Origin of the sequence: Octadecabacter algicola, from assembly GCF_021532625.1 — a bacterium.
GTDB classification, from domain to species: domain Bacteria; phylum Pseudomonadota; class Alphaproteobacteria; order Rhodobacterales; family Rhodobacteraceae; genus Octadecabacter; species Octadecabacter algicola.
The window spans coordinates 510,676-626,018 of the sequence record NZ_JAKGAR010000003.1 but is presented as its reverse complement, the minus strand read 5'-3'; the positions used below and the strand labels follow the sequence as shown (position 1 = coordinate 626,018).

The window sequence follows — 115,343 nt, the reverse complement described above, 5'->3', positions numbered from 1 at the left end:
ATCCAACATTCTGGACACTGTGCGCAGGCTTAGGGGATGTTCAGCCCAAACTTCATGATCAAGCACTGCGTCTAACGCCGAAAGGCTGGGCTCCGGGAGGCCGCGCCTTTGACCTTCTGTTAGAGCAAACTCACGCAACTGCGTGCGTGTCAGATTAGGAAAATCGAGAACCACGCAACGGCTTTGCAACGGCTCCGGCAAACCCTTCCGGCTGTTAGCCGTCAGCACCCAATTCGCCCAGGACATATCAAAGCGGATCTGGAAAAAAGGACACTCCCAGCCCTCTGCTGTCATGCGCTCCAACAACGGAAGCAGCGCATCAGTTAGTGTATGACGCGAGCCGTTGACTGCGTTGACGTCTCCCGTCTTCTCAACTTCGTCGACGATCACCAGCGGGCCAGCGTGGCGTTCCCGAAGCACGGTTTGCATGAGTTTGCCTGGTGCGGCGCTGCCCCATCCGCGCTGAGCTCCAACCAGTGAAAATGTCGCCGGTTCACCGGTCGCCTCGATTTTGGTTACGGGCACCGCAAGGTGGTGTGCCAGTCGACGCGCCCAAAAGCTTTTGCCGATGCCTGGCGAGCCAACCAACACCAGCGGATTGAAACGTAAACCAGGTAACCCCTCACGCGCGGATCGCCTGAGACCATGCCATACCTCCTCGGTAGCAGGCGCCATCCAAGGCATTTCTTCATGCAAGGCGGCAGCGATCTCGTCCGCTTTGTGTTCGGTGTGAATGCGGGTCACTGAAACACCATCCCGCAATGCGTTCAATTGTGTCTTGGCGGCGTCAGGCAAATGGCTCATGCCGGACAGGCTTTGCATTCGCTCTAAAAATCGGATCGCACGGCGCTTGGTCACTGTACGATCTTTGTCGTTGATCAATTGATGCCACAGAACCGGATCATTGCCGTGATCAACGCTTCCCGCAGCCATCAGCTTCCGGTTCCTTAGCTCGCGCAGGGTTTCTTTCAGGCGATCTTCAACTTCTCTAACACGCGGGAGTTCGTCGACAAATTTTAGAGAGCAGAAGGGTATGGGTGTTTTGGAGAGCGTCACGACGGCATCCTTTCAAGCGTTGCAAACTGCAACGTCATTTGGTTCAGGCCTTTCCAGCCTTAGAATTTGATTGAAAGGTTCCGGAACCTAGCTGCCTTTTAGAAAGGTGATCGGAGGCAGGCTGTCAAATCAGCGTCAAGATTGCGTTCCTGAATGCCGCCAATTGTTAGAGAAAATTCATGGTATCGCGTTGTAATAAAACAATAAGTTTTCCGGCTGACAGCCGCATTACACAAGCTTTGCGCACGCTATTGCTTTCTTTTGCGCACACATTTGGTTTTTCTGACAGTGTGAGTCATCGTGGCGATCCCGGCAGGATTCGAACCTGCAACCTGCCCCTTAGGAGGGGGCTGCTCTATCCAGTTGAGCCACGGGACCACATCAAGACTGTCTGCCTTTAAAACCCGCACGTCGCAAGGGCTTGGACTTCCATGGTTCAGGGCGTTAACACTAAAGGTGAATATTTATAGGACGATGCCTGTGCAGACCCGATCAAAAAGACCCCTCACTCTTCGCGACGTTTCCGAGGCCTCCGGTGTGAGCGAAATGACCGTCAGCCGCGTGTTGCGAAATAAAGGCGATGTTAGTGCCGTTACGCGAGAAAAGGTTCGCGAGGCGGCGCGCAGGTTGGGTTATGTTCCCAACAAAATCGCTGGGGCGCTTGCATCTCAACGCGTGAATTTGGTCGCCGTCATTATCCCATCCCTTGGAAACATGGTTTTCCCTGAGGTCTTATCTGGCATTAGTGAGGTCCTTGAGGACACGGACCTTCAGCCAGTCGTTGGTGTGACGGACTACCAACCCGAAAAAGAAGAAAAAGTTCTGTTCGAGATGCTGTCGTGGCGACCATCTGGCGTCATCATTGCTGGACTTGAACACTCCGAAGCGTCGCGCGCGATGTTGCTTCAGGCTGGTATTCCCGTGGTCGAGATCATGGACACCGACGGTGAACCAATCGACACAGCTGTTGGAATTTCCCACCGTCGCGCTGGCCGTATGATGGCCGAAGCCATTGTTGAGGCCGGGTACAAACGCATCGGGTTCATGGGCACTAAGATGCCGTTGGATCACCGTGCACGTAAACGGTTCGAGGGATTCACACAAACCCTTGCCAAGAACGGTATCGAGATTGCAGATCAGGAATTTTACTCGGGCGGGTCAGCATTGGCCAAGGGCCGCGAAATGACGGAAGCGATGCTGAAACGGACGCCCGACCTCGACTTCCTATATTTCTCGAACGACATGATCGGCGCGGGTGGTTTGCTTTATTTACAAGAACAAGGCATCGACATTCCCAACAAGATTGGGCTGGCGGGTTTCAATGGCGTTGAGCTTCTGGAAGGGCTTCCGAAACGACTGGCGAGTATGGATGCCTGCCGCCTTGAGATCGGGCAAACGGCCGCGCGCATCGTTGCCGCACGCAATGCAGACGGTGCAAGTGATGAAGGTCAAGTCGTTGACCTGTCTCCGACGCTGAGCCGCGGCGACACCTTGCGCAAGATCTAGGCAATGGCAGCGTCGGACAGCCTCAGTGGAAGTTGGACGGGTCGTTTTGACTACGACAACATCACGCTGGGGGCACCTGTTTCATTTGATGCTGTCCTGACCGAGACGGGGACAACGCTTCGCGGCGAGGTCGTCGAACCAAATACGTTTCGCGACGAGGCAACGGATACTCTTTTGGCGGTGATCGTGGGCACACGCAGCGGGTCTACGGTATCGTTTACCAAGACATACACCGATTTTGATCAAGGCGAGGACCCAGTTTACGAGGGCCAGATCAACGCCACAGCAACACGGATCACGGGTCGTTGGCATTTCCCTAGCATGACAGGCGTCTGCGGAACATTCCTTCTGGCACGTACAGCACAAGCCGCCGCCCGAAAAGCGACCAAAGCTTCGATCGAAAGAACGCACGAAGTAGAAACCATCACGTAGACTGACACTTAAGCCTAAAGTGCATGAACGGGAGGCGCCGCGTTGGTGTGGATGATCCGCTTTTGTATTGTGGCGGGGTAAAACCGACGCTCGACAACTGCCCAAAGACTGGGCATCTCAGTTCTAAAATGACATCTATTGCGACAACAAACTCTTTTTGACGACCTATCGCCGCGCAAATCATGCAGATTGCTTCGTATAAAACTCAACTTCGGAACTTCACTTCGTATGCAAACGTCTAAGACCACTTCGTTCAGCGCCCGGCTGGCCTCTCTTATCCTACAGATTTATCCTGATATCGACGCCGACATTCTGGCCAGCAAAGTGGTCGAGGCGTTTTGGCCTGAGGGCACCAAGCCCCGCAAACGCGGACGGCTCCCGAGCAACAACCTGTGGACCGAACAGGATGCGATGTTGATCACCTACGGCAATTCAATTCTGGACGGAACGCATAAGCCGCTCGATCTTTTGTATGACTTTTTGTTGCGCCGTATGAAGGGCGTGGTCAACGGCGTGCATATTTTGCCATTCTTTCCATATACGTCTGATGATGGCTTTGCTGTATCGGACTTTCGCGCCGTGAATCCACAATTGGGCGATTGGCCGGACATCAACCGCATCGGTGAGGATTTTCATTTGATGTCTGATCTTGTGCTGAACCATGTGTCGAGCCAAGGGACGTGGTTCAATGCCTATCGCCAAGGTCAAGCGCCCTACGACAAGTTCTTCTTTGAGGCGTCCCCTGAAGATGACTTAAGTGATGTTGTTCGCCCGCGTACGACCCCACTTTTGCAGGAAGTTGAAACCGTCAACGGGCCGCGTCATGTTTGGTGCACGTTTAGCCATGATCAAATTGATGTCGACTTTCGCAATCCAGAAGTTCTGTTGGAATTCCTGCGGATCATCCGTTTGCACGTTGAAAACGGTGTCCAGATTATCCGGCTAGATGCGGTAGCGTTTCTTTGGAAAGAAGCGGGCACGCCTTCTATCCACTTGCCACAAACCCACGCCGTTGTGCAATTGATCCGAATGCTGTGCGACTATGCTGCGGAAACGATCATTCTGCTGACTGAAACGAATGTGCCTAAGGCCGAAAACCTAAGCTATTTTGGCAACCGCAACGAAGCCCACGCAATCTATAACTTCCCACTGCCGCCGCTGATCCTGCATGCGATGATGTCTGGCTCCGCTGATTATCTGCGGCGTTGGTCTAGCGGCATGCCCCCCGCGCAATTGGGCTGTGCCTACCTGAACTTCACTGCCAGCCACGACGGGATCGGGATGCGCCCAGTTGAGGGCATTCTGCCTACGGACGAGCAAAACAAGATGATCGACACGATCAAAGAGATTGGTGGCTTGGTGTCTATGCGGGCGCTGCCAGATGGTGGTGAGGCCCCTTACGAGATCAACACGACCTATTACGCGGCGACTGGCCAGACATTTGAAGGCAAAGATGACTACCACTTTGAGCGGTTCATATGTTCGCAAACCATCGTCATGTCACTCGAAGGCATTCCAGCGTTCTACATACACTCGATGCTGGCGACACCGAATGATCACGCACAGGTCGAACATCGGGGCATGAACCGTGCGATCAACAGGCACCGCTGGGATTATCCAACATTGAACGGCTTGCTGGATGATCCCCAAACAGAGCAATCGCGCGTCTTGAATGCTTTGTCAGATCGGCTGCGCATCCGGAAAAACCAACCCGCCTTCCACCCCAATGCGACGCAGTTCACGATGCCGCTGACTGATGCTGTGTTTGGTGTCTGGCGTCAGAGTCTCGATCGTCACCAATCAATTTTCGCTCTGCATAACGTCAGCAATGAAACGGTCGATGTTTCGCATCTCTCGATGAACCTGATCGAAGATGAAGACTGGGTGGATCTGATCAGTGGCGAACCTATCGACATGGAAAAAGATGCGGTGACCCTTTCACCGTATCAGTGTCGTTGGATAACCAATCGCGGCTAAAGCTTAGACGTATTCTTCTTCGTCGGCTTTAGCAGCGGCAGCCATATCGCTCAGGAATGTCGGGTCGGCTGAATGAACACGGTTCCACGTTGGGATGAACGGCGTTTCATGGGGGTTATCCAAGAATATTTGCCCTGCCTTCATAATGTTTTCTGCAAACAACTCGATTGACTGTTCCTCTGCGTGGCGGTCAATCGTCAGCCCGTTCATCTTGGCGTCGTTGTAGTAGGATTCGAGTAGATCAAGGGCACAGCGGTAGTACGTCGCTTTCAACGTACGAAAAACATTGGCCGTAAAAACGGTGCCGTCGGACGCCAGCTTGCGAAAAATCGCTTTGCAGATGTCCGTGGACATTCGATTTAAGCCTGCACTGGATTCCTCTGGGCTTAGGGATTGGTGTTTGTGATCGTAGGCGTCCGAGATATCAACTTGGCAAACCGCCTTCGGCGCGAGGTTGCGCCATGCCTCGGACAGGACACCAATTTCCAAGCCCCAATCGGACGGCATTCGAAGGTCTGGCAAAATCGCAGTACGCATCGCAAATTCGCCTGACAATGGATACCGAAAGCTACGCAAGTAATCGATGTAGTCACGATCTCCGACGACCCGTTTCAAAGCAATCAGAAGAGGGCTTACCAACAGCCGTGTTACGCGGCCATTAAGGTTCCCACCGCCTATGCGGGGGTAGTAACCCTTGGCGACTTGATACGGAAACGTAGGGTTTGCGACGGGGTAGACCAAACGAGCCAACATCTCTTTGTTGTAGGTGAGAATATCGCAGTCATGAATTGCCATTACAGCGCTGTCCGCGCATCCGATCAAATACCCAAGAGAGGCCCAAACATTCTTGCCCTTACCCTGCTCCATCGGGGCCAGCCCCATCGATTCCAATCGCGCGCCCAGCGCAAGCATTCGCGGGCTGTCGTTCCAAATTACGATGTGGTTCTGGCCCAACCCCTCAAAGAACTTTTTGGCGTGTCGGTACTGCGTCTCATCGGCTGCATCCAGGCCGATAATGATTCTGTGCAGGTAGCTGACCTTTGCCAACTCCGACAGGATATGCGGCATCGCTTCACCCTCAAGCTCTGAGTAGAGGCATGGCAAGATCAGCGAGATTTTCCGTGATTGCGCAAAGACCGACAGTTCGTGCTCCATCTCGTCTGCGGACCTCGCCCGGAGATTGTGCAGCGTTGTGATGTTTCCGTTCTGATGAAAATCAGCCATGTGCGTCTCTCCTAGTGCAATTCAAGTTTATTAAGTAGTGTCAGGACCGCCTCTGCCCAGCCAGTCGGGCCCGCGGATGCCGTTCTAATAATCTGGCCAGTCTTTTCGCCAGTTAGGTGCGGAAGTGGCGCGCGGTTTGGGTTGGCGACGACGACACCATAATCAGCGTTTTCCAACATCTGTATGTCATTGGGGGCATCGCCTAAGGCGATGGTGTGCTGCGGCTTATACGCGTCGATTATCGCTCGCATCTGGTCAACTTTGTTGCCACCCAACGAAAGCGTCAGGAACCGCCCCCCTTGCTGCGCAATGACTCCGTCTCGCTTGAGGTGATCCACGAAGGCGACCTTCTGCACGTCTGTCCCTAACCATTGACCTGGTTCTGAAAAGGCCCGCTGTTGCGCCAATGCCGCGTCTTCAAGCGAAAGGCCTGTTATCTCTGCCACTTGCGCTGTGGATACATCCCCAAACCCACGAAAGAGATCGCGTAGATCCTCGGGCGCACGGTTCAGCGCCTCTCGAACGGCTTCATAGTGGTCACCCGCTGGAATGATGGTTTCATTGGGCGGCAAAATACCCGCGCCGTTTTCGACAATGGCGGGCCAATGGTCCAACCCAAGTGACGTTCGCAACGTGGAAATTTCAGGTGTTGTCTTACTGCTCGCCAGAACAACGCCTGCGGAAATTTGATGAAGAACGGTCAGTGCAGGCTGTGCTTCATTCCAACTGTAAGTTTCGTGATCGATCAATGTACCGTCAAGATCGGTAAACACGATAAGCTGGGTATTGGACTTCATGCTGTAAAACATGATCCCTGCATCTGCTGATCACAACAGAGCAAAGCCAAAGTAGAGTGAACCTGACTTAGAAAAGAAACGAATTGAAGCAGAGAGCCTAAAATTTAGGCGCACAACAAAGAATCAGTATTGGTTGTCAAAATCCCATAAGAGTGCAGATTTCACAGCCACAAAAATACGCACACCGTAAGCTATTAATTTTAGAAGAACATCGTTGAGGAGCGACGTGATGAGAAGCCCGTCCAAGTACGCTTTGAAGATTTGTCAGGACAATGAAGTCAGGGCCAGCTTATGCCTACGCGGCAAGTCAAAAAGAGTGCTACCTTGGGCTTGGGGCATGAGGGCGTAGAACATGAAAGTATGTGGATGTGAGATATCGGCGCAGGAGGTTCGACTTGCCGTTGTCGACCTGAGCGATGAAGGCGACATGGAAATGCTTCGCCTGAAGGTCACACGAGTTGAGCTCGAGGATGACACATCTGAGGCCAATCTTCGGTCGTTCTTGGCTGATCTTCAGGAGTTTTCCCGAGAGCATGAAATCGATACCTTCGTTATCAAGACGCGCGCCAAGAAAGGCCGCATGGCAGGTGGAGCGGTATCCTTCAAAATCGAAACTCTGATTCAACTCATTGAGGGCTGCGAGACCAAGTTCGTAAGTCCGGTCGCGCTCGCGCACTTTGCCAAGAAAGATCTTGAAAAATATCCAGAGAAGCTTCCGGTTTATTTAAAGAACGCCTTTCTTGCCGGCGCTTATGCTTTGACGAAACCGGGGTTTTTAGCCTAGCGAAGATCGAGAAATTCGGCACGATCAAGCTTATGCAGGCACATACTACCCTTCAATAATGAGAGACCTGAAAGGGGCGCTACCTGCGCCCCTTCTTTTTCTTGTTCATCCAAAATGGAGGTGCATCACCCGCCATCATGCAACCGTAAGGGTCGATGTAATCGACAATATCGGCTAGGCCAAAGCTGTCGATCTGACGCACGACATTGGCCGCATTTTTGTACGACGACGGCAATTCTGACGCATCAATACCACCGGCGGGAAAGCGGATATCCAATCCTGCCGTCTCGGCCACCAAAGCCTGCTCTGCCGTCATATCCCCCATCCGGCGCTTGTGCTCGGACCGTGAAAAATTACGGCCCGCCCCATGCGGGGAAAAGCCCAAAGCATGATCCGCATCTGATCCACGCACGACCAAAACAGGCTCGGACATGTTCAGTGGGATCAGTGTCAGACCCGTTGCATCAGCGGCATAATCACCCCAAGCGGGCGTCGCCCCCTTGCCATGATAGAACAGATCATCGCGCTTAAAGACGAAGTTGTGCTCGTTCCAGAACCGCTCACCCGGTTGTGCACCGGACCCTTCCACGGTCGCCTGATGAATGGCGTTGTGGTTGGCTTTGGTCCATTTGCGGATCAGTTGCAGAGCGGCCCAATACTCCTGACCATCCTGCGTATCCACTGGAATCCAAGCATTCTGCTTCAACGTGTTAGGCGATAGCTTCTTGCGGTACTTCTCCGCTACTTCCATTCCCAGCTTGTACAGAACTGCCCCTGGCCCACGCGACCCATGGTGGGTCACGATGGCGGTACGTCCGCTGTTGCGCGACTTGCCCACAAACAAGAAATGGTTGCCATCGCCTTGCGTACCCAAATGCTCCGTTGCCATGCGGAGGATCTTAGGATTGCTCAAAAAACGGTTTTCGCGAAACCCGTCCATCAGGTTTTGCGACAAGGTAAAGCGTTTGCCGTTCTGCCGCCCGCCGGGGCCAAAATGCGTGACCTTCTCTGCCGCATCCAGCACCGCTTTGGGCTCAATCTCACCCAAATCGGTCATCATGACGGAACAACAGATATCAGCCGAATGCATACCCGGATGGATCGCGTTCTTAGCTGCAACAACACCGCCCACTGGAATCGTGCCCATAGGACCTGCGGGGCAGGCATCAGGCATCACGGCAGCAGACACAACAGTCGGCGTCCGCATAACAGCCATCATCGTTTCACGAACCTTAGCGAGGTTATCGACCTCATCTGCGTCATCAGACGCTTCGATGTTGAAATGAAACGGTACATCGCCGGCCTTTTGCAAAGGGATCGTTGGGGGTGGCGGAGGGGGTTTCATCCCATCCAGCTTGGCCCTGATCTGATCCTCGCTATAGCCAGCGGCAAGCCCCGCTTGTGCAATTGCCAAAAGGCGACCGAACTCCTTGCTAGGAATATGGCCCCAAGCCTTGAGCGTTTCACCTGTGATTACCATCTGTGTCATTATTTTCTCTTTGTCCGCTGAACCATCAACGCTTTCTTCAATTTTCAAATATGCCGCAGGCACGTGATCCGTCAGCCAGACACCATTGTCGGCCTGATAGAATGCGTACCCGGCTCGATGCATTTCACCCGCAGCCACAATCAAGATCACCGGCGCACCATGGCGCGCGCCAACCTTGAAAGCCGTTTGCGGGTCACCCGACAAATGCACCTGCTGGCGAGACATCGGGCGCAGCCCATCGGTCATGATCGCCGTGACGGTCACCTCTGCTGTGCCATGGTAAAGCCGCGATGGCGGTTCAATCGCTTCCACACCGAGATCAATGGCAATCGAATGTCCTTGAGCGGCACGGATTTGGTCGCCCGTACCCGACAAGCTAAAGCGTTTTTTGTCATTGGTTTCCACAATTTCGACCAGTTGATCTTGGCTTATGGGCAGGTCGTGGTCGGCCAAAGCCGTCAGCAACACATCCACCGCCACCCACCCCTCTGAATCGGGCGTTAGGTCAAGCTTCTCGGGCGTATGGCGCAAAACCTGCGCTAACAACCTGCTCACTTTTTGCAGGTGCTTTTTCTCTTTGTTTGTCATCTTCTTTAACTCTCTTGGGCGGACAGATTTCCAACCCATTTCTTGTGATAATACGTCATGCGCCATTGCACGGACTTCGCTTTGTCATTGGTCAGCGACGTGACCAAACCGTCGCCTTCAGGTGCCCCGACCGTGATCAAGTAGTCAGCGGCCAGACTACGCAGTTTGGCGCTTTTGTCTTGGCCGGCATGGCGCAGCATCATCGCACGGGTTGCCGATGATACCTCTACCGCGCGTTTTTCGCGACGCGGTACTTTCTGGCGCAGGTTGAAGACCTTGTCATGCCACACCCAATCATAGCCTTCGGTCCAATGGGCATGGCCTGTCAGCAAAGTTTCGACTGTAACAGCGCGTACAAATACCGATTGCGCATGCAGCGCCAAATCGGGCAAAGCCCAATTGTGGTCAGGACTGCGCAGAAGTTGCCGTAAGGAACGTGGCAACGGCCCAGTTGCGGTTTCCAAGAACGTCGCTTTGACAACCAACGGCCAATCACGATGCGCCGCCAACATCTGCGCCACTGCAGCACCACCGCGTTCCCAACGGGCAACACGGTCCAGCACAAAAAGGCAAAGCGGGACCAACTCCGCCTGGTTCAACCTCGGCAAAACAGCCTCAAGTCGAGAAAAAGCGACCTTGCGAACCTGAGCTGCCCAATCGTTGCACCGCAGCAAAAGTGCCGTTAGCGCGGCGGTATCATCCATTGGTGCAACCTGCACAGCCCGTTCACGCAGATGCCCATCAGCGGCATGTATTGCAAGCAATCCAAAGGTAGGATTTCTGGAAAATTGCGCATCCCAATCAACAGGACCTGATTTGGTAAACCACGACGTTACCCCGGAAGCAGTTCGCACTGGCGCACGATACGCTTTACTACGAAACGGCTGATCAAGCTGGGCCACTTGCTGTGGGCTTAGTAGCTTGCGACGCTCTTCAAACAAAGACAGCGCAAACGGATCAAGCTTGCCATTTGCAACCTGCCATGCGGCATCAAACCGAGATATGTCTTTGTTCAATTTCATCTTCTTCACTCTCAAATCAAACCACACGCAGAACAAGGCATTTGCAGGATGAATTTCCGCCACCAGATTGCTCTGGGCTGGGGTTGAACCAGCACGGGCCTGAGGGTCCCACCCATGAAGGGCTGCGTCTACCTGTAATCCTGCAGGCATTTCTGACTATGGTCCCGGGGGACAAGGATGCGTGAGATGGGTTTCCCCGACCGTTTTGAGCGATGTAATCCCACGGGCATTCCCCCGGTTGTTTCCTTTTATTTTTGGCTGGAAGGGCAGGACTCGAACCTGCAACACACGAGATCAAAACCCGTTGCTCTACCAATTGAGCTACCTTCCAATATTGGCTCGGCTGGTAGGGATCGAACCTACGACATCCTGATTAACAGTCAGGTGCTCTACCTCTGAGCTACAGCCGAATGAGGGAGGACAAGTTGATTGTGAGACCTTCTCCCAGATGTGTTGGCATCTGGTTCGGCGCGACTCGAACGCGCATTTATCCAATGTAGTCCCACAGGCATTCCTCCTGCATATTTCGTTTGGTCAGGAATGGAGGATTTGAACCTCCGACTTCCGCAGTCCAAGTGCGGCACTCTAACCAGCCTGAGCTAATCCCTGAATTTTGGTCCCTGGCGACAAGGAAAGGGTGAAACATTACGCGCTCTATCCGCTGAGCTATCCCGCCATGGTAGCAGGAGTGGGATTCGAACCCACGACCTCGACATCCACAATGTAGTTCCAACCAGCATTCGCCAGGGGTGATTTCGGGTCCGGCAACAAGGGATCGGCGAAACGGTATCGGCTCTACCAACTGAGCTACCCTGAGAAGTAATATCAGGAGCGGGGTTCGAACCCGCGACAAGATGTAGTTCCACCAGCATTTGCCGGAATTTGCGTTGAATGCAGACACACGCGGTACAAGGTCCCGCCCATGCCAAAGAGCGCCCGCAAGAGTGAGGGAGTCGAACCCTCAAGTTCCTCTGATCGTGCCCCCGCGTGTGTCAGCATTCAACGCAATGCATTTGTCTTGGCGACAAGAGTAAAGAAACAGTTTGGGGTCCCGCCCACACTCCGCCTGTCAGGAGTGTTTTGCCGTCTGGGCGACCGCGATGAGAGGAGTCGAACCTACTCGGATGATCCCAAGGGTGCGCGATGTAGTTCCTTTGGCATTCGCCAAGTTGTTTGTGTGTCGGTCCCGGCGACAAGGGTTAGGTGAAACAATTGCCCAGTGTTTTGCCTCGTTAAACTACGAAGCAGTTTCGCTTCGGCGTGGCTCGATCCACGCGACTCTGGGGTTGGATGTAGTTCCACCAGCATTCGCCGGATTGTATTCCTTTCAATTCGTTTCAAGCAGTTGACGTTTTCACGTCTGTGTTCAATTGATTGGGTCAGGCGGACAAGAAATCCGTGAGACGGGACATTTAACAGATGTAGTCCCACAGGCATTCCGCCTGACCCTATGTTTTAGACCTCCACAGCTTTGATTTGGCCGACCCAGTGGTCTGACCCCATCTCACCGTTCGCGAAGGCCGCGATCTGGTCAAAGACCGTATCGGAGAACCCGCCAATGTTCAGCACGTCGTCACGCTCTTTCGCTTGCGTGGTCCCGTAGGGGGCGATGTCGATGCAGACCAGTTTGGCCTTGGGGTTACGCTTTTTGAGCTTCTCCCACGCTTGCATCATCACCGTCCCGTTGTTCCCGTAAGCTGCATGCGCCCACGACTGGTTGTCGGACACCATGATTACCAGATCAGGGGCACGCCCCTTCGCCAGCAACCAACCAAGCGGTGCCGCACAGTTTGTCCCGCCGCCCCACTGTTCTGCCAAACGCGCGGCGTTTGTCAGGATGGTGTCGCGGGGTTCCAACCGCAGATCACGCACCTTCACTTCAAACGGCAACACTGTTGCCGATGGGTTTTGGCGCAGGATCGCCGCAGAAACGAGACCTGCCACATCCACAAAACGCGTCACCGTGGTGGCCCCCTTACGGAAACCAGTCACAGCGCCAGACATGGACCCAGATACATCCGGGCAGACCACGACCTGACCGCGCAGTTTTGGTACGTTACGCACCGAAAGCTCCATCGCGTCATGCAGCGCATCCCGGATTTCCACCGGCATATCAGCAGACAACGCCTGATAGGCGGTCATCAATTGGTATGGGAACACCCGCGCTTTTGCGATCTTGTTAGGATCACGCAGGGTGGCCGCAATATGCGCCCGCATCTTTGGCAAGGCCAACACCCCATGACGCTGAAACGTGTTCAGATTCATACGGGTCATCTGCCAAGAAGCGCTTTCAGCGATCTTTGACCACTGCTTGGTGGACAAAGACAACTGCGTCAGCATCTGGAATGGCACGTCAGGGACTGCCCCCTTGCCGGTTTCCTTGAACCGGAGGAAGTCCTGCACAGCCACTGGCAACAACGCGACATCACATGGCCGCCTGATGATCCAAGCAAACAAAGCTTCACGCGCTTTGTTGCCCGGCTTAGGGTGCACCATCTTGATCACATCCGCCAAGGACGGATCGTTGCCGACATTGGCCTGCAAGATCGCCTGGTCGGACGCCGCATTCAGCCAGTTCGCAACCATCCGCTTTGGCGCAGAGCCAAGCGATTTCCGTCCCGTCTGCCCAGACCGCATGATCTGCACAAATGTCCGTAACATTTTGCCGTTGTCCACGACGCGTCCAAAGACACGCTGAAACAAAATTGGGTCACGCCCAGCCAGGACTGCCAACAGCAATGCTGGCATGTCCTTCATATGCCCGGACTTACGGGTGTAGACAGCCGTTTGCGCCAGAAATGACGGATCAACCTTATTTGCCAATTTCAAGGTACGAGACAGTTCCTGCATCGGATCTTGGTAGTATGTTGCACCAAAGGTTCCAGTCATCGCGACTTGAGCCAGGGCATGTGCATCAGTATATCGGTAGGCCGGTGCACCCGCAGCGTTTTGGGTATTGGTTGCAGGAAGCAACCGGCCTTTGATTGATGCAAACACGGATTTGTTTGCCATAGTCTTCATCCTTCATTTCAGTTCGTGAGGATGTTTTGCCTGATAGGCAGCGGGATTCTAAGAAAAATCGAAAACCATGTAACTATATGTTTTAAAAAGTTAAATATCGACATCCCGAAATCGGTGAGCAAAAAACGTATTGATTTGTATCGTAGTTTATCCGATAGGATAGAGACATGAAAACGAACGTTGTCATTGGCTTTCTCGGAACGAATCTGGATGCGGGAAAGCGCCGGCGCTGGCGCCCTTCTGTTCAGTTGGTCGAGCATAGTGATTTTCCGGTAGATCGTTTTGAGTTGATCCATGGTTCACGCTGGTCAGGTCTTGCTGAAAAGATCAAAACTACGATCGAATATATCAATCCCAAAACCGAAGTCTTGCTTCAACAAATGGAGATCCAAGACCCTTGGGATTTTGAAGAAATGTACGGCGCGATGTTCGATTTTGCCCGAAACTATGGCTTTGACGATGAGCGCGAAGACTATCACATCCACCTGACGACCGGCACACATGTCGCCCAGATTTGCTGGTTCTTGCTGGCCGAGTCCCGTCATATTCCCGCCAAATTGGTCCAGACGGGCCCCCCTCGTGGTGAAGAGGAAGGTCCCGGCAGCCTGCAAGTCGTTGACTTGGATTTGTCACGCTACAATGCGTTGCAGCAGCGCTTTGATCTTGTCAGCAAAGAATACAACACCCTACTTAAAGGTGGTATTGAAACCCGCAACGCAGCTTTCAATGCGATGATTGACCGCATGGAGGTAGTGACGTCAAACTCGGATGCGCCATTGTTGCTGATGGGTCCGACGGGGACGGGCAAGTCTGATCTTGCTACCCGACTTTATGAACTCAAACTACAACGTCGCCGTATCAAAGGTCGGTTGGTGCATGTGAATTGCTCGACGCTTAAGGGCGAACGCGCCATGTCTACGCTTTTTGGGCACCGCAAGCAGGCGATCCCCGGGGCTGGTGCCGACAGGCGGGGCTTGTTGCAAGAAGCCGACGGCGGTGTGTTATTTCTGGATGAAATTGATGAGCTTGGTCTGGACGAACAGGCCATGATCCTGCACGCGATCGAAACGGGGAAGTATTTTCCATTAGGGTCGGACTATGAGGTTACCAGCCGCTTTCACTTGATCGCAGGTGCCAGCCGGGACCTTGCTGAAATGGTGGCGAAAGGTCGCTTCCGTGCGGATCTTTTTGCCCGCTTGAATCTATGGACCTTTACGCTTCCGGCACTGCGCGACAGACCTGAAGATATCGCTCCCAACATCGCCTTCGAGATGGCCCGCGTTGAAAAGTTGCAGGGTAATCGGATCACCTTTAACGCAGACGCGCAAATCGCCTACCAGAAATTCGCGACTGATCCGGGTACGCAATGGCGCGGCAATTTCCGCGATCTTAGTGCGTCAATCCAGCGGATGTGCACCTTGGCTCCTCGTGGGCGCATCACGCACACGATGGTCACCGCCGAGATTGAGGCTTTATCGAAAACATGGCATCACGCTAGCAGTGATCCCGATATGCAGCTCATCACAGAACACCTCGGCGAAAAGGCTGCAAACATTGATGAATTCGACCGTGTTCAACTTGCCGCTGTCATCCGCGTGTGCAAACAAAGCGCCAGTCTCAGTGCCGCTGGCCGCCGCCTTTTCGCGGCTTCTCGGGCTGCAAAGGCAAGCCGGAACGATGCCGATAGGCTTCGCAAGTATCTTGAGAAGTTCGGACTGGATTGGGGCTCCTGCCAAAGCTGAATGGTCGTCATGGATGTGCCGTTGCTGATTGGCCACACAATTTGTCCTGAGCAATATTATGTTTGTCAGAATCCAACTTCGCGCCTAGACGAGTTCTCCAATCGGTCCGTGAGACCCAATTTGTAACCCCAACCAAGAAAGGGCAACACATGACACTTCATCGCAACGCCCTTCAGGGGCAAATCACCGCTTAAGCCGCAAACCGGCCTGATGTGATCTCATTCACTGACCTTGTGGTCAGCATATCTACATTGTGAATATTGGGTATTACTCCATGGGCAATTCTGTCTTGGATGGCCGCATGTCTGCTGAGAACAGCGACTGCGCCATCACAAAATTCTATACGTCTGCGGCCTGGATCGATGGTCGCGCTGAACAACAACTTGAGCACGTCGCCGGATGGTCCGGCGTCCGTAAAATCGCGGCTTTTCCTGACCTGCACCCCGGAAAGTTCGGGCCCGTTGGGTGTGCCGTATTGGCGGATCGCATCTTTCCGCAGTTGATCGGCAACGATATCGGCTGCGGCATGTCATTGTTCCAGCTTGATTTGCCTTTGCGCAAATTCAAGATGGAAAAGGCAGTGCGCCGGATACGCGTGCTGAGCGAGCCGGTAACCGACGACACTGGATGCCGCCTCGAAGAAATTGGCCTGCAACCCGACGTGTTCGCGACGTCTCTGGGCACGATTGGTGGTGGCAATCACTTTTGCGAAGTGCAAACGCTGGTCGAGAGCGAGGCTGACCTAAACCTGGACAAAACGGTGACCTACCTGCTTGTCCATTCGGGGTCACGCGGTTTTGGGAATGCAGTTCTGGGCGCTGTTGAACAGGGCGCGTTTTCAGGCATGCATCCGAACGACGCGGCCACGTCGGACTATGTGCAAAGCCATGACAAGGCGGTCCTATGGGCTAGCCTAAATCGCCAGATCATAGCTGAACGTGCGGCCGAGGCATTGCGTGCGGACCTGCATCTGATTGCGGATGCGCCGCACAATCTCTTGACGCGGGATGTTGATGGTTGGTTGCACCGCAAAGGCGCGGCAAGTGCTGCCTCTGGTCTTGTTCCACTGGCCGGATCGCGAGCAACACCCAGCTACCTTTTGCGCCCAACGCATCAACCAGATGCCTTGATGTCCACGGCTCATGGGGCGGGTCGTCGCTATGATCGATCTTCCATGTATGGCCGGGTGCGGTCCAAGCGATCTGATGTCGAAGCAATGCAACGAACGTCCTATGGCGGTCGCACCATTTGTGAAGATCGTGACTTGTTGATTGAGGAAGCACCGCTGGCCTACAAATCATCGCAAAGTGTGGTGGCGGATCTGGAAGCAACCGGTGCAGCAAAATCAGCTGCAATGTTTCATCCGCTTTTGACCTTCAAGAAAACACGAAATGGAGGTCGGACATGAAACACAACATGCCAATTTCCCTTCTCATCACCAGTGGCAACGGACCTGCCGAATGCAATCAAGCTGTCGCAGGCATTCTACAGCATATGCTGGATGAGGCCGAAGCGATCGGCCTTGATCTGGATGCGAACACCACGCCTTCAAAGTATGGTGCAAAGTCGGCTGTGGTTGTTGTTAATGGTCTGAGTAATGATGCGTTTGCCCGACGCTGGTGCGGGACGATCCTTTGGCGTTCCAAAAGCACGTTACGACCGAACCACAAGCGCGCAAACTGGTTTGTTGGTGTTTTCCAATTGACGCGGAACGCCGCCCAAAAGGTTGAGGTTAACCCCAGCGATGTTGTGTTTGAGAGCTTCCGTGCAGGTGGCCCCGGTGGTCAACACCAGAACACGACTGATAGCGCAGTGCGGGCAACGCATCGACCAACCGGATTGACAGCAGTAGCACGCGAAATGCGGTCACAACATCGCAACAAGTCCCTGGCACTTGAGCGACTACAGACCTTGATGAAGGCGCAAGCCACAGCAGATTATGAGGCCAAAAAAAGCGATCAGAACCAGCTCCACAACACGCTGGAACGTGGCAATCCTGTCCGTTGCTTCAAAGGAACCAACTTTCGTGAGGAAAGGTGCCTGTGATGGACATGATTGATAGCTTTTTAACCGATGCATTGAAAAGTGACTTCTTCGCTGGCGGTCTAGCTTTAGGTGCTTTTGGCATTGCCGTCGCGTCTTTGCGCGTCGGGATAATTGCTCTCTATAAGCTGGTCATGCGCCGCGTTTGGGTCAGCCTGACGCTGGACAATCGCAGCGCGGCCTATCGTCATTTTTGCATTTGGATGGAACATAACAATGTGCTGTCTAAATCGCGGCACGTGCGGATGACTGATGGTAGATGGGCCAGTGGCACCAAGGGATATGCCCCGGCTCCCGGACTGCATTGGTTTTTAAGCCAAGGTAAGATTTGCCGTCTTGAACGCGACATTAACGAGAAGTCCAAAATCGGGAATCCTCACAATCAACGTCCAATGGAAACATTGCACGTCACCGTGCTATTCGGTCATCTCTCGACAATCCTTGGATGGATCGAGGCCGGACGACAAATTGCGCAAACGAAAGATCGCATCGGCCCAGGACTGCACATTTTAAAGGGCGACTACTGGGATAACATTGGTGATATTCCGCGCCGGTCCATGGATACTGTTGTGGTAGACGACGACCGCGTGCGACGGGTCTTGGAAGACATGCGTTGGTTCTATGCAGCCAGCAACTGGTATGCTGAACGCGGTGTGCCATGGCGGCGAGGATATCTGTTTCATGGCCCACCCGGCACTGGGAAATCTAGCCTAATCCGAGCGCTTGCATCGGAGTTGTCTCTGGATATCGCAACTCTGGATGTTGGCAGGGCAACGCTGACAGATGATGATCTTCGTGAAGCGATGATTTGTGCGCCAAAACGCTCGTTGATCGCCGTCGAAGATGTGGATGCCGTATTCACACAACGCGAAGGTGGAGAAAAGCGCACTGGAGTCAGCTTCTCCGGACTGTTGAACGCCATTGACGGCGTCGCTGCTCAGGAGGGGAGTGCGTTGATCATGACGACGAACCATAGGGATAAATTGGACCCCGCTCTGATCCGACCTGGTCGTGCTGACGTGCACACCGAATTGGGATTGGTGAATGCTAAAGCGGCTCGGCAGTTGTTCAATCGGTTCTTCCCAGATGAGGCACTGCTTGCGGAGCAGTTTCAAGAACGGTTGGGGTCTCAGAAAATTAGTCCAGCCAAAATTCAGGGCTGGTTGTTGGCAAACAGCTCTGAACCATCAAAAGCTGCGCTTGCGACGGGTTTGTTGGGCAAGGCGGTCATTGTGGCTGTAGAGTGAATCCATGCGTGGGTACCGTCTTTGCAGTGAAATTAATGATATTTGCAACAAACAAACCAGGCCATAAAAACAAGGCTTGTGAGTCGGTGCATAAATCAGGTGCGCAACGCTGATGTCTGGTTTAGATTTTTCACATGCTTATTGGTTACGGGCTCCTACTTAGGGTTGCACTCTTGCCCGACATAAGTTGTGTTTCTCGCCGGACAAGCTGTGATTCACGCCGGACGGCACAAAACAGGAAAGCTGGCTGGGGTGGTAGGATTCGAACCTACGGTACACGCTACCAAAAAGCGTTGCCCTACGAACTCAACGATCCACCGAGATTTCGTCCGCTAGCCCAAAGCGAGGTGTCATCTCGATTTCAGTCTCAAAATGGTCTTGAAAGCTAACCAAGCAGGCAGATCAGCAAGCTTATGCTCCAAATCTGCACTCTTATGGTCTACTGACATTGGTGGAGAAAGTGGTGAGCCGTGATGGGTTCGAACCATCGACCTACTGATTAAAAGTCAGTTGCTCTACCAACTGAGCTAACGGCCCACGAGGGCTGCATTTAGAAACCATGGCCCCCGCGGTCAACCCCTAATCTCGCCATTAGACTGGATTCATTTCCATCGCTCACCTATATCCGCGATCATGACACAGACAGCAGGCATTTTGCCGTTCATGAAGATGCACGGCCTTGGCAACGATTTCGTTGTGATCGATGAACGTGATGGCGTTCAGCGCGTAACCGATTCTATCGTCTGTGCAATTGCGGATCGCCATCGCGGTGTCGGTTTTGATCAGTTGGCGGTGATGTCTCTTCAGGGTAATGCGGATGTCCATCTGACGTTCTATAACAGCGATGGCAGCACTGCTGGGGCCTGTGGCAATGCCACCCGCTGTATCGCTCGGTTTATCATGGATGAAACGGGCAAATCCGATCTGACGCTGACGACAGATCGCGGCACACTTTTGGCGCGGGATGCAGGCAATGGATTGACCTCTGTGAACATGGGGCATCCTCAGCTGACATGGGATACGGTACCACTTGCTCAGGATGTTGATCTTGACGCCTTGCCGATTTCGGGCGCGCCGCTTGCGACAGGCATGGGAAATCCACATTGCACGTTCTTTGTAGACGATGCTGATGCTGTCGACCTAGAGGCGCGCGGTGCCGAGATTGAACACCATCCTCTTTATCCAAAGCGTACCAATGTACAATTTGCACACGTCATCGGCCCTGACCATCTGCGGATGCGAGTCTGGGAACGTGGGGTTGGCGTGACTTTAGCTTCCGGGTCTTCGTCTTGTGCCACTGCTGTTGCAGCACATCGCAAGGGCCTAACGGGCCGTCGCGTCCAGATTGAGCTAGACGGTGGCACTATTAACATCGACTGGCGCGATGATGGGGTCTGGATGACCGGCCCAACCGCGCATGTCTTTGATGGTTTGTGGTACCTATGAGCGCGCCAAAATTCACAACACTCGGCTGCCGCCTAAACGCCTATGAAACAGAAGCGATGAAAGAACTCGCTGGCGCGGCAGGCGTTGAAAACGCTGTCGTCGTGAACACATGCGCCGTCACCGCAGAGGCTGTGCGCAAGGCCAAGAAAGAAATCCGCAAACTGCGCCGTGAAAACCCTGATGCGACATTGATCGTGACAGGATGCGCGGCGCAGACGGAACCTGAAACCTTTGTCGCGATGCCAGAGGTCAGCAAAGTCATCGGCAATACTGAAAAGATGCAGCCTGAAACGTGGAACGGGATGGCGCCTGACTTGATCGGCGAAACGGAGCCTGTGCAGGTCGATGACATCATGTCGGTTACGGAAACCGCTGGCCATTTGATTGACGGATTTGGCACGCGGTCCCGCGCTTATGTGCAGGTCCAGAACGGCTGCGATCACCGCTGCACGTTTTGTATCATCCCCTACGGTCGCGGCAATTCGCGCTCCGTTCCGGCAGGCGTTGTTGTAGAACAGATCAAACGCTTGGTTGGCAAAGGCTACAACGAAGTCGTCCTCACGGGAGTTGACCTGACAAGTTGGGGTGCAGATTTGCCTGCGATGCCAAAACTCGGCGATCTTGTAATGCGCATCCTGAAACTTGTGCCTGATCTGCCACGCCTTCGGATCAGTTCGATCGATTCGATCGAGGTTGACGAGAACCTGATGCAAGCAATCGCGACCGAGCCGCGTTTAATGCCGCATCTACACCTGTCCCTACAACACGGCGATGATCTAATTCTCAAGCGCATGAAACGCCGCCACCTTCGTGACGACGCAATCAAGTTTTCCGAGGATGCCCGCAAGCTGCGCCCAGACATGACGTTTGGCGCAGACATTATCGCTGGTTTCCCGACCGAGACTGAGGCGCACTTTGAAAACTCGCTCAAGCTCGTTGCAGACTGTGCCCTGACGTGGCTGCATGTCTTCCCATATTCTCCTCGCCAAGGCACTCCTGCCGCCCGAATGCCCGCCGTGAACGGCAAGGACATCAAAGCACGTGCAGCACGTCTTCGTGCGGTGGGCGACAAGGCGGTTGTTAGCCACCTTTCTGCCCAGCTCGGCAAGACGCATCACATTTTGATGGAAAACCCGCGCATGGGTCGTACCGAACAGTTTACCGAAGTCATGTTTGATGCCGACCAACCCGAGTCGCAGATTGTGACAGCCAAGATCACTGGCGCACTTGATCATCAGCTCACCGCATGACCCAGCCAATCCTATATTCCTACCGACGCTGCCCTTTTGCTATGCGGGCGCGCCTTGCGATTGCATCGTCAGGCCAACTGGTCGAATTGCGCGAAATCATTTTGCGCGACAAACCAGCGTCAATGCTAGAAGCATCACCAAAAGGCACCGTTCCCGTGATGATCGCCGACAAGGTTATCGACGAATCCTTGGACGTTATGCATTGGGCACTGGGCCAATCAGACCCCGAAGGCTTATTGGCTGCAATGCCCGACAGCGGCCACGATTTGATCGCTGAGTCAGATGGGCCGTTCAAAACCGCGCTGGATCACACGAAATATGCCGTGCGCCATCCTGATCTCGACCCGATCAAAAGCCGCGCTGAGGCCGCAACATTTATCGCCAAACTAGACACGCTTTTGGGCGACAAGCCATGGCTTTACGGTGATGCTCCGTCGCTTGCTGACCTCGCGATCCTGCCGTTTGTTCGCCAGTTCGCCCACACCGACCTTGATTGGTGGAGTGAGCAGCCCTTTAAAAATGCACAAGACTGGCTGGCGCGTTTCAAGGATTCGGACCGGTTCAAATCCATCATGACGAAATACACCCCTTGGAAAGCCGGAGATGACGTGATCCAGTTCCCCTAAGTCAAAGGAACTGTCATGCACCCTAATCCAGTCTATCGCAAAACCACTGATGACCACGCTCGCGCATTTGTACGCGATCGCGCTTTTGGTCAGGTTACCACGATGGGATCAGACGGATTGCTTGCCTCTCATGTTCCGGTACTTTTGTCAGATGACGCAAAGACGTTGGATCTGCACCTCGTGCGCTCGAACCCAATTGCGCGAGCCCTGACTGAACCGCTCGACGTATTGCTCACGATTGCTGGCCCTGACGGGTACGTATCGCCGGATTGGTACGGAGCAGAGGATCAAGTTCCGACCTGGAACTATGTCGCTGTCCACATCCGCGGCACTTTGGAAAAGCTCGACCAGTCAATGATCCGCAATGTTTTGGACCGCCAAAGCGCAGATTTCGAGAAACGGCTGCCAAAGCCGGAATGGACTACCGCCAAGATGACGCCTGACGTGCTTGAAAAGATGATGCGTCAGATCGTGCCCTGCCGCATAACGGTTACCGATCTACAAAGCACGTTTAAGTTAAACCAAAACAAGCCCGATGACGTGCGCCTGCGTGCCGCCGACGAGATGGCAACTAGTGGGGTTGGCATGGAAACGACAGCGCTGGCAGCTCTGATGCAGACCCCGCCCGAAGATAGTTAAAGGACCATCCCATGAAACTCATCATGTCTCCTCCCTCCCCGTTTGCCCGTAAGGCGCGTGTATTGTTGCGGGAAACCGGCCTCATTGATCGTGTCGAAGAAGTTCAGGTCGCAACAACTCCACTAGAGTCTGCGCCTGAAATCCTAGCTGCTAATCCATTGGGTAAAATCCCTGCTTTGATCCGCGAAGATGGCCCTGCGATCTACGACAGCCGCGTGATAACCCGCTACTTGGACGATATTGCCGACACAAACCTATACCCGAAGGTCAGCCTCTATGAAATTCTCACGCTCGAGGCGACGGCTGAAGCCGTCATGGAAGCCTGCATCGGTCTCACTTACGATGCGCGGTTCCGCCCTGACATGAATGCGCCAGAATGGACCGAAGCCCAGTGGAGCAAAGCAGAACGCGCAATTGCCGCGATCAACACTCGCTGGATGAGTCACCTGAAAGGCCCGTTGAACATGGCGCAAATCGCCGTGTCCTGTGCTTTGGCATACGTGGACTTACGCCACGACAACCGGAATTGGCGTCATGGCAACGAAACCCTTGCGACGTGGCAGGCCGATTTCGAAGCGCGCGACTCGATGCAGGCCACAAAAGCGTAACAGGGCCAAACGCCGCAGGAGGCTAAATGCCTGTGAATCATACTGGACCTGCAGCGACTTGGCGGCTAGATAGCGAACCGAATGAAAGTCCCTTTTTTGGGATTCTCATCGTATTTGACGGGCAAAAGCCCCCAAAATTCGGAGAATAACAGGTGTCTAACGCAGAACACGACCACGCAACGCGCCGCGATTTTATCTACTATGCTACCGCTGGCGCGGGTGCCGTAATCACAGGTGCCGCCGTTTGGCCGCTCGTGAACCAAATGAACCCCTCAGCAGATGTGCTCGCACTCGCGTCGATTCGCGTTGATGTAAGTGCTGTTGATCCCGGCATGCAGCTGACAGTGCTGTGGCAGGGTAAGCCAGTCTTTATTCGTCACCGTACAGGTGCCGAAATTCAAGAAGCGCAAGCGCAAGACGCTGAAGCGGCCTCTTTTATTGATGGGCTTGCTCGCAATGAAAACTTGGCTCCGACGGCCGATGCGCTTGACGCCAACCGCGTCATGCCTTCGCCAGAAGGCGAAGCGGAAGCCGCATGGATCGTTCAAATGGGCGTTTGTACGCACCTTGGTTGTGTTCCACTGGGCGACGGCGCTGGTGATTTCGGCGGCTGGTTCTGCCCGTGTCACGGTTCACACTACGACCTTGCTGGTCGCATCCGTAAAGGCCCTGCCCCTGAGAACCTTCCGGTTCCACCGGCTGCTTGGGTCGACGCAACAACTATCGAACTCGGTTAAGGAGAAGACACATGGGTGGCATTCCCCACGACCACTACGAACCCAAGTCTGGCATTGAAAAATGGGTCGACGGCCGTCTTCCTGTTATCGGACTTTTGTACAATACACTGATGATCCCCACACCAAAGAACCTGAACTGGATGTGGATCTGGGGCATCGTTTTGACATTTACACTGGCGCTGCAGATCGCAACCGGTGTTGTTCTTGTGATGCACTATACGCCGCACGTTGATTTGGCGTTTGCGTCCGTTGAACACATCATGCGCAACGTGAACGGCGGTCATATGATCCGCTACTTCCACATGAACGGCGCGTCACTGTTCTTTGTCGCCGTGTACGCCCACATGTTCCGTGGTCTGTACTACGGTTCATACAAAGCACCTCGTGAAATCACTTGGATCATCGGCATGTTGATCTTCCTAATGATGATGGGCACGGGGTTCTTGGGCTACGTACTGCCATGGGGCCAAATGTCGTTCCACGGTACTGCAGTTATCACTGGCCTGTTTGGCGCGATCCCGTTCATCGGTGAAAGCATTCAGACTTGGTTGCTTGGTGCATCTGCTGTTGGGCAACCTGCTCTGAACCGCTTCTTCTCGTTGCACTACCTTTTGCCGTTCGTAATTGCCGGTCTGGTTATCGTTCACATCTGGGCGTTCCACACTACAGGCAACAACAACCCAACTGGTGTTGAAGTTCGTCGCGGTTCCAAAGAAGAAGCCGAAAAAGACACGCTGCCATTCTGGCCATACTTCGTGATCAAAGACTTGTTCGCGTTGGCTGTTATCTTAGCTGTCTTCGTCGCAATCGTTGGCTTCATGCCAAACTTCTTGGGTCACCCGGATAACTACATCGAAGCCAACGCTCTGGTCACGCCAGCGCACATCGTTCCTGAATGGTACTTCTTGCCGTTCTACGCGATCCTTCGTGCGTTCGATAACACTGTATGGGTTGTGATGTTCGCAGACTGGATCAGCTTTGGCATCATCGATGCGAAGTTCTTCGGTGTGTTGGCTATGTTTGGCGCAATCGCGGTCATGGCTTTGGTGCCATGGTTGGACACATCCTCAGTTCGTTCTGGCCGTTACCGTCCGATGTTCAAATGGTGGTTTGCGATCCTCTGCGTGGACTTCATCGTTTTGATGTGGGCCGGCGCTATGCCAGCTGAGGGCATTTACCCAATCATCGCCCTGATCGGTGCAACATACTGGTTCGCCTATTTCCTCGTAATCCTGCCGCTGCTTGGCGTTATCGAAAAACCGACAACACCACCTGCGACAATCGAGGACGACTTCAACGCGCACTACGGCTCTAAGGCTGCTACGGATTCCTCCGCTGCATCCCCGGCTGAGTGAGAAAGGACAAATGAACATGTTCCGCAAACTCACCCTGACCGCAGCAACCATTCTTGGCCTCGCCTCTGGTTCTGCTTACGCCGCTGGTTCCGAAGTCCACGTTGAGGATTTTGACTTCTCGTTCGAGGGCGCATTCGGCAGCTACGACACCAACCAATTGCAGCGCGGTCTGCAAATCTACACTGAGATCTGTTCCAGCTGCCACGGTTTGAAGTACGTTTCGTTCCGCAACCTGCATGACGAAGGCGGGCCAAGCCTGCCGGAAGATCAGATGCGGGCATACGCTGACAGCATCGAAGTGTTCGATCCTGCATTGTTTGATGGCGACGGCGACTACCGCCCCGCGACACCAGCAGATCGTTTCCCTGAAGGTGGCGATCCGAATGCACCTGACCTGTCTTTGATGGCGAAAGCACGCGCTGGCTTCCACGGTCCTTATGGTACAGGCATCAACCAATTGATGCGTGGCATGGGCGGCCCAGAATACATCGCGTCTTTGCTGGATGGTTACCACGAAGCACCAAGCTGTGCGCCGGAGGATTTCGACGGCCACTACAACACAGTCTTCGCATCCGGCGGTTACCCTGACGAATGTAAAGACGACCACGGTGCGCACATGTACCCAGGCAGCTGGATCTCAATGGCACCACCACTGTACGATGATGCAATTGAATTCGCAGACGGTCACGCGGCTGACGTTGAACACATGTCACAGGACGTTGCAGCGTTCCTCATGTGGACTGCTGAACCAAAGATGAATGCGCGTAAGCAGGCAGGCCTGACTGGCGTAATTTTCTTGGTCGTACTTTCTGTTCTGCTGTACCTCACAAACAAACGTCTGTGGGCACCGCACAAGAAAGCGGCGAAGAACCGCGACTAAGCACTTCGCATATCTTAAACGAAGGGCCCGCCAATTTGGCGGGCCTTTTGCATTAAAGGTAACTGGTAAAAGCTGTTGGGGGGGCACACAGAAACGTCTGAGTCTCTTGAAGAGGCCAAACTCGGCCTTCCGCGACACCGGCCACCGCATCGGCTACGCGTTCAGCATCTGCAGGGTCATGAGTGACCATCACCAAAGTGCGCCCCGCCGCCTGTGCGAGGCCCACAGACAAATCAAGCATCTCGGCCTTAAGTGCAGGGCCCAAAGCGCTGAAAGGTTCATCCATGAGCATTAGCTCACGGTCCAACAGCAAAGCCCTCGCGAGTGTCGCGCGGCTTTGTTGCCCACCGGACAAAGCAGATGGTTTTCGCGCTGACATCCCCGCAAGGCCCACGCGGTCCAGCATCTCTTCAACCTTGTCGCGGATTTCCGTGCTTGGCCGAAGTTGAGGCGCACAGGCCAGAGCGACGTTCTGCATCACCGTCAGATGTGGGAAGAGATTGTTGTCTTGGAACAGCATCGAAACCGGCCGCTTAGCTGGCGCTAAGTCGGAAATGTCTTCACCGTTCCAGCGAAGCCGTCCCTGCTTTAGCGGCACAAACCCTGCAATCCCGCCAAGAAGTGTCGATTTTCCCGCGCCTGACGGACCAAGGACAGCAGTCACTTTGCCAACCTCAAACTCCACGTCCGCGCTAAGCTGGTAATCACCTTGCACAAACACTGCCTTTTCAAGCGTCAGCATTCACACGTCCCCCTTTATCAAAAGCCCAGAACAACCCCACAGACAGGGCCACCAACAACAGGGCCGCGCCGTATGCTGCCTCCATCTGGTAGCGTCCCATCAGATCATACATCATCAACGGCAACGTTCCCTCACCTGGGCGCGAAAACAACGTTATGACGCCAAGATCCCCCATCGCTAACGCTCCTGTCAGACCGGCTGCAAACCCCATCGGCCGGCGTAAACGAGGGAAATAAGCGATGCGCCAGAGGGCCCACCCTTCAAGCCCCAGAGATTCCCCCAAACGTCCAAAGTCTTCTTTGGCGCTTTGCACACTTGGCCGCAGGATACGAAGGACGAACGGAAGCGCCATTAGAACGTTCACCAACATGGTGATAGGCAGTGCAACGGAAGATGGCCGTACAAACGGCTGCACGATCAGGAACAAACCAGTTCCGAGGACCAGACCAGAAACCGAAATCCCAAGCAGTGAAGCTGCCTCGCCCGCCTTGGTTGCCAAAGGTAATGCCAAGATCATGGTTAAGAGCACAGCGCCGAGCGCAATGAGAAGTGACCGCAGCGCGGCGGGCCAAATGCTCGACGGCAGATCGAATAGACCCGGAAGGCCAGCAACCAATATGGCGCACAAGGGTGCCAACAAGAACAGGGAAGCGGCGCTGATCCAAAGGGCGTCTACTAGACGGTTGCCATCCCACCGCTGCACCACACGGTCCAAACCCGCGCCTAGCATATCACCCCGAGACAAAAGCAACGCAACGGTCCCTGCCGACAGACCCAAACATAGCTGTACTACAGCCAATGAGGCTGCTTTGCTCAGGTCGAAATCGAACTTGAATGCTTGGTAAATCGCCAATTCTACGGTCGTCGCCCTTGGGCCACCGCCCAATGTCAGGGCGACCGCAAACGATCCAAGGCAAATAACGAAGATAACGGCAAAAGCGCTCGGTGCGATGCGCCGCAGCATCGGCCATTCCAACAGCCAGAACACAGGGGCATCCAGCGACGCTGCTACACGGAACCGCTCCGATGGGATTTGTAGCCAGCCCTGTAAGATCAGGCGTACAGCCAGCGGTAAATTAAAGAAAACGTGGGCAAGGATCACGCCTTGAGCACCATAGATGTCAAGCTTTGGGATCCCGAGAGGGCCTAAGACGGCATTGACGACGCCATTGCCCCCGAAAACGGCCAGAAGCCCTAAAATTGCTACGATCACAGGTAAAATGAATGGCGCACCCATAACCGAGATCAACGCCGATCGCCCCCAAAATGTACGCCGCGACAGGGCGCGTGCCACTGGGATGGCCAGACAAACGCTGAGCGTTGCAGACCAGAAGGCCTGCCATACGGTAAAGCGCAATGCGGCCAAGTCGGCCGCAGACAGGGCAGCGAACCCGCCGCCCCGCCATAGCACTGCCGTCACGGGGCCAATAACCAGCCCCGCGACGACAAGTGCCGCTGTTATTGAGACAAGGCGCTGCGCCACGCTTCAATCGCTCCGTCGCGCAGGGCGGCGGCTTCGTTCTCGTCGTAGAACAAAACTGTCTCAGGCATTGGAAGGTCTTGGAAACCTTCGGGCCATTTGTCTTCTGATAAAGCAGCAGGGAAGGACCAGTTCGTTGTTGGGATCATCGTCTGGAAGTCTTCCGTGAGAATGAATTCCAAGAACTGGTCAGCCAATTCAGGATTGTCCGTTGTCGCTAATTTCGCGGCGAGTTCGACCATAAAGTAATGGCCTTCCTCAAAAATCGCAGCCGACTTTGTCAGGTCTTCTTCGGCGATGATGTGGTACACAGGCGATGTTGTGTAAGACAGAACTACGTCTGCTTCGCCATCTGTGAACAAGCCATAGCTTTCAGACCAACCCTGTGTGACCGTAACGATCTTTGGTGCAAGACGCGCCCAGGCGGCCTCTGCTTCGTCGCCGTAAACAGCGTTCACCCAGAGAACCAGCGCGAGGCCGGAGATGGACGAACGTGGGTCTTGGATCACAATGCGCAGATCATCCGGCGCATCAAGCAGCGCCTCAAAGCTATCAAAACCGTCGGATTTTGTGTTGTCATAGATGAACGCGGTATGGCCGTAGTTAAACGGTAAGAACGTGTCATCTGACCATTCAAGTGGAAGCGTCAGCGGGGACAGGTCCAACCCGTGTGGGGCAAATAAGCCGCTATCACGGGCACGTTTGGTGACGTCAGTGTTAAAGCCAATCGCAACGTCGGCTTCTGTGCGTTCGCCTTCAAGCAACAAACGCGGCAAAAGATCACCTGTTTGGTACTGAAGATCGCAACCACAGCGTTCTTCAAAAGCCGCCTCAATGGACGGGCCCGGGCCCCATTCGGAGCCAAAGTAATCTGGAGCGTAAACTGTCAAAACTTCTGTTTGTGCGGCCGCAGCCGATGCAAACGTAAGTCCTGCGACAGTGAGTAGGGTCTTCTTCATGGTCTTTCCTCTCAATGCGCCGGACGGATGGGGGGCATTAGGGGGTAAACCCGTGACCTTCCCTCCGCCGGTCTTAACCGGTTCAGGTTCAACGGGTCCGCCTGTGGCATCTCAGCTTCATATGAAGCCCCCCGAGGTGCCGACAGACCTAGGACGTTCCCTCAGACTTGGCAAGGGGGGCCTGTCGGGCTAGACCACGCCCAAAGGAGCCTATCCATGTCGATCAACAGCTACGGTCATCTTTTCCGCGTCACCACTTGGGGCGAAAGCCACGGACCCGCGCTTGGCGCGACGGTTGATGGCTGCCCTCCCGGTGTGTCGCTGACAGCACCGATGATCCAGCAATGGCTTGATAAGCGCCGCCCAGGTCAGAACAAGATGACGACCCAGCGCAACGAACCTGATGCGGTGGAAATCCTGTCCGGTGTGTTTGAAGACACGACGACCGGTACGCCGATCCAATTGATGATCAAGAACACCGATCAACGCTCAAAGGATTATGGCGACATCGCCAACACGTTCCGCCCCGGCCATGCAGATATCACGTACCACCAGAAATACGGTCTGCGCGACTATCGTGGTGGTGGCCGCTCATCGGCCCGTGAAACTGCAGCGCGTGTAGCGGCTGGCGGTGTGGCGCGCGAAGCAATCAAAGCGATTGCCCCAAACGTCGAGATCAAAGGCTATATGGTTCAGATGGGCGAAAAGCACATCGACCGAGATCGGTTCGATTGGGATACCATCGATGGCAACGATTTCTGGTGCCCAGATGCAGGCGCTGTTTCCGTATGGACAGACTACCTCAACTGGTTGCGCAAAGACGATCATAACTCTGTCGGCGCTATGATCGAAGTCGTGGCACGCAATGTGCCCGCGGGCATCGGCGCACCTGTTTACGGCAAGTTAGACACTGATTTGTCCGCTGCGATGATGTCCATCAACGCTGTGAAAGGCGTTGAGATTGGCGAAGGCATGGCTGCAGCTGCACTGACGGGTCGTGAGAATGCCGACGAAATCTTTATGGGGCCAAACGGGCCAGAATATTCCAGCAACCATGCTGGTGGTATCTTGGGCGGTATCTCGACAGGTCAGGACATCGTGGTTCGTTTCGCTGTAAAACCTACGTCGTCAATCCTTAGTCCCCGCGCATCGATCCGTATGGACGGGACGCCGACTGAGGTGGTGACAAAGGGCCGGCATGATCCATGTGTTGGTATTCGTGCCGTACCCGTTGGCGAGGCCATGATGGCCGCCGTCATCCTCGATCACATTCTTCTGGACCGAGGACAGACAGGCGGCACACGCGGCCAGATCGGTTAGGCTGTCGCGGCGTTAAGAGCGACGTCCATTAGCTCCTGAATGTCGGCTGGTCTTGTTCCAGCGACAATACGACCAAGCTCGGCTTCGCCTTTTAGGACAACGAGCGTCGAACGGCGTGGGATGTTCAAATCGTTGACCAATTGCGATCGACCGAATTCATCCCAATCCACGTCGATAAACGTGATCGCGTCTTCATACGCGCTGTTGTCGGCTTTGATACTGTTAATAACGCGTTCCTGAGCACGGCACGTTGTGCACCAAGACGCTTTGAAATCGAGGAAGACAGTCTCGCCTGCGGCCAAACGTTCTTGAACCAGACCTTCAGTATAGGGTACGCCAGCGGCCTGCACGGCAAATGGGATCAGTGTGGTGGCGCCTGCGGCGACCAAGAAGTCTCTGCGTTTCATTTGGTATTCCTTTCTAAAAACGGACCGAAAGATCCTGTAGCCAGTATGGGAGAGTATCGAGAAGCCAGATTTCGGCGTATTTATGCAGCCCAAAGGCAAGCACGAGACCGGTGAGGATGAATAGCACCCCCATTGCCGGGCGCGCCTTGGCAGCCGTTGTACGCAGCCAATCGCGGCGATTGCGGATCGCAGCCTGTGCACCGTAAGCCAGCAAGAGAATGATGGTTGAGATGCCGAGCGCGAAAAACAGCATTATTAGCGTCGCCCAGCCGAGGCTCTCGCCGGTGGATGCCAAAGCGATAGCGCCACCAAGGGTCGGTCCAACACATGGCACCCAGACGGCGCCCAAAAGCATCCCGCCCAAGAACTGACCGCGCAGGCCACTACGGTCCAGATCATCAAGTTGTTCATCCGCAGCCGTAGCCATTCCGCCTGTCGCAGATGCAAACTTGTCGGCAAAGCGCGGAACCAGCATCATGACGCCAAAGGCAATCATCAACAGTGCGCCAACAAAGGCGACCGTATCGGTATCAACCCCAAGGGCCCGTCCAAACGCCGCAATACTAACACCAAGCAATACAAAAGAAAGGCTAAGCCCAGCGCACAGCGCAAGAGGGCCAGCGCGGCTCACTTGCAGCGCGCTTGCCAGTACAATTGGCAGGATCGGCAGGACGCATGGATTGATCAAAGTCAACAACCCAGCAATATATGCGAATATCAATTCCATCGCGGAAATCTATGCCGCGCTGGACCTTCACTGTCACTTCACAAGGACGTTGGTTTTTGTTTCGACAATTGAACGGCCAAGATGCCTACCGTGATAATCAACACCCCGATGACATCCATCGAACCGAGCTTTTCGCCCAATAAGACCGCGGCGATCAGGACCCCGAAGAACGGCGTAAGGAAGTGGAAGACGGCCGCAGGAGTCGCGCCAATTCGGTCCACCAACATGAACCAAATCAATGTCGCGCCTAAACCCGGCACGATCACGGTGTATGTGAATGCTACGCCAAGCTGCCATGTCCAAGTTACATCAAACGTTTCGAACGCGAGCGCGGGCAACCACAGGACGGCACTTCCAACAAACATCTGCAAAGACACAACCATCAGAAAATTCCCACCAGATGAAGCACCACGAACGGCCAGCGTTGCCACCGTCAGAGACACAACGCTGATTGCGCATAATCCAACACCGTAAAGGTCCACCTCGCCTTGCAGTCGCGCACCCATAATCAATGCAACACCCAGAATACCTGCCAACAGCCCAGCTATGCCCAATGGCCGGATGGTTTCTCGATAAATCGCCCAACCAGCAAAGGCCGCCAAAAGGGGCATAGTCGATGCAATGATCGACGCAAGTGACGCTTCAACGGTCTGCATGGCGACAAAATTTAGACCTAGATAAAGGCCGTTCTGCGCGATTCCGAACACCACAACTGCAACCCACTGCTTTCGGGTCAAATGCCAACTTTGACCGAGCCAGAGCGCAATCACGAGGCCGATCACCCCTGATGCTAGAAACCGCAATGCTAAGGCGTGCAGCGGAGGCGCGTATTGGACGATTACGCGGGCTGATGTGAAAGCTGATGCCCACATGATCCCAAACACCACACCCATAAGGATCGCTTTTCGGTCAATCTTGTTCATTATCTCTCCAACGAAAAAGGGTCGCCCAACTAGGCGACCCTTTCTATCGAATTGTAAACCAGCCTTAGCCGTTTACGCTGTCCTTCAAAGCCTTCGCAATTGTCATTTTGACAACTTTGTCTGCTTCTTTTTTGATCTGCTCACCAGTTGCTGGGTTGCGGACCATACGCTCTGGGCGCTCACGGCAATAGATTTTGCCAACGCCTGGCAAAGTCACGGCACCGCCACCGGATACTTCATCAGTGATCAGACCTGTGATCGCGTCCAGTGCTGCAGATGCGGACTTTTTGTCTGTGTCCATTTTTTCAGCAAGCGCTGCGACCAGTTGTGTCTTGGTCATTGGTTTCGTCGCCATGGTATTTCTCCTCGTTGATGCCCTATTCTATGGGCTCATTATTTCTGCAGTAAACTGCATGTCGCTATGTTCCACAACGAATAGTGGCGCATTACAAGTGAAAAACTGCATATTGTGGGCAAATTCGCAAAAATACCTGCGTTAGAGGAAGGCGGTTTCCTCAAATGACCGTAATTTCCGACTGTGAATCCGCTCAAGCGGCATTTCGCGCAGGTGCTCCATCGCTCGGATTCCGATCATCAAATGGCGTGAAACCTGCGTTTTATAGAAGTCAGATGCCATACCGGGCAGCTTCAATTCTCCATGCAACGGCTTGTCTGAAACACACAGCAAAGTGCCATAGGGCACGCGGAACCGGAAGCCGTTGGCCGCGATCGTTGCGCTTTCCATGTCCAGCCCAACCGCACGAGACTGACTAAGCCGTTGCACGGGACCAGATTGATCACGCAGTTCCCAGTTACGGTTATCAATGGTCGCAACTGTCCCTGTTCGCATGATCCGTTTTAACTCATAGCCCTTCAGTTCTGTCACCTCGGCGACGGCATCTTCCAGAGCAATCTGAATTTCAGCTAGCGCAGGGATTGGCATCCAAACAGGCAAATCGTCGTCCAACACGTGATCTTCCCGCAAGTAGCCGTGCGCCAGAACGAAATCACCTAACCGCTGCGAATTGCGTAAGCCGGCGCAATGGCCAACCATCAACCAAGCATGAGGGCGCAGAACCGCGATATGATCTGTCGCGGTTTTGGCGTTGGATGGCCCGACCCCGATATTAACCAACGTGATCCCCGCCTGCCCGTCACGGCACAAATGATAGGTCGGCATTTGCGGCAATTTCTCCGGCACATTCAAAGGTGCTTCGGGATCGGTAATGATCTGATTACCTGTGCTAACAAATGACGTGTAACCGCTGTTGGGATCGGCCAGCATCTTGCGGGCGTAAGCTTCGAATTCTTCGACGTAGAACTGGTAGTTTGTAAACAACACATGGTTCTGAAAATGTTCAGCCTTGGTCGCGGTGTAGTGCTGCAAACGCGCCAATGAATAATCGATGCGTTGAGCCGTAAACGGAGCGAGCGGACTGGATCCGTCTTGGTGCAGGAAATCCAAACCATTCACGATGTCATCATTGGTTGTCGTCAAATCCGGTACATCAAACACATCACGTAACGTATATTCCAATGCGCCCTCTTGCGGGACCGCAATCTCACCGGACACTGCAAAGTGCATTGGCATGGGCGTGTTCGAAACACCAATCACTACAGGTTCGTCGTGGTTTTCAATCAACAAGCCAATCTGCTGTTGAAGGTATCCTTCGAACAGATCAGGCCGCGTGATCGTCGTGGAATAAATCCCAGGACCCGCGACATGGCCAAAGCTAAGGCGCGAATCCGTCTGAGCGTAGGTCGTCGTGCGGATGCGGATTTCCGGATAAAACGCGCGGAACCTATTGTTTGGTCGTGCCCCGCCAACATTCTCGGCAAACGTCTTGGACAAGAACTCTTGTGCAATCCGGTATAATTCTTGCAGTCGTTCAACGGCGGCAACGGGATCGCGAAATTCCTGTGCGGCGGGTGTTTCCGGTGACACGACCGGCAAATGAGCATGTGGTTTCATCACGGCGAGACCCTCCTGTTTTCGATGGTATCTGCCCCAAACAAAAACGCCGCAATACATTCGCGGCGAGTGTGCGTGACAGAAATTCTATTCATCCCGAAACGTGGCACTGCTTTGTGATGTTATCAAGACCTGCTCTTACGTCGTTTTCAGGCTAGCCATGTCGCAAGAAACGGTGTTCGCTTCTCACAGGAGGTACCGCAATGTCTGTTTCATCCCTGCGCCCGAATCTCGACCATCTACAAGACCGCATTGATCTTGCGGCCGCATTCCGTTGGACGGCTCGTTTAAACATGCACGAAGGCGTCGCGAACCACTTCAGCCTTGCGATCAACGATGATGGGACGCGGTTCCTAATGAACCCTAATCAGATGCATTTTTCGCGTATCAAGGCGTCCGACATGATCGAAGTCGACGCTAATGACCCTTCGACATTGACCGGACCAAATGCGCCAGACCCAACTGCATGGGGGTTACACGGGGGAATTCATCGCCATTGTCCACACGCCCGTTGCGCCATGCACGTTCATTCAATCCATGCGACAGTTTTGGCCACGTTGAAAGACAGCCGCCTTCTTCCGATTGATCAAAACTGCGCGACCTTCTTCAACCGCTATGTCATTGACGACCATTACGGCGGGCTCGCGTTTGAGGAAGAAGGCGTACGATGTGCAGGACTCCTTGGTGATCCAAAGAAGAAAGTCATGATCATGGGCAACCATGGCATTATGATTATTGGCGCCACGGTCGCAGAGACCTTTAACCGTCTGTACTATTTTGAACGCGCTGCCGAAACCTACATCCGTGCGTTGCAAACAGGCCAACCGTTACGCGTGCTGTCAGACGAGATCGCGGAAAAAACTGCGCAAGAGCTCGAAGATTATCCCGAACAAGACGAACGCCATTTGGCCGAACTCAAAGCCATTCTAGACGAAGAAGGCTCTAATTATGCAGGATAGGCTCTTTTTTGAGAACCTGAGACGCTGGACCAGCACGCGTCGCCTAGGCAGAGGATTCAGGATTTAACCCTGTAATTTCTCCTACCTAAGGCAAATCCAATGACTATTTATGGCCTCACTGACGAGCATACTATGATCGCGGATACCGTCCGCAGTTTTGTTGAAAACGAAATCTATCCGCACGAAGACCTAGTGGAACGCACCGGCGAAGTTCCCCAAGAGATCGCGGACGACATCAAACGAAAAACTAAAGAACTAGGGTTCTACGCCTGTAACTTCCCAGAAAGCGCTGGTGGCGCGGGCCTAAACCATGTCGAATTTGCATTGGTTGAACGCGAACTGGGTCGAGGATCTATGGCTCTCAACCATTTCTTTGGCCGCCCTCAAAACATTCTAATGGCTTGCGAAGGCGAACAAATAGAACGCTATCGTGATCCTGCCATCCAAGGCGACCGCATGGACGCTCTCGCCATGACGGAACCTGGCGCAGGGTCTGACATTCGCGGGATGAAATGTTCGGCTGTGCGTGATGGTGGTGATTGGGTCTTGAACGGCACCAAACATTTCATTTCTGGTGCGGATCATGCTGACTTTTTCATCGTTTTTGTCGCCACAGGTGAGGATCAAACGCCCCGCGGCCCGAAAAAGCGGATAACCACATTCCTTGTGGATCGTGGGGCACCAGGCTTTACGGTTCGCGATGGCTACAAGTCCGTGTCGCATCGCGGATACAAAAACATGATTCTCGAATTTGACGATTGCCGCCTACCAGACGCACAAGTTCTTGGGGAGGTCGACGGCGGCTTTGCTGTGATGAACGAGTGGCTTTATGCGACTCGTATCACCGTAGCAACGATGTCCGTTGGCCGCGCCAGACGCGTTTTTGATTACGCGCTGGACTACGCTGCCGAACGCGAACAGTTCGGACAAAAAATTGGTAAGTTTCAGGGCATCAGTTTCCAAATCGCCGACATGATTACCGAAATTGATGCAGCAGACCTGCTAACTCTCGCCGCAGCAGATCGTCTAGACAAAAGCCTGCCTGCAAACCGCGAGATCGCAAGTGCGAAACTATACGCCTCTGAAATGCTGTCTCGGGTTACCGATGCAACGATTCAGATCCATGGCGGTATGGGCCTTATGGACGATTACCCGTTGGAAAGATTTTGGCGGGATGCTCGTGTAGAACGCATCTGGGACGGCACGTCGGAAATTCAACGTCACATCATCAGCCGTGAATTGCTTCGTGCGCTAGGAGCCTAAGTCATGAACATCGTTATTCACCGCACCCTTGATGCGGATGATAGTCGAGAGGTGTGCATATGACGGTATCACTATCGAGACTATTACAGCCCAAAAGTGTTGCAGTTATTGGAGGAGGTGCATGGTGCAAGTCTGTTGTTGAGCAACTTCAAAAATCTGATTTCAAGGGTGATGTTTGGCCCATCCACCCAAAAGCAGGCACTATCTGTGGGCTGCCCGCGCACCCATCTGTAAGCGACCTTCCCAAGGTGCCGGATGCTGCCTTTGTTGGTATCAACCGCGAAGCCACGGTAGGCGCAATTGAGGAGCTTTCGACGATCGGCGTCGGGGGAGCTGTCTGTTTTGCCAGCGGGTTTGGTGAAACAGATGACGGGCATGCCGCCAACGAACGGCTTCTTAAGGCTGCGGGTGACATGCCCATCCTTGGGCCAAATTGCTACGGAATGATCAACGCGCTTGATGGGGCCTGTCTTTGGCCCGATCAGCACGGTTGTGTTCCTGTCGACAGCGGTGTCGCGATCCTAACGCAAAGCTCGAACATTGCGATCAATCTCACGATGCAATCGCGCGCTCTGCCAATTGCCTATGTCGTTACATGTGGAAACCAAGCGCAGCTGACGGAAGCTGAAATAGCTTCTGCATTGCTCGATGATCCGCGCGTCACAGCCATTGGCTTGCATATCGAAGGTTTCAAAGACCTAGCCACATGGCAGGCATTCGCCCGAAAGGCACACGAAAAGGGTGTTCCAGTGGTTGCGCTGAAAGTCGGGAAATCCGTCGAAGCCCAAATCGCGACCATCTCTCACACGGCATCCCTCGCCGGGAGCGGCGCAGGTGCAACTGCTTTTCTAGAGCATCTCGGCATTGCTCAGGTAGGTGATCTTCCGACCCTTGTTGAGACCCTAAAGATCCTTCACGTCGCAGGGCCGTTATCATCGACTGAAATCGCATCCGTCAGTTGTTCCGGAGGTGAGGCAAGTCTGATCGCAGACATGGCGCACGAAACGCCGCTAACGTTTCCACCTCTAAACGAAACCCAGCATGAACGTCTATTCCAAGCGCTTGGTCCGAAAGTCGCCATCGCCAATCCTCTCGACTATCACACCTATATTTGGCGTGATGTTGATGCCATGACACAGGCGTTTTCAGCCATAATAGACCCTAATATTGCGATTACTTTTCTGATTGTCGACTTTCCGCGAAAAGACATATGTGATGCCGACGACTGGGAATGTGCAATCAACGCCGCAATCAATACCCGCAATGCCACAGGCGGGGTTGTCGCAATGGTCGCAACCCTACCAGAACTTATGCCAGAGGAAACCGCACGACGTCTTATGGCAGGAGGCGTCATACCGCTTGCCGGGTTGTCAGAAGCACTAGGCGCCACGATAGCTGCGCAGGTCCAATCCCAATGCGCTAGTGACGTCATACAACCCGTCCCCGTCCAAGAGGCACAGGCACTTTCAGAATCAGCAGCCAAAGCTGCGCTTTCAAAGATGGGCGTTGCGATTCCAGCGCTTATAGTTGGACCAATCGACGATCTGGCTAAACTGGCCGATAAGTCGGCTGGCCCGTACGTGCTAAAGTCCACAGGATTGGCCCACAAAAGCGAATCCCACGGCGTTGCCTTATCGCTTATGAATAGCCATGAAGTTTTGAGCGCTGGCGCAAAGATGCAAGGCGACACCTTTATTCTTGAAGAGATGATTGATGACAAAGTTGCTGAACTTCTCGTTGGAATTGTCAAAGATCCCGCACATGGTTTTGTAATTACAATTGCGGCCGGTGGGATACTTACGGAGATCCTCGCAGATCGCACATCCCTGCTGGTTCCTGCATCACGAGATCAAATAGAACAGTCTCTAACGCAGCTTAGAATGGCTCCTGTTCTGTATGGTTACAGAAACCAGCCCAAAGCCTCCATCGATAGTGCTTTGGATGCTATAGAAGCCATTCAAGCCTATATCCTTGCCAATCTTACGACAGTTGAAGAGGTTGAAGTAAACCCGCTGATCGTCACCCCAACCCGCGCGGTCGCCGCTGACGCACTCATAAGGAAATACCATGACTGACCGAACAACAGGCCCGATCAAGACCCGCCGCGAGGGGGCAATCCTCGAAGTGACGCTTGATCGACCAAAAGCAAACGCAATCGATCTCGCGACCAGCCGGATCATGGGTGAGGTGTTTGCAGACTTCCGCGACGACCCCGATCTGCGTGTCGCAATCATCACCGGAGCCGGCGAAAAGTTTTTTTGCCCAGGTTGGGACCTAAAGGCAGCGGCCGATGGTGACGCTGTGGATGGCGACTATGGCATTGGCGGCTTTGGCGGGTTGCAAGAACTACGAGGTCTGAACAAACCTGTGATTGCCGCTGTGAATGGCATTTGCTGTGGTGGCGGACTGGAATTGGCGCTGTCGGCGGACATAATCCTCGCTGCTGATCACGCGTCCTTTGCATTGCCTGAAATTCGCTCAGGTACAGTGGCAGACGCGGCGAGCATCAAGCTCCCGAAACGCATCCCCTATCACATCGCGATGGAGCTGCTTTTGACGGGTCGTTGGTTTGACACATCCGAGGCCCTGAATTGGGGTCTAATCAACCACATTCACCCGTCCGACGCGCTTATGGATCAAGCATGGGAAATGGCGCGCATGCTCGCGTCTGGTCCTCCTCTGGTTTACGCGGCCATCAAGGAAGTCGTGCGTGACGCCGAAGACTCCAAATTCCAAGACGCCATGAACCGAATTACGAAACGGCAGTTGGCAAGCGTAGACAGGCTCTATTCCAGCGAGGATCAGCTCGAAGGGGCTAAGGCCTTTGCAGAAAAGCGTGATCCTGTTTGGAAAGGGCGCTAGGCCAGAAGTGTCTTAAGACGTTGCAATGCAAAGCCGTAGCCTTGGGTGCCAAATCCGGCAATCACACCCTCGGCGCGGCCCGACACATAGGAATGGTGCCGGAACCGTTCGCGACGGTGAATATTGGAAATGTGAACCTCCATCACGGGCCCTTCGAACGCGTTCAGCGCATCAAGTATTGCCACGGATGTATGACTAAGGGCACCAGGATTTATGACAATTCCTCCTGAGTCCCCGCGAGCGTCCTGAATCCAATCCACCAAAAGACCTTCGTGGTTGGATTGTTTGGCCTCGAGCTCGAACCCAAGCGTTTTGCACAATTCGGTGCAATCAGCGATCACATCATCAAGCGTTTCGGAGCCGTAGATTTCCGGCTGTCGCTGCCCAAGAAGGTTCAGGTTCGGGCCATTCAGGAGAAGTATTTTTGTCATGCTCGGACCATTGAACAGGATGGTCGATATGGCAAGCCCCTATGACACCTTGCACAACGCCGCGGGCTGGGCGACCAAGGGGCATGAATAAGACACTCCTCTCTTTTGGGCACGGCTACTCAGCCCGTGCTTTAACACGCCTCCTGCCTGATGATTGGCGTGTGATCGGCACGACGCGTAGCGAAGACAAAGCCGCGACACTTATGGCAGATGGCGTCGAGCCGCGCATCTGGCCGGGGGCAAACATCATCCCTGCATTGGATGCTGCGACCCACTTGTTGATCTCTGCTGGCCCGTCGGAAGCGGGCGATCCCGTTCTGAAGGAACTGCGCGACGAGATCGCTGCGCACAAGGGACAGTTCGAATGGGTTGGATATCTCTCAACGACAGGGGTCTATGGCGACCATGAGGGGGGATGGGTAGACGAAACGACACCTCTCACCCCATCTACCAAACGTGGCCAATTGCGTGTCGAAGCCGAACAGGCGTGGCAAGAACTGGGCTTGCCGCTTCATATCTTCCGCCTTGCGGGGATTTACGGACCTGGCCGAGGGCCATTTGCGAAAGTTCGCAACGGCACTGCGCGGCGCATCATAAAACAGGGGCAGGTGTTTAGCCGCATCCATGTAGACGATATTGCGCAAGTCCTTGCGGCATCAATTTCGCAACCAAACCCCGGTGCAATCTACAACCTTTGCGATGATGACCCGGCGCCTCCAGAAGACGTCATCGGACACGCTGCTGAATTATTGGGCCTCCCGCTCCCGCCTGCTCAGGACTTCGAGACCGCCGAGATGACACAAATGGCCCGCAGCTTTTATGCGGAAAGTAAGAAGGTTCGAAACGATCGGATTAAGGACGAACTCGGCGTGAAGCTGTTATTTCCGGATTACCGCGTTGGGCTTGCATCACTTTTGGCCGCAGAAACACGTAAGGACTGATCCCTGCACTTGCCCTAAGATCATCCAATCGCCATATCGGGCTCAGAAAAGGGAACTCATATGACGATCCGCAACAAAGTAGCAGCATTTCTAGATACGCCAACGGTGCGCTACGGGATCATTGCTGTCATCATATTCAATGCTGTGATCCTCGGACTGGAAACCTCTGACACAGTGATGGGCGTTGCAGGCCCGCTAATCCATTGGCTCGATAGACTGTGCCTCTCGATTTTCATCATAGAAATTTTAGCTAAGCTCTTTGCCTATCGGTTTCAGTTCTTCCGCTCTGGCTGGAATATCTTCGACTTTATCATCGTTGGCATTGCCCTTGTTCCCGCCGCGCAATCCCTGTCCGTCTTACGGGCGTTGCGGATCTTGCGTGTGCTGCGCGTTATCTCGGCCACCCCAAGTTTGCGACGTGTTGTCGAAGGGTTCCTGACGGCTTTGCCGGGCATGGGCAGTGTCTTTTTGTTGATGTCACTAATCTTCTACATCGGCTCTGTTATGGCGACAAAGCTCTTTGGCGATGCCTTTCCGGAATGGTTTGGCAGCCTCGGCGCATCCGCCTACAGCCTGTTCCAGATCATGACCCTAGAAAGCTGGTCCATGGGGATCGTCCGCCCCGTAATGGAAGTCTACCCCTACGCGTGGGCGTTCTTTGTACCATTCATCATGGTCACTACATTCGCTGTTGTGAACCTACTGGTTGGTCTGATCGTGAACTCGATGCAAGACGCGCATCACGTCGAAGAAAATGCCGCAACCGACAGCTACCGCGACGAAGTTCTCGTCCGGCTAGAAGCAATCGAAAAACGTCTACCAAAATCTGACTAAGCGCGCTTACCAACTACGGCCACGCCCAAAACATCCAGCACTTTGGCTTCAATGTGTTCTGCGTTCATTGCTGCAGTGTCATACATGTCGCGCGGGCTGGATTGGTCGATAAACGTGTCAGGCAGAACCATGCTGCGGAACTTCAAACCGTGATCGAAAACGCCTTCCTCGGCCAGCAGTTGCGCGACATGTGATCCGAACCCGCCAACAGCGCCTTCTTCTACGGTGATCAGCCCGTCGTGATCTGCGGCCAGCCCAAGGATCATATCGCGATCCAATGGTTTTGCGAAACGTGCATCCGCAACCGTTGGTGTTATGCCTTTGGCGGCCAATGCCTCACAGGCTTTCTCAACTTCTTGCAGACGGGTCCCAAAGGACAAGATGGCTACTTTCGATCCTTCACGGATCATACGACCCTTACCGATTTCCAATGGCAACGCATCATCTGGAATGTCGACCCCAACGCCTTCGCCACGGGGGAAACGGAACGCAATTGGGCCTTCGTCATGGGCAACAGCTGTCGCAACCATGCGCGTTAATTCAGCTTCATCCGCAGCCGCCATCACAACGAACCCCGGTAGGTTGGCAAGGAATGCGACATCAAAGGAACCCGCATGGGTCGCCCCGTCCGCACCAACAAGCCCAGCGCGATCAATCGCAAAACGAACAGGCAATCGTTGGATCGCCACATCATGCACAATCTGATCATAGCCTCGTTGCAGGAACGTAGAATACAACGCACAGAACGGTTTCATCCCGCCGGCCGCAAGGCCTGCACAAAATGTCACCGCATGCTGTTCCGCGATACCAACGTCAAAACAGCGCGATGTGAAACGCGACATGAACCGGTCCAGCCCCGTGCCGTCTGGCATAGCGGCCGTCACCGCAACGATCTTTTCGTCTTTACCCGCTTCTTTGATCAAGCTCTCGGCAAAGACCGAGGTATAGGACGGCGCATTGCTGACGGCCTTGGCTTGCTCGCCTGTCACAATATCGAACTTGCCTGTGGCATGACCGCGATCTGCGCGGTGCTCTGCGTAGCCTTTGCCTTTTTTCGTAATTGCATGGATCAGGATTGGACCGGTCGCACGGGTCTTTACCGTCCGCAAAACGCTGAGCAGTTGATCCATATCGTGGCCGTCAATCGGGCCAAGGTAACTGAACCCGAGTTCTTCGAACAATGTGCCGCCAACGGTCATGCCTTTCAGCATTTCCTTTGCTCGACGTGCGCCTTCTTGGAAGGGTTCGGGCAGGAACGACACCGCGCCCTTGGCTGCTGCTTTGAAATCCTGAAACGGATCGCCAGCATAAAGTCGGCTCAGGTAGGACGACATGGCCCCAACCGGCGGCGCAATCGACATTTCATTGTCGTTCAAAATCACGATCAGCCGTTTCTTCAAATGGCCAGCATTGTTCATCGCCTCATAAGCCATGCCCGCAGACATAGACCCATCGCCGATGACTGCGATCGCATCACCGCCTTCGCCACCTAGATCGCGTGCGACTGCGAAACCGAGTGCTGCAGAGATCGATGTAGACGAATGCGCGGCCCCGAACGGATCGTATGGGGATTCACTGCGTTTAGTGAAACCGCTCAGCCCATCCTTCTGACGAAGTGTGCGAATACGGTCCCGACGGCCTGTCAGGATTTTGTGCGGATAACACTGGTGGCTGACGTCCCAGATAATCTTATCTTTTGGCGCTTCGAACACGGCATGCAACGCAACGGTCAGTTCTACAACGCCAAGGCCAGCACCCAAGTGCCCACCCGTTTCGGAAACCGTCGAAATCGTCTCAGCGCGTAATTCATCTGCAACGCTGCGCAGTTGCGCATCGCTAAGTCCGCGCATGTCGCTGGGCAGATCGATTTGATCCAGCAATGGGGTTTTGGGTCTCTCGGCCATATCAGGCGTCTTTCTTCAGTGGCTGCGGTTTACAACAAACCGCGCGGCGTCTCGTAACGTATCAGCCGCCTTTCCGTAAACACTTAGCGCATCGCAGGCCGATTCCACCAACTCATCTGCGCGGCTTTTCGCCCCATCCAACCCCAAAAGGGACACGAACGTAGCTTTTCCAGCGGCTTCATCTTTGCCGACGGCCTTTCCAACTGTGGCTGCATCGCCCTCAACATCAAGAATGTCATCGGCAATCTGGAATGCGAGCCCCAGTTTATCACCATAGGTCCGCAACGCTGAGGGATCGTCCTGCGCCATCGTAGGACCTGCCGTACAGGCCCAAGTGATCAATGCACCTGTTTTACCCGCCTGCAGCGCTATGATCTGATCGAGCGTTAACGGGGCTGTGGCCGTCTCTGCGGCGATATCGGCAGCCTGCCCGCCGACCATCCCGCCAATGCCTGCCGCCTGCGCTAACGTCAAAACCATTTTGACCCGCGCTTCGTCGGTCATACCCGCAGAGCTTGCCCTCTCAAAAGCAAGAGCCTGTAGGGCGTCGCCGGCTAAAACCGCAGTCGCCTCGTCCCACTTCCGATGGACAGTGGGTTGGCCCCGCCGCAAATCATCATCATCCATGCAGGGCAGGTCATCATGCACCAAAGAATAAGCATGCAGGCATTCAATGGCTTCCGCCGCCATACGAGCGAAAATCGGGTTAACTTTGTGCAGGTGCGCTGATTGATAGACGAAGAACGCCCGCAATCCTTTGCCACCTTCCACTGCATATCTCATCGCATCAGCGACGTCCCCTCGGTAGCCCTCAGTGGAAACCTTGATACCAACTGCGGTCGCCTCCGCAGTCTGCTCCAAGGCTTCGCGGAAAGGCATGGGTTCGCCTACGCTAAAGAGCGGCTTGATCTCAAATTGATCCAAAGACTTAAATTTGAGCTTCTTAGCCATCCAACGGTGCCGTGCCCGTCGGGTTCCCATCGCCATCCAAGGTCAGCTTTGCAACCTTCTCTTCGGCTTCTTTCAGCTTCGTCTCACAGCGTTTCTTAAGGGCAGCTCCGCGTTCATACAGCGAAATCGACTCGTCCAGCGGGACCTCTCCACGCTCCAGCTTTCCTACGACTTGCTCAAGCTCGCGCAGGGCATCCTCAAAGCTCATCTCGTTTACGTCGCTCATGCGCCTCGCTCCGTTAGTACTTTTACATGTGCGCGAGCAGATCGGCCCAGCGCATCTAGATCATAACCGCCCTCAAGCGCAGACACCACACGACCATCGCAATGTTCATCTGCCAAATCGCACAGTTTTTCAGTGACCCACCTAAAATCATCGTCACCCAACATCAGTCCTGCCAGTGGATCATCTGCATGTGCATCAAATCCCGCGGAAATCAGCAGAAGTTCAGGTTTGAAACCCGCGATACGGGGGAAAACATCACGCTCATAGGTGGATCGAAACGACTTTGATCCGCAGCCTTCTGGAAGAGGCACGTTCACGACATTGCCGACACCCGTTTCATGGGCTGCACCCGTGCCTGGCCACAGCGGCATCTGATGAGAAGATATGAACAAAATGCGCGCATCTTCCTCAACCAAATCCTGCGTACCATTCCCGTGATGGACATCGAAATCCACAATTGCGACACGCTTTAGGCCATGGAAATCAACCGCATGTTTCGCTGCTGTGGCGACCGAACCGAAGAAACAAAAACCCATTGGCGTTTCTTGTTCAGCGTGATGTCCGGGGGGACGAACGGCCGCAAAAGCATTCTGGGCACCACCAGACATCACCAGATCAACAGCCCGGATGACACCGCCAGCCGCACGATAGGCCGCCTCCAGAGTGCCAACGGACATGTGAGTGTCTGCGTCCAAACTGCGCCAGCCCTCAGACGGGACCGCATCGCGAATTGCGTCTAGGTGCGCTTTGGTATGGCACCGCAACAAATCGTCGTCCGCAGCCAAGGGCGCAGGCATGCGAGCCAACTCCAGCCCATCCAACGCATCCAAAACCGCATCAAGACGTGCCACCTGTTCGGGGTGACCGGGCGGTGTTACGTGATCATAACAGGCCTTATGGGTGATCAATGCAGTCGCCAAAAGACGCTCCTAACTGTGTTGATTTGGTCGAATGGCCTAGTCTGGCGCCAACATGTAACCGGCACCACGCACCGTCTGAAGATAACGGGGTTGTTTCGGGTCGGCTTCCAGTTTTCGACGCAACCGCGTGATCTGAACATCGACCGCGCGTTCTTGGGCTTGGCCACCGGACCGACCAAGCCGATCAACGAGTTCCTCGCGACTGATCGCTTCGGCAGGTGTCGCCGAGAAAATACGCATCAACTGCGCCTCGGTTGCTGTCAGCCTGACCAAGTCCTCACCTTGCCACATCTCACCACGTTCCATGTCATAGCGGAGCGGCCCTAAGTGCAGCACCTTCGGAACAACACTCTCAGCCTCACTAGGTGGGACACGCCGCAGAATCGAATTGATCCGCAGCAGCAGCTCTTTCGGTTCAAACGGTTTGGCAAGATAATCATCTGCGCCGGCTTCAAGCCCCGCGATCCTGTCGCCCGTCTCGGCTTTGGCCGTCAACAAGAGGATTGGAGTTTCGCGTTCTTGGCGCAGGTCAGCACAAAGCGAGACGCCGTCTTCGCCCGGCATCATTACATCGAGCACGATCATATCGAAATCCAGCCCCGACAAAATTCGCCTTGCGTGCGCAGCATCCCGCGCTGCGGTCACCAAGAACCCATTCCGCACAAGAAATTTCTGTAGCAACACACGAATGCGCTCATCATCGTCCACAATCAACAAATGCGGTTGGTCACTTTGCATCAACATCATCCCTTTAAATCTTTAAGCGCATCATACCGCTTCCGCATTTCATCATCCATCATAGCCTCAAGCACTTGCCGAAATCCTGTAACGGCCTCTGGTCCCGCCGCGCGGTAAGCCGCACGCATTCGGTCCCGTTGTGCGTCCGACAATTGCCGCTCCAAAGCCTCTCCCGCTTCGGTTAAATGCAAATGCCGTTCTCTCTTGTCGCGCTTTCCTACTTCACTGCGGACCAGACCATCCTCAACCAATGCACGCAACACACGGTTCAGCGATTGCTTTGTAACACCGAGAATCGCCAACAGATTGTTAACGGTGGTCCCGGGACTGCGGTGAATAAAATGAACAGCGCGGTGATGAGCACGCCCATATGCCATGTCCGCAAGAATTCGATCCGGGTCAGCCGTGAAACCGCGATAGGCAAAAAACATCGCCTCGATGCCCTTACGCAATTGCTCATCCGTTAGGAATAACAAAGCGTTGCCGCTCTCTCGTCCGCTCCCCTCCATCGTACCCTCCTTCACATTCGCCGTCATAATACGTCAGCTTTGTTGACATTCCAAGCCAGCATCGGTATCGAATCGCAGGTTTCGCGCAACAAAATGTCCACACCGGACCTAATCGCGAAATAAATGCAAAGACAATAGGAGGCCATCATGGCTGGTGCATACGACGATCGTGACGGAAAAATCTGGATGGACGGCAAATTGGTCGAATGGCGCGATGCCAACGTCCACATTCTGACGCACGCAATGCATTATGCTTCCTCCGTGTTTGAAGGCGAGCGCTGCTACTCCGGTAAGATCTTCAAATCCCGCGAACACTCCGAACGCCTAAAACGTTCGGCCAATCTGATCGACTTTGACATCCCGTTCTCTGTGGATGAAATCGAAGCCGCCAAACGCGCCGCACTTGATGCAAACGGTCTTACAGACGCCTACGTCCGCCCTGTTGCGTGGCGCGGGTCTGGTGAAGACATGGGTGTCGCAGCCTCTCGAAATCCTGTCCACCTTGCTGTGGCCGTTTGGGAATGGGGCGCTTACTACGGTGATGCCAAAATGAAGGGCGCCAAGCTCGACATCGCGAAATGGAAGCGCCCGTCTCCTGAAACGGCCCCATCACAGGCCAAGGCGGCCGGTCTTTATATGATCGCGACCATGTCCAAACACGCGGCGGAAGCGAAGGGCTGTTCTGACGCATTGATGTTCGATTACCGCGGCTACGTTGCTGAATGCACGGGCGCAAATCTGTTCTTCGTTAAAGACGGCGAAGTCCACACACCCACACCTGACGCTTTCCTCAACGGGTTGACCCGTCAAACCGTAATCCAGATGTTGACCGAAAAAGGCATCAAGGTGAATGAGCGCCACATCATGCCCGAAGAACTCGAAGGGTTCGAACAGGCATGGCTGACTGGTTCCGCCGCAGAGGTGACCCCAATCAACCAGATTGGTGATTACAATTTTGAAGTCGGCGCATTGGCCAAAGACATCGCCACCGATTACGAAAAACTGGTCCGCGCATAAGCGCCCAGATTTAACGACCTCGCTCAATCTTTATGTATTGGGCGAGGCGTCTGCCGCTCGTTTCTCGAACATGTTCAAATAGTCTACGGCGCGCGGCGCTGCTAAACTCCTGCTTTTGATGCAGAACTTGAACGGCAGCACGTTTACTTGAATCCAACGTTTGCTGATTGTCGGAAATATGTCGGGTCATGACAGGTCCTTCCTTGCTGTGTTCCGAATACTAACACGGATCATCGCAAAAATCACGTTAGACGCTATTGCAGTCCCTTCGCCTTCACCTTGCGACGGGCCGTTGCATTCATCCCGAGCTGACGTTCACGCACCACAATTATCACCCCGGCACAGATCACTAATGCCGCCCCAGCGAGCATTCCAGCGGTTGGTACTTCGTCAAACCAAATGTACCCAATTGCGACCGACCAAAGCATTGAAACATAGGTGAACGGCGCAAGAACGCCCGCGTCGGCCAGCCGGTAGCTCGCTGTTAACAAAATCTGTCCAACGCCCCCGACAAGTCCTGCCCCGCACAGCAAGACCAATTCCGTTCCAGTTGGCCAAACCCAACCAAACGGCACTGTTAGCAGCGACAAAACCGTCGAAGTTGCGGAAAACCAGAACACGATCGCCGTTGTGCTTTCTGAATTGGCCATGCCTTTAACAAAGACCTGTGCCAATGCCGCGAGGCATGCGGATCCGAGCGTCAACGCTACGCCCAACGCTTCTATCGATCCCAGCCCAACACTCAGCCTCGGCGCAACGATAATCACCACCCCAACAAAGCCCAGAGAAACCGCCGCAATGCGAACCAGCCGGAATTTCTCCCCGAGTATCAGAGCCGCCAGTACGACCATCACAATCGGCGTCACAAAACGGATCGCGGTAACCTCCGGCAATGGCAAGTATTTCAAACCCGCAAAGCCAAGCCCCATCGCACAAGAACCAACAATCCCACGCACCGCGTGATTGCGAATTGACTGTGTCCGAATTCCTTGTGCGATACCGCCATTAACCAGTAACCAGATCAGAATAATCGGCATCGCCATGATGGATCGAAAGAACATCGTCTCGCCCGCCGGCACTCGATCGGCCGCTTTAATAAAGGCAGACATAACTGTGAACATCGTGATCGCCGACACCATCAGGAAAATCCCGCGCGGCACGTTGATTGTAGGTGTTGATGTCATGGTAACTGCTTACGCCTGACGATTGCAAAGAACCAGCCGTCTAAACCTATAATCGCTCGACCGCCCATCGCGCTGCGTCCGACACCTCAGGTGCGGTGTCTTCAGTTAAAGCCGCTGCGGTGGCCTTTAACGAGGCATCGCCAGAATTTCCAATCGCATAAAGCACATTGCGAACAAATCGATCCCGCCCAATCCGCTTAATTGGGCTACCAGAAAATTTTTCTCTAAACGCTGTGTCATCCAGAACAGCCAAATCCTTAAGTGGAGGCGCAACCAAATCGTCACGCGCAGCGTACCGTACTTCTTGAGCTTCAACGGCAAACTTGTTCCATGGGCACGCGGCAAGACAATCGTCACATCCGTAAATCCGGTTGCCCATCCGTTCGCGTAGTTCTTCCGAAACGGGCCCTTTATGCTCAATCGTCAGGTAGGAAATACACCGCCGCGCATCGAGCTGGTACGGTTCCGGAAAGGCATCCGTCGGACAGATATCAAGACAAGCAGTACATGATCCACAATTTTCAATGCCTGAAGCATCCGGCGTCAGCTCTGCTGTTGTGAAAATTGCGCCCAAAAAGAACCAGCTCCCCAAATCTCGGCTCAACAGATTTGTGTGCTTACCCTGCCAACCAAGACCGGCAGCCTGCGCCAAAGGTTTTTCCATCACGGGCGCAGTGTCCACGAACACCTTTATTTCGCACCCAGCCTGATCCACCAACCAGCGTCCAACTCGTTTCAGACGTTTCTTTACTATGTCATGATAGTCACGGTTCTGGGCATAGACAGAAATCGCTGCGCGATCTGAATGCTCCAATACCTCCAGTGGATCATGTGTTGGTGTGTATGGTTCTGCCAACATCACTACTGATTTCGCATCCGGCCAAAGCGCGCTTGGATCACCCCGCCATGCCATGCGATCCGCGATCCATGCCATTTGGCCATGACGTTCTTGCTCAACGAATATCTTCAGTCTTTCAGGTAATTCTGGAACGGCATCAGGACGGCAAACACCAAAACTGGCAAACCCTTCGCTCAGGGCCTTTTCGCGAAGCTGTTCTTTCAGCCCGATCAAAAATCCAAGTCGCTATAGTGCGACGGCTGCGGGAACCCAGAGATTTGGTCCGCCAGAATAGATCGAAACGCTGGTCGCGATTTGATCTTCGCATACCAATCTTTAACGATCTCTGACCGGTTCCAATCCACGTCCGACACATAGTCCAAACAAGACAAATGCGCAGCGGCTGCAAAGTCAGCCAAAGTCATGTCATTACCAGCCAGCCAGCGCCGCTGATCCAACAGCCAATGCATGTAGTCCAAATGGTATTTAATCGCCCGCGATCCTGCCTTCACGTTCGCACTATCTGGGTAACCGGTTCCCATCACTTTGCGGAACACCCGTTCTCCCATAAGCTTCGTCGTGACTTCTTCGTTAAACTTATCGTCAAACCAGGCAACCAAACGACGCACTTCGTAACGGCTGTCGGCCCCTTGTGGCAACAACATCGGCGTCGGGTGGGTTTCCTCAAGATACTCACAAATGGCAGTGCTATCAGCCATCGTGCGATTGCCCATCTTGAGAACAGGCACCTTACCGGCAGGGTTACGGCGCAAGAAATCGGCATCCTTCTCCCAGTAACGCTCTTCGATCAACTCGACCTCAATCCGTTTCTCGGCCAATGACAAGCGCACTTTGCGGGAAAACGGCGACAGCGGATAATGGTAGAGACGGTTCATCAAGGGCCCCAGATACAGTGTTCCCCTTCAATGCATCAAGCGGCAGCGCGATTCAATCCCGCGCGCCACGTCAGGGCATTATTCGAAACAGTCTGCGCGGCCATCCGCCCGTATCGTAGCGGCACCATCAACGATGCCCGAGGCACGTCTGCGCACCGAGGATGACGGCTCTGAGGCGGATCGGGTCTTGGGGCTTGGAAGGATCGCAGCCAATCGAGCGGCCTGAACCGGTGACAAATCTGCGGCCCTCACGCCAAAGTAATGTACCGCAGCGGCCTCAACCCCGAAAACGCCTTCGTCAAACTCCGCAACGTTCAGGTAAACTTCAAGGATGCGCTGCTTGCTCCAGATCGCTTCGACCATAGGCGTCATCAACGCCTCGAGTGACTTACGGAACCACGAACGCCCGTGCCATAAATAGACATTCTTCACGACCTGCTGAGAAATCGTAGAGCCGCCGCGACTACCCCCCTCTGCCAAAGCCGCCTGAATTGCCCCAACATCCAAGCCCCAATGAAGGCAGAAATTGGCGTCCTCAGCGGCGACCGCTGACCGTGCCATCACAGGTGCAATGTCTTCCATGGAAACCCACGTGTGGTTTACTCCACCAACACGGCGGCTCTCGGCGAACATGTATGGGGTTGTCGGGGGGTTCACGACCGTTAACGCCGCTGTCACCAGCACTGCCAATGCGATCATAATGAGGATGCCTCGAAAAATGTACTTCATCACCCGCCGCACAAAAAGACGCGGGCGGTCCCTCAGTTTCACTGCGGGTTTCTTAGGGGTCTTTTTGCGGGTTTTGCGAGCCATGACGCTATTCATCGCAGCAGCACCCTTGGGGTCAAGCTCTGCTTGCCTGCAACACCTCAAGTGTCACCCCAAAACACCTGCGTCGCTCTTTAAACAAAAACTCCGCACCGAAGTTCGCGTCATCAAAGTTGATCTGAACTGCAGCGCCGCAAAACGAACTGCAAAAACTGGCCGCCCAAGCCGCCTGTTGTTGTGTTAGAATGCCTCACACGATGCGCACTCAGACAAATCGCCCGAGCATTACCTGAGATCGAGATTGAAACGCTCTATTTTCAGTAAAATGAGGGCGGCATATCCCGCCCCCATTCTTCCTATTTACTCAGCAGGAACTGCTGCTTGCTCAAGGCTCAATGGCGCTGGCAAATGAACCAACATTTCTTTCGGGCAAACCTGCACGAAATTACCGCGCTCAAGATCCCAGTGTTGCAGAATATCGGCGGCCTTACGGCTTCCGGTCTGCTCTAGGTGCTGTTCAATCAAGCCTTTCAACTGGGCTTCCCAGTGATCGACCGTAACCGGGCACGTCACCAATGTTTCCATGTTGATCAACGGATCGGATTGACGTTCCGGATCGTATAGATAGGCCATACCACCCGTCATACCCGCACCAAAATTGGCACCGATCGACCCAAGGATAACTGCGACGCCGCCCGTGGTGTATTCACACCCGTTTGACCCGCAACCTTCAATCACGACCTTCGCGCCAGAGTTTCTCACAGCGAACCGTTCACCTGCACGGCCAGCAGCGAACAGATACCCGTCGGTTGCACCGTAAAGAACCGTATTGCCGATAATCGTGTTGTCGGACGCGACCAGCGGCGAATTCATCGGTGGGCGCACAACAATAGTACCCCCAGACAGACCCTTACCAACGTAGTCATTGGCATCGCCGCTGACTTCCAGCTTCAACCCGGGTGCCGCGAAGGCGCCCAAAGATTGACCCGCAGAGCCTTTCAGCTTCACTGTCAAATGGTCAGCTTGCAACGTGTTGCGCATGCCGAAGTTCTTCACGATATGCGAAGACGTCCGCGTACCAATCGTCCGCAAGGTGTTCTGAACAGCATATTCAAGCTGCATCTTCTCACCATCCTCAAGGAAGCGCGCGGCATCCTTGACGATTTGCGCATCCAACGTATCCGGCACCGCATTGCGCGACTTGTTCCGGTCGTAGACGATCTCTTTCGCGCCATCGACAGTGATCAACAACGGGTTGAGATCAAGATCGTCAAGGTGTGCCGACCCACGCGAAACCTGATCCAATAGATCGGCACGACCGATGATCTCGTCCATCGAACGTGCGCCGATCTCGGCCAGAATTTCACGCACTTCTGTTGCATAGAACGTGATGAGGTTCACAACCTTGTCTGCGTTGCCAGTGAACTTATCGCGCAAGGCTTCGTCCTGAGTACATACGCCGACCGGACATGTGTTGGACTGACACTGACGAACCATAATACAGCCCATCGCGATCAGGGCGGCAGTACCGATTCCGTATTCTTCCGCACCCAGCATCGCAGCCATAACAATGTCACGACCCGTGCGCAGTCCTCCATCTGTCCGCAACGTCACGCGACCACGCAAGTTGTTCATCGCAAGAACTTGGTGCGCCTCGGTTAGGCCCATTTCCCACGGCAGACCCGCGTATTTAATGGACGTCGCAGGGGACGCGCCTGTACCGCCATTGTGTCCAGAAATCAGGATCACATCGGCCTTCGCCTTTGCAACACCCGCTGCAATCGTACCAACACCGCTGGATGCCACCAGTTTCACAGTCACCTTACAACGCGGGTTGATCTGCTTAAGGTCATAGATCAGCTGCGCCAAATCCTCGATGGAATAGATATCGTGGTGCGGTGGAGGTGAGATCAGAGTCACACCTTTCGTCGAGTGGCGAAGACGGGCAATAAGATCGGTGACCTTCATACCTGGCAACTGGCCACCCTCACCAGGCTTGGCGCCCTGTGCAACTTTGATTTCAAGCTCTTCGCATTGGTTCAAGTACTCGGCAGTCACACCAAAACGACCTGATGCGACCTGTTTAATCTTCGCTGACGGGTTGTCGCCGTTGGCTTCTGGGACGAAGTGTGCCGGATCTTCGCCACCCTCACCAGAGTCAGACTTCGCACCGATACGGTTCATCGCAATGTTCAACGTCTTGTGCGCCTCGGGGCTAAGCGCACCCAATGACATACCAGGCGTCACGAAACGCTTACGGATCGAGGTGATGCTTTCAACTTCCTCAATCGGAATCGACTTACCCATCGGCTTAACAGCCAACAGATCACGCAAATGGATCGGCGGGTTTGCCTGCATTGCGCCGGAATACTGCTTCCACAACTCATAAGACGCGCGGTTACAGGCCTGTTGCAACAGGTGCATTGTTTGCGCTTCCCATGCGTGCTTTTCGCCGCTGCGACGCGCTTTATAGAAGCCACCAATTGGAAGAACATCAGATCCACCCAGCCAACCGGCCTTGTGAACACCTTCGACTTTGCGCTGAATACCCGACACACCGATACCGGAAATCCGGCTGTGCATGCCTGGGAAATATTCGGCAACCATTGCGCGGGACAGGCCTACGGCTTCAAAGTTCAGGCCACCACGGTAAGACGAAATTACGGAAATACCCATCTTAGCCATGATCTTTAGAAGGCCTTGATCAATCGCATTGCGATACCGCGACACGGCCTCGGTCAATGTGCAATCCAGCAAGCCGCGTTCAATCCGGTCATCCAAGGAATCTTCGGCGAGGTAAGCGTTAACAACAGTCGCACCACAGCCAATCAAAACCGCGAAGTAATGCGGGTCGATACATTCGGCAGACCGCACATTCAGCGACGTGAACGTCCGAAGACCTTTGCGAGTCAACCAGCTGTGCACTGCAGACGTCGCGAGGATCATCGGCATCGGCACTTTGTTTTCGCCTTGGTGCTGGTCAGTCAATGTCAGATGACCAGCGCCAGAACGTACGGCATCTTCTGCTTCGGCCCGAATGCGCGCCAAGGCGTCGTTTAGCCCACCAGCACTACTATCCGCAGGGAAAGTACAATCAATTTCAACACATTTCGCATTGAACGCTGTTTGCAGCGCATCCCACTGAGCGTTCCCAACAAACGGGCTGTCCAGCACGATGATTTCCGTCTGACTGCTGTCTTCGTCCAGCACGTTCTTGAGGTTCCCGAACCGAGTCTTCAGGCTCATCACGCGGAATTCACGCAAGCTGTCGATCGGAGGGTTGGTAACTTGGCTGAAGTTCTGGCGGAAGAAGTGGCTTAGCGGACGATACTTTTCAGACAGAACCGCAGAAGGCGTATCATCGCCCATAGACGCAAGCGCCTCTTTGGCATCCTCTGCCATTGGCGCAAGAATGTTCTCCAGCTCTTCGATGGTATAGCCCGCCGCGATCTGGCGTTTGCGCAGTTCGCTACCGGAATAGATCGGAGCCTCGGTAACGGCACCCAGTTCGGCATCCAACTCATTGATCTTACCGACCCAATCACCAAACGGCAGAGCATTTGCCATTTTATCTTTCAGTTCTTCATCATGGAAAAGTTCACCCTTACCCATGTGCACACCGATCATCTGACCAGGGCCCAGCGCGCCTTTTTCAACGACGGTCGCCTCGTCCGTCGGCACCATGCCGGCTTCGGAACCAGCGATCAGCAAACGATCTCCGGTCACGACATAACGCATCGGGCGCAAGCCGTTGCGGTCAAGCCCAGCGCAAACCCAGCGGCCATCGGTCATGGCCAGTGCAGCAGGCCCGTCCCACGGCTCCATCACGGAGTTGCAGTAGGAATACATATCACGCCAAGCTTCCGGCAATTCGGTTGCTTGCTTGGACCAGCTTTCAGGAACCAACATAGTCTTCGCCATCGGGGCAGACCGCCCAGCGCGAACCAGAACTTCGAACACGGAATCCAAAGCAGCGGAGTCAGACGACCCGCCAGAAATGATCGGTTTGATGTCTTCGGCCATGTCGCCAAACGTCGAAGACGCCATGCGAATTTCATGGCTTTTCATCCAGTTGACGTTGCCCTTCAGCGTGTTGATCTCACCGTTATGCGCCAACATGCGGAACGGCTGCGCCAACCACCACTGTGGGAAGGTGTTCGTAGAATACCGCTGGTGATAAATCGCAAACGCGGACTCAAAACGTTCGTCCATCAGGTCGGGGTAAAACTCCGCAACCTGTTCAGCCAACATCATACCTTTGTAGATGATGCTGCGGCACGACAAAGACGCCAGATACAATTGACCTACGCCAGCGGCGGCGGCCGCTTTTTCGATGCGACGGCGGATAACATAAAGTTCGCGCTCGAAGGTTTCTTCGTCCACGCCTTTGGAGTTGGAGATCAGAATTTGTTCGATCTCAGGGCGTGTCGCATTGGCTTTCTCACCGAGGCAGGAAATGTCGACCGGAACGTGGCGCCAGCCGTAGATGTAATAGCCCATCCGCAGAACTTCGGATTCCACGATCGTCCGGCATGTTTCCTGAGCACCAAAGTCGGTGCGCGGCAGGAACACCTGACCAACCGCCAGCAGTTCATTCTCACGCGCTTTATGCCCTGTACGAGCAACCTGATCGTAAAAGAACGGTACCGGGATTTGCACATGAATACCCGCGCCGTCACCCGTCTTACCGTCTGCATCAACGGCGCCACGGTGCCAAATTGCCTTCAGCGCCGAAATACCGTTCTCAACCACAGATCGCGATTTTTTGCCGTCGATAGAGACAACCAAGCCCACACCGCAGTTGGCCTTTTCGTCATCGTGGGAATACAGGCCTTTTTCGGCCATGTAGTCGCGCTTTGCCTGTTCGGCTTCTGCCCATGCGTCATCATATTTGGTCATTTAGTCACTCCTCGTGCTGCCCTTGCGGGGTGGCATGTCTTAATTCTGGATGGGGCTTGTCGGCAGGATTGATACATCAAAGGATGACATCTCAACGCCGCAGCCAAATTTTGGATTTGTGGATAGGAAACCGGGTTCATCAGGAAAGATGAATTCGACTGGTGAATCGTCGCTATCAAAACGATCATCAGACGTGATGTAGCTGCTCTCACCCCCGATAAACATGTTCCATTCGTCGCTAACGTATTCACGGCCTTCACTGCGCCAAGCGACGTTGCCAGCGCTGTCATAAGAAGTCAGCGCATACTCCGTACCAAGCAGTGTAACCCCATCAATGACGATGGTTTCGCCGGTCAGTCGGTCCATGCCTTCGTAGCGGCTGTCGCCAATCTCTGCGCTTTCCGTGACGAAATCCCACGTATCAACGCCATTCTCGATCAGCTCAATAATATTCATCGGGTCAGCCGCGTCGCTCAGCCGTTCTGTGTGACCGGACCGCAAATGAAAGCTCTCCAGCCATTCTGCCTGCGCGCTGATACGTCCGATGTAGGACATGCCTTCTTCGTCCAGCGTTGCGCGGCGCTGCTCTCCATTGAGATCCTCTTCGCAGCGGAAATAATGCGACACGGAGCAGCTCTGGGATTGGATCGTTAGATACGCTTCACAACCAGCGGGCATAGAAAACTGCTGCGCGGCTAGTGGGCTGGCAGCGAGAACGGCAATAGTAGTTGCTGTCTTCATCATCTATTTACTCTCCATATCAGCAGTGCTGACCTATCGCTTCTGTGTCGGGTGGATCAGGCCCATACTGGACCCATATCAAACCCATACTCGACCCGTAGGTCGAACTTGGTGCTATTCCGCTGCAACCGATGCGCCTTGGTTGATGTAGTCGAGGATCGCATCCGCCGCGTCACGACCATCTTTGATCGCCCAAACCACAAGGCTCGCACCGCGCACAATATCGCCGGCCGCAAACACACCCTCAAGGCTGGTTTGGCCAGTTGTGAACTCCGCTTTAACGGTGCCCCAACGGGTCACTTCCAATTCAGGAACACCCCATAATGTCGGGATGTCTTCTGGTTCAAAACCAAGCGCCTGAACCACAAGATCGGCGTCTTCAACATAGTCGCTGCCTTCGATCAATTCGGGCATCTGGCGGCCTGACGCATCTGGCGCACCAAGACGCATCTTTTGCACCATGACACCTTCAACTGCGGCGTCATCATTGGTTGTGAAACCCTTAGGTGCTGACAACCAAACAAACTCTACACCTTCTTCTTCGGCGTTCTGTGTTTCCCGCTGGGAACCTGGCATGTTTGCTTTATCGCGACGGTAGAGACATTTCACGCTCTCGGCACCTTGGCGGATCGCTGTGCGTACACAGTCCATCGCCGTGTCGCCGCCACCGATGACGACAACCTTTTTGCCAGCCGCATTCAGCTCGCCGTTGTCGAATTCTTCAACGTCATCACCAAAGCTTTTGCGGTTACTTGCGGTTAGATAATCGATGGCACGAACGATACCGTCAGCTTCGGCATTCGGAGCCTGCAATGCACGGGTCTTGTAAACACCCGTCGCGATTAGAATCGCTTCGTGCTTACCGCGAATAGCGTCGAAGCTGAGGTCTTCGCCAACATTGCAGTTCATCACGAACTCTACGCCGCCATCTTCCAGCTGCGCCATGCGTTGCATGACAATGTCTTTTTCCAGTTTGAAGCCGGGGATACCGTATGTCAGCAAGCCGCCACCGCGGTCATAACGATCATAAACTGTAACCTGTACACCCTGACGACGCAGCGCATCCGCCGCTGCAAGCCCACCAGGGCCTGCACCGATGATCCCAACGCTTTCACCGCGTTCAACACTTGGGCGGATCGGCTTGACCCATCCCTTTTCGAACGCAGTGTCGGTGATGTATTTTTCAACGGAACCGATCGTAACAGTACCGTGGCCTGACTGTTCAATTACGCAGTTGCCTTCGCAAAGACGGTCTTGTGGGCAGATACGACCACAGATTTCCGGGAACGTGTTCGTTGCCTGTGAGATCTCATAGGCTTCTTCCAAACGCCCTTCGGCGGTCATGCGCAACCAGTCAGGGATGTTGTTGTGAAGCGGGCAGTGAGATTGGCAATACGGCACACCACACTGAGAGCAGCGGCTCGCTTGTTCAGCTGCTTTGGCTGTCGCGTATTCTGCGTAAATCTCCGAGAAATCTTCTTTGCGCAGGTTTGGCGGGCGCTTTTCAGGCATATCCCGTTCCACATCGACAAACTTCAGCATCTTTTGACCAGCCACAGGACATTCTCCAAATCGAAAATTCGAACTGCTCTTCTAAAGCGCGACGGCGAGAAAGAAAAGTCAGTATAGTTTACCTAATTGACAATTATTTGCACTGCTAAGCGCGGACTTGTCAACATGTCAGTGTTTTTTAGGTCCGAATCGGCTCTATCTATCCTCTTTCCCCGCGACTCCAGTGATTTACAAAGGCGAAAACGAATCAAAGGTTCTTATGCCACTCCTCACGCTCCTGCTTGTCGCGTTGATCCAAGGAATCACCGAATTCCTACCAGTGTCTTCCTCTGGACACCTTATTCTATTGCCGCAACTGACGGGGATGGAGGACCAAGGTCAGGTCATCGATGTCGCCGTACATGTTGGTACACTTTTCGCCGTGATCCTGTTTTTCTGGCAGGATGTGCGCTTGGCGCTTGCTGGTGTCCCACGTGTTTTGCGCGGCAAGATCGACACCCAAGGTGCACGTTTGGCATTCGGTTTGGCTATCGCTACGATCCCAGTTGTGATTTTCGGTCTGATCTTGAAACTGACGGGCTGGGATGACGCTCTGCGCTCAATAACGGTTATCGGTTGGACGATGCTCATCTTTGGGATTGTGCTTTATTGGGCAGACCAGACAGGTTCAACAGATCTTGAAGCACCGGATTGGACCCCACGCCGCGCGATCATCATGGGACTCTGGCAAGCGGTCTCACTGATTCCGGGCACATCACGATCTGGGATCACGATCACCGCTGCACGCTGGCTTGGCTTCAAAAGAGAAGACGGCGCAAAATTGTCGATGCTGATGTCGATTCCCACCATCATTGCAGCTGGCACATTGGCGAGTGTGGAAGTTGCCGCAACCGCGGACGTTCAAGCCGCCAAAGACGGCGCAATCGCGGCAATCTTATCATTCTTGGCGGCGTTGCTTGCACTTAGCTTAATGATGCGCTTGCTGCGTTCCGTAAGCTTCACGCCTTACGTGATCTATCGCGTGCTTCTTGGAATTGCCTTACTGACGATTGCCTACACTTAAGCTTTAAGGTTCGCAGCGCTCTCTTTTATCGCGTCATACTGACCAGACGGGCGGAACCGCCACAAGTAGTCAGGCAAGATCGCTTCCAGCGCCGTCGGTGTGATTCCCAAGGCGTCAAACCCCTGTGCATCCTCGGACACAACATTATCGATCTTCAAGCTTTCAACCTGATCCGCAGTAATCGGCCCGCGCACAAGGCCCAGCGACAAGAAACGCCCAACCTTAAATCCGAACGCCATGATCTTTGCGATCCCGAATGGAATATTCAAAACCAAACGACGGCGACGCACGACTTTCAACATCTGCCCCATCAGCTCGCGGAAGGTATTCACGTCAGGCCCGCCAAGTTCAAAAACGCCCTGCGCTTGTCCATCGACACCCATGACGGCAGCAGCCGCAACGTCATCGACGTAAACAGTCTGAAACTTTGTCTCCGCTCCGATCACAGGTAAGACCGGACCGAAACGTGACATGCCTGCAAAACGGTTAAAGAACCCATCTTCATGGCCAAACATGATGGAGGGCCTCAAAATCATCGCGTTTGGCATGTTTTGCAGAATTGCAGCTTCGCCTTGTGCTTTGGTACGGCCATACTCGCTTGCGCTGTTCTCATCTGCACCAATGGCCGAGATATGAACCATCGTGCCAACGCCATTTGCAGCCGCAAGGCGCGCAACACGCTCAGCGCCTTCGACGTGAACCGCATCAAATGTATTCTTGCCGATGTTGTCGAGCACACCAACACAGTTCACGACCGCATCGGCACCTGTCATTACAGACGCCACCGAAGCGTCATCGCGGATATTGCAGAAAACCGGCTCAACCTGACCAACCGCACCATAAGGCTTTACGAACATCGCTTCGTTCGGGCTGCGCACTGCGACACGGACACGCCAGCCGTCTTTCGCCAAACGTCGCGCAATATAGCGCCCAAGAAATCCGGATCCGCCGTAAATGGTGACAAGTTTGGACATGCTAATAGTTTCCTGCAGCTAGTGTTGCGCCACATTTACCGCCCTGCCCCTTGATAAACAAGGATCAACTGGACGAGTCTGCCGCTTCATTTTGCTGAAAATACAGATCAAAATCATTCAAGCGGAAATCACGACCCGAATCTCGTTGACAGCCCTACGTCACGGGCTTAAACGCCCCTCTGTTATCTGTGCCCAGATGGCGGAATTGGTAGACGCGCCAGCTTCAGGTGCTGGTGTCTGTATGGACGTGGAGGTTCGAGTCCTCTTCTGGGCACCATTCTCTCCACATCAACGCAAGCGCGTGTTAGAGAGATCGCATGACAAATCACCTTTATCAAAATGATTTACCAGACGGTCTCGATCTTGGTCCAGTTGTCGCGATTGATTGCGAAACCATGGGACTGAATCCCCATCGTGACCGACTTTGTTTGATCCAGATGAGCAGTGGAGACGGCGATTGCCACTTAGTTCAGGTCGCAGCCAATCAAACCCAAGCTCCGAATCTATGTAAAATGCTTGCCAACCCTGATGTGCTGAAGCTGTTCCACTACGGGCGCTTTGATATCGCCGCCATGGCGAATGCCTTTGGCACTGTGGCAGCACCAATCTATTGCACCAAGATTGCCAGCAAGCTTGTGCGCACCTACACGGATCGCCACGGGCTAAGAAACCTGCTTCAGGACCTTTTGCGCGTCGATATTTCCAAATTCCAGCAACAAAGCGATTGGGGCGCTGCCGAGCTCTCAAAAGCCCAGCTTGATTATGCGGCGTCGGATGTATTGTATCTGCACAAACTGAGAGACGAGCTAAACATTCGCCTCGCCCGCGAAAGCCGAACAAAAATGGCGCAAGCCTGCTTTGACTTCCTTCCAATGCGTGCGCAGCTCGATTTAGCGGGCTGGCACGAACAAGACATATTTGCACACTAATGGCACAGTCTAAATTCATCGATACCGCTCGCCGCGTCATCCGCGAGGAAGCAAACGCTCTGAATTCTTTAGCGGATTCTTTGGGAGTATCGCTGTCCGACGCAGTTGATCTGATCCTGAACGCAAAAGGCCGTATCATCATTTCGGGTATCGGCAAGTCCGGCCACATCGCACGAAAAATCGCAGCGACTTTGGCCAGCACAGGGACGCCCGCGCATTTCGTACACCCTGCCGAAGCATCGCATGGCGACCTAGGTATGGTGACACGCGGCGACGTGGTCTTGGCGATCTCCAATTCCGGCGAAGCGCCGGAGCTCGCCAATCTCATCGCCTACACGCAACGGTTCGGGATTCCGCTGATCGGAATCACTAGCCGAGCGGAAAGCTCTCTTGCGACACAATCAGACATTGTACTGCTGATGCCCAAGCTACCAGAAGCATGTGGAACTGGCGTCGTCCCGACGACATCCACAACCATGACACTTGCGTTGGGCGATGCGTTGTCGGTCGCGATCATGCAGCACCGCGCGTTCAGCGCCGACAACTTTCGTGAATTCCACCCTGGCGGCAAACTGGGTGCTCAACTGTCGCGGGTCGGCGACCTTATGCACAAAGGCGATGCTGTTCCATTGGTCGGCGAAGACACTCCAATGAGCGATACATTGCTAACCATCAGCCAAAAAGGGTTCGGTGTGGTTGGCGTATTGGATGACGATGGTTATCTTTCAGGCATCGTGACCGACGGCGATTTGCGTCGGAACATGGCCGGACTTCTGGACCTAACTGCGGGCAAGGTCATGACCAAAGCCCCCCGCACCATTGGCACAGCTGCTTTGGCCGAAGAAGCTGTGAATGTAATGAACACTAGCAACATCACATGTCTGTTTGTCGTCGACCCTGAAGGGTCGAACAGAGTGGCAGGCATATTGCACATTCACGACTGCCTGCGCGCTGGCATTGTGTAGATGGTTAACGACGACAATCTTTATTCCCAATTTGTCGGCATCCTTAAGATAACTTTGCCTTTGGCCGCCCTTGCTTTGATGTCGACGGTGTTCCTCTTTGCCCGTGCGCCCACACAAGACAGTGCGATACCATACGCCGAAATTGAACAGCTCGCCCAAGAACCTCGCCTTTCTGGTGCGCAATTGTCAGGCGTAGCCGACGATGGTTCCGTGATTGAACTTGCGGCAAGAACGACCCGCCCCAACGGTAGCACCATTTCGGCTGAGAACATCGAAGCCGCTATTGAAACGGCAGACGGCACGCATATCGACATTCGTGCCGGCGGTGGCGAGATCGACAACGATGCACGCATCGCACGCCTAACGGGTTTGGCACATCTAGAAACGTCTAATGGCTATGAGATGGAAGCGCTCGGTTTTATCGCTGAACTTTCGACGGGGCGAATTGCATCTGATGGAAACATCGAAGGGCTTGCGCCTTTTGGGTCATTATCTGCGGGCCAACTGATCATCGAAACCCCTGAAGGAAGCACGAGCCAAGTGATGCTTTTCCAAAACGGCGTTCGGCTGATATATACGCCGCAACAATAGGATTCTTTTATCGTGAAATTCATTCAATCAGTTGTAACCTGCGCCGCGCTAATTGTAGCATCGGCTGCCTTTTCTCAAACGAACATCAATCTCGGTGCGGTCAATGCCGACCCGAATGCGCCCGTAGAAATCACGGCGGACAACCTGAGTATTGACCAGACCAGCGGTGAGGCGGTTTTTGCGGGAAACGTAGTCTTGGGCCAAGGCGATTTGCGGCTTTCTGCTGGACAGGTCCAAGTTATCTATAACGACGCTTCAGGCGACATAAGCCGTCTGTCTGCAAGCGGCGGCGTTACCCTAGTAACAGCCTCCGAAGCCGCAGAATCCGCAACTGCAGAATACAACCTTGATGCAGGAACACTGCTCATGTCGGGAGATGTCCTTTTGACGCAAGGTGCCAGCGCAATTTCCGCCGACCGCATGAACATTGATCTTTCGACGGGCGCCGCCCGCATGGAAGGACGCGTTCGCACTATCTTTAACCAAGGCGGCAACTGATGCCTGATTTGACCGTGACAGATGGCTACGTTGGCCTCCAAGTCCGCCACCTGCGCAAAAGCTACGGGAAACGCGTGGTTATTCGCGACGTTAACATGGAGCTTGGCCGGGGTGAGGTTGTCGCCCTGTTGGGCCCGAACGGATCCGGAAAGACCACTTGTTTTTATTCTATCGCTGGCCTTGTGACCCCCGAAGGCGGGCAGGTAATCGTAGACGGCCGAGAAGTAACTACATTGCCAATGTATCGGCGTGCCAAGTTGGGCATCGGTTACTTGCCACAAGAAATGTCCATCTTTCGCGGGCTAAACGTCGAAGACAACATTCTCGCAATTCTTGAGATCTCAGAACCCGACCGCCGCCGCCGCCGCGAACGCCTTGAAGAACTCTTAAGCGAATTCTCAATCGAGCACCTTCGCCGCGCGCCTGCACTGGCATTGTCCGGTGGCGAACGCCGCCGTGCCGAGATCGCGCGATGCCTTGCCGCAGATCCGAAATATGTACTGCTTGATGAACCTTTTGCTGGGGTTGACCCGATTGCTGTCGCTGAGATCCGCGCGCTGACTGCCGACCTCAAGAACCGAGGAATTGGCGTCCTGATCACCGATCACAACGTCCAAGAAACGCTACAAATCGTTGACCGTGCGTATATCCTTCATGATGGACAAATTCTCATGTCTGGAACGGCCGAAGAAGTCGTAAAGGACGAAAATGTACGCCGCGTCTATCTCGGAGATTCATTCCGCGTTTCGTGATCTTCCGATGGAAACCATTGACAGACACCCCCATTTTGTCGCCAACTAACAGAGATGACAGAATCCTTTTCCAGCGCGGTTCGGATCACGCCTTATGGGCGCAGTCAGCACACACGCAAGACGCTGTCATCAATCCTATCTTTTCAGGCGTAAACTGAACAAACCTTAACGGTTTGTGCGCCCGAATTGCATGCGTTGAATAATAAAGGAGATAAGATGCGCTATCAGATCACAGGAAAGCATATTGATATCGGCGAAGCTCTGCAGACACACGTGCAGACTGAACTCGGGGAAGTTGTTGGCAAATATGCTGGCCGCCCAACCGACGCGAATGTCATCTTTTCGAAGAGCGGGCATGAATATGTCTGCGAAACTGTTGTCCATCTTTCTACGGGTTTGACCGCGCAAGCCAAAGGCCATGCTACTGAAATATATGCGGCTTTTGATAGTGCTACCGAAAAAATGGACAAACAACTCAGGCGGTACAAACGACGCCTGAAGGACCACCATAAGGAACGTTCACAACCCGTTGAACTTTCGGACGCAGGGTCGTATATCCTCGCCTCAAATAGCGAGTCGGAAGACAGCGAGCCTGAGGGCGTTACTTCGATGATCGTGGCTGAAATGGAAACGAAGATTCCTGAACTCTCCGTCGGAGAAGCAGTCATGCAAATGGAAATTGCGAACTCGCCAGTCTTGGTCTTTCGAAATGAAGGACATAGCGGTGTCAACGTGGTATACCGCCGCGAAGACGGCAATATCGGTTGGATAGACCCGCGTAACACAGGCTGATTGGGCAAAGCCCGATTTGTATTCATTATGACCATTCAAGGTATCCTTCCTCTCGAAGGCATCAAAGTGATTGCTGCTGCCAGCAGCAAAAAGCGGCTGTTTCACGACATCGGAAACATGGCTGAGTCTTGTTTTGGTCTGAATCACACGATGGTCGTGGATGCATTAGTCGAACGCGAAGGCCTTGGCCCCACTGGTGTGGGCCAAGGTGTCGCCCTACCACACGCGCGCCTGCCCGCTCTGGATCAGGTCTGTGGGTTATTCGTCCGGATCAAGAAGCCGCTCGACTTCGATTCAGTTGATCGCCAACCTGTTGATCTGGCTTTTGCCCTTTTCGCACCTGAAGATGCCGGCGTTGAACACCTGAAAGCACTCGCTCTTGTTTCGCGGACACTTCGTGATGAGAATATCCGCACCAAATTGCGAGCGAACGAAGACCCATCAACGATTTATACAATTCTGACGGAAGCAGTGACAGCGCAGGCCGCTTAAGAAGAATAGGGCCCAAACCCGAAAGCGTCATAATCGCGCTGGTAAACCTCTTGAACAGCAGTCTCGACCTCTGCGTCGTACATTCCGGCTAACTGATCAGAATACCGATCAGTTTCCGCAATCACAGGCATGACTTCTTTCCCGATTTGCGCGGCGAGAATGGCCAGGTCATCTTGCAGACGATCTTCCCTCAACACCAGATCAGGGGTCACAAATTCGGCAAAGCCCTGCAGAGCATTCGCCTGAGTTGCCCAGTGCGAGTCCACACGGATCGCCGTCTGTCCTCCCAAGTTGGACTTCACAAAACGCAAGAAACCCAAGAAAGCGGTCTTATGGTTTGCTGGCGTGTAGGATGCTTGGGAAGCGTCTTCGGGCAACTTCAATTTGAATTGCTTCGACAGGGTCTTTCTGATGCCGACATAGGTCCCTTCACCCGTCTGTAATATCTTACTGCAGAACGCCGCATGAGCGCGTGCAACGGGATGACGAACGACCGTGAAACTGCGGTGACCGATGTGCTGACGTTTCCAGTCACGCAGTGATTTCTGCGTAAACCCACTGATCAGATCATCAGGACTCACATCATCAAGTTCGGCCAACCAGTTAGTGACAGCGTTTTCCGGGCCAGACCGTATCGGTAAGTAAAGTAGCGGCGACATCGAGGCGGAAACGAATGTTGGCACAGACGGTCCACGACGAGGTTCAAAATTTGGGGTGCGATTTAAATTGAATCGATCGAGCCGTGCAAGCGCCTCTCCCATCTCGTCAAAGTTTTCGACCTTGTCAGACATCGGGCTTGGGTTTTGCTTTTTCAGCGACTTATCAAGCGCACTTAACCGAGCGTTCGATCCGAGAAATGCGGCAAGGCCGTTCATTACATCGACATCTTGCAGGTCTTCGTAGTCGACATAGAACGCTGTTTGGCCGGACCGTTGTAATCTTCCCATCAAACGCACCTGAAACGCCTGTATCTTGGCGACATGGTTCTCGAATTCCGGTCCGGAAAATTCGATCGTATCTTCCCGCAACCGCTTCACATCTGTGAGCTTCCATTGACCCGTCGCCTTAGCGATTTTCCAGCTTACGTAGCTTTCGACGGGATTTCGCGTCAGGATGACTTTAGCGCAACGCGGATCATCCAGCATCGTGTCGAACACACGATCATCGTGACTGTTAAAATAGCGATAACCGTTCAGCCCATCCGCAGCCTTAATCCGATCCAACAATTCATTTGGATTCGTGTCCCGATCTTCTTGTGAAACTCCGAGAACTTTGTCGCGATTCGGATAGCCAATAAAGCTCGGGTTAAACACTTCTCCGTGGCAGGTAATCCCTTCGAACGCGTTTATGTTCGCTTCTAAGAAATTGGACCCTGTGCGCATCTCCGCGAAGACAACGAAATAGTCAAACTCAGCCATAACTTATCTAACCAGATAGGGTTTCCGCCGCGATGGACGATCGTTGACAGGTGAGCTTTCGGTCGGAAAGTCCCCCATCAAATAAGGGTGCATTCCTTGGTTCTTTAGGTTCTGCAAGAATTGGCCAAACCCGTTAAGATCCGCCATTTTCGGCGCTTCTGTCACGCGTCGCAAGTTCTTAGCGCCCATTTCATCCAGCACTGTTTGCAGCGCCTCCATTGGTGTCTCAATGAAGTCGGCCAAGGTCCAGATCCTGATTCGGGCTTTCGCCCAAGGGGATCTCAATGCTTCTAGATGTTCACTTTCTATCCGTTGAAGCTCTGCGGCTTCAGCACGAATTTCAGAAAAGTTACGGTTCGACTGGAACAACGGGATCGCCCATGCGCCAGAGATCACACTAATCTGCGCGTTGGGGTCTTTCGCCATATCCCAACTCACAAACTGGCTATCCGCCGGGCCAAATTGAAAACACTGCCGTTCCCCACGCGTGTTCCAAATAAGGTTAATCAAGAACGATTGTGCATGATGGTCACGCAATTTGGCATTGCTCGACATAGCGCCGCTAAACGTCTTTTGCCGCCCTTCAAACTCAACACCAGCCTTGGAATACAAACGTCCGTGGACACGTGTTCCCGTCATCCGCGCAAGCCAAGGTTCAAAATCCTCAAATAGATCGGCAAAGCCTTCGAACACAGAATAGGGCGCCGAAGTGAACCCGTTCTCGTGCCCTGCCCTCGGTAAGCGGCTTTGCATGAACAACCCAGCACGCCCGCGCGTACGGCGTTCAACAGCTTTGGCAAAGATACGATCGATCTTTCCTGGGTTAGGCTCAGCACCCTTGAGCGGATTTTCTTCGTTCAGGAAATTTTCATACAAACGGTCGGCGTCGGGCCAGATTTTTCGCGCAACAAAGCAATCCGACCGACGCAGCAATTGCAGGTGATCATCGTAAAAGATATGCGGCTTACCTTGATAATCGAATTTGGACAGCGTCAGGGACCGGCTTTCGATATTTTGCGAATACAGGCGAACGAGCGTCTGAAAATAGCTTTCGTCAGGAATCCAAACGCGTTTGAAATAGGCGTCGTAAACGCCGCGATCTGGGTCTTCGAGGATTGCCGACAAGGTTTGCCGCGTGAGGCACCACCACTGCGACCCCATATGCGGTACGATGCCGTCAGGCACACGGCGGTACATTTTAAATCGGCGCTGAAATTCTACATACCGATCAAAGAGAAAGCGGTGTTTGCGCCATGAAAACGGGAACCGCAGCGTAAAGCGTTCAAAATCAAGACCGCCTTGCGTCCAAGGCACATCCGCGGTCGTTGCGCTCTCGATAAAGTCGGTACGCGGACGTTTGCCCAAATATTCTTGTAGGTCTTTAATGGGCCTTAGCGGCAAACATGATCCTGATGCCAGATAGACATGCCGCACAGCTGGGAACTTTTCCAGCATCAAACTGGACGCTGATTGCGACGCAGCGACAATTCCCCAAGTTCCCCATTCACAGCGATGGCGTTTGGAAAACAAAACATCGGGCAAGTCCGCAACACTGTTTACGAATTCATCGTAAACGGTGCGATCTACGTTCTTGTCCACATGGATCACAACAGGACACCCCGCCGCTGACCAATGACGGATCACCTGCTCCGCACGTTTCAACGCAGTGTGCACCAACATGACCACACCGACGCTCATGCCCAGTTGCCTTTCGACATGAGTCCCAAAATTTCGAGCTGGCGCCAATTAATGTATTTCTCTGACCATTTGCACCACAGGTCCGGATGCTGTGCGATACCTTCGGCGTAGGCTTTGTACTCTTGAGAACTGGCATAGTGCTGCCCCCGAGATAGCTCTTCGGCCGCTTTTTCCCCAAAAGTGTCTAGGAATTTAGCGTGCAATAGAATACCTGACGCCTTCTCACCGCCCCACTCATCATAAACGAGGTTCAAGCCCCGTGGCAGAACCATGTGAGTCGAACTCACATAGGCGTAATTCTTGTCCCACTTGATCAGCGGGGTCTTATTCAACGCAGGCGCACGCCACGGCTCGTCCTCAAAGAACATCCGAGCGCGCGGGCCGCCTTGAATCCACAGATTGTAGTAAAGATGGTTTTTGGCAAAAGTGTAGTTCCCGCTGTCAAACCATGACGCGATCTCAATCGGGTCTTGGCCTTTTTTATAGGGCACAGCATCCAAGCGGCCTTTGGGGTACATATCCAGTAGCATCGCACCAAAACTACGAATATCGGACGCATCCAACCAATCCGTTAACGCACGAATAGGGCGCGTGTCACAGAACGGGTAAACAAAAAACTCATCTGGATCGACAACAAGTGTCCAATGACCGTCGGCATATTTGCGTTGCAAATAGTTCAACCAATCGACGCCAAACCGAGATCTGCGGTAGCTGCCTTTGGCCGTCCACACGGACACGTCGGGCTGCATGGCGGCATATTCACCACCGCCATCATCGCTTTCATTATCAACCATGATGAAGTGATCGACACCTAAATCACGGTAATATTTGAAAAAATATGGGAGGCGAACGTCTTCGTTGCGGAAGGTTGAAAACAATAAAATATCGCCGCGCTTAATTTGATTGGTGCGGTCCTTGTGAACCGTCAACTCACGACTTTTGCGCCGGGCACGGATATGCCAGCGCTTACGCTGTATGCGTAGCCGATAAGATGTCCAAGCGCCCAAAATCATCCTTCCCGAAGCAGTGGTATTGTGTGCCTATGTTACTAGTGTCTCATGCTTAACACACCATTGAAAATATGGGGAATTATCGCTCATTGTTTCCATTCCTTAAACGACGATGGGAATTTGGCAACTGTTCTAAAGGATAGTTAGCCTAGCTCCACGCCCCGCGTGACATCAATCCCATAGCCTCCAATTGATCTGTCCCCTGATATTTGGTCGACGCTTTTGTCCAAAGGTCCGGATCATCGATTAGGGCGTTGTAGTAAGGTTGATACAGGTTGCTATTCTCGAAATGCTGCCCGCGGGCCAACTCTTCGATGGATTTTTCAGCGATGTTTGGCAGAAACTTGGTGTGAAGTAACACGCCAGACACCCGATCACCCTGTCCGAAGTCGAATACGTCATTCAACCGCCTCGGCAGTAATTGGTGAGTGGAGGTGACATAGGCGTACCTTCGGCGCCATTTCACCAGAGGTGTCTTGTTCAATGTCGGGGACCTCTCCGGTTGACTACTAAAGAATACACGGTCCCTAACGCCCCCCTGAATCCACAGGTTCCCAAAGACCGGATGAATTCTTGCGCGGTAATTGCCCGCATCGAACCAAGGAAGCACTTGAATGGGATCTTGTCCTTCTTCGAACTTCACCTGTCCCAAAGGACCCTTGGGGTACATATCAAGCATAAGGGCACCAAAAGAGTCGCGCCCTGTTACGTCTAGATGGCTTGTCAGCGCATTTAGATCGCGCGTTGTACTGTCTGGGTAGACAAGCAATTCGTCTGCATCGACCGTCAAGCACCAGCGCCCAGCGCCAAATTTGATCTGCAAGCAGGTCAGCCAATCGACGCCAAATCGCGATGCTTTGTAGCTGTCAGATGTGCACCAAACCGACACATCCGGTTGCTGGGCTAAAAACTCCGTCGTGCCGTCGTCACTGTCGTTGTCCACAATAAGAAAATGCGCGACGCCTAACTTTCGATAGTGCGACAGCCAATGGTCCACCCGCAGCATTTCATTCCGTATTGTGGAAAACACCAAAACACCATCACGTGGTATTTCACCGCCCGCGATCAACGACAATTCTCGTCGACGCCTCCATGCCCTCCACAAAAGCCGCCGCCGTTTCCAACGCATTCGATACGCAAAGATTGCAGCAGATGCCCCCGCCATCGATCCAGAAACACCGGTGGCGTCAAATGGGAACATACGGTCTTTTACTGCGCTGCCTGCCGCATGGACATCAATTCGTTAAGGTAACCACCAAACTCTTCTTTGAGTTCCTCGCGAGCAAGACCGAAAGCAACCGTTGCTTGTAAGAAGCCTGCTTTGGAGCCGCAGTCAAAACGTTGTCCCCTGAAACGGAACCCGAATACGTCGCGATCATTTTGCAGTTCGGCATCGATGGCATCAGTCAATTGAACTTCCCCGCCGGAGCCGGTCTTCATCTTGTTAAGGTTCTGCATGATCTTTGGCGACAGAATGTAGCGTCCGATAACAGCAAGGTTTGAAGGAGCCTCTTCTGGTTTTGGCTTTTCGACCAAACCTTTCACGGACACCATGGACCCGAAATCTTCTTTAATATCGATGACACCATAAGATGACGCTTTGTCCGCAGGCACTTCCATCGCGGCAACCATGCTACCGCCGGTTTCTTCGTAAGCTTCGACCATCTGTTGAAGGCAAGGCTTTTCTGCCGCGATAACGTCATCAGGCAAGATAACCGCAAAAGGTTCATTGTGCACCAAGCGTCGGGCACACCATACCGCATGACCCAGACCAAGTGCACGTTGCTGTCGAATATAAGCAATCGCACCGCTGTCCATGTTTGTAGATTTCAAGACATCCAAAAGCTCGGTTTTATCTTTCTTGCGCAGCTCACTTTCTAGGTGAGGCGCCATGTCGAAATAATCTTCGAGGGCCGATTTTCCGCGGGACGTTACAAAGATAAACTCTTTGATCCCAGCCGCGCGAGCCTCGTCAATCGCATATTGGATCAACGGGCGATCCACGAGCGTCATAATTTCCTTTGGAACAGACTTTGTCGCAGGAAGGAATCGTGTGCCCAAGCCAGCTACCGGAAAAATTGCTTTCGTTACTCGTCTTTTCATATCGAATCCATCATTTCCCCTCAAACCGAGGCTTAAACTTTATGCACACATTAACATCAAAAAACATGTCAACAAAGTGAACAAACCCTGACTTTACGGGGGGAATGTTTGGAAAGAATCATCAAGAATGCCCCATCTCGGTCAACATCGCCTCAATCTTAGGCACATCTTGAGGATTATTTAGCTCCCAAAATTGTCGTCCTCGGGCTTCGACTTCGACACACAACATGTGTGCGCCTCTCTCAAGGAATCGTAGCTGCTCGAGACCCTCTAAATGTTCCAATGGGCCTGACGCCCAACGTGGATAAGCGGCTAATGCCGATGGGCGATACGCGTAGACTCCAACGTGATGAAAAACGGGGGTTTCGTCATTGTCTTCATAGGTCTTCCCCGTAAATGGAATGACTTCTTTCGAGAAGAAAAGCGCATTGTGATCAGCGCCGAATACCGCTGTCGTACCGCCAACGCGGCCCTGACGACGGTCTTCCAGCAAGCCATTCAAAGCGCGCCCATCACACCGCAAAACAGGTGTAGCCACCTCTGCGACCGGATCCGCGGCAAGGCCTGCAATCAAGTCTTCGATAAACCAAGCAGGCGTTAGTGGCGCATCACCCTGTAGATTAACAACAATCTCATAGCCGCCACCAAGTGTGTCCAACGCCTCGGCGCAACGTTCAGTACCGTTCTGGCACTCTGTCGACGTCATCACTACTTCAGCGCCAAATCCTTCGGCCGCAACTTTGATCCTTTCATCATCAGTGGCCACCACGACTCGGTCAACGCCTTTGACGTCCATAGCGGCTTCCCACGATCGGCGGATAAGGCTTTTGCTATCCCCGGTTGCGCCACGCAATTCAACAAGTGGCTTCCCTGGGTATCTAGTCGATGCGAACCGAGCCGGGATAACAACCAGAACAGCCACTATGGCAACTTCAACTCAACGCCAGGCGCATAGGCAATAAAGAACGGATTAGCGAAATCCTCTTTGCCGTAAGTCAGCGGCGTGTGGTCATCAAACCGCACAACGTGACCACCAGCCCCAGTCAAAACTGCATGACCAGCAGCCGTATCCCACTCCATAGTGCGACCTACGCGCGGATAAATGTCGGCCTCTCCGGTGGCAACAAGGCAGAACTTAAGGGACGATCCTGCGCTCTTCATGTCGTTCACGGAGTACTTGTTGATGTAGTCATCAGTCGCCTGATCACGGTGCGACTTCGACGCAACGACCATCAAGCCTTTGTTGTCAGGCTCACTGACGGAAATTGGAACAGTTGTGCCAATAGAATCCTTTGCCATTTCACCGACTTCTTCAACAGATTCGCCTGCCGCATTGGTATAAAAGAGCCGACCTTTGGCCGGTGCGTACACAACACCACTACGAGGCGTACCATCTTCGACATACGCAATATTCACAGTAAAATCACCGCGACGGTGAATGAACTCTTTCGTACCATCGAGCGGATCGACAATCAGGAATGTGTTTGCATCGACAGTGTGGCTGTCGGACTGCTCTTCGGTAACCAAAACAACATCAGGGAATGCCGCGCGCAACCCAGCGGAAATATGTGCGTCAGCGGCTTCGTCAGCGGCCGTAACAGGGCTGTCGTCACTTTTGGACTTCACATCAAAATCATCAGATTCATAAATTTCCATAATGATGTCGCCTGCTTCCAACGAAAGACGTCGCATCACTTCGGTTAATTTACTAAAGTCCATCACACTGTTCCTCTAAAAATGGGCTTCACGGGTGTTTTAATTGATCCGTGGGAATAGGACCCTTATGCTGTGATGCTAAAGGATCGGCAAGATTAACGTGTCAAATAGCCGCCACCACTAATTGAGCAGACTCCAACCCATCACAAACAGGCACCCCATGTTTGAAGCAAGACGCCAGACCACACATTCGCGCACCGCATTCAACATGCTGGGTTTGATCTACCACTCAATCGTTCGCGAAGTTCGTAAAGATCATCGAAATGCGGTTGTTGGCCTCCTGATGAACATGATGCAGACCATCGTGTTCGTTACTGCCTTTTATTTCATGTTCACTGTTCTAGGGCTGAAAGGCACAGCAATCCGTGGTGACTTCCTTCTCTATATCATGTCAGGAATCTTCCTGTTCCTAACCCATACGAAAGCTATGGCTGCGGTCCTAAAGGCCGAAGGCCCGGCATCAGCCATGATGAAGCACGCACCGATGAATACGATCGTTGCTATTTCGTCCTCAGCCCTTGCCTCTTTGTACATTCAGCTGCTGTCGATGTCCGTGGTCCTTTACCTTTATCACGTTATCTTCGGCCCTATTACCATCCATGATCCCATTGGTGCTTTTGGTATGGTCCTTTTGGCTTGGTTCTCTGGGGTGGCTGTCGGCATTATCTTCTCGTCGCTCAAACCATGGTTTCCAGGCTTCACGTCCATCGCGTCTTCGATTTATGCCCGCGCCAATATGATCGCGTCTGGAAAAATGTTTGTAGCAAACACGATGCCAGGTTTCATGTTGGCCATGTTTGATTGGAACCCGTTGTTCCACGCCATCGATCAGGCACGCGGGTTTGCTTTCATTAATTACAATCCTCACTACAGTTCGATCAGTTACCCGATGAAAGTCAGCATTGTGTTGATCATGGTTGGACTCATGCTGGAGTTTTATACCCGCAAGAATGCTTCTGTAAGTTGGAACGCCGCACGATGATCCGCTTCCTCTTTCTTCTGTTCGCCTTGATAGGCACCACACCTTCTTTTGCAGAGACATTTCCTGCGCTCTATGACGTCACGGGAGTGGCCAGCGACGACACCCTCAATGTTCGAACGGAACCTTCAACTGACGGAGAAATCCTTGGGCTTTTTGCGCCGCATCAAACCGGAATCGAGGTCATCCGACTATCCGAGGATCGCCGCTGGGCCCAGGTCAACGTCAACGGAATGGCAGGCTGGGCATCAACCCAGTTCCTAACCCTCTCGCAAGATTACAGTTACCTCCCCACAGCCCATCTCAACTGTTTCGGAACCGAACCCTTTTGGTCCCTCGACAAACCGGCAACCGGCAATATGACATCTTCTATCTTGGGTGATCGGTTTGAAACTTGGCAACCGAGTCTCTCCGCAAGGTCCGCTAACATGCAGGATCGGTTCTCAGTCATCGGATCTTGGGGCGAAGACGTAATGGTACTTAGGCTTGAGCGCGAGATCTGCACTGACGGCATGTCCGACCAATTATTCAGTATTTCGGCTGATTTCATTCGGCTGAACGCCGAAGATTTAGGCCACCTATCGGGCTGCTGTACTATCCAAGCGGACTAAGGGAAACAAATCGCCCCCTAACCGCGCGAGAACCGCGGCACTTGCTCAAGTCACCACCCGCAACGTCAGATTGATCCGACCCCCGCCCTCCAGCAACGTCGAAGACCCCTCCCGTGTCTTGTCGACGCCATGATAAACCAATCGCGCATCGCCACCCATCGCGACCACATCCCCCGACTTAAGCCAGATCGACTCGGTCTTGCCGCCACGCGTTAGATTTCCGATGCGGAACAACCCCTCGTCCCCTAACGAAATGGAAACCACTGGATATGAAAAATTCGTTTCATCGCGATCTTGATGCAGCCCCATCTTTGCGGCCTCACGATACAGGTTCACCAAGCAACATTCTGGGGCGCGGTCCGAATCTGAAACGTCATCCCAAACACTTAGGATCGAATCTGGTATGACGGGCCACGGCGTGCCCTTTGGATGCGTTTCGGAATAACGATAGCCAGATCGGTCCGACACCCAACCAAATCGTCCAGCGCTTGTCATCTGCACCGTCATCGGCCTTCCGTAAGGCGTCATTGGGGAAAACAACGGAGCCTTGGCCACGACCTTTCGAATATCCTCAACAATTGCGTCCTGCGCAGGCCGATCGAGTAGTCCTTGCCAGACTCGAACGCCCCTTATCTCCATCGTCGGACGTAACTTAACCATTTCATCACCATTTTTGCGCATTCAGCGCCCTGTCACCGCTTGCAGGGCATGTTTTGCACACCTATATACCCTTCGATCCGAATGAGGCTTCTCATTCATACGTTAAACCATAGGCACGGGTGCCGGAACGGGTTCGTGCCGCCTCACATCGCCTGAAAGGGATTTGAAACATGGCAAAAGTAATTGGTATTGACCTCGGGACTACAAACTCCTGTGTCGCAATCATGGACGGCTCGCAGCCACGCGTTATCGAAAACGCAGAAGGCGCGCGCACGACTCCTTCTATCGTAGCATTCACCGACGACGAACGTCTCGTCGGCCAGCCGGCAAAACGTCAGGCTGTTACGAACCCAGAAAACACAATCTTCGGCATCAAACGCCTTGTTGGCCGTCGCAACGACGACAAGCATCTTGCAAAAGACAAAAAGAACCTGCCGTTTGCTGTCATCGACGGCGGCAACGGTGACGCATGGGTCGAAGCCAAGGGTGAGAAATACTCCCCAGCTCAGATCTCTGCTGTCATCCTGCAGAAAATGAAAGAAACCGCTGAGTCCTATCTTGGCGAAGAAGTAACACAGGCCGTTATCACGGTTCCTGCCTACTTCAACGACGCTCAGCGTCAGGCAACAAAAGATGCCGGTAAAATTGCTGGCCTCGAAGTTCTGCGTATCATCAACGAGCCGACAGCGGCTGCGTTGGCGTATGGCTTGGACAAACAAGAAACACACACCATTGCGGTCTATGACCTCGGCGGCGGTACATTCGATGTAACGATCCTCGAAATCGATGATGGTCTGTTCGAAGTTAAGTCTACCAACGGCGACACATTCCTCGGCGGTGAAGACTTTGACATGCGCATCGTTAATTACCTTGCGGACGAATTCAAAAAGGCCAACGGCGTTGACCTGACCAAAGACAAGATGGCGTTGCAGCGTCTGAAAGAAGCCGCTGAGAAAGCCAAGATTGAGCTTTCCTCTGCGTCCTCCACAGACATCAACCAGCCGTTTATCTCTATGGGATCCGACGGCGCGCCACTTCACATGGCAATGAAACTGACTCGTGCGAAGCTCGAAAGCCTCGTTGCAGATCTGATCAAAGCCTCCATGAAGCCATGCCAAGCCGCTTTGAAAGATGCCGGCCTGACAACAAACGACATCGACGAAGTCGTTCTTGTTGGTGGTATGACACGGATGCCACGCGTCATCGAAGAAGTGTCCAAGTTCTTTGGTAAGGAACCACATAAGGGTGTTAACCCTGATGAAGTTGTTGCCATGGGTGCTGCCATTCAGGCCGGCGTTCTGCAGGGGGACGTCAAGGACGTTGTTCTTCTCGACGTGACGCCACTGTCCTTGGGCATCGAAACACTCGGCGGCGTTTTCACACGTCTGATCGACCGCAACACAACGATCCCGACAAAGAAGTCGCAGATCTTTTCCACTGCGGAAGATAACCAGAACGCTGTAACGATCCGCGTGTTCCAAGGTGAACGCGAAATGGCTGCCGACAACAAGATTCTCGGTCAGTTCAACCTCGAAGACATCCCACCAGCGCCACGTGGCATGCCTCAGATTGAGGTAACGTTCGACATCGACGCCAACGGCATCGTGTCGGTTCAGGCGACTGATAAAGGCACTGGCAAAGAGCACAAGATCACCATCCAGGCATCTGGCGGATTGTCCGATGACGACATTGAACAAATGGTTCGTGACGCAGAGGAAAACGCAGAAGCCGATAAGGACCGTAAGGAACTTGTCGAGGCGAAAAACCAAGCGGAAAGCCTAATCCACTCGACAGAAAAGTCGATCGAAGAGCATTCCGACAAAGTTGACCCGACAACAGTCGAGGCGATCGAACTTGCGATTGCTGCGCTGAAGGATGATCTGGAAGGCGAAGACGCTGGCAAGATCAAGTCTGGCGTTCAGAATGTGACCGAAGCTGCGATGAAACTGGGCGAAGCCATCTACAAGGCCGCACAGGAAGAAGCAGGTGAAGTCGAGCCTGATGCGCCGGCAGCCGATGATGACATCGTCGATGCCGATTTCGAAGACCTCGACGACGACAAGCGCGGTTAATCTAGAACAGCACGTAGTAGATCGGCCCCTCCCTTTTGGGGTTGGGGCCGATCTTACATGCCCCAAAGGGAAACCTTGTCATGTCAAAACGCGATTATTACGAAACGCTTGGTATCGCCAAAGGCGCCAACGCTGACGAGATCAAAAAGGCCTATCGCGGCAAGGTGAAAGAACTTCACCCTGACCGGAATTCCGATAATCCAAACGCCGAAGCCCAGTTCAAAGAGGTGGGTGAAGCCTACGACGTCCTGAAGGACGCCGATAAGAAAGCCGCTTATGATCGGTATGGCCATGCTGCATTCGAAGGCGGCATGGGCGGTGGCGGACGGCCTGGCGGCATGGGCGGCCAAGGCGACTTCGGTTCTGCCTTCTCTGATATTTTTGACGACCTGTTTGGCAATATGGGAGGCCAACGTGGCGGCGGTGCACACACCCGCGCCCAACGTGGGAATGACCTCCGTTACAACCTCCGGGTAACTCTTGAAGAAGCCTACGCCGGACTACAAAAAACAATCACGGTTCCGGCGGCCTCTGCGTGTGGGTCTTGTAGTGGTACTGGCGCCGAAGGCGGATCAGAGCCACAGACTTGTCCGACATGTTCGGGCATGGGTAAGGTCCGTGCTCAGCAAGGTTTCTTTACGGTCGAACGCACCTGCCCGACCTGTAATGGCATGGGTCAAACCATCAAGAATCCATGCAAAGAATGCCACGGTGCTGGCCGTGTCGAGAAAGAAAAGTCACTCTCGGTTAACATCCCCGCTGGCGTAGAAACAGGCACACGCATTCGGCTCGCGGGCGAAGGCGAAGCCGGTATGCGTGGCGGTCCAACTGGTGATCTCTATATCTTCATTGAAGTGCGTGAACACGACCTGTTTGAGCGTGAGAACAATCACCTATTTTGCCGAGTGCCCGTGTCCATGACCACCGCAGCCCTAGGCGGCGATATCGAAGTACCGACAATCGATGGTGGTCGCAGCCGCGTTAAGATCCCCGCAGGGTCACAATCCGGTCGCCAGATGCGTCTGAAATCAAAAGGCATGCCTGCCCTTCGCGGCGGCGGCGCTGGTGATATGTTCATTGAGATGGCTGTAGAAACACCAGTAAACCTGACGTCCAAGCAAAAAGAACTGCTTCGCGAATTTGAAGACCTCGCCAGTGACAACAATCCGCAAACATCGACGTTCTTTAAGTCCGTTAAGTCATTTTGGGACTCGATGAAAAGCTAACACAGGCAAGGCAATCTCAGCGCAGTTAACGGATCCGTAACGGAATCGCTTCAGTCTGAGGGTATGAAACATGCACCCTCAGTTTTTGCCGAATCTCCAATGCTTCCGCTAGCTGACGTGACTCCCGTCACGCTCGATCGCGACGAGGTTGAGATCGTAACCGCTAAGCCAACATCCAGTAAAGGAAAGATACCGTCCTACTTGGCTGACCACAGAAAGAGGCTACGGCATCGTTTTTTGACCGGCGGGGCCGCTGCTATGCCGGACTACGAAATCCTTGAACTGACGTTGTTCCGCGTTATTCCCCGCCAGGATGTCAAACCTCTCGCTCGGCAATTGATAGAAACATTTGGCGATCTGAACGGCGTTCTGGCTGCCCCCCTTGCACGACTTCAACGCGTAGAGGGTGTCGGTCCCGCCGTCGCGCTGGAACTAAAAGTCATGGAAACGGTCACCCACCGTATGGCGCGCGCCAAGGTCATGCAACGTCATGTCATCAGCTCATGGGACGCCGTTCTCGACTATTGCCACACTGTTATGGCCCACCGCGATACTGAACAATTCCGCGTGCTGTTCTTGGACCGCAAAAACGTCCTGATTGTCGACGAAGAACAATCTTCCGGCACCGTGGATCATGTACCCGTCTACCCTCGAGAGGTTGTGAAACGCGCATTAGAGGTAAATGCTTCGTCCCTTATTCTTGTTCATAACCACCCGTCTGGCGACCCGACGCCGTCCAACGAAGACATCGCAATGACCAACCAAATTTCTGATGCTGCAATGGCGTTGGGAATTACTTTGCACGATCACCTTATCATCGGCAGGTCCCGTGAACTGAGCTTCAAGGCCCAAGGACTAATTTAGTCCGCGTCTTTAACCCATAATTCAACGCGACGATTGGTTTGTTGACCCCAGATCGTATCATCGCAAGCCATCGGCAGTGCCTCGCCGAAGGCTTCTGTGCCAATAACTACATTGCGTGGCAACTGCCCGCCCAGGGCGCGCTCTACGTCCCGACGAACCGCCTCGGCCCTTGCTGACGAAAGATCTCTATTCGCATCCGCAGGACCACGCCCGTCACTAAACCCGACGAACAACAATTCGCGCCCTCCGAAACGGCCATCGTGAATCGCTTGTGCCAACTGCATCACGTTGGAACGTGATTGCCCGTCCAATCGGGTCGACCCTGGTTCAAAACGAAACGTGCTCGACATCCGAACCCTCGGCTCAAGGAGCCGTACCATCCTTTGTAATTCCGTCAAAGGGACTTCGGGGCCAGCATTGGTAATTGCATTCGCCAACCTATCGCCTTGATTCGCCAGCGGAATGGCAACGGCGGCAAGGTCCACGAAACCGGCCCTTCGAATTACGAGCTGCGCCGAAGGAGATCGTAACCAGTCCAAAAAGTGATTGATCTGAGGATGTTGCGTTCGCTGTGGAAGATAAAGAAACATCGGAAACGTAAGTGGGTAATCCTCCGTCTTCATCGTCAAGAACCGGGCATCTGAAACCAACCCGCAGGGCCCTGAAAGTGAAAGTGGTTGGGTGTTTCCTGTCTCACCAAAGGGCAGTAGTGAAATCCCGTTAGTACCTTTCTCGATCTCTGACGTCAGTTCATTTCGATCCGAATGGCCCACGTCGGGTTCTGCCATTTCTAAGCCAAATGGTCCCATAAAGCGGTCCTCAAAGCCCTGCAGCTGCCCGTCCATCTGCGACAATAGGTGGACGTCAAGCTCTGAAGACACGCCCGCCAAGGTCGCCGTCAAATCCGCCAATGAAATGAACCGAAGATCAGAGGTCGGGGATACGACTGGAACAAGAGCGTCCAGTGCAAGAATTCTGGCCTGACGTGCAAGCGTGACGCGTCCCAATCCCGCGTCATATGCGGCTTCTACCTCGGTGGATCGTAGCTCCCTCATGGACAAGAGAGCATCTGTGTCATGGGAAATGAATGTATCAAACGCTTCATCCGGCGAGGCAACAAAGAGAGATACCTCAAATACATCGTTGCTCGCGGAATCCGTCATCTTGAAACCGTTCACATCCTCATGAACGGTCCAACCTTGATCTCTCGCGTAAACGTCAATCAAAGCAGGCAACAACACATCTGCCATTTGGCTCGCGCCGGTCATCTTTAGGGATGGTACGTATTCTGCAAGGTCGGGGCAGGCTTCCCCGACACAGATCAAACCTTCAGTCCGGAAGCTAACGAGAGAATCGTCAATGACCATCGTTGCCGAAGCGCCGTCAAAGCTTAAAAAGCGGCCGGAAACCTCAACGTCATCAGTCTCACTTTTAAATGTGACATCTTGCGCCCAAGCTGTGCCGGAGCAAACGAAATATGCGGCGAAAACCGCCGCATACCTCAAAGTCACTTCTGTTTTACCAAACTTATACCACGTCATCTCATGGCGATTGTCAGGTCCTCAAACATGTTTTGCAAGATCAGAAAATCACCGACCGCATCGCATTCTGGCATAACCATGCGTAAATCCAACGCTGACGGCTGACCTGTCGGAGAAATTTGGATGCTCTGTGCACTCAGTTCTTGACCACAGTTTGCACCGGTAATCTCAGCCTCTGCGACGAGCACTACATCAGATTCACCATTCATCATACCCGTCGGGAAGGTGTAGACTTCTGCGATCAGGGCGTTCTCGATGGCGTTATTACCAAGACGTTGCAAGTAACCCCCTTCGGCATTGCTTACACGTGATAGATCACCAGGATTACCAACGTGAATATGGCCCGTGTCACCAAAATCCGCTCCGCCTTCGTAGGCACTTAGCATGACAGAGGTATCGCCCTGCCATTGAAGTACAGCTCGGTCATAAGACGCAAAATCAGGAATGACCGTGGTTGCTACGGACCCTTCGCCATCACCGAATGCTGCAATAACGACCGCAACTTCGGCCAACGCAGGCACGGAAAGATCTGCTACGCCATCGACATCAGTGACAGCTGTAAACATCATTCCTTGGTGGTGAATAGTAAATGCTGTCTCAGTGTAGCAAGGCGCGATCACCGACACTGCGACTGAGGCCGCGAAAGATGCCGTTGCAGTCATCTCAGGTGCACAGCTCATTTCGATTTCTGAAATCTTGTCAGTTTCAATTTCAATGGCATCGTTTGCATCGAGGGTAGCGAGTTGTACGGGCGAATCTTGCCGCGCAGGTACTTTTGCTGCCTCCGGAAGAATAACAGCGGCACGAGCTGCATCACTTGGTTCTTCAATGCTCGGCGTTTGAATTGCCAATACGCCGGCTTGTGTTGTTTCGATTGGCGCTTCGTCGGGAGTTACCGCGGTCACGTCTGCGGCAAGCTCTTCTGAGGGTGCGCCTGAGTCGGCAAACGGAGCAACCTGGTGTTCGGTCTCCGCACCAAAACGGCTCGCTAACGCGTCACCATTCTGCATAACAAAGCCTATACCCAAAGCTACACTGAACGTGCCAGCCGCCATGCCGATTTGTTTGATATTCGCCATTTCATCACTCCTTCCCCAGATAGGGTCAGAGCAGAAATTGCTTTACCGAAATGTCCTTAGAAGGGCGGGTGCAAGGAAACTTTCCGCCTGCAATGAGGCGAAAAGACGTCTTTTGGAAAAACTTTTAAGTTGGCCGGCCGTGGCAATGCTTGAATTTCTTACCCGAACCACATGGGCAATCATCATTTCGGCCAGGATTGCCCCACGTGGATTTATCAGCCTCATCAAAGCCCGGTTTTGCAGCTGCGTTAGACGCAGTTCCAGCCACAGCAGCAGCCGGGGCGGAGGCGCCTTGTTGTTGACGCTGATTCTCCATCGCTTGTGCGACCATCGCTTTTTGTTCTTCTTCGGTCATCGGACGAATTTGACCCAACTTCTGGGTTACATCCGAACGAAGCCCATCCAAGAGACTTTCGAACAACTGGAACGATTCTGTTTTGTATTCATTGAGAGGATCACGCTGGGCATACCCGCGGAAACCAACAACTGAACGAAGGTGTTCAAGCGTCAACAAATGCTCACGCCACTTTGCGTCAATCGTTTGCAACAAGATCTGTTTTTCAATGTTGCGAATAACCTCTGGGCCAAACGCCGCTGCCTTTTCGGCCATATGCGCATCTGCTGCTTTTTCGAGGCGTTCACGGATTTCATCATCATCCACACCTTCTTCTTGCGCCCACTCGATGACCGGCACATCAATCCCTAGATGTGCAATAACTTGCGCATAGAGCCCCTCAGTGTCCCATTGGTCCGCATAGCTTTTGGCTGGAATATGTGCGTCTACAAGATCATCGATGACTTGGCTGCGCATATCCGCTGCAATTTCAGACAGGTCTTCGGCTTCCATGATTTCGCGGCGCTGGCTAAAGATCACCTTACGCTGATCGTTCATAACGTCATCGAACTTCAGAAGCTGTTTACGAATGTCAAAGTTGCGCCCCTCGACCTTGGCTTGTGCGCGCTCAAGTGACTTGTTCACCCATGGGTGCACGATCGCTTCGCCTTCTTTCATGCCAAGCGAAGACAGCACTTTGTCCAACCGTTCGGATCCGAAAATGCGCATCAGATCGTCTTCTAATGACAAGAAGAAGGACGACCGGCCAGGGTCTCCCTGACGGCCAGAACGTCCACGCAGCTGGTTATCAATACGTCGGGATTCGTGACGTTCAGTTGCTAGAACATAGAGACCACCAGCATCTTTGACCGCTTGCTCGTCTGCTTTGTGGGCTTCTTCGATCTGCGCCCGAAGCGCTTCGTGATCGCCTTCTGGATCGGCGGCAATCGCTTCCATAATCTTAAACTCAACGTTGCCGCCAAGTTTAATGTCCGTCCCGCGGCCAGCCATGTTAGTGGCGATTGTAACAGCGCCAAGTTTACCCGCATCGGCAACAATCTGGGCTTCTTGTTCGTGCTGGCGCGCGTTCAGTACGTTGTGTTGAATCCCTGCCGCTGCCAAAAGCTGGCTCAGGACTTCTGACTTTTCGATAGAAGTTGTCCCGACCAATGTCGGTTGACCCTTTTCGTTCGCTTCTTTGATTGCAGTGACAACGCCATCAAATTTCTCTTTAGCCGTGCGATACACTTGGTCGTGTTCATCGACGCGGGCAATGGGGCGGTTTGTTGGAACTTCCACAACGCCCAACCCGTAAATCTCCATGAATTCGTCGGCCTCGGTCAGCGCCGTGCCGGTCATGCCGCCCAGCTTGTCATACAGACGGAAGTAGTTCTGAAACGTCACAGACGCGAGCGTGACGTTCTCAGGCATGATCTTGCAGCCCTCTTTCGCCTCAATCGCTTGGTGTAGGCCGTCTGACAAACGACGGCCGGACATCATGCGGCCAGTGAATTCGTCAATCAGGACAACTTCACCGTCACGCACAATGTAGTCTTTGTCTTTTACGAACAGCTTATGCGCTCGCAGACCTTGGTTTACGTGGTGAACGATTGTGGTGCTTTCGGGATCATACAAAGACTGGTCTTCTGGCAAAATACCTGCAGTCACCAAACGCACCTCGAGGAATTCGTTCCCCTCATCGGTGTAATTCACGTTACGGGTCTTTTCATCTAACGTGAAATGTTCGTCCTGTATTTCAGGAATCAACCTATCAACCGCGAGGTACATATCTGTCCGGTCTTGTGCGGGTCCAGAAATGATGAGAGGCGTACGCGCCTCATCCACGAGGATCGAATCTACCTCATCCACGATCGCATAGTTATGGTCACGTTGGTTCATCTGGGACAGTTCGGATTTCATATTATCGCGCAAATAATCGAAACCGAGCTCATTGTTAGTCGCATAGGTCACGTCGCAACGGTAAGCCGCGTGTTTCTCTTCTTCAGGCTGCTGAGGGTAAACAACACCAGTCGTCAGGCCCAATGCGGTATAGACCTGTGCCATCCATTCCGCGTCGCGTTTGGCGAGGTAATCATTTACCGTTACAACATGGACGCCTTTGCCGGTTAGCGCGTTCAAATAAGCTGGGAAGGTGGCCACAAGGGTTTTGCCTTCGCCTGTCTTCATTTCAGAGATGTTGCCCTGATGCAGGAAAATGCCGCCCATGAGCTGAGTATCGAATGCCCTCAGCCCCAGCGCACGTTTAGCTGCCTCACGACAGTTGGCGAATGCTTCCGGCAGGAGGGCATCTAAAGATTCACCATCTTTAGCGCGTTTCGCCATTTCTTCGGTCTTTGCTTTAATACCGTCATCGCTGAGCGCTTCGAATTCCGGCTCGAGTGCGTTGATCTTTTCAATCAAGGGGCGCGTGGCCTTTACCTTGCGATCATTCGGCGTGCCGAATACCTTCTTCGAAAGTGTTCCAAGACCGAGCATATTCTCTCCGCGCGCCAATTTTGGCGTCTCTGACATCAATGTGTGAGGAGGTTGGTTGTGCCTGTCGCGCACGACCCCTAGAAACAGGGCCAAGACCGGCCTCCAAAGGACCTTATGGGGATGTAAGGGGCCGTCATTAAGGTGTCAACGCCGCGACGCAACGCGGCTCATCAAGGAACTGTTAACATGCTATTTCGCACCAATTTGCTTGCTTCCGCAGCTATTTTCGCCATCTCATCCAGTGTCGCGCTTGCAGACTCCCACTCAGAAATGACCGCTGAGACGGTTATTGCCTCTGTTGACGGGTCTGACATCACGCTTGGTCAACTGATCATGTTGCGCGCTCAGCTGCCGGAACAATACCAACAACTGCCCGACGAAGTGATCTTTGATGGCTTAGTTGAGCAATTGGTAAATCAGCAACTTCTAGCAGATACCCTCGAAGTGGAGCCAAAACGCGTAGCGATCGCTCTGTCCAACGAAACGCGTTCACTGCGCGCTGGTGAGGTGGTCAATGCACTGTCCGAAATGCCGATTACCGATGCAGATCTTCAAGCAGCATATGATGCTCGGTTTGAAGGCGTCGAGCCGGAGCAAGAATTCAACGCTTCCCACATTCTGGTAGAAACCGAAGAGGAAGCGACCGAAATCAAAGCTATGATCGACGATGGAACCGACTTTGCTGAAACCGCTATGGAACGTTCAACCGGTCCGTCCGGCCCGTCTGGCGGCGAATTGGGTTGGTTCGGCGCTGGGATGATGGTTCCTGAATTCGAAGCTGCTGTTGTCGGCTTGGAAGTCGGCGAAGTGTCCGCTCCTGTGCAAACGCAATTCGGCTGGCATGTCGTAACTCTCAACGAGACACGGACCCAACCTTTGCCGGCACTCGATGATCTGCGCGGTGAACTGACAACACAGATCCAGCAGGAAGCATTGAACGCTCGACTTACCGAATTGACCGAAGCAGCGGACATCACGCTGCCGGAAGAAGGTCAGTTTGATGCGTCGATGATCCAGAACATAGACCTTCTTGAGGACTAATCATGACAGTTTCACCCCTAGCCCCAGACTGCTTTCCTGACTTACCCATCGTTGATGGCGTTCGGTTTGCCTCTGCCTCGGCGGGGGTGAAATACCAAGACCGCAACGACGTTATGTTGGCGGTCTTGCAGCCAGGAACTTCGGTGGCGGGTGTGTTTACGCGCTCCGCTACCCGTTCGGCTCCCGTTCTAGATTGTCAGGCTAAACTTGGCAGAGATCAATCGAACGGCGCGGGCATTCTTGTCAATTCTGGTAACGCGAATGCTTTTACTGGATCAGCAGGCGAAGGGTCCGTCACGCAAATCTGTGGTGCACTTGCTGAGGCACTCGACCTGCCAAAAGAGCGTATCTTTACGGCTTCTACGGGGGTCATTGGCGAGAGACTACCCCACGACAACATCATCGGCACGATGGCGAACTTGTCTTCGACACTTTCTCCCGAAGGCATAGAACAAGCGGCCAACGCCATCATGACCACTGACACATTCCCCAAAGGGGCATCTGCAACGGTCAACATCAATGGCAAACCGGTGACCATTTCTGGCATTGCCAAGGGGTCAGGAATGATCGCGCCCGATATGGCGACGATGCTGGTCTATATTTTTACAGATGCCAAAATCGAGCAACCAGCGCTTCAGGCGTTGCTTGGTGCGCTGACAGATCAAACGTTCAATTGCATTACGGTCGACAGCGACACGTCAACATCCGACAGCCTCATGATTGCTGCGACGGGTGCATCAGGTGTTGATGTCACAGAAAGCGCGGGTTTTACCCAAGCGCTCCATAGCGTGATGCTGGACCTCGCACATCAAGTTGTTCGCGACGGCGAAGGTGCAACCAAATTTGTCGAAGTGCGTGTTACCGGTGCGGCATCGAATGAAGATGCCCACAAAGTTGGCCTCGCGATTGCTAATTCGCCGCTCGTTAAGACAGCGATTGCGGGCGAAGATCCGAATTGGGGGCGCATTGTCATGGCTGTAGGCAAGTCTGGTGCCCAAGCCGATCGAGACCGGCTCACAATTCGCTTCGGGGATATCACGGTTGCTGAAAATGGCTGGGTATCGCCCGATTACACCGAAGACGCTGGCGCTGCCTATATGAAGAACCAGTCACTGGTGATCGGAGTTGATCTTGGCCTTGCCGGTGGGATCGGAACGATCTGGACCTGTGATCTAACTCATGGATATATTTCGATAAACGCGGACTATCGTTCCTGAATCGCCAAAGAAAGAACTGCTGATGAAAACTGTGCTCGTGTCAGCCGTCGCGCTTATTGATGTGGATGGTCGGGTCTTGCTTGCCCAGCGGCCCGAGGGAAAATCCATGGCTGGCCTATGGGAATTTCCAGGTGGGAAGGTTGAGTCTGGTGAAACACCAGAAGTCGCCTTGATACGTGAGCTACAGGAAGAGCTCGGTATTGATACTTGGCAATCCTGCCTCGCCCCTCTTACGTTTGCCAGCCACCAGTATGAAGGTTTTCACCTACTCATGCCGCTCTTCGCTTGTCGCAAATGGGAAGGCACGCCAACCCCACAGGAAGGGCAGACGCTAAAGTGGGTTCATGCAAATCAATTGCGGGATTTCCCAATGCCCGCCGCAGACGTGCCACTCATTCCCATCTTACGGGACTGGCTTTAGTCCACATTTCTGAAAAAGCCGGCAATTTTTTTCAAGAATGGCAACAATGCGGCAGTTTTATGCCCAATGTGCACAATTACTAGGTGACATAAAAACCTCTGTCGGTCTATTCTAGGAAAAAGTGGGGTAAAAGGGGAATGGCCATGCTTCAAACTATTACAGTTGGTACTCACGTACAGGTTCAGGGAATGTTCGTACGTACTTTAGAGAACGGCAGAGTCATCGTGTCTACTGGTGACCAAGAATTCCAAGGTAAACCCGTTTCAAGAACAAACTAGTTCGGTATCAGCTCCGAACGTAAAAAGGGGACGCCACTGTGGCGTCCCCTTTTTTCATTCTTAGTTGGCTGGCGCTTAAAGAGTGCGCTCAACCTCTTCGCGCTCAAAGATCTCGATCACGTCATCTGGACGGATGTCCTCGTAGTTCTCAAACGCCATGCCGCATTCCTGACCGGACTGTACTTCTGGCACTTCATCCTTGAAACGCTTCAGTGTCTTAAGCGTACCTTCGTGGATCACAACGTCATCACGCAGCAGGCGAACCCCTGCAGACCGACGCGCAACACCCTCGGTCACGAGACAACCAGCAATTTTACCAACGTTGGATACCTTGAAGACCTCTTTGATCTTTGCATAACCGATAAAGTTCTCGCGAACTTCAGCAGACAACAAGCCAGATGCCGCTGCTTTCACATCGTCCACAAGATCGTAGATGATTGAATAGTAGCGGATCTCAACGCCTTTTTGGTTGGCTGAGTTACGAGCCGATGCGTTTGCACGGACGTTAAAGCCAATCACAGGCGCGCCGGATGCTTCGGCCAAACCGATGTCAGACTCCGTAATCGCGCCGACACCATAGTGCAGAACTCGAACACGAACTTCTTCGTTGCCGATTTTCTCCATCGCCTGAACGATCGCTTCGGCAGAACCCTGCACGTCAGCTTTCACCAAAATTGGCAGTTCGGAAACGTTTTCATCAGCCTTGGCGTTAGCCATCAACTGGTCCAACGTAACCGCAGCGCCAGCGGCTGCGCGTTTTTCCTTTGCAGCGTTCGCACGATACTCGGCGATCTCACGCGCTTGCGCTTCAGTCTCGGTCACGTTCAAAACATCGCCTGCTTCAGGTGTACCGTTCAAGCCGAGGACCTCAACAGGAACCGAAGGACCCGCTTCATCTACACGGTCGCCCTTGTCGTCGATCAACGCGCGGACTTTACCCCACTGCTCACCTACAACGAAGATATCGCCACGACGCAACGTACCGGTTTCCACCAGAACAGTCGCAACAGGACCACGGCCTACGTCAAGCTGAGCTTCGATCACGGCACCTTGGGCGGCACGATCTGGATTCGCTTTCAGTTCCAGAAGTTCTGCCTGCAAAGCAATCGCTTCGAGCAGCTCATCGAGGCCTTGGCCAGTGATTGCGGAAACTTCAACGTCCTGCACTTCGCCGGACATCTTTTCTACGATGACCTCGTGCTGCAACAAATCTGTGCGAACCTTGTCAGGGTTGGCTGCAGGGCGGTCAATCTTGTTGATCGCAACGATCATCGGAACGTTCGCCGCTTTGGCATGATTAATTGCTTCGATTGTCTGTGGCATCACAGCGTCATCCGCCGCGACAACCAGAACAACAATATCCGTAACCTGAGCACCACGGGCACGCATGGACGTAAACGCCGCGTGGCCTGGAGTATCAAGGAACGACAAAACCGCACCGGTATCGGTCGTAACCTGATAGGCACCAATGTGCTGCGTGATCCCACCGGCTTCGCCAGCGACAACCTTCGCGTTCCGGATCGCATCCAGCAAGGATGTTTTACCGTGGTCAACGTGACCCATGATCGTGATGACCGGTGGGCGCGGTTTCAAGTCTTTCGGATCGTCTTCGATGATGTTGATTACGTCCTCAACGTCAGCGTCAGAAACACGCACAACTTTGTGGCCGAATTCTTCGACGATCAGTTCCGCTGTATCCGCATCGATGGATTGATTTTGCGTCGCCATGATGCCGTTGGTCATCAAAGCTTTTACAACGTCTGACACTTTTTCAGACATCCGGTTGGCAAGTTCGGACACCACAATTGCTTCTGGCAATTGCACGTCACGGATAACCTTTTCGCGCTCAACGCTCTGGCCCATTGCCTTTTGACGGGCACGGTCCTGCTTACGCTTCATTTGTGCCATGGAGCGATGACGGCCACCTTCGCCACCACGTAGCGCTTGGTTCAACGTCAGCTTGCCACCCTTGCGGGCATCGGCTTGGTTCTTGTTCTTCCGCGTATCGCGGTCGTCTTCTTTCTTGCGCGGAGTAGCCGCGGGAGCACCACCACTCGGAGGTGCTCGACGCTGTGCTGGCGCCAATTCGGGATCGACCGCTGCAGGTGCCGCTGCCGCTTGGGCTGCAGCTTCTGCTTCGCGCTTCTTGCGTTCTTCTTCGTCTTGCTTGGCTTTGACGGCTTCTTCACGCTCTTTTTCTGCGCGTTCCTTCGCCTCAATCTCCGCACGACGACGCTCACGCTCTTCTGCGCGCGCTTTTTCATCGGCTTCGCGTCTTGCGGCATCTTCTGCCTCGCGAGCCTTCGCTGCCTGAAGCGCCTTCATCCGGCGGTCCATTTCGACATCGGAAATGCCAGCTGGACGCTTGGATGGGTCGCCACCAACGGGCGTTGATCCGCCGCCAGCAGGTTTGGATGCCCCCGGTTTGGGGACAACAACGCGCTTGCGTTTCGTCTCAACTACGACGCTCTTGGTGCGCCCGTGGCTAAAGCTTTGTTTCACGCTGCCGGGTCGTGCAATACCAAGTGGTTTTTTGCCGTCTGAATCGCTCATGTAGCTTCTATTCCTTCCGAGGCGATGCCTTCATCGCCGCCTATCTCGCGCAAGCCTTTCAGCTTTGTCGCTTCCTCTACAACACGGTCGCTGAGTCTACCAGAGGCGAGCGCCCCGTGTATCGCAGTCCCGCGCCCGAATGCCAAACCCAATTCTTGGGCCGTAAGGCATCCAAAATAACGCGCCCCTTCGGGCGTCCATAGTTTCGTCTTGCCGCGTTCTGATCCGTCAGAGGCTTGCAATAGAGCGCGGACGTTCTCACCGCCGCTTACCCAGCCTTTGACTTTTTCAAAACCGGTCACCGCCAGCCCCGCCTTGCGGGCCAAACCGATCAAATCGACAACGCGGCGCACCATTTGGCGTTCCACCTCATCAACCAAACCTTCCGGCACAGTAACAGGCGCTTTGGCAGACTTTGAAAACTGACCTTTCTTGGCCTGCTCCAAAACCGCCCGATCCGCCGTTACCCACATGCCTCGTCCTGGAAGCTTTTCCAGAATGTCGGGGACCACTGTATTATCTGGGCCCACAACGAAACGGATCAACCCCGCCTTAGGCGAAACCTCACCGGTGACGATGCACCGACGTTCTGAGACATCTCGGTCTTTGGTTCGCCCGCCGCGACCCATCAGGTTACCCGGAGGCCTGAGATCAGGCCTCCTGTTCCTCTTCGACTTCAGTGTCTTCTTCGTTCGATACGAGGTCATCAGGATCAACCCAACCCAGCATCACACGCGCAGTCATGATCATGGTTTGCGCGTCTTCAAGGCTCACTTCAAATGGCTCAAGAGAACCATCATCCTTAGAACGCTCACCATCAACGACTGTCCAGCCGCCTGCGAGTTCCCAGTCAGCACATGTCGCGAAATCCTCAAGTGTTTTGACACCATCATTGGCCAGTGCTTCAACCATTTGAGGTGTCAGGCCTTCAAATGCGATCAAGCTGTCTTCGACACCCAATGCACGGGCATTTTCCAATGCTTTCGCATTCTGCGCTTCGAGAACATCACGTGCACGCGCTTGGAGCTCACCAGCGGTTGCTTCGTCGACACCGTCAATAACCAACAGTTCATCGACTTCCACGTAAGCAACCTCTTCCAGAGTTGTGAACCCTTCGGAAACCAAAAGCTGTGCAAAGAATTCATCGAGATCAAGGTTGTCCATGAACAGCTTGGTACGTACTTCGAATTCTGCCTGACGACGCTTGGATTCTTCCTCTTCAGTAAGAATATCGATGTCCAAACCAGTCAACTGGGACGCCAAACGGACGTTCTGGCCACGACGACCAATTGCCAAGGACAGCTGCTCTTCCGGCACAACAACTTCGATGCGCTCTGCATCTTCGTCGAATACTACTTTGGAAACTTCAGCAGGCTGCAACGCGTTCACAAGGAACGTTGGCATATCTTCATTCCAAGGAATAATATCGATCTTCTCGCCCTGAAGTTCATTCACAACAGCCTGAACACGGGAGCCACGCATACCGACACAGGCGCCAACAGGGTCAATGGAACCGTCGTGAGAAATTACAGCGATCTTTGCTCGTGAACCCGGATCGCGGGCGACCGCTTTGATCTGAATAATACCTTCATAGATTTCCGGCACTTCCATTTTGAACAGTTCCGCCATGAACTGAGGATCTGTACGGCTCAGGAAAATCTGTGGGCCGCGCTGTTCGCGACGGACTTCTTTGATGTAGCAGCGAATACGATCGTTCGGGCGGTAGCTTTCGCGGCCGATTTTCTCGTTGCGACGCAAGATGGCTTCGCCAGTGCCAACGTCAACAATGACATTGCCGTACTCTTCGCGCTTCACTTGCGCGTTGATGATAGTTCCAGCGCGATCTTTGAAGTCTTCGTATTGCTTGTCACGCTCTGCTTCGCGGACTTTCTGCAAGATCACCTGTTTGGCAGATTGCGCGGCAATACGGCCCATTTCAACAGGTGGCACTTCTTCGATGAACTGCTGACCAATTTCTGGATTGTCCATGTAGTCGGATGCTTGATCGACGGTGAACTCAGCCTGATAGTTTTCAAGCTCTTCCTCAGCGACAACTGTACGGACCCGTGTGAAAGTCGCCTTACCGTTGCTGCGGTCGATGGAAACGCGAATGTCCATTTCAGAACCGTAGCGGGATTTCGCAGCACGAGCCAAAGACTCTTCCATCGCTTCGATAACCAACCCCGGGTCGATCATCTTTTCACGGGCCACAGCCTCGGCGGTTTGCAAAAGTTCCAGCTGGTTGGCAGATGTAATCGCCATCAGTTTTTCTCCTCGTCAGAGCCGTCCAACACGGTCTCAACTACGTCAAATTGTGTCTCATCTATTTGGCCCGCATCCTTGCGGCCCTTAAGAACGTCACGGATTAGCTCGTCCGTCAGGACAAGTTTGGCATCCGTGAGCCATTCAAACTTCAAACCGATCGTGATCGGTGCGCCATTCTCTTCAATCTCGATCAGAACTTCATCGCCTTCAGTACCGCGCAGCATTCCTTTGAAACGGCGGCGGCCATCAATCAACTCTTCGGTTTCGATCTTGGCTTCATTGCCTTCCCATTGATCGAAATCCTTCATCCGCGTGAGCGGGCGATCAATTCCAGGGGAAGAGACTTCGAGTGTATAGACGTCTGTGATCGGGTCCTCGACATCAAGTAATGCAGAAACCGCTGCGCTGATCTCACCGCAATCATCGACCTCAATTGAGCCATCGGGCTTTTGTGCCATGATCTGCAGGATGGATTCCTTGCCTGTCATCAGACGAACGCGCACGACTTCATACCCCATGTCTTCAACAGTCGGGGTGATGATTTCTGTAATGCGGCGGTCCATTGCCGCGCGGGCGATCAGGTCAGACATTTGGGTCCTTAGCAGTAGGCATAAAAAAACGGGCGCGCGGCCCGTTGGTATTTCGGTGGGTTTCGGGGGTGGAGGCCGAAACGCCGCTGTTGTGATGGATATACGGATGAATAGCTGAGTCTGCAAGGGGCTTGGCATATTGCTGCCCATATAGGCCCGCTCAGGGTCCAATTTCCGCCCTATTCCCTCATTAACCATGCTCTCGGTTATATTTAAAAGGAGAGAAACCATGGAAATCGGAGTTCTGGTTGCAGCTTGTGGTGGCGCGTTCTTGAGCGGCGTCGCGTTGATGTATCTTGTTATGATGCGCACTATCAAGAAGCGGGCTGCTGAAGCTGCGCTGGTAGCGTAAACTAACCCATTTAAATGCAAAAAGCCCCGCCAAATTGGCGGGGCTTTCTGTTTTCAACGGTCAGGACCTACGCAGCGGACCAACGTTCAGCCATACGCGCGTTATCCATCTGCCAAAGGTTACCGATGGTGTCAGGTGACATGATCCGGTTATTCACCGCTTGGACGTAGTTGGCGAACATCGGGATCAGAACCCCGCCTTCATCGCGAAGGATCTGCTGCATTTCGAAATACTGCTCACGGCGCTTGTCGCTATCGAGTTCAGCACGTGCACTCAGCAGAAGTTCCTGGAAGCGGGAGCTATCGTCGCTATCCCACTGGCTATCATTCCATGGAACGCCCGCTTCGTAAGCAGTCGCGAACATCCAATCTTCTGTCGCACGGCCAGACCAGTAGCAGGCGCAGAATGGTTTGTTCAGCCAAACGTTAGACCAGTAACCGTCAGAAGGTTCCTGAACCACATTGATGTTGATCCCACCGCCTGCTGCAGATGCCTGCATCAACTGAGCCGCATCGACCGCACCTTCAAAGGCAGCGTTAGACGCAGACAGTTCGATGTCCAGCGAATCCATACCAGCCTGTTGGAGGTAGAACTTCGCCTGATCAGGATCATATTCCAGCTGCTCCATTTCGGAGTTGTAGTACTGGTTTGCAGGACCGATTGGAGTGTCGTTACCGACCGCACCATGACCGAGCAAAATCTTGTCGACCAACTCCTGACGGTTCACACCATACTTGATCGCCTTACGAACGTTGACGTCGTTATATGGCGCCGTATTCGTGAGCATCGGGAAAGAGTAGTGCTGGTTGCCAGTCACTTCCTGAATACGCAACGCAGGGTTGGCCTTCAGAAGCGCTTCGGTTTTGAAATCGATCCGGTTAATCGTATCAACTTGACCCGTCATCAATGCGTTCATGCGGGCTGTGTTGTCGTTGATTGCGATAAATTCAACTTCGTCAAAGAAGCCGGCAGCGTCACCCTTATAGTGATCTGCGTAACGGCTTGCCGTCATACGTACACCTGGGTCAAAAGCAGTAACCTGATAGAGGCCCGTACCAATACCCTGTGCAATAGCCTCTTCGATCTGGCCCGCTGGATACATACAAATGTGATAGTCAGACATCAGATACGGGAAGTCAGCGTTGCCAGAGGCAAGGACGAACTGCACCTGATAATCGGTAACTTTCGTCATTTCGGTGATAGCTTCGACGATTGGCTTTGCCGCAGACTTGGAGTCTTCGCCAAGGTGCATCTGAAGTGATTCAATTACGTCATCCGCGCCAAAAGACTTGCCGTTGTGGAACGTTACGCCCTGACGCAAGTTGAATGTCCATGTCTTGGCGTCTGCAGATGCTTCCCAGCTTTCTGCCAATTCACCAACCAACGATCCGTCCGCCGCAACTTCGGTCAAGCAATCGAATACCGTGCCGTGCGCCGAAGCGATCATGAAAATATCTGAGTGGGTGCGAGAGTCCCAGCTATCAGATGTGTTCGCGCCGCTAAGGCCAGCTGTTAGTTTACCGCCGCGTGTTTGCGCCCGAAGCGGCAAACCAGTCGCTGCGAGAACACCCGCTGCAACACCCGTTTGCAGCAATCCGCGTCTGCTAATTCCATACATATTTTAGTACTCCCTGAAGTTATGTTCTTTTTCTGTGGTTACTCTACGCTGATTCGGTCACATCTTATCAACGGCTGCATCACCAATATTGTCGACGCCTCGTTCTTGCAGAAGGTTGGTCAACCAATCTGGGTCCATTTCCGGCACTGAGCTCAACAATAAGTCAGTGTAAGCATGGTGCGGTGGCGTGAACATGTCCAGCTTTGGACCTTGCTCAATGACCTTACCGTCTTTCATCACCACAACTTCATCTGCGATCGCTTTTACAGTCGCGAGGTCATGCGTGATGAACATATAAGACAGGCCCAATTTATCCTGCAAGTCACCGAGCAAACGCAAAATACCTTCAGCAACGAGCTGGTCTAGGGCTGACGTCACCTCGTCACAGATGATGAACTTTGGCTCGGCTGCAAGCGCGCGCGCGATACCGACACGCTGCTTCTGACCACCCGAAAGCTCCGATGGCAAGCGGTTGAAATACTGACTTGGTTCAAGTTCGATTTGTTCGAGCAGTTCATCAACGCGAGCGCGCCGTGCAGATCCCGTTAAACCGCCATAGAACTGCACTGGACGTCCGATGATTTGGCCGATGGTCTTGCGCGGGTTCAAAGCAGTATCCGCCATCTGATAAATCATCTGCGCTTGGCGCAACTGATCCTTACTACGCTTGCGATAGTCGGCGGGAAGAACCTCACCGTCGAATGCAATCTCACCAATACGAGGAGGCAGGAGCCCCGTTATACACCGCGCCGTCGTCGACTTACCCGAGCCGGATTCGCCAACAACCGCAACTGTGCGACCCGCGTGGATATCAAAACTCACATCGTGCAAAACATCCGTCGTCCCGTAGGCCGCGGTAACATTGCGAACCGATACAACAGGTACAGCACCAGTTGAAACGGCTGGTTTTGCAGGGCGCTCAAATGCGCGTACAGCCCAAAGCGATTTGGTGTAATCTTCTTTCGGCGCGGACAACATGGTCCGAGTGTCAGCCTCTTCTACTTCATCACCACGCAGCAAGACTTTGATCGTATCTGCCATTTGCGCAACCACGGCGAGATCATGGGTAATATAGATCGCGGCGGTATCGAACTCTTCGACGATCTCGCGAATCGAGGCGAGAACCTCAATTTGGGTCGTCACATCTAGCGCAGTCGTTGGTTCATCGAAAATGATTAAGTCAGGACGGCAGGACATCGCCATCGCCGTCATTGCGCGCTGCAACTGCCCGCCAGATACCTGATGCGGGTAACGAAACCCGATCTCGTCAGGATTGGGGAGCCGAAGCTTACGGTAGAGTTCGATCCCGTCTTCAATACTTGATGCACGGTTATCGACACCATGTTGAACAGGCGCTTCTGTGTGTTGATCAATTATCTTATGTGCCGGGTTGAATGATGCCGCAGCGGATTGCGCAACATAAGCGATCCGTTTTCCGAGCAGACCGCGTTTTACAGCTGCGGAAGCACGAACCAAATCAATGCCGTCGAATTCAACCGTTCCATCCGAAATACGCACCCCGTCGCGGGTATAACCCATCGCGGCAAGGCCAATAGTGGATTTGCCGGCACCGGATTCCCCGATAAGCCCAAGGACTTCGCCCTTTTTCAGATTCAGATCGACACCGTTTATGATCGGGTTCCATGTTTCGTCAGAGCGACCTTCGATCTTGAGCCCGCGAATGGTGAGAAGATTGCTCATTCTTTTAGCCCCGATGATTTATGCAGCATCCAGTCGACAACGAAGTTTACCGCAACCGTCAGCAACGCGATCGCGCCAGCCGCCAAAAGTGGTGTAATTGCAGCGGTCGGCGCAAATGCGGCAAAGTTAATAAACGGTGCAAGATCACGCACCATTGTACCCCAGTCTGCAAGCGGTGGCTGAATACCCACGCCAAGGAATGAAAGGGCAGCAATCGTCAGGAACACGAAGCAGAAACGCAACCCGAACTCGGCCAACAATGGCGCCATTGCATTCGGCAGGATCTCTTTAAACACAAGATACCCGAGGCCTTCGCCGCGTAGTTTCGCCGCCTCGATATAATCCATTACAACAATGTTCAGACCAACGGCTCGGGCAAGGCGGTACACTCTGGTGCTATCAATCACCGCAATAATCAGGACCATAAAGATCGTCAAAGGCACACCCAATTCGACAGCCCAAACGCTAGCGATTGTCATCAGCAAGAGTGCAAAAATAAGGGACGGAATCGCCATAAGTACGTCGACGGAACGAGACAGCAGTTGATCAAGCCAACCCTGCAATGTCGCGGCAAGAAACCCGAGTGATCCACCAATGAAAAAGGCGAGGCAGGTCGTTACAAATGCAATACCGACTGTATTCTGGGCCCCGTAAATCAAACGGCTAAGAATATCCCGGCCAATTTGGTCAGTGCCAAGCGGATATTCCGGATTGCCACCCAATGCTGGATCACCACCGGCAGTTACGTTTGCCGCCCCAAGAATTTCAGCTTGACCGTATGGTGCAATCGCACCGGCAAAAATCGCAACAATCGCATAAAGCAGGATAACGAGTATGCCAAACGAAGCCGTCAGGGGCATGGAGCGGAACAACTTTCTGGTCCCAGCCGTTCCAACGAATTGGCCAAATAGGCGGAATAGGAATGCGGCGATAGCAGCGATAATGAAACCTTGAACGGCCCATCGGAAAAACTGGACCCCTGCGTTTTTCATGCCAGCGTCAGTTTCAAGCGGCTGGAAGTAGTACCAGATCGCCCAAATCAACAGCGCTGCAGCTAAAACGTAGCCGAACGCGACGCCATAGCCCATATCACGAAACATTGGCGCATTATTGGTTATCTTTTGCCCAGCGAACCGGAACACATACGCACCACCCAAAATGGCCGCCAGAATGATAGCCATTGTTAACAAACTGCTCATTTTGGATGCCTCAGACGTGGATTAGATAGGATCGACAGGATGTCGGCAGTCAAATTCAATAGGATATAAGCCGCTGCAAAGATAAGGCAGCAGGCCTGAACCACCGGAATGTCTCGGATCTTAACTGAGTCCACGAAAAGCTGACCAATTCCAGGATATACGAAGACCACCTCGACGACGACAACGCCTGTAATCAAATAGGCAAGGTTCAACGCGATCACGTTGATGATGGGCGCTAGAGCATTTGGCAATGCGTGCTTTACAATCACCCGCATGGGCGACAGCCCCTTAAGCCGCGCCATCTCGATATACGGCGACGCAAGCAAGTTGATGATCGCAGCACGGGTCATCCGCATCATATGTGCCGTTACAACTAAAGTGAGCGTAAGTGCGGGCAGCATTGATTTCTCGAGCCGCTCACTGAATGCCATACCCTCAAAGATGTTACTCAAGCTTGGAAAAATCGGGTTCAACACTGCAAGGAACAGGATCAGCACATAGGCCATGAAGAATTCAGGTGACGAAATCGAACTCAGCGTGAACATGTTCGCGGCCTTATCGAAGGCCGTGTTGCGGTAAAGCGCAGCTAGAATACCCAACGTTACAGCTAAAGGCACAGCTATACAGGCGGTAACTGCGGCTAGGAACATCGTATTGGAAAGACGCGGTGCAATTTGCTCGGCAATGGTTGTAGTGCCCGCGCCGCCAAAGTTCGCAAAATTCAACTGCGCAAAACTTGTGCCAAGATCGAGCGTCAGCATCCCCTTGAGCCAAGAAAAGTAGCGAGTGATCATTGGTTGATCGAGGCCAAGGTCTTCTCTGATTTTGGCGACCGATTCCGGCGTTGCACCTTGCCCAAGGATCGCTTCAGCGAAGTCTCCGGGTAGCAAGTTGACCGCGACGAAAATTACAATTGAAACGACGAACAAGGTAACAAGACCTAAGCCCAAGCGTTGAAGAACAATCTTCAGTATCGATGACAAGCCGTCCACCCCCGTGTGGTTTCCACTCAGCGTAGCGGCTTTGGCACATCTTACAAGTATTTAGTTTCGCAACATTTTCGAAGCTGCGATTGCATCCATTGTCCGGACAAGTTCGGTTGTGATCCCAGGTTCGGACAAGGCGTGCCCAGCCTTTGCGATCATAGATATCTTGCTAGCAGGCCATAGTCGGGAAAGATCATAAGCCGATTGGGGGGGACATATCATATCAAAGCGCCCCTGCACGATAACGCCCGGAATATGCGCAATCTTGTTCATGTTTCCCAAAATTTGTTGGTCTTCGTTCAAAAAGCACCCATTCACGAAGTAATGGTTTTCCAGCCTTGAAAAGGCTCGTGCGTAATCCGAAGGTCCAGATCCACCAACGCCATTGCTTTCGATAGATGCCAACGCGTTTTCCCAAGCCGCCCAAGCGCGGGCATGGCGCGTTTCGTCCATCATATCGCCAGAAAAAAGCCGGCGATGATAAGCGCCGATCATGTCGTGTCGCTCATTTTCGGGAATGAGAGATTCAAACTGCGCCCAGTTTTCAGGCCAAAAAGCACCAGCACCACCTTGATAGAACCAGTCCAATTCTCGCGGAGTGCTGAGGAACACGCCTCGCAGAATTATGTGAGCCACATGACTGGGGTGGGCCTGCGCATAGATCAACGCAAGGGTTGCACCCCAACTTCCACCAAACACAAGCCACTGATCTAAGCCCAATGTTTTACGGATCAGTTCAATGTCAGCGACCAGATGCCAAGTGGTATTGTTTTCTACGCTGGCATGAGGACGTGACCGCCCACAGCCACGTTGGTCGAACAAAATAATACGATAGTGGTTGGGGTCAAAATAGCGACGCATCATTGGGCTACAGCCGCCACCTGGGCCACCATGAAAAACCACAACAGGAATCCCGTCAGGATTGCCGCATTGTTCTACATAAATGCGGTGTCCGTCACCAACATCCAACATCTGCTGGTCGAATGGGTTAAGTGCAGGGTAAAGATGCCCAACCGTGCTTTTTTGTCCTGAGACTTTGTCCATGAGAAAACTATATAGTGCGCTACGATAGATGCCCAGAAGCCTACCGCGCCAATTTGGCGTGCCGCACCAGTCAGGAGCCTAAATGTCTACTGCCCAAACTACTGTAGACCCGAAAGAGATCGCCAAGTTCGAGGCAATGGCCGCGGAGTGGTGGGATTTGGAAGGGAAGTTCAAACCGCTCCACATGTTGAATCCAACACGGTTGGATTACATCACGCGCCAGATTGCCTCTGAATACGATCGAGATCTCTGTACCGATGCTCCGTTTGATGGACTTCGTATCCTCGACATTGGTTGTGGCGGTGGATTGCTTTGCGAACCGATGGCGAGGTTGGGAGCCACAATCGTAGGGGCGGATGCCGCAGCCGGAAACATTCCTGTCGCGCAAGTTCACGCGGAACAATCAGGACTTGAGATAGATTACCGCCATACCACAGCAGAGGACATGGCCGCCGACGGCGAGCAGTTTGATGTAGTTTTGAATATGGAAGTCGTAGAGCATGTTGCCGACCCCCTTTCATATCTGACCGCCTGTCATGATTTGCTGAAACCAAGTGGCCTGCACATCTGTTCGACTATCAACCGGAATCCAAAGAGTTTTGGCATGGCGATCATTGGCGCCGAATTCATCATGCGTTGGCTTCCGAAGGGAACGCATGAATGGAATAAGTTTATTACGCCAGATGAACTATTTGAGCTTTTGCAGAAAGCTGGCCTGACTCCTGTGGATCGGAAGGGGTTTAGGTTCGACTTTCTAGGATGGAGCTGGTCAATTTCCGACAGCGATCTGTCAGTGAATTATGTAACGGCGTCTGTGAAACCCGCTTAGGTTCAGCTGTTCTCTTTCTCATCCAAGCTCAAGCGCAACTCTCTGAGGACAGCCAAGGCAGGGCGTACTCTCTCGTCAGTTACCCTTTCAACGGCTTCAGCAATAACAGGCGCTATTGCTGCTATCGCCTCATCGCGGGCTGCGCGCCCAGTGTTACTGATCGTCACTAGTTTTCGACGTGCATCATCCCAATCCGGTCGGATATGAATGAACCCCGACACTTCGAGCTTGCGCAATGTGTTGGTCATCGCGCCCCGAGTTAAGTGAAATGTTTCTGCGAGTTGAGCTGGGGTCTTTTCCGACTTCGTACGAGCCAAATGATTCAGAACAGAGAAATGTGACAACTCCATCCCTTTAGGTAAGGCGCGCGTCATGTTGTTACGCACCAATTGGTCAACAGTCAGGATCTCACTAAAAAGAGCGACTGCTAGGCTGTCAGATTGATTACTCATTAGGCTTACGGACCGCTAAACTCTCTGTCGTGTGATAACGCAGGAATGCGTTCGCGCGACCTTGGCACGTCCGACAACGTAAAATCAACGAGAGTCACACCAGGTGCGACACCAGCGTCCAACAAAACCTCTCCCCACGGCGACACGGCCAACGAATGCCCGTAAGTTGTTCGTTTCTTCCCTGTTTGCGCAGCGTGCGTTCCTGTTTGGGCAGCAGCAATGACAAAACAACCCGTTTCAATGGCGCGTGCGCGGAGCAGTGGTTTCCAATGAGCAGCGCCAGTCACAGGCGAAAACGCCGACGGTACGAGCAGGATATCGGCGCCAGCTTTGGCTAATGCGCGATGTAAATAAGGGAAACGTAAGTCGTAGCAAATCGTCAAACCGACCTTTGCAGCGCCAATATCAGCAACGACGGCTTGGTCCCCTGGAGCATAGCCAGACGACTCGGCATAGGTTTCAGCTTCATTAACTTGCACGTCAAACATATGAATCTTGTCGTATGTCGCAGTAATTTTTCCATCCGGCCCGATCAAAAAGGATCGGTTCACAAAGCGATCACCTTCGCCACCTTTCAACGCCAACGAACCGATCGACAACCAAATGCCGTGCTCCTTCGCTGACGATTGTAACCCGCTCAACGTTGGATCGCCTTCTTGGTAGGACAAGACGGACGCTTGATGCTTGCGGTCTAGGCTAACGCAATTGGTTACTTCGGGCGTACAGATGAACTCTGCACCCTGACTGACCGCATCTGCAATCATATCCTGCACCATCACGAGGTTTTCTGCCGGATCGTCAGACGACGTCAGTTGGAGGATGGCGACCTTCACCCGCTCAAGAGAGCATCAAGCTTGCCTGCCCGTTCCAAAGCCTGCAATTCAGCATTGCCACCGATGTGTGCCCCATCAATGAAAACTTGGGGTACGGTACGACCTCCGTTCGCTCGTTGGGTCATTTCTGCGCGTCGCGATGGATCGGCCATAACATCCACATCGGAATAACTAACACCTTTGGAATCAAGCAACCGCTTGGTCGCATGACAAAAGCCGCAAATCGGAGTTGTATAAAGTTCAACAGTTGCCATCAGGGACGTCCTTTTATGGTCTTTTATGGTTTCTTCCTATCTAAGCGTCCTTGACCACGCGTGCCAGTGCTAGCACCCGAACATCTTTGGCTCCGGCTGCAAAACAAGCTTCTGTTGCAGCCGCGAAGGTTGCACCAGACGTCATGACGTCATCAATTAAAAGAATTCGTCGCCCACTCAACGCTGCGCGACGTTTTGGGTGCGCCTGAATAACACCCTCTAGGGCGGCAAACCTTTCGTCTCGACTGTGCCCTTCGAGCGGCGCGGTTTTCTTGGTTCGAACAAGGGCGTCAGGAATGCAGTCCATCGGACCGAGCTGCGCGAGGTACTGTGCGAGCAATGCCGCTTGGTTGAACTTTCGTCGCAAAAGCCTGTAGCGATGAAGCGGAACGGGGATGATCAATGTATCGGGGCCACAAATCTCGTCCGCCTTTCGCGAGAGCCATGGTGCCACGGCGCGAGCCAGCTCTGTCCTATCGCCGTGCTTCAAGGACAAAACCAACCGCCGCGCCTTGTCTTTATAAACCAGAACAGCGCGCCCTTCGCTCCATGGCCTCGCGACAACCATGCAGTCGTCACACAAAAGACCGTGGTTAGAGGTGTCATCCCCCGGCAATGGAGTGCCACAGGCGTCACAACACAACCCATCAATGAACGGTGTTTCTGCCCAACACGAACCGCAAAGGGCGAAATCTAACTCAGTTCGATCATCACACATCACGCATTGTGGCGGGTAAAGAAGCTGAATGAGGCTTTGCATTCTTTCCGCTTTCTCCTAGATCAAAACCATGACAACGCCGCCCAAACTCACCGACCGATTAGCCCTGACCCGCAACCGCGGACGTGCTGACGCCATGTTTCTTCAAGCGGCAGCTGCCGATGATGTCCAAGAGAGACTGCAAGAGGTTAATAGAACCTTTACAACGCCCGCTGTCGTGACAGGATTTCCGGCAACTTGGGCAGAATGGATGCCCAGCGCTAAGGTGGTAGAAGACACAGAAACGCTCGATCTTGAAGAAGGGGCCCATGATCTTGTGGTCCATGCACTGTCGCTACATTGGGCTGACGATCCCATTGGCCAATTGGTTCAATGTAGGCGCGCACTACGCCCAGATGGGCTGTTTATCGCGACGCTATTTTCCGGCCAAACCCTCCATGAGATGCGTTCTGTACTTGCTGAGGCCGAAGTTACACAGACGGGTGGATTGTCACCAAGGGTCTTACCAATGGCCGAGGTTCGCGACCTTGGAGGCATCTTGCAGCGTGCCGGCTTTGCATTGCCCGTTGCTGATATCCTACCTTTGACCGTTACATACGACACGCCGATCCATTTAATGCGAGACTTACGAGCAATGGGAGAAAGCAATGCAATGGCCGCTCGGCAGAAAACGCCGACGCGTCGTACGATCTTCGCTCAGGCAATGGAACGCTATGTTGACGCGTATGCGATGGAGGATGGCCGTATCCCTGCAACGTTCGAGATTACAACGCTTACCGGTTGGGCGCCCTCAGAAAGCCAACCGAAACCTTTGCGCCCCGGTTCCGCAACGACGCGTCTATCTGACGCGTTGGGAACGGTGGAGACGCCCCTAGATCGATCCGAGGATTAAACGTATCAATAAACACCGCGTCGCACGTCGTGGCCCATTCGAAGAAGAGTAGCCCTATGTCTAACCAGACCCAACACTGCCCGATGCATGCCCCTGCCGACCACCCCGAGATCAAGCCCGCCAAAGTCGGTGTTTTGCTTGCCAATCTTGGCACACCGGACGGCACAGATTACTGGAGTATGCGCCGCTACCTCGGAGAGTTCCTTAGCGACAAGCGTGTTGTCGATTACCCGTCTTGGAAATGGCAGCCGTTGCTTCAATTGATCATCTTGACGAAAAGGCCGTTTTCAAGCGGTGCGGCATACAAAAGCATTTGGAACACCGAGGCAGATGAAAGCCCCTTGTTGACGATCACCAAACAACAGACAGCCGCAATGAAATCGCGTTTGGCTGAAATCTACGGTGACGATGTCGTTGTGGATTTCTGCATGCGATACGGCAATCCGTCGACAAAATCCAAAGTACAGGAGCTCATTGCGCAGGGTTGCCAAAAGATCCTCTTTTTCCCTTTGTATCCACATTATGCTGGTGCGACTTCAGCTTCGGCGAATGATCAATTCTTTCGCGCCTTGATGAAAGAAAAATGGCAGCCGACCGTTCGTGTCGTTGACCCATATTTCGAAGAACCTGCCTACATAGATGCCCTCGCGCAATCCATCGAGAAGGCTTACGAAGCAGCGGATAAGAAGCCCGAAATCTTGGTCTGTTCTTATCACGGCGTTCCGCAACGTTACTTGATGGAGGGCGACCCCTATCACTGCCAATGTCAGAAAACGACGCGGTTGCTAAAAGAACGGCTCGGTTGGGATGACACGCAGATCGTGACCACTTTCCAAAGCCGGTTCGGTCCCGAGGAGTGGTTGCAGCCTTACACAGTTGAGGAAGTCGCCCGACTTGCCGAAGTTGGTAAAACGAACATTGCAGTCTGTGCGCCCGCGTTTTCAGCCGACTGCATCGAGACCTTGGAAGAGATAAACGAAGAGATCAAGGAGAGCTTTGAAGAGGCTGGCGGAGAGCACTTTACCTATATTCCCTGTCTGAACGATGATGCAGCCCACATGGATGCATTGACAGGTATCGTTGAAAGAAACCTTGGCGGCTGGCTGTAACGCCAACGCCTAACTTGGAAAAGAAAAAGGCCGCTCCATGTTGGAGCGGCCTTCTTAATTAATGATGCTTCTAAGAGCTAGGCTTAGTCAGCCAGAGCAACAGCAATCAAAGCAACCAAGATCAGTGGAACGATCAGGCCGGCGCTGGAAGAAGAAGAAGCTGTTTCTTCCATTACGACAACAGGTGCCATTTCCATTACTGGCTCAGACATGTTGCCTGCGAAAGCAGTAGAAGCGGCGCCAGCGAATGCAGCAGCAAGTGCGAATTTTTTCATTTTAGTTCTCCAAGTTATTGCCCACGGCAAATTAATTGAGGTGTAAGCCATGGGCACCCAAGACTTCCCTCTAGACTCCCCAAACCATGAAATTGGACAGAATGCAAAGGCATTAGTCGTTATCCTACCATCACGACGACAAAATGTCGTCAAATCAGCAACACTTGTGTACCCACATTTGTCATCCCGAATAGCTCCGCGATGTGCTCATTGAACAAACCAATACAACCGTTGGATGAACGGCGGCCAATTTTACGCGTGTCGTGAGTACCGTGGATGCGATAATATGTCCAAGACAGGTAAAGCGCGTGAGTGCCCAAAGGATTGTCTGGACCCGGACCTACAAATGCGGGCCATTCTGGATTACGCGCAATCATAGACGGCGTCGGACGCCAGCTGGGGCCTTCAACTTTACGAACAACTGATGTCCGGCCGGTACGCGTAAGATCGGTCGTCAATGGAACGCTTGTTGGGTATAACTTGTAGACCGACTGATCAGCGTTCCAAAAATGAAGCGCCCGTGATTGGATATCCACAAGAATTGCGCCGTTGTTCAAGTTGGTGAAGTAAGGTCGCCAATCAAGCGTTCGAAAGCTGGATATATTCCGCGATATCGATTGAGAGATATCGTTTTCGATTTCTGTTGAGTTTTCGGTCTGCGCTGCGGCGCCAGTACCCAGAGCTGCAGCTGAAGTGGCAAGAAACCCACGACGGCTCAAGTTCTTGAATGTCGAATCAGTCATCGGATGGGCTCCCACCGGTTACGTCTGCGCTAGGTGCTCTATTATGGCGCATTTGCCGCGCTCGCAAATAAAACTGAGGGCTTTTCAGCGCCTTCACGCTGATGTGGGTTTGAAACGCAACGCTTGTCGGGGTATGGAATTCTAAATTGATAAGGGTTCTTACATGTATCGCCGATCTTTTCTTTTGGGTGTTCTAGCAACTGGCCTAGCCGCTTGTGAGGCTCCGCAGGCCTCCGTTGGCCCCGATGGCTTGCCTTTGCCGCAGGTCTACCGGATCGGAGCGCAAGATGCTGACAACATCCAATTTCGCATGCTCGATAGCCTGAATGCCTTGCGTCAAGCATCCGGCGCGGGGGCAGTCCAACTCAATTCGCAATTGAATGCTGCTGCGGCCACACATTCACGCGACATGTCCGTACAGAACCGCCCATGGCACTTTGGATCTGACGGGTCTTCGCCTCTCGATCGGTTACGGCGCGTGGGGTATAGTGGCTCACTAACGGGCGAAACAATCTCCGAAACCTACGAAACAGAACTCGAAACTCTTGCGGCATGGATGCGTGAACCCAACACACGTGCTGTATTGCTAGAGGCAGACGCTACAGAAATGGGTTTTGCGTGGTTCCAAGAAAGCAACGGCAAGATCTGGTGGACGTTGGTTCTCGCTGACGGAACAACACGTGGTGTCGTCGCACAGGCCAACCCTGTTCCCCTTCAATAGACGTTACGCATACAAGAAAATCGGCGTTCCGACATTTACCATCGCGTAGATGTCTTCCATTTCACGATCTCGAACTGCAATGCAGCCCGCTGTCCAGTCTTCTTCGCCATGCGCACGGCGCGGAGTACCGTGAATAAAGATATCTCCACCCGGGGATTTACCTTGGGCACGGGCGCGGGCACGATCTTCGTTGTTCGGGTAGGATATCCCGATAGAAAGATAGAAGCTGCTATTCGGGTTTTTTCGGTCGATGAAATAAGCACCTTCCGGCGTGCGTCCATCCCCCGAAACTGCTTTGTGACCAACCGGTGCAAAACCGAGTTCAAACTTATAGTCCTTGAGGACTTCATTTCCGTGCATCAGGAACATCTGGCGGCGCGCTTTTTGAACAACAACACTTGTAACCGCCGGACCCGTATAGACACGAAATTTGTTCGAACAGGCAGTCAGAGCAAACAGTGCGGCGACACTACAAAAAGTACGACGGTTCATCATTAATTCTGCCTCAACGTTTATTTTTCTGAATAGTTACCGCAAACCGGCAGAATTTTCTAGGTATTCATAAGTCCAGGGAGTCACTTGCGTGTGAAATCGCCCACGACTTCAATGTGAGGCGACCAACGAAACTGATCCACAACGTCAATCCAATTTAGGTCAAACCCAGCGGCGATCAGGGCACCCGCGTCCCGCGCAAATGTCACCGGATTACAAGACACCATTACGATCCTTTTTAGATTGGACTGACACAGCGTCGCGATCTGCGCATCTGCTCCCGCACGAGGCGGATCAAGCACGGCAAGATCAAATTTATTCAGTTCATCCGGTTCAAGCGGGCGGCGAAATAGATCCCGAGCTTCGGTCGTAATTGTCCTAAGTCCCGAAGCATGTCGCCATCCACGATCCAGTGTCTCAAGCATTTCATCACTGCTTTCTACAGCGTGAACACTTGCTTGGCCCGCCAAGGGCAATGAAAACGTACCCGCTCCCGAAAACAGATCTACAACCCTTTTCGCACCTTCGCTCGCCTCAAGAACTGCCGCGACCAAAGCCGCCTCGCCTTCTGGGGTAGCTTGCAAAAACGCTCCGGATGGCGGCGCAACGCGAGCATTCCCAAAGGCTTGTTCTGGCGCTTTGCGAGTGACAACAACGTCTTCGTTCCACGCTAAACGAGCGAGGTTGTGTGTCTCTGCTAAGCCCGCAAGTTCAATCCGCAACTGTCCCGTCAGGTCGCGTTCTGTTTCAACCAGAACATCCAGACCACCCAGCGTATCAGTTACAGTCAAATTGACCTCTGACTTTCGAGAAGCCGCAATCACTGTCAATGCTTCAAGCGCTGGGAAACCATCCATGATTGCTTGTGTCAGAAGTTGGCAATCCGGCACGTCTATTAACGCATCAGACGCCTTCGCGTGGAACCCAACCATCGCGCTCTTTTTCGTCCGACGTCCAGACAATCGCGCGCGTCGTCGACTATTTGGAGGCGACGTATGAAGCGTGCGAAATGGAAATGGTAAATCACGCGCCGTCATCGCCCGTTCAACAACGCTCGTTTTCCAGCTCCCGACAAATGCATCCGATGCATGTTGCAACGAACAGCCGCCGCAGCTTTTGAAATGACGACATGGCGGTTTGACGCGTTCTACAACAGGAGTGACGATCCTAGCACTGCCATCGACTTGCACTTCGACTTCTTCGCCAGGCAATACCCGTTCCAACAGCGTCCCGTCAGGCATTTGGCCCATTCCTGCCAGCGTCAACCGTTCAACTTTTTCAATCATCTATTCCGCCGCATTCTGTCCTTGTCGGAAACCGCCAGACTGACGATTCCAATACTTTGCATAAGTCCCGTTCTTGGCGAGCAGGTCTTCATGCCGTCCTTCTTCTACAATCGCACCATTTTCCAGAACAATTATGCGATCCATGCCAGAAATCGTAGATAGCCGGTGCGCGATGGCGACAACGGTCTTGCCAATCATGGCGCGCGAAAGCGCCGACTGTATCGAAGATTCAACCTCACTATCTAGTGCAGACGTCGCCTCATCCAGCACAAGAATAGGCGCGTCCTTGAGCATCGCTCGCGCCAAGGCGATCCTTTGCCTTTGTCCACCGGACAATTTTACACCGCGCTCACCAAGATGGGCGTCATATCCCGTGCGACCCGCGTTGTCGCATAAGTTCTCGATAAACTCATGTGCTTCCGCTTTACTTGCTGCCGCGATCATCTCTTCGTCCGTCGCATCAGGACGCCCGTAGGTAATGTTGTCGCGCGCGGACCGATTGAACATGGCTGTTTCCTGCGTGACCATCCCAATCGATTCCCGAAGCGATTCTTGAGTCACCTTGCTGATCGTCTGACCATCGATCAAAACTGCGCCATCTTCGGGATCATACAACCGCAACAGGAGCGCAACGAGTGTGGATTTCCCCGCGCCCGACGCCCCCACAATTCCCAGCTTTTCGCCCGGTCTAATCGCGAGGTTAATGTTGCCAATGCCGCCGATCTCACCGCCATATTGGAACGACACATCACGAAATTCTATCTGAGCTTTTGTAACGTCCAAGGGCACGGCATCAGGATGATCAGTCAATTGATGCGCAGGTGTCAGGGTGCGCATCCCGTCCTCGACTTCCCCGATATGGGAGAAAATCCCCATTAGCACGAAACTCACCCAACCTGTCATCTGGCTTAGGCGGATGGACACCGCACCCACTGCAGCCAAGTCACCAGGTGAAACACCAGAGTCTCGCATCGAAAGGCCGAACCCGACCATCGCCAAGGGCAAGATGCCCGCAAGGGTGATGAGCCCAAATCGGAACAGAACCGCGACCTCACCAAAATCAAGCGCACGTGCGCGTAAGTCTTGCATCGCGTGCTGCGCAGCGTCTGTTTCATGTCGCGTTCCAGCGAACAGTTTCACAGTTTTGATATTGGTGATCGTATCAACAACCTGACCCGTCAACATTGCGGCGGCCCCTGCCCGCGCCTTAGAGCGTTTTCGAATTCGCGGCAGGAAGAGCCGTAAAAAGACGATGTAGCTTGAAAGCCAAAGCAAAAGGATGACCAAAAGGCGAGCATCTATTCCGACGATTAGGACTGCGGTACCGATGACAGTTGCCAGCGCGAACAAGACTGCATTTACCGTTTCAATCACGACTTCTGTTAATGATCGGGCAACCTGCATTTGCTTTTGGGCGATGCGGCCTGCGAAGTCATTGTCAAAGAATGTGACGGCCTGACCCAACGTCCACCGATGCAACCGACCAACAACGAGAGCAAACAAGTTCGGCCCAATCACCACCGATTGAAACGACGCCGAAAACCCAAAAAGAGCCGGCCGTATGAACAGCAATAGAACAACCGCCGAAATCAAGACACCAAGGCTATTCGATAAGGGGTCAGAAGACACCGCTATATCAACAACGCGTCCGAGCAAGAACATCGCAAGCACTTCGCTGGCCCCGGCGATCGCGGATACGAAGGCTGCAAACGCAATGATTCGCCACGCACCCGACAATGCCCATTTAAAGAACCGAGCAAGCGTCGATGGAGGTGGGCCCGATGCTGCCATCTGGCTATCGATCAATCCACCCAATCGTTTGATCCCGTCTTGGTAGGCCTGCACGATCATAAGTCGCCCCCGTCAGCGTCGATGAAGCCACCTGATTGTCTTGACCAGAATCCGGCGTAGGGTCCGCTTTGGTTAATCAAATCATCATGTGTTCCGTCTTCAACAATTCGACCCTCATCCAAAACGATAATCCGATCCATTCGCGCAATTGTTGATAATCGATGGGCAATCGCGATCACGGTCTTTCCTTCCATCATATCGTAAAGCGTCGCCTGAATTGCAGCTTCGACTTCGCTATCCAATGCGCTGGTCGCTTCATCTAACAACAGGATCGGCGCGTCCTTGAGTAGGACCCGAGAAAGAGTAATGCGCTGGCGTTGGCCGCCTGACAACTTAACGCCACGCTCACCGACTTGGGCGTCGTAACCTGTGCGCCCCTGCCCATCTTCGAGATCGAGGATAAAATCATGTGCTTCTGCCTGCTTTGACGCCGCGATCATCTGTTCTTCGGTGGCAGTTGGTCGACCATAGAGGATGTTGTCACGAACAGATCGGTGCAAAAGGGAACTGTCTTGTTGAACCATACCGATGGCTTGGCGCAGGCTGTCTTGTGACACGTCACAGATGTCCTGATCGTCAATCAAAATGCGACCGCTTTCCGCATCATAGAAACGCAGCAACAACTTCACGAGCGTAGATTTCCCAGCCCCTGACCGCCCGACAAGACCGACTTTTTGACCTGCTGGTATCGTTAAGTTCAGCATGTCTAAACCGCCAGATGATCGCCCATAGTGGTGCGTCAATCCTTGTATGGTGATCGCACCTTCTGTGACATCCAAATCAACCGCAGTTTCTGCGTCGGTAAGCGTAATCGGTTGAGCAATGGTTTCCATGCCTTCCGAGATAACCCCAAGGTTCTGAAACAAGTTGGTGACCGCCCACATGATCCAACCCGTCATCGCGTTCAGCCGCAATGTTAAAGCGGCAGCTGCGGCGACGATACCTGCCGTTGCCAACCCACCAGACCAAAGCCAAAGCGCCCAACCAACAACCGCCACGATTAAGAAGCCATTCAATAGAACCAGAGAGACGTCCATGATCGTATAAAGTCGCATTTCCCGCTGCAAAGCTTTGCGCGTCTTTTCAATCGCCTCACGGGCGTAACTGACTTCGTTGTCGTGATGAGCAAACATTTTGACGGAGTGGATGTTGGTGTAGCTATCCACGACCCTGCCCGTGACTTCGGATCGCGCATCAGAAGACGCCTTGGCAGCGGGGCCAACCCTTAGGATTGTCCAACGCATAAGCGCTACATAAAGAGCGAACCAAACCAACATCGGCAGCAGCAACCGTACATCCGCACCCATCAAAAGAACCGCTGCACCAATGATATACGCGAGCGAAAAAGTGACCGCGTCAAACACCTGAAACGCGACTTCACCCGCCGCGGGTGGCGTTTGCATGATGCGGTTCGCAATCCGTCCAGCAAAATCATTCTCGAACCAACCAACCGATTGCCGCAAGACATGACGGTGCGCCCGCCATCGCACCGTCGTCCCAAAATTCGGAATTATGGATTGGTTTAGCAATGCAACATCGATGACTTGCAGCAAGGGCCGCAACGTCAGCAAGAACACCCCGACGATGATGAATTCCCATCCATAGTCCACCCAAAACGACACCTCCCCACCCGGTGCAATGAGGTCTACCAATCGGCCCATATAGGCGATCAACCAAATCTCGATTGTCGCGACTACAACAGACATGATTCCTGCCGCCCAGAATACTCGCTTGAAGGGTTTCACATAGGTCTTCAGGAACGGCCAAAGGCGCGTTGGCGGCGTATTGTCCTCAGCGTAGGGCTGGTATGGATCAACGAGGTTTTCAAAGAAGCGGAACACAGGGAAGGTTTCCTTTCGCCCCTGAATAGATCGCAATCCCTACAAGAAAACCAGTGCAGAGAAACAAACCAAAGCCAACGCCATCCCACGCATGAAAATCTGCCACTTGATCGGGTCAACAAGAAGGGATTTTAGTAAGCTACCTGCGTAGGTCCAAAACAAACAGACAAACAGATTGGTTACGCTGAACGTAATCGCCAAAGTGCATGCTTGGGCTATTGGGGCAAGTTCGGGAACAAGCATCGATGCAGACAGTGCAACGGCCCAAATTTTCGGGTTCACCCATTGGAAAAGTACCGCTTCAATAAAGCTAAACGGTCGTTCTTTGCCATGAGCTTGAGAAGGCGGTGCGTTCCATAATTTCCAGGCCATCCAGAGTATCCAGCACGCAGCGACAATGGTCAGCGCAAACCTCATTCGCGGGGCACCCTCAAGCAATGCCCCGAGGCCCAATGCTGTTACAAACGCGATGACGCCAACACCAAGCGCAACCCCCAAGAGATGTGGTAACGTCGCACGAAATCCGAAACGAGCGCCCGATGTCGTCAACAGGATTACGTTTGGCCCCGGTGAGAATAGCCCAAAAAACACAAATCCGATGAGCACGGTCATGGCATGGCCAAAAGGTCCGCTTTGGAAACCTCGAACCGAGCGCGGATCCAAACAGTTTCAAGATGCTTGAGTCGATCACCTAGCGCCTTACCTTCGAACGCTGGCATCAGGTCTTGGGCTTTGATCGGAAACTCTGCGTTCGCCCCAATAGTAACATCGGCAAGAACAGAACTGTCAAATGGCTGCATTAACGACGCCCATCGCAAAAGGAGACAATGCACTGCAGTCCAATACCCGTAAAGATACCCAAGCTCGTGCGGTGGCTTCATTAAGCCCGCTTCTGCGTGAACAAGGTTTAGTTTTCTGGCGTCCACATTCGAGAGCCGCAACCGATCCGCAATGTCTTCGCAACCCAGTGATGCAAGCCGCGTCGGAACATCCATAGGCGGAAGCATGCGTCCTTCGATCGGGTAGGTTTCTTCAAGATCAATCAGTCGCGCGAGCGTCAAAACAGATGCACCCGGCAGGATACGATTCAGGACGCCGGACTGTTCCATCGAGCCGATAATCGGCGCGACATCAAACTGTGCAATCAATCGGGTCATTTCCATGCCAATCCGTTCACGAGAGACGCCCTCGAGTCCCTCGGCAAGCTGGGCGCAAGCTGAGAGCCCTTCTGCATCAATCCCTTCATTCCGATTGCCGATGGAGGCGGTAAAGCGAAAGAACCTTAAGATCCTTAGGTAGTCTTCTTCGATACGTTTCAGGGGATCACCAATAAAACGAACACGTCGCGCCTTGAGGTCGGTTGATCCACCGACAAGATCGTGAACTTTGCCACGCCGGTCCGAATAAAAAGCGTTGATGGTAAAGTCGCGACGCATTGCGTCGTCTACTATGTCTTTAGAATACGCAACCGTAGCGTGACGGCCATCGGTATCTATGTCTTTCCGAAACGTTGTAATCTCAAATGTT

Annotated in this window: 106 protein-coding genes, 7 tRNA genes and 1 riboswitch (2 of these 114 only partly in view); of the genes, 46 read left to right on the top strand and 67 right to left on the bottom strand. The window is 53.3% G+C overall.

Going from position 1 to position 115,343, the window contains the following annotated elements; genetic code table 11:
- Positions 1 to 1,056 carry the 5' portion of an AAA family ATPase gene (locus tag L0666_RS14270; RefSeq protein WP_235262048.1) on the bottom strand. Its footprint begins 39 nt before the window's first position, so 1,056 of the gene's 1,095 nt are visible here — the first part of the coding sequence; its start codon is at positions 1,054 to 1,056; the stop codon falls past the left edge of the window.
- Positions 1,057 to 1,357: 301 nt separating this feature from the next.
- Positions 1,358 to 1,434, bottom strand: a tRNA-Arg gene (locus L0666_RS14265).
- Between the two features lie 102 nt (positions 1,435 to 1,536).
- Here L0666_RS14265 and L0666_RS14260 point away from each other — a divergent pair.
- The 3 genes from L0666_RS14260 to L0666_RS14250 all read left to right on the top strand — a co-directional run bounded on the left by L0666_RS14260 (position 1,537) and on the right by L0666_RS14250 (position 4,971).
- On the top strand, positions 1,537 to 2,562 hold the full coding sequence (locus L0666_RS14260) for a LacI family DNA-binding transcriptional regulator (RefSeq protein ID WP_336246280.1): 1,026 nt from the start codon (positions 1,537 to 1,539) through the stop codon (positions 2,560 to 2,562).
- 3 nt (positions 2,563 to 2,565) lie between these two features.
- Positions 2,566 to 2,994, top strand: a complete 429-nt coding sequence (locus L0666_RS14255) for a hypothetical protein (RefSeq protein WP_235262047.1) — start codon at positions 2,566 to 2,568, stop codon at positions 2,992 to 2,994.
- A gap of 228 nt (positions 2,995 to 3,222) precedes the next feature.
- Positions 3,223 to 4,971 carry a sugar phosphorylase gene (locus L0666_RS14250; RefSeq protein ID WP_235262046.1) on the top strand — a complete coding sequence of 583 codons (1,749 nt, stop codon included), beginning with the start codon at positions 3,223 to 3,225 and terminating at the stop codon, positions 4,969 to 4,971.
- 3 nt (positions 4,972 to 4,974) lie between these two features.
- On the opposite strand, the gene L0666_RS14245 is transcribed toward L0666_RS14250, so the two are convergent.
- Both L0666_RS14245 and L0666_RS14240 read right to left on the bottom strand, forming a co-directional pair.
- Complete coding sequence (locus L0666_RS14245; protein WP_235262045.1) at positions 4,975 to 6,195, bottom strand: glycosyltransferase family protein; 1,221 nt, start codon at positions 6,193 to 6,195, stop codon at positions 4,975 to 4,977.
- Positions 6,196 to 6,206: 11 nt separating this feature from the next.
- A complete protein-coding gene (locus tag L0666_RS14240; RefSeq protein WP_235262044.1) occupies positions 6,207 to 6,992 on the bottom strand; it encodes an HAD-IIB family hydrolase in 786 nt (261 codons plus the stop codon).
- A gap of 352 nt (positions 6,993 to 7,344) precedes the next feature.
- Here L0666_RS14240 and L0666_RS14235 point away from each other — a divergent pair, with 352 nt between their 5' ends.
- A complete protein-coding gene (locus tag L0666_RS14235; RefSeq protein ID WP_235262043.1) occupies positions 7,345 to 7,776 on the top strand; it encodes a DUF3010 family protein in 432 nt (143 codons plus the stop codon).
- Between the two features lie 79 nt (positions 7,777 to 7,855).
- Here L0666_RS14235 and L0666_RS14230 read toward each other — a convergent pair whose 3' ends face one another.
- From L0666_RS14230 to L0666_RS14200, 7 genes are all read right to left on the bottom strand, one after another.
- On the bottom strand, positions 7,856 to 9,853 hold the full coding sequence (locus L0666_RS14230) for an RNA 2'-phosphotransferase (RefSeq protein WP_235262042.1): 1,998 nt from the start codon (positions 9,851 to 9,853) through the stop codon (positions 7,856 to 7,858).
- A 5-nt stretch (positions 9,854 to 9,858) separates the two neighbouring features.
- Positions 9,859 to 10,875: a hypothetical protein gene (locus L0666_RS14225; RefSeq protein WP_235262041.1), complete on the bottom strand. Its 1,017-nt coding sequence runs from the start codon at positions 10,873 to 10,875 to the stop codon at positions 9,859 to 9,861.
- A 255-nt stretch (positions 10,876 to 11,130) separates the two neighbouring features.
- A tRNA-Gln gene (locus L0666_RS14220) sits at positions 11,131 to 11,206 on the bottom strand.
- A 4-nt stretch (positions 11,207 to 11,210) separates the two neighbouring features.
- A tRNA-Asn gene (locus tag L0666_RS14215) sits at positions 11,211 to 11,285 on the bottom strand.
- A 121-nt stretch (positions 11,286 to 11,406) separates the two neighbouring features.
- Positions 11,407 to 11,484, bottom strand: a tRNA-Pro gene (locus L0666_RS14210).
- Between the two features lie 68 nt (positions 11,485 to 11,552).
- A tRNA-OTHER gene (locus L0666_RS14205) sits at positions 11,553 to 11,692 on the bottom strand.
- 638 nt (positions 11,693 to 12,330) lie between these two features.
- On the bottom strand, positions 12,331 to 13,887 hold the full coding sequence (locus tag L0666_RS14200; RefSeq protein WP_235262040.1) for a vWA domain-containing protein: 1,557 nt from the start codon (positions 13,885 to 13,887) through the stop codon (positions 12,331 to 12,333).
- Positions 13,888 to 14,063: 176 nt separating this feature from the next.
- Between L0666_RS14200 and rtcR the strand changes: the two genes are divergently transcribed.
- The 4 genes from rtcR to L0666_RS14180 all read left to right on the top strand — a co-directional run bounded on the left by rtcR (position 14,064) and on the right by L0666_RS14180 (position 18,928).
- Complete coding sequence (gene rtcR / locus L0666_RS14195; RefSeq protein WP_235262039.1) at positions 14,064 to 15,638, top strand: RNA repair transcriptional activator RtcR; 1,575 nt, start codon at positions 14,064 to 14,066, stop codon at positions 15,636 to 15,638.
- Between the two features lie 274 nt (positions 15,639 to 15,912).
- Positions 15,913 to 17,046, top strand: coding sequence for an RNA ligase RtcB family protein (locus tag L0666_RS14190; RefSeq protein ID WP_235262038.1), 1,134 nt, complete (start codon positions 15,913 to 15,915; stop codon positions 17,044 to 17,046).
- An 8-nt stretch (positions 17,047 to 17,054) separates the two neighbouring features.
- A complete protein-coding gene (prfH, locus tag L0666_RS14185; RefSeq protein WP_235262037.1) occupies positions 17,055 to 17,684 on the top strand; it encodes a peptide chain release factor H in 630 nt (209 codons plus the stop codon).
- Positions 17,684 to 18,928 (top strand): AAA family ATPase, encoded by a 1,245-nt coding sequence (locus tag L0666_RS14180; protein WP_235262036.1) that lies wholly within the window; start codon positions 17,684 to 17,686, stop codon positions 18,926 to 18,928. The genes prfH and L0666_RS14180 overlap by 1 nt, the downstream gene beginning before the upstream one ends.
- Before the next feature lie 461 nt (positions 18,929 to 19,389).
- On the opposite strand, the gene L0666_RS14175 is transcribed toward L0666_RS14180, so the two are convergent.
- Positions 19,390 to 19,465: transfer RNA gene (locus L0666_RS14175), tRNA-Lys, on the bottom strand.
- Between the two features lie 96 nt (positions 19,466 to 19,561).
- Between L0666_RS14175 and dapF the strand changes: the two genes are divergently transcribed.
- The 8 genes from dapF (at position 19,562) to L0666_RS14135 (ending at position 26,469) form a co-directional block, all read left to right on the top strand.
- A complete protein-coding gene (gene dapF / locus L0666_RS14170) occupies positions 19,562 to 20,374 on the top strand; it encodes a diaminopimelate epimerase (protein WP_235262035.1) in 813 nt (270 codons plus the stop codon).
- A complete protein-coding gene (gene mtaB, locus L0666_RS14165) occupies positions 20,371 to 21,624 on the top strand; it encodes a tRNA (N(6)-L-threonylcarbamoyladenosine(37)-C(2))-methylthiotransferase MtaB (RefSeq protein WP_235262034.1) in 1,254 nt (417 codons plus the stop codon). The genes dapF and mtaB overlap by 4 nt, the downstream gene beginning before the upstream one ends.
- A complete protein-coding gene (locus L0666_RS14160) occupies positions 21,621 to 22,250 on the top strand; it encodes a glutathione S-transferase (protein ID WP_235262033.1) in 630 nt (209 codons plus the stop codon). Before mtaB ends, L0666_RS14160 begins: the two co-directional genes overlap by 4 nt.
- Positions 22,251 to 22,265: 15 nt before the next feature.
- Positions 22,266 to 22,889: an FMN-binding negative transcriptional regulator gene (locus tag L0666_RS14155; RefSeq protein ID WP_235262032.1), complete on the top strand. Its 624-nt coding sequence runs from the start codon at positions 22,266 to 22,268 to the stop codon at positions 22,887 to 22,889.
- A gap of 11 nt (positions 22,890 to 22,900) precedes the next feature.
- Positions 22,901 to 23,497 (top strand): glutathione S-transferase, encoded by a 597-nt coding sequence (locus L0666_RS14150; RefSeq protein WP_235262031.1) that lies wholly within the window; start codon positions 22,901 to 22,903, stop codon positions 23,495 to 23,497.
- A gap of 152 nt (positions 23,498 to 23,649) precedes the next feature.
- The gene (petA, locus tag L0666_RS14145; RefSeq protein WP_235262030.1) at positions 23,650 to 24,234 is read left to right on the top strand and encodes a ubiquinol-cytochrome c reductase iron-sulfur subunit; all 585 of its coding nucleotides are present in this window, start codon (positions 23,650 to 23,652) and stop codon (positions 24,232 to 24,234) included.
- Positions 24,235 to 24,245: 11 nt separating this feature from the next.
- Positions 24,246 to 25,589, top strand: a complete 1,344-nt coding sequence (locus tag L0666_RS14140; protein ID WP_235262029.1) for a cytochrome b — start codon at positions 24,246 to 24,248, stop codon at positions 25,587 to 25,589.
- A 10-nt stretch (positions 25,590 to 25,599) separates the two neighbouring features.
- Entirely contained in the window at positions 25,600 to 26,469 is an 870-nt protein-coding gene (locus L0666_RS14135) for a cytochrome c1 (RefSeq protein WP_272492186.1), read from the top strand.
- A 52-nt stretch (positions 26,470 to 26,521) separates the two neighbouring features.
- Here the strand turns inward: L0666_RS14135 and L0666_RS14130 are convergent, their stop codons facing one another.
- The 3 genes from L0666_RS14130 to L0666_RS14120 are packed head-to-tail and all read right to left on the bottom strand — an operon-like array spanning position 26,522 to position 29,650.
- Positions 26,522 to 27,211, bottom strand: a complete 690-nt coding sequence (locus L0666_RS14130) for a thiamine ABC transporter ATP-binding protein (RefSeq protein ID WP_235262027.1) — start codon at positions 27,209 to 27,211, stop codon at positions 26,522 to 26,524.
- Complete coding sequence (locus tag L0666_RS14125) at positions 27,198 to 28,694, bottom strand: thiamine/thiamine pyrophosphate ABC transporter permease ThiP (RefSeq protein WP_235262026.1); 1,497 nt, start codon at positions 28,692 to 28,694, stop codon at positions 27,198 to 27,200. The genes L0666_RS14130 and L0666_RS14125 overlap by 14 nt, the downstream gene beginning before the upstream one ends.
- Positions 28,670 to 29,650 carry a thiamine ABC transporter substrate-binding protein gene (locus L0666_RS14120; RefSeq protein WP_235262025.1) on the bottom strand — a complete coding sequence of 327 codons (981 nt, stop codon included), beginning with the start codon at positions 29,648 to 29,650 and terminating at the stop codon, positions 28,670 to 28,672. Before L0666_RS14120 ends, L0666_RS14125 begins: the two co-directional genes overlap by 25 nt.
- Before the next feature lie 42 nt (positions 29,651 to 29,692).
- Positions 29,693 to 29,794: riboswitch (TPP riboswitch) on the bottom strand.
- 72 nt (positions 29,795 to 29,866) lie between these two features.
- Here L0666_RS14120 and aroC point away from each other — a divergent pair.
- Entirely contained in the window at positions 29,867 to 30,970 is a 1,104-nt protein-coding gene (aroC, locus tag L0666_RS14115) for a chorismate synthase (protein ID WP_235262024.1), read from the top strand.
- Here the strand turns inward: aroC and L0666_RS14110 are convergent.
- From L0666_RS14110 to L0666_RS14090, 5 genes are all read right to left on the bottom strand, one after another.
- Positions 30,967 to 31,377 carry a thioredoxin family protein gene (locus L0666_RS14110; RefSeq protein ID WP_235262023.1) on the bottom strand — a complete coding sequence of 137 codons (411 nt, stop codon included), beginning with the start codon at positions 31,375 to 31,377 and terminating at the stop codon, positions 30,967 to 30,969. The genes aroC and L0666_RS14110 overlap by 4 nt on opposite strands.
- 13 nt (positions 31,378 to 31,390) lie before the next feature.
- Positions 31,391 to 32,104 carry a cytochrome c biogenesis CcdA family protein gene (locus tag L0666_RS14105; RefSeq protein WP_235262022.1) on the bottom strand — a complete coding sequence of 238 codons (714 nt, stop codon included), beginning with the start codon at positions 32,102 to 32,104 and terminating at the stop codon, positions 31,391 to 31,393.
- Between the two features lie 38 nt (positions 32,105 to 32,142).
- Positions 32,143 to 33,018 carry a DMT family transporter gene (locus tag L0666_RS14100; RefSeq protein ID WP_235262222.1) on the bottom strand — a complete coding sequence of 292 codons (876 nt, stop codon included), beginning with the start codon at positions 33,016 to 33,018 and terminating at the stop codon, positions 32,143 to 32,145.
- 73 nt (positions 33,019 to 33,091) lie between these two features.
- Positions 33,092 to 33,382: an HU family DNA-binding protein gene (locus tag L0666_RS14095; protein WP_235262021.1), complete on the bottom strand. Its 291-nt coding sequence runs from the start codon at positions 33,380 to 33,382 to the stop codon at positions 33,092 to 33,094.
- Between the two features lie 141 nt (positions 33,383 to 33,523).
- Complete coding sequence (locus L0666_RS14090; RefSeq protein ID WP_235262020.1) at positions 33,524 to 34,999, bottom strand: AMP nucleosidase; 1,476 nt, start codon at positions 34,997 to 34,999, stop codon at positions 33,524 to 33,526.
- Between the two features lie 203 nt (positions 35,000 to 35,202).
- On the opposite strand from L0666_RS14090, the gene L0666_RS14085 reads away from it, so the two are divergent.
- The 4 genes from L0666_RS14085 to L0666_RS14070 all read left to right on the top strand — a co-directional run bounded on the left by L0666_RS14085 (position 35,203) and on the right by L0666_RS14070 (position 40,083).
- Entirely contained in the window at positions 35,203 to 35,958 is a 756-nt protein-coding gene (locus L0666_RS14085) for a class II aldolase and adducin N-terminal domain-containing protein (RefSeq protein WP_235262019.1), read from the top strand.
- A 99-nt stretch (positions 35,959 to 36,057) separates the two neighbouring features.
- Positions 36,058 to 37,221 (top strand): acyl-CoA dehydrogenase family protein, encoded by a 1,164-nt coding sequence (locus L0666_RS14080; protein ID WP_235262018.1) that lies wholly within the window; start codon positions 36,058 to 36,060, stop codon positions 37,219 to 37,221.
- Positions 37,222 to 37,280: 59 nt separating this feature from the next.
- Positions 37,281 to 39,296, top strand: a complete 2,016-nt coding sequence (locus L0666_RS14075) for an acetate--CoA ligase family protein (RefSeq protein ID WP_235262017.1) — start codon at positions 37,281 to 37,283, stop codon at positions 39,294 to 39,296.
- The gene (locus L0666_RS14070) at positions 39,289 to 40,083 is read left to right on the top strand and encodes a carnitinyl-CoA dehydratase (RefSeq protein ID WP_235262016.1); all 795 of its coding nucleotides are present in this window, start codon (positions 39,289 to 39,291) and stop codon (positions 40,081 to 40,083) included. The genes L0666_RS14075 and L0666_RS14070 overlap by 8 nt, the downstream gene beginning before the upstream one ends.
- Here L0666_RS14070 and aroQ read toward each other — a convergent pair.
- The gene (gene aroQ / locus L0666_RS14065) at positions 40,080 to 40,514 is read right to left on the bottom strand and encodes a type II 3-dehydroquinate dehydratase (protein ID WP_235262015.1); all 435 of its coding nucleotides are present in this window, start codon (positions 40,512 to 40,514) and stop codon (positions 40,080 to 40,082) included. The genes L0666_RS14070 and aroQ overlap by 4 nt on opposite strands.
- 83 nt (positions 40,515 to 40,597) lie before the next feature.
- Between aroQ and L0666_RS14060 the strand changes: the two genes are divergently transcribed.
- Positions 40,598 to 41,455 carry an SDR family oxidoreductase gene (locus L0666_RS14060; protein ID WP_235262014.1) on the top strand — a complete coding sequence of 286 codons (858 nt, stop codon included), beginning with the start codon at positions 40,598 to 40,600 and terminating at the stop codon, positions 41,453 to 41,455.
- 60 nt (positions 41,456 to 41,515) lie between these two features.
- Positions 41,516 to 42,289, top strand: coding sequence for an ion transporter (locus L0666_RS14055; RefSeq protein WP_235262013.1), 774 nt, complete (start codon positions 41,516 to 41,518; stop codon positions 42,287 to 42,289).
- On the opposite strand, the gene dxs is transcribed toward L0666_RS14055, so the two are convergent.
- From dxs to L0666_RS14025, 6 genes are all read right to left on the bottom strand, one after another.
- Positions 42,286 to 44,193, bottom strand: a complete 1,908-nt coding sequence (dxs, locus tag L0666_RS14050) for a 1-deoxy-D-xylulose-5-phosphate synthase (protein WP_235262012.1) — start codon at positions 44,191 to 44,193, stop codon at positions 42,286 to 42,288. The genes L0666_RS14055 and dxs overlap by 4 nt on opposite strands.
- 15 nt (positions 44,194 to 44,208) lie before the next feature.
- Complete coding sequence (locus L0666_RS14045; protein ID WP_418887998.1) at positions 44,209 to 45,072, bottom strand: polyprenyl synthetase family protein; 864 nt, start codon at positions 45,070 to 45,072, stop codon at positions 44,209 to 44,211.
- A gap of 64 nt (positions 45,073 to 45,136) precedes the next feature.
- Positions 45,137 to 45,370 carry an exodeoxyribonuclease VII small subunit gene (locus tag L0666_RS14040; RefSeq protein ID WP_216035815.1) on the bottom strand — a complete coding sequence of 78 codons (234 nt, stop codon included), beginning with the start codon at positions 45,368 to 45,370 and terminating at the stop codon, positions 45,137 to 45,139.
- Positions 45,367 to 46,290, bottom strand: coding sequence for a histone deacetylase family protein (locus tag L0666_RS14035; protein ID WP_235262010.1), 924 nt, complete (start codon positions 46,288 to 46,290; stop codon positions 45,367 to 45,369). The genes L0666_RS14040 and L0666_RS14035 overlap by 4 nt, the downstream gene beginning before the upstream one ends.
- A 36-nt stretch (positions 46,291 to 46,326) precedes the next feature.
- Entirely contained in the window at positions 46,327 to 47,028 is a 702-nt protein-coding gene (locus L0666_RS14030; protein WP_235262009.1) for a response regulator, read from the bottom strand.
- 5 nt (positions 47,029 to 47,033) lie between these two features.
- Complete coding sequence (locus L0666_RS14025) at positions 47,034 to 47,537, bottom strand: MarR family winged helix-turn-helix transcriptional regulator (protein WP_235262008.1); 504 nt, start codon at positions 47,535 to 47,537, stop codon at positions 47,034 to 47,036.
- Between the two features lie 147 nt (positions 47,538 to 47,684).
- Between L0666_RS14025 and L0666_RS14020 the strand changes: the two genes are divergently transcribed.
- On the top strand, positions 47,685 to 48,554 hold the full coding sequence (locus L0666_RS14020; RefSeq protein WP_235262007.1) for a branched-chain amino acid aminotransferase: 870 nt from the start codon (positions 47,685 to 47,687) through the stop codon (positions 48,552 to 48,554).
- 254 nt (positions 48,555 to 48,808) lie between these two features.
- On the opposite strand, the gene L0666_RS14015 is transcribed toward L0666_RS14020, so the two are convergent.
- From L0666_RS14015 to L0666_RS13985, 7 genes are all read right to left on the bottom strand, one after another.
- Positions 48,809 to 49,738: a DMT family transporter gene (locus L0666_RS14015; protein WP_235262006.1), complete on the bottom strand. Its 930-nt coding sequence runs from the start codon at positions 49,736 to 49,738 to the stop codon at positions 48,809 to 48,811.
- Positions 49,739 to 49,784: 46 nt separating this feature from the next.
- Positions 49,785 to 50,807 carry a tRNA epoxyqueuosine(34) reductase QueG gene (gene queG, locus L0666_RS14010; RefSeq protein WP_418887997.1) on the bottom strand — a complete coding sequence of 341 codons (1,023 nt, stop codon included), beginning with the start codon at positions 50,805 to 50,807 and terminating at the stop codon, positions 49,785 to 49,787.
- Complete coding sequence (gene fzlA / locus L0666_RS14005; RefSeq protein ID WP_216035822.1) at positions 50,807 to 51,472, bottom strand: FtsZ-binding protein FzlA; 666 nt, start codon at positions 51,470 to 51,472, stop codon at positions 50,807 to 50,809. The genes queG and fzlA overlap by 1 nt, the downstream gene beginning before the upstream one ends.
- 78 nt (positions 51,473 to 51,550) lie before the next feature.
- Positions 51,551 to 52,285 carry a monofunctional biosynthetic peptidoglycan transglycosylase gene (gene mtgA, locus L0666_RS14000; protein WP_235262005.1) on the bottom strand — a complete coding sequence of 245 codons (735 nt, stop codon included), beginning with the start codon at positions 52,283 to 52,285 and terminating at the stop codon, positions 51,551 to 51,553.
- A gap of 315 nt (positions 52,286 to 52,600) precedes the next feature.
- Positions 52,601 to 57,139 carry a glutamate synthase large subunit gene (gene gltB / locus L0666_RS13995; RefSeq protein ID WP_235262004.1) on the bottom strand — a complete coding sequence of 1,513 codons (4,539 nt, stop codon included), beginning with the start codon at positions 57,137 to 57,139 and terminating at the stop codon, positions 52,601 to 52,603.
- A gap of 39 nt (positions 57,140 to 57,178) precedes the next feature.
- Positions 57,179 to 57,883 carry a hypothetical protein gene (locus tag L0666_RS13990; protein ID WP_235262003.1) on the bottom strand — a complete coding sequence of 235 codons (705 nt, stop codon included), beginning with the start codon at positions 57,881 to 57,883 and terminating at the stop codon, positions 57,179 to 57,181.
- Positions 57,884 to 57,994: 111 nt separating this feature from the next.
- The gene (locus L0666_RS13985) at positions 57,995 to 59,437 is read right to left on the bottom strand and encodes an NAD(P)-dependent oxidoreductase (protein ID WP_235262002.1); all 1,443 of its coding nucleotides are present in this window, start codon (positions 59,435 to 59,437) and stop codon (positions 57,995 to 57,997) included.
- A 214-nt stretch (positions 59,438 to 59,651) separates the two neighbouring features.
- Here L0666_RS13985 and L0666_RS13980 point away from each other — a divergent pair, with 214 nt between their 5' ends.
- Complete coding sequence (locus L0666_RS13980) at positions 59,652 to 60,455, top strand: undecaprenyl-diphosphate phosphatase (protein ID WP_235262001.1); 804 nt, start codon at positions 59,652 to 59,654, stop codon at positions 60,453 to 60,455.
- Here the strand turns inward: L0666_RS13980 and L0666_RS13975 are convergent.
- Positions 60,452 to 61,429, bottom strand: a complete 978-nt coding sequence (locus L0666_RS13975; RefSeq protein ID WP_235262000.1) for a complex I NDUFA9 subunit family protein — start codon at positions 61,427 to 61,429, stop codon at positions 60,452 to 60,454. The two genes, L0666_RS13980 and L0666_RS13975, sit on opposite strands and share 4 nt — an antisense overlap.
- Before the next feature lie 190 nt (positions 61,430 to 61,619).
- Here L0666_RS13975 and L0666_RS13970 point away from each other — a divergent pair.
- From L0666_RS13970 to L0666_RS13935, 8 genes are all read left to right on the top strand, one after another.
- Positions 61,620 to 61,706: transfer RNA gene (locus L0666_RS13970), tRNA-Leu, on the top strand.
- 40 nt (positions 61,707 to 61,746) lie between these two features.
- Positions 61,747 to 62,358 carry a ribonuclease D gene (locus tag L0666_RS13965; RefSeq protein WP_235261999.1) on the top strand — a complete coding sequence of 204 codons (612 nt, stop codon included), beginning with the start codon at positions 61,747 to 61,749 and terminating at the stop codon, positions 62,356 to 62,358.
- Positions 62,358 to 63,323, top strand: coding sequence for a KpsF/GutQ family sugar-phosphate isomerase (locus tag L0666_RS13960; protein ID WP_235261998.1), 966 nt, complete (start codon positions 62,358 to 62,360; stop codon positions 63,321 to 63,323). The genes L0666_RS13965 and L0666_RS13960 overlap by 1 nt, the downstream gene beginning before the upstream one ends.
- The gene (locus tag L0666_RS13955) at positions 63,324 to 63,914 is read left to right on the top strand and encodes a hypothetical protein (RefSeq protein ID WP_235261997.1); all 591 of its coding nucleotides are present in this window, start codon (positions 63,324 to 63,326) and stop codon (positions 63,912 to 63,914) included.
- Positions 63,915 to 63,926: 12 nt separating this feature from the next.
- Positions 63,927 to 64,412 carry an LptA/OstA family protein gene (locus L0666_RS13950; protein ID WP_235261996.1) on the top strand — a complete coding sequence of 162 codons (486 nt, stop codon included), beginning with the start codon at positions 63,927 to 63,929 and terminating at the stop codon, positions 64,410 to 64,412.
- A complete protein-coding gene (lptB, locus tag L0666_RS13945; RefSeq protein ID WP_235261995.1) occupies positions 64,412 to 65,164 on the top strand; it encodes an LPS export ABC transporter ATP-binding protein in 753 nt (250 codons plus the stop codon). The genes L0666_RS13950 and lptB overlap by 1 nt, the downstream gene beginning before the upstream one ends.
- Positions 65,165 to 65,380: 216 nt before the next feature.
- A complete protein-coding gene (gene hpf / locus L0666_RS13940) occupies positions 65,381 to 65,956 on the top strand; it encodes a ribosome hibernation-promoting factor, HPF/YfiA family (RefSeq protein ID WP_216035835.1) in 576 nt (191 codons plus the stop codon).
- A 27-nt stretch (positions 65,957 to 65,983) separates the two neighbouring features.
- Positions 65,984 to 66,448: a PTS sugar transporter subunit IIA gene (locus tag L0666_RS13935; RefSeq protein WP_235261994.1), complete on the top strand. Its 465-nt coding sequence runs from the start codon at positions 65,984 to 65,986 to the stop codon at positions 66,446 to 66,448.
- Here L0666_RS13935 and L0666_RS13930 read toward each other — a convergent pair.
- From L0666_RS13930 to cysQ, 7 genes are all read right to left on the bottom strand, one after another.
- Positions 66,445 to 67,866: a sulfotransferase family 2 domain-containing protein gene (locus tag L0666_RS13930; RefSeq protein ID WP_235261993.1), complete on the bottom strand. Its 1,422-nt coding sequence runs from the start codon at positions 67,864 to 67,866 to the stop codon at positions 66,445 to 66,447. The genes L0666_RS13935 and L0666_RS13930 overlap by 4 nt on opposite strands.
- A 3-nt stretch (positions 67,867 to 67,869) precedes the next feature.
- Complete coding sequence (locus L0666_RS13925) at positions 67,870 to 69,564, bottom strand: beta-1,6-N-acetylglucosaminyltransferase (protein WP_235261992.1); 1,695 nt, start codon at positions 69,562 to 69,564, stop codon at positions 67,870 to 67,872.
- A complete protein-coding gene (locus tag L0666_RS13920) occupies positions 69,561 to 70,577 on the bottom strand; it encodes a glycosyltransferase family 2 protein (protein WP_235261991.1) in 1,017 nt (338 codons plus the stop codon). The genes L0666_RS13925 and L0666_RS13920 overlap by 4 nt, the downstream gene beginning before the upstream one ends.
- Before the next feature lie 145 nt (positions 70,578 to 70,722).
- On the bottom strand, positions 70,723 to 71,775 hold the full coding sequence (locus tag L0666_RS13915; RefSeq protein ID WP_418887991.1) for a glycosyltransferase family 2 protein: 1,053 nt from the start codon (positions 71,773 to 71,775) through the stop codon (positions 70,723 to 70,725).
- An 8-nt stretch (positions 71,776 to 71,783) separates the two neighbouring features.
- Complete coding sequence (gene galU / locus L0666_RS13910) at positions 71,784 to 72,677, bottom strand: UTP--glucose-1-phosphate uridylyltransferase GalU (protein ID WP_235261990.1); 894 nt, start codon at positions 72,675 to 72,677, stop codon at positions 71,784 to 71,786.
- Positions 72,678 to 72,798: 121 nt separating this feature from the next.
- A complete protein-coding gene (locus L0666_RS13905; RefSeq protein WP_235261989.1) occupies positions 72,799 to 73,599 on the bottom strand; it encodes a 3-deoxy-manno-octulosonate cytidylyltransferase in 801 nt (266 codons plus the stop codon).
- Complete coding sequence (gene cysQ / locus L0666_RS13900) at positions 73,599 to 74,396, bottom strand: 3'(2'),5'-bisphosphate nucleotidase CysQ (protein WP_235261988.1); 798 nt, start codon at positions 74,394 to 74,396, stop codon at positions 73,599 to 73,601. Before cysQ ends, L0666_RS13905 begins: the two co-directional genes overlap by 1 nt.
- 157 nt (positions 74,397 to 74,553) lie before the next feature.
- Between cysQ and L0666_RS13895 the strand changes: the two genes are divergently transcribed.
- Both L0666_RS13895 and L0666_RS13890 read left to right on the top strand, forming a co-directional pair.
- Positions 74,554 to 75,375 (top strand): ABC transporter permease, encoded by an 822-nt coding sequence (locus L0666_RS13895; protein WP_235261987.1) that lies wholly within the window; start codon positions 74,554 to 74,556, stop codon positions 75,373 to 75,375.
- Positions 75,372 to 75,983, top strand: a complete 612-nt coding sequence (locus L0666_RS13890; protein ID WP_235261986.1) for an SH3 domain-containing protein — start codon at positions 75,372 to 75,374, stop codon at positions 75,981 to 75,983. Before L0666_RS13895 ends, L0666_RS13890 begins: the two co-directional genes overlap by 4 nt.
- 45 nt (positions 75,984 to 76,028) lie before the next feature.
- Here the strand turns inward: L0666_RS13890 and L0666_RS13885 are convergent, their stop codons facing one another.
- Positions 76,029 to 76,664 (bottom strand): alpha-ketoglutarate-dependent dioxygenase AlkB family protein, encoded by a 636-nt coding sequence (locus L0666_RS13885; RefSeq protein ID WP_235261985.1) that lies wholly within the window; start codon positions 76,662 to 76,664, stop codon positions 76,029 to 76,031.
- A 149-nt stretch (positions 76,665 to 76,813) separates the two neighbouring features.
- Here L0666_RS13885 and dnaK point away from each other — a divergent pair, with 149 nt between their 5' ends.
- The 3 genes from dnaK (at position 76,814) to radC (ending at position 80,805) form a co-directional block, all read left to right on the top strand.
- Positions 76,814 to 78,715 (top strand): molecular chaperone DnaK, encoded by a 1,902-nt coding sequence (gene dnaK, locus L0666_RS13880; RefSeq protein ID WP_235261984.1) that lies wholly within the window; start codon positions 76,814 to 76,816, stop codon positions 78,713 to 78,715.
- Between the two features lie 80 nt (positions 78,716 to 78,795).
- A complete protein-coding gene (gene dnaJ, locus L0666_RS13875; RefSeq protein WP_235261983.1) occupies positions 78,796 to 79,941 on the top strand; it encodes a molecular chaperone DnaJ in 1,146 nt (381 codons plus the stop codon).
- A 63-nt stretch (positions 79,942 to 80,004) separates the two neighbouring features.
- Positions 80,005 to 80,805, top strand: coding sequence for a RadC family protein (gene radC, locus L0666_RS13870; protein ID WP_235261982.1), 801 nt, complete (start codon positions 80,005 to 80,007; stop codon positions 80,803 to 80,805).
- On the opposite strand, the gene L0666_RS13865 is transcribed toward radC, so the two are convergent.
- From L0666_RS13865 to secA, 3 genes are all read right to left on the bottom strand, one after another.
- The gene (locus L0666_RS13865) at positions 80,802 to 82,346 is read right to left on the bottom strand and encodes a phosphate ABC transporter substrate-binding/OmpA family protein (RefSeq protein WP_235261981.1); all 1,545 of its coding nucleotides are present in this window, start codon (positions 82,344 to 82,346) and stop codon (positions 80,802 to 80,804) included. The two genes, radC and L0666_RS13865, sit on opposite strands and share 4 nt — an antisense overlap.
- Complete coding sequence (locus L0666_RS13860; protein WP_235261980.1) at positions 82,343 to 83,425, bottom strand: hypothetical protein; 1,083 nt, start codon at positions 83,423 to 83,425, stop codon at positions 82,343 to 82,345. The genes L0666_RS13865 and L0666_RS13860 overlap by 4 nt, the downstream gene beginning before the upstream one ends.
- Positions 83,426 to 83,549: 124 nt before the next feature.
- A complete protein-coding gene (secA, locus tag L0666_RS13855) occupies positions 83,550 to 86,255 on the bottom strand; it encodes a preprotein translocase subunit SecA (protein WP_235262219.1) in 2,706 nt (901 codons plus the stop codon).
- A 186-nt stretch (positions 86,256 to 86,441) separates the two neighbouring features.
- Between secA and L0666_RS13850 the strand changes: the two genes are divergently transcribed.
- Genes L0666_RS13850 through L0666_RS13840 form a run of 3 tightly spaced genes read left to right on the top strand, consistent with a single transcriptional unit; the run spans position 86,442 to position 88,934 of the window.
- On the top strand, positions 86,442 to 87,296 hold the full coding sequence (locus L0666_RS13850; RefSeq protein WP_418887990.1) for a peptidylprolyl isomerase: 855 nt from the start codon (positions 86,442 to 86,444) through the stop codon (positions 87,294 to 87,296).
- A 2-nt stretch (positions 87,297 to 87,298) separates the two neighbouring features.
- Positions 87,299 to 88,513 (top strand): bifunctional glutamate N-acetyltransferase/amino-acid acetyltransferase ArgJ, encoded by a 1,215-nt coding sequence (gene argJ / locus L0666_RS13845; RefSeq protein ID WP_235261978.1) that lies wholly within the window; start codon positions 87,299 to 87,301, stop codon positions 88,511 to 88,513.
- A 22-nt stretch (positions 88,514 to 88,535) separates the two neighbouring features.
- Positions 88,536 to 88,934 (top strand): (deoxy)nucleoside triphosphate pyrophosphohydrolase, encoded by a 399-nt coding sequence (locus L0666_RS13840; RefSeq protein WP_235261977.1) that lies wholly within the window; start codon positions 88,536 to 88,538, stop codon positions 88,932 to 88,934.
- Positions 88,935 to 89,287: 353 nt separating this feature from the next.
- On the opposite strand, the gene infB is transcribed toward L0666_RS13840, so the two are convergent.
- Genes infB through rimP form a run of 4 tightly spaced genes read right to left on the bottom strand, consistent with a single transcriptional unit; the run spans position 89,288 to position 94,620 of the window.
- The gene (gene infB, locus L0666_RS13835) at positions 89,288 to 91,765 is read right to left on the bottom strand and encodes a translation initiation factor IF-2 (protein WP_235261976.1); all 2,478 of its coding nucleotides are present in this window, start codon (positions 91,763 to 91,765) and stop codon (positions 89,288 to 89,290) included.
- The gene (locus L0666_RS13830; RefSeq protein ID WP_235261975.1) at positions 91,762 to 92,394 is read right to left on the bottom strand and encodes an RNA-binding protein; all 633 of its coding nucleotides are present in this window, start codon (positions 92,392 to 92,394) and stop codon (positions 91,762 to 91,764) included. Before L0666_RS13830 ends, infB begins: the two co-directional genes overlap by 4 nt.
- Positions 92,395 to 92,416: 22 nt before the next feature.
- On the bottom strand, positions 92,417 to 94,027 hold the full coding sequence (gene nusA / locus L0666_RS13825; RefSeq protein ID WP_235261974.1) for a transcription termination factor NusA: 1,611 nt from the start codon (positions 94,025 to 94,027) through the stop codon (positions 92,417 to 92,419).
- On the bottom strand, positions 94,027 to 94,620 hold the full coding sequence (gene rimP / locus L0666_RS13820) for a ribosome maturation factor RimP (RefSeq protein ID WP_235261973.1): 594 nt from the start codon (positions 94,618 to 94,620) through the stop codon (positions 94,027 to 94,029). The genes nusA and rimP overlap by 1 nt, the downstream gene beginning before the upstream one ends.
- Positions 94,621 to 94,849: 229 nt before the next feature.
- Here rimP and L0666_RS17300 point away from each other — a divergent pair, with 229 nt between their 5' ends.
- Positions 94,850 to 94,972, top strand: a complete 123-nt coding sequence (locus L0666_RS17300) for a hypothetical protein (RefSeq protein ID WP_272492185.1) — start codon at positions 94,850 to 94,852, stop codon at positions 94,970 to 94,972.
- 67 nt (positions 94,973 to 95,039) lie between these two features.
- Here the strand turns inward: L0666_RS17300 and L0666_RS13815 are convergent, their stop codons facing one another.
- From L0666_RS13815 to pip, 5 genes are read right to left on the bottom strand one after another with little or no spacing between them, the layout of a single operon-like run.
- Positions 95,040 to 96,590, bottom strand: a complete 1,551-nt coding sequence (locus L0666_RS13815; protein ID WP_235261972.1) for an ABC transporter substrate-binding protein — start codon at positions 96,588 to 96,590, stop codon at positions 95,040 to 95,042.
- Between the two features lie 57 nt (positions 96,591 to 96,647).
- Positions 96,648 to 98,291, bottom strand: a complete 1,644-nt coding sequence (locus tag L0666_RS13810) for an ABC transporter ATP-binding protein (RefSeq protein ID WP_235261971.1) — start codon at positions 98,289 to 98,291, stop codon at positions 96,648 to 96,650.
- Positions 98,288 to 99,490, bottom strand: coding sequence for an ABC transporter permease (locus L0666_RS13805; RefSeq protein WP_235261970.1), 1,203 nt, complete (start codon positions 99,488 to 99,490; stop codon positions 98,288 to 98,290). Before L0666_RS13805 ends, L0666_RS13810 begins: the two co-directional genes overlap by 4 nt.
- Positions 99,487 to 100,473, bottom strand: coding sequence for an ABC transporter permease (locus L0666_RS13800; RefSeq protein WP_235261969.1), 987 nt, complete (start codon positions 100,471 to 100,473; stop codon positions 99,487 to 99,489). Before L0666_RS13800 ends, L0666_RS13805 begins: the two co-directional genes overlap by 4 nt.
- Before the next feature lie 60 nt (positions 100,474 to 100,533).
- Positions 100,534 to 101,520 carry a prolyl aminopeptidase gene (gene pip, locus L0666_RS13795; protein ID WP_235261968.1) on the bottom strand — a complete coding sequence of 329 codons (987 nt, stop codon included), beginning with the start codon at positions 101,518 to 101,520 and terminating at the stop codon, positions 100,534 to 100,536.
- Positions 101,521 to 101,602: 82 nt separating this feature from the next.
- On the opposite strand from pip, the gene ubiG reads away from it, so the two are divergent.
- Positions 101,603 to 102,349: a bifunctional 2-polyprenyl-6-hydroxyphenol methylase/3-demethylubiquinol 3-O-methyltransferase UbiG gene (ubiG, locus tag L0666_RS13790; protein ID WP_235261967.1), complete on the top strand. Its 747-nt coding sequence runs from the start codon at positions 101,603 to 101,605 to the stop codon at positions 102,347 to 102,349.
- Between the two features lie 2 nt (positions 102,350 to 102,351).
- Here ubiG and L0666_RS13785 read toward each other — a convergent pair whose 3' ends face one another.
- The 4 genes from L0666_RS13785 to L0666_RS13770 are packed head-to-tail and all read right to left on the bottom strand — an operon-like array spanning position 102,352 to position 104,648.
- Positions 102,352 to 102,801: a MarR family winged helix-turn-helix transcriptional regulator gene (locus L0666_RS13785; RefSeq protein WP_235261966.1), complete on the bottom strand. Its 450-nt coding sequence runs from the start codon at positions 102,799 to 102,801 to the stop codon at positions 102,352 to 102,354.
- Between the two features lie 5 nt (positions 102,802 to 102,806).
- A complete protein-coding gene (locus L0666_RS13780) occupies positions 102,807 to 103,634 on the bottom strand; it encodes a carbon-nitrogen hydrolase family protein (protein WP_235261965.1) in 828 nt (275 codons plus the stop codon).
- Positions 103,631 to 103,888 carry a glutaredoxin 3 gene (grxC, locus tag L0666_RS13775; protein ID WP_235261964.1) on the bottom strand — a complete coding sequence of 86 codons (258 nt, stop codon included), beginning with the start codon at positions 103,886 to 103,888 and terminating at the stop codon, positions 103,631 to 103,633. Before grxC ends, L0666_RS13780 begins: the two co-directional genes overlap by 4 nt.
- Before the next feature lie 40 nt (positions 103,889 to 103,928).
- On the bottom strand, positions 103,929 to 104,648 hold the full coding sequence (locus tag L0666_RS13770) for a double zinc ribbon domain-containing protein (protein WP_235261963.1): 720 nt from the start codon (positions 104,646 to 104,648) through the stop codon (positions 103,929 to 103,931).
- A gap of 28 nt (positions 104,649 to 104,676) precedes the next feature.
- Between L0666_RS13770 and L0666_RS13765 the strand changes: the two genes are divergently transcribed.
- Together L0666_RS13765 and hemH are read left to right on the top strand one after the other, a co-directional pair.
- Positions 104,677 to 105,498, top strand: a complete 822-nt coding sequence (locus L0666_RS13765; RefSeq protein ID WP_235261962.1) for a methyltransferase domain-containing protein — start codon at positions 104,677 to 104,679, stop codon at positions 105,496 to 105,498.
- 56 nt (positions 105,499 to 105,554) lie between these two features.
- Positions 105,555 to 106,607 (top strand): ferrochelatase, encoded by a 1,053-nt coding sequence (gene hemH / locus L0666_RS13760; RefSeq protein WP_235261961.1) that lies wholly within the window; start codon positions 105,555 to 105,557, stop codon positions 106,605 to 106,607.
- A gap of 83 nt (positions 106,608 to 106,690) precedes the next feature.
- On the opposite strand, the gene L0666_RS13755 is transcribed toward hemH, so the two are convergent.
- Both L0666_RS13755 and L0666_RS13750 read right to left on the bottom strand, forming a co-directional pair.
- Complete coding sequence (locus L0666_RS13755; RefSeq protein WP_235261960.1) at positions 106,691 to 106,882, bottom strand: hypothetical protein; 192 nt, start codon at positions 106,880 to 106,882, stop codon at positions 106,691 to 106,693.
- 149 nt (positions 106,883 to 107,031) lie between these two features.
- The gene (locus L0666_RS13750) at positions 107,032 to 107,625 is read right to left on the bottom strand and encodes a L,D-transpeptidase (RefSeq protein ID WP_235261959.1); all 594 of its coding nucleotides are present in this window, start codon (positions 107,623 to 107,625) and stop codon (positions 107,032 to 107,034) included.
- A 163-nt stretch (positions 107,626 to 107,788) separates the two neighbouring features.
- Here L0666_RS13750 and dalA point away from each other — a divergent pair, with 163 nt between their 5' ends.
- Complete coding sequence (gene dalA, locus L0666_RS13745; protein WP_235261958.1) at positions 107,789 to 108,346, top strand: divisome-associated lipoprotein DalA; 558 nt, start codon at positions 107,789 to 107,791, stop codon at positions 108,344 to 108,346.
- A gap of 3 nt (positions 108,347 to 108,349) precedes the next feature.
- Here the strand turns inward: dalA and L0666_RS13740 are convergent, their stop codons facing one another.
- The 6 genes from L0666_RS13740 to L0666_RS13715 form a co-directional block, all read right to left on the bottom strand.
- Positions 108,350 to 108,841 carry a L,D-transpeptidase family protein gene (locus L0666_RS13740; RefSeq protein ID WP_235261957.1) on the bottom strand — a complete coding sequence of 164 codons (492 nt, stop codon included), beginning with the start codon at positions 108,839 to 108,841 and terminating at the stop codon, positions 108,350 to 108,352.
- An 80-nt stretch (positions 108,842 to 108,921) separates the two neighbouring features.
- Complete coding sequence (locus L0666_RS13735; protein ID WP_235261956.1) at positions 108,922 to 110,124, bottom strand: class I SAM-dependent RNA methyltransferase; 1,203 nt, start codon at positions 110,122 to 110,124, stop codon at positions 108,922 to 108,924.
- On the bottom strand, positions 110,125 to 111,975 hold the full coding sequence (locus tag L0666_RS13730) for an ABC transporter ATP-binding protein (RefSeq protein ID WP_235261955.1): 1,851 nt from the start codon (positions 111,973 to 111,975) through the stop codon (positions 110,125 to 110,127).
- Entirely contained in the window at positions 111,972 to 113,816 is a 1,845-nt protein-coding gene (locus L0666_RS13725) for an ABC transporter ATP-binding protein (RefSeq protein WP_235261954.1), read from the bottom strand. The genes L0666_RS13730 and L0666_RS13725 overlap by 4 nt, the downstream gene beginning before the upstream one ends.
- Positions 113,817 to 113,855: 39 nt before the next feature.
- On the bottom strand, positions 113,856 to 114,428 hold the full coding sequence (locus L0666_RS13720) for a LysE family translocator (protein ID WP_235261953.1): 573 nt from the start codon (positions 114,426 to 114,428) through the stop codon (positions 113,856 to 113,858).
- On the bottom strand, positions 114,425 to 115,343 hold the 3' portion of the coding sequence (locus L0666_RS13715; protein ID WP_235261952.1) for a CCA tRNA nucleotidyltransferase. The gene runs 323 nt beyond the window's last position; 919 of the gene's 1,242 nt are visible here — the last part of the coding sequence; its start codon lies off the right edge, out of view — the gene reads right to left on this strand; it ends in the stop codon at positions 114,425 to 114,427. Before L0666_RS13715 ends, L0666_RS13720 begins: the two co-directional genes overlap by 4 nt.

Excerpts from the sequence above, each read along its gene's own strand:
- mtaB (WP_235262034.1), top strand. The coding sequence starts at position 20,371 with ATGAGCGCGCCAAAATTCACAACACTCGGCTGCCGCCTAAACGCCTAT.
- L0666_RS14180 (WP_235262036.1), top strand. The coding sequence starts at position 17,684 with ATGGACATGATTGATAGCTTTTTAACCGATGCATTGAAAAGTGACTTC.
- dnaJ (WP_235261983.1), top strand. The coding sequence starts at position 78,796 with ATGTCAAAACGCGATTATTACGAAACGCTTGGTATCGCCAAAGGCGCC.
- dapF (WP_235262035.1), top strand. The coding sequence starts at position 19,562 with ATGACACAGACAGCAGGCATTTTGCCGTTCATGAAGATGCACGGCCTT.
- L0666_RS13885 (WP_235261985.1), bottom strand. The coding sequence starts at position 76,664 with ATGCGCAAAAATGGTGATGAAATGGTTAAGTTACGTCCGACGATGGAG.
- L0666_RS14190 (WP_235262038.1), top strand. The coding sequence starts at position 15,913 with ATGGGCAATTCTGTCTTGGATGGCCGCATGTCTGCTGAGAACAGCGAC.
- prfH (WP_235262037.1), top strand. The coding sequence starts at position 17,055 with ATGCCAATTTCCCTTCTCATCACCAGTGGCAACGGACCTGCCGAATGC.
- L0666_RS14130 (WP_235262027.1), bottom strand. The coding sequence starts at position 27,211 with ATGCTGACGCTTGAAAAGGCAGTGTTTGTGCAAGGTGATTACCAGCTT.
- L0666_RS13850 (WP_418887990.1), top strand. The coding sequence starts at position 86,442 with ATGCTATTTCGCACCAATTTGCTTGCTTCCGCAGCTATTTTCGCCATC.
- L0666_RS13890 (WP_235261986.1), top strand. The coding sequence starts at position 75,372 with ATGATCCGCTTCCTCTTTCTTCTGTTCGCCTTGATAGGCACCACACCT.
- L0666_RS13840 (WP_235261977.1), top strand. The coding sequence starts at position 88,536 with ATGAAAACTGTGCTCGTGTCAGCCGTCGCGCTTATTGATGTGGATGGT.
- L0666_RS14055 (WP_235262013.1), top strand. The coding sequence starts at position 41,516 with ATGACGATCCGCAACAAAGTAGCAGCATTTCTAGATACGCCAACGGTG.
- mtgA (WP_235262005.1), bottom strand. The coding sequence starts at position 52,285 with ATGGCTCGCAAAACCCGCAAAAAGACCCCTAAGAAACCCGCAGTGAAA.
- L0666_RS14040 (WP_216035815.1), bottom strand. The coding sequence starts at position 45,370 with ATGAGCGACGTAAACGAGATGAGCTTTGAGGATGCCCTGCGCGAGCTT.
- L0666_RS13990 (WP_235262003.1), bottom strand. The coding sequence starts at position 57,883 with ATGATGAAGACAGCAACTACTATTGCCGTTCTCGCTGCCAGCCCACTA.
- L0666_RS13770 (WP_235261963.1), bottom strand. The coding sequence starts at position 104,648 with ATGCAAAGCCTCATTCAGCTTCTTTACCCGCCACAATGCGTGATGTGT.
- L0666_RS13930 (WP_235261993.1), bottom strand. The coding sequence starts at position 67,866 with ATGGCTGAGTTTGACTATTTCGTTGTCTTCGCGGAGATGCGCACAGGG.
- L0666_RS13975 (WP_235262000.1), bottom strand. The coding sequence starts at position 61,429 with ATGTCCAAACTTGTCACCATTTACGGCGGATCCGGATTTCTTGGGCGC.
- L0666_RS14120 (WP_235262025.1), bottom strand. The coding sequence starts at position 29,650 with ATGAAGAAGACCCTACTCACTGTCGCAGGACTTACGTTTGCATCGGCT.
- L0666_RS14060 (WP_235262014.1), top strand. The coding sequence starts at position 40,598 with ATGAATAAGACACTCCTCTCTTTTGGGCACGGCTACTCAGCCCGTGCT.
- L0666_RS14200 (WP_235262040.1), bottom strand. The coding sequence starts at position 13,887 with ATGGCAAACAAATCCGTGTTTGCATCAATCAAAGGCCGGTTGCTTCCT.
- L0666_RS13765 (WP_235261962.1), top strand. The coding sequence starts at position 104,677 with ATGACAACGCCGCCCAAACTCACCGACCGATTAGCCCTGACCCGCAAC.
- L0666_RS13785 (WP_235261966.1), bottom strand. The coding sequence starts at position 102,801 with ATGAGTAATCAATCTGACAGCCTAGCAGTCGCTCTTTTTAGTGAGATC.
- L0666_RS13805 (WP_235261970.1), bottom strand. The coding sequence starts at position 99,490 with ATGAGCAGTTTGTTAACAATGGCTATCATTCTGGCGGCCATTTTGGGT.
- L0666_RS13740 (WP_235261957.1), bottom strand. The coding sequence starts at position 108,841 with ATGATGAACCGTCGTACTTTTTGTAGTGTCGCCGCACTGTTTGCTCTG.
- L0666_RS14085 (WP_235262019.1), top strand. The coding sequence starts at position 35,203 with ATGTCTGTTTCATCCCTGCGCCCGAATCTCGACCATCTACAAGACCGC.
- L0666_RS13830 (WP_235261975.1), bottom strand. The coding sequence starts at position 92,394 with ATGGGTCGCGGCGGGCGAACCAAAGACCGAGATGTCTCAGAACGTCGG.
- ubiG (WP_235261967.1), top strand. The coding sequence starts at position 101,603 with ATGTCTACTGCCCAAACTACTGTAGACCCGAAAGAGATCGCCAAGTTC.
- L0666_RS13980 (WP_235262001.1), top strand. The coding sequence starts at position 59,652 with ATGCCACTCCTCACGCTCCTGCTTGTCGCGTTGATCCAAGGAATCACC.
- hpf (WP_216035835.1), top strand. The coding sequence starts at position 65,381 with ATGCGCTATCAGATCACAGGAAAGCATATTGATATCGGCGAAGCTCTG.
- L0666_RS14020 (WP_235262007.1), top strand. The coding sequence starts at position 47,685 with ATGGCTGGTGCATACGACGATCGTGACGGAAAAATCTGGATGGACGGC.
- pip (WP_235261968.1), bottom strand. The coding sequence starts at position 101,520 with ATGGACAAAGTCTCAGGACAAAAAAGCACGGTTGGGCATCTTTACCCT.
- galU (WP_235261990.1), bottom strand. The coding sequence starts at position 72,677 with ATGAAAAGACGAGTAACGAAAGCAATTTTTCCGGTAGCTGGCTTGGGC.
- L0666_RS14225 (WP_235262041.1), bottom strand. The coding sequence starts at position 10,875 with ATGAAATTGAACAAAGACATATCTCGGTTTGATGCCGCATGGCAGGTT.
- L0666_RS14255 (WP_235262047.1), top strand. The coding sequence starts at position 2,566 with ATGGCAGCGTCGGACAGCCTCAGTGGAAGTTGGACGGGTCGTTTTGAC.
- L0666_RS13925 (WP_235261992.1), bottom strand. The coding sequence starts at position 69,564 with ATGAGCGTCGGTGTGGTCATGTTGGTGCACACTGCGTTGAAACGTGCG.
- argJ (WP_235261978.1), top strand. The coding sequence starts at position 87,299 with ATGACAGTTTCACCCCTAGCCCCAGACTGCTTTCCTGACTTACCCATC.
- L0666_RS13955 (WP_235261997.1), top strand. The coding sequence starts at position 63,324 with ATGGTTAACGACGACAATCTTTATTCCCAATTTGTCGGCATCCTTAAG.
- hemH (WP_235261961.1), top strand. The coding sequence starts at position 105,555 with ATGTCTAACCAGACCCAACACTGCCCGATGCATGCCCCTGCCGACCAC.
- L0666_RS13815 (WP_235261972.1), bottom strand. The coding sequence starts at position 96,590 with ATGTATGGAATTAGCAGACGCGGATTGCTGCAAACGGGTGTTGCAGCG.
- L0666_RS14070 (WP_235262016.1), top strand. The coding sequence starts at position 39,289 with ATGACTGACCGAACAACAGGCCCGATCAAGACCCGCCGCGAGGGGGCA.
- L0666_RS13720 (WP_235261953.1), bottom strand. The coding sequence starts at position 114,428 with ATGACCGTGCTCATCGGATTTGTGTTTTTTGGGCTATTCTCACCGGGG.
- grxC (WP_235261964.1), bottom strand. The coding sequence starts at position 103,888 with ATGGCAACTGTTGAACTTTATACAACTCCGATTTGCGGCTTTTGTCAT.
- dxs (WP_235262012.1), bottom strand. The coding sequence starts at position 44,193 with ATGGCCGAGAGACCCAAAACCCCATTGCTGGATCAAATCGATCTGCCC.
- L0666_RS14140 (WP_235262029.1), top strand. The coding sequence starts at position 24,246 with ATGGGTGGCATTCCCCACGACCACTACGAACCCAAGTCTGGCATTGAA.
- rimP (WP_235261973.1), bottom strand. The coding sequence starts at position 94,620 with ATGTCTGACCTGATCGCCCGCGCGGCAATGGACCGCCGCATTACAGAA.
- L0666_RS14095 (WP_235262021.1), bottom strand. The coding sequence starts at position 33,382 with ATGGCGACGAAACCAATGACCAAGACACAACTGGTCGCAGCGCTTGCT.
- L0666_RS14150 (WP_235262031.1), top strand. The coding sequence starts at position 22,901 with ATGAAACTCATCATGTCTCCTCCCTCCCCGTTTGCCCGTAAGGCGCGT.
- radC (WP_235261982.1), top strand. The coding sequence starts at position 80,005 with ATGAAACATGCACCCTCAGTTTTTGCCGAATCTCCAATGCTTCCGCTA.
- L0666_RS13915 (WP_418887991.1), bottom strand. The coding sequence starts at position 71,775 with ATGTTCCCATTTGACGCCACCGGTGTTTCTGGATCGATGGCGGGGGCA.
- aroC (WP_235262024.1), top strand. The coding sequence starts at position 29,867 with ATGTCGATCAACAGCTACGGTCATCTTTTCCGCGTCACCACTTGGGGC.
- cysQ (WP_235261988.1), bottom strand. The coding sequence starts at position 74,396 with ATGGACTTTAGTAAATTAACCGAAGTGATGCGACGTCTTTCGTTGGAA.
- L0666_RS14030 (WP_235262009.1), bottom strand. The coding sequence starts at position 47,028 with ATGCAAAGTGACCAACCGCATTTGTTGATTGTGGACGATGATGAGCGC.
- L0666_RS14155 (WP_235262032.1), top strand. The coding sequence starts at position 22,266 with ATGCACCCTAATCCAGTCTATCGCAAAACCACTGATGACCACGCTCGC.
- gltB (WP_235262004.1), bottom strand. The coding sequence starts at position 57,139 with ATGACCAAATATGATGACGCATGGGCAGAAGCCGAACAGGCAAAGCGC.
- L0666_RS13730 (WP_235261955.1), bottom strand. The coding sequence starts at position 111,975 with ATGATCGTGCAGGCCTACCAAGACGGGATCAAACGATTGGGTGGATTG.
- L0666_RS13865 (WP_235261981.1), bottom strand. The coding sequence starts at position 82,346 with ATGACGTGGTATAAGTTTGGTAAAACAGAAGTGACTTTGAGGTATGCG.
- L0666_RS14015 (WP_235262006.1), bottom strand. The coding sequence starts at position 49,738 with ATGACATCAACACCTACAATCAACGTGCCGCGCGGGATTTTCCTGATG.
- secA (WP_235262219.1), bottom strand. The coding sequence starts at position 86,255 with ATGCTCGGTCTTGGAACACTTTCGAAGAAGGTATTCGGCACGCCGAAT.
- dnaK (WP_235261984.1), top strand. The coding sequence starts at position 76,814 with ATGGCAAAAGTAATTGGTATTGACCTCGGGACTACAAACTCCTGTGTC.
- L0666_RS14160 (WP_235262033.1), top strand. The coding sequence starts at position 21,621 with ATGACCCAGCCAATCCTATATTCCTACCGACGCTGCCCTTTTGCTATG.
- L0666_RS13755 (WP_235261960.1), bottom strand. The coding sequence starts at position 106,882 with ATGAAAAAATTCGCACTTGCTGCTGCATTCGCTGGCGCCGCTTCTACT.
- L0666_RS13935 (WP_235261994.1), top strand. The coding sequence starts at position 65,984 with ATGACCATTCAAGGTATCCTTCCTCTCGAAGGCATCAAAGTGATTGCT.
- L0666_RS14090 (WP_235262020.1), bottom strand. The coding sequence starts at position 34,999 with ATGAAACCACATGCTCATTTGCCGGTCGTGTCACCGGAAACACCCGCC.
- lptB (WP_235261995.1), top strand. The coding sequence starts at position 64,412 with ATGCCTGATTTGACCGTGACAGATGGCTACGTTGGCCTCCAAGTCCGC.
- L0666_RS13810 (WP_235261971.1), bottom strand. The coding sequence starts at position 98,291 with ATGAGCAATCTTCTCACCATTCGCGGGCTCAAGATCGAAGGTCGCTCT.
- infB (WP_235261976.1), bottom strand. The coding sequence starts at position 91,765 with ATGAGCGATTCAGACGGCAAAAAACCACTTGGTATTGCACGACCCGGC.
- fzlA (WP_216035822.1), bottom strand. The coding sequence starts at position 51,472 with ATGAACCGTCTCTACCATTATCCGCTGTCGCCGTTTTCCCGCAAAGTG.
- L0666_RS14080 (WP_235262018.1), top strand. The coding sequence starts at position 36,058 with ATGACTATTTATGGCCTCACTGACGAGCATACTATGATCGCGGATACC.
- L0666_RS17300 (WP_272492185.1), top strand. The coding sequence starts at position 94,850 with ATGGAAATCGGAGTTCTGGTTGCAGCTTGTGGTGGCGCGTTCTTGAGC.
- aroQ (WP_235262015.1), bottom strand. The coding sequence starts at position 40,514 with ATGACAAAAATACTTCTCCTGAATGGCCCGAACCTGAACCTTCTTGGG.
- L0666_RS13965 (WP_235261999.1), top strand. The coding sequence starts at position 61,747 with ATGACAAATCACCTTTATCAAAATGATTTACCAGACGGTCTCGATCTT.
- L0666_RS14250 (WP_235262046.1), top strand. The coding sequence starts at position 3,223 with ATGCAAACGTCTAAGACCACTTCGTTCAGCGCCCGGCTGGCCTCTCTT.
- L0666_RS14105 (WP_235262022.1), bottom strand. The coding sequence starts at position 32,104 with ATGGAATTGATATTCGCATATATTGCTGGGTTGTTGACTTTGATCAAT.
- L0666_RS14240 (WP_235262044.1), bottom strand. The coding sequence starts at position 6,992 with ATGAAGTCCAATACCCAGCTTATCGTGTTTACCGATCTTGACGGTACA.
- dalA (WP_235261958.1), top strand. The coding sequence starts at position 107,789 with ATGTATCGCCGATCTTTTCTTTTGGGTGTTCTAGCAACTGGCCTAGCC.
- L0666_RS14045 (WP_418887998.1), bottom strand. The coding sequence starts at position 45,072 with ATGCCTTTCCGCGAAGCCTTGGAGCAGACTGCGGAGGCGACCGCAGTT.
- L0666_RS13860 (WP_235261980.1), bottom strand. The coding sequence starts at position 83,425 with ATGGCGAATATCAAACAAATCGGCATGGCGGCTGGCACGTTCAGTGTA.
- L0666_RS14235 (WP_235262043.1), top strand. The coding sequence starts at position 7,345 with ATGAAAGTATGTGGATGTGAGATATCGGCGCAGGAGGTTCGACTTGCC.
- L0666_RS13920 (WP_235261991.1), bottom strand. The coding sequence starts at position 70,577 with ATGATTTTGGGCGCTTGGACATCTTATCGGCTACGCATACAGCGTAAG.
- L0666_RS14245 (WP_235262045.1), bottom strand. The coding sequence starts at position 6,195 with ATGGCTGATTTTCATCAGAACGGAAACATCACAACGCTGCACAATCTC.
- L0666_RS13750 (WP_235261959.1), bottom strand. The coding sequence starts at position 107,625 with ATGACTGATTCGACATTCAAGAACTTGAGCCGTCGTGGGTTTCTTGCC.
- L0666_RS13895 (WP_235261987.1), top strand. The coding sequence starts at position 74,554 with ATGTTTGAAGCAAGACGCCAGACCACACATTCGCGCACCGCATTCAAC.
- L0666_RS13960 (WP_235261998.1), top strand. The coding sequence starts at position 62,358 with ATGGCACAGTCTAAATTCATCGATACCGCTCGCCGCGTCATCCGCGAG.
- L0666_RS14230 (WP_235262042.1), bottom strand. The coding sequence starts at position 9,853 with ATGACAAACAAAGAGAAAAAGCACCTGCAAAAAGTGAGCAGGTTGTTA.
- L0666_RS14135 (WP_272492186.1), top strand. The coding sequence starts at position 25,600 with ATGAACATGTTCCGCAAACTCACCCTGACCGCAGCAACCATTCTTGGC.
- L0666_RS14110 (WP_235262023.1), bottom strand. The coding sequence starts at position 31,377 with ATGAAACGCAGAGACTTCTTGGTCGCCGCAGGCGCCACCACACTGATC.
- rtcR (WP_235262039.1), top strand. The coding sequence starts at position 14,064 with ATGAAAACGAACGTTGTCATTGGCTTTCTCGGAACGAATCTGGATGCG.
- L0666_RS14075 (WP_235262017.1), top strand. The coding sequence starts at position 37,281 with ATGACGGTATCACTATCGAGACTATTACAGCCCAAAAGTGTTGCAGTT.
- L0666_RS13735 (WP_235261956.1), bottom strand. The coding sequence starts at position 110,124 with ATGATTGAAAAAGTTGAACGGTTGACGCTGGCAGGAATGGGCCAAATG.
- nusA (WP_235261974.1), bottom strand. The coding sequence starts at position 94,027 with ATGGCGATTACATCTGCCAACCAGCTGGAACTTTTGCAAACCGCCGAG.
- L0666_RS14025 (WP_235262008.1), bottom strand. The coding sequence starts at position 47,537 with ATGGAGGGGAGCGGACGAGAGAGCGGCAACGCTTTGTTATTCCTAACG.